Raw genomic sequence first — 115,343 nt, 5'->3', positions numbered from 1 at the left:
CGAAACTGCGAGAAGTTCAAAATTACGATGAATACCGAAGAAAGAAAACGCATTAAAACGATTTAATTACTAACTATCTTGAATAGAGCAACTTACCAGAATGCACCGTGCGCGAACCGTCGGTTTTTGAGGTTAAACCGATCTGGTAAAAGTACATTCCGGGGCTGAGCTCACCGACCGCCGTTTGTCCAGCTTCCCAGCGAATTTCGTTCCACACCGACGAACAGTTCTGACATTCGGTTCGCTGCTGTCCCAACACCCTGCCCCTGGCATCCGAAATGGTCAGGGTCGCCTCCAGCTCCTCCCCCGCCCGATTGTGCCGAATCCAGAAGCGAACCGACTCCCGGAACGGGTTTGGCCCCGCTGTCACCGATTCAATCCGGATACCCGGCCGGTCGGACACTATAAATTTCAACGCGGCCTCAGACTGATTATTGTACGCGTCAAACGCCTTCAATCGAACGGTATACGTCCCGTTTTTCAGATTCTTAAGCGGATAAAGGACGGTTCCTTTCCGATAATTATCGGCATCGGCCTCGTACCACGGGCTAATGTCTACCGCCGGTTCCTCGTTCAGTTGCAGCGAAATGCCGCCTCCGGTTCCGCGCGGAACAAGATTCAGCCCTGACTCGTCGGCGATCCGGGCCAGCAGCTGCACATCCGGTCCGGCTACGGTGCCGCCATCGGCAAAGGTGGTGTCGTTCACAAAAAGCTGCACGACCGGCGGACGGGTATCCGGGACCGGGGCAGCCGTTGTCCCTCCCACCGGCACAGCCTTTAATCCGCCCGAAGCCGTCATCAAACTGTCGCTGCGCACGGCATAGGCGTAAATCCGGCCAAAATCAATCGTCGGCTCCACTCCTTTCGGCATCACAAAGCGGCAGGTAAACCGGCCGTTGCGCACCGACGCCTGTCCGCTGAACAGCAGACTCCGGTAATCCCGGTAAGTCATTTTCGGGCTCTCGGTCCCCGCTCCCAGCGTCGTCACCAGCGACGCCCGGTCGAACAGACGCAGTTGCACCGTTCCGTTGAAAGCCGCCAGCATTTGCCCATTCTGACGCACTTCTCCCTCCAGGGTCACTTCTTCCAGCGCCGATAGTGTGTCGGGTGCCCCGGCATTGCGTCCGTTGATCCGGGTCAGCTGAACGGAAACTTCCGGAAAAGCCAGCCGCATGGACGGGTCGCCGAGGAGCGTGAAGTTGCGGTTGAGGCTTCCGGCAAGGCTGTTGTTTTTTGTTTCCCGGACCAGATCGCCCAGTCGCGGGGCGCCCGCCGCCGACCGGCTAGCCAGAACCGCGTAGAACGCCTGATTGAGAATAAAATTGGTGTTGGAGTAAACCGGACGCGTCGTTGTCAGAAGGGCAATGGCGCCGCCCTGCCGGTTCAGCAGCGCGAGTTCCGCCCCGGAGGTAATGGCGGGGTTGTCGTATCGGCCAAATTCGCACGTGGCGGTCATCATCAGCGGCAGCCGCCGGTTGCGCCAGTTCAGAATTTCCTGCGTCGTCAGAATCTGCTCCTCGGCCCAGCCGCTGTCGCCGCCATGACCGCTGTAGTTGATGACCAGACGCCCTTCGTTGATGGCACTTTGCAGACGTTCGTTGACGCCCGGCGCCCGCTTCCCGAGCGAAGTTGACTGGCGGGGAAAATCATCGACAAACACTTTTTCCGTCCGCAGGGCAGGCTGGAGTTCGCCAATCCGGTCGGCCAGCAGGTTGGCGTCGTTCTGGTGAATGTTGTAATCGCCGTCATCGGCCACAAACGAGATGCGGTTTTGCCAGTCTCCGGCCAGCGTTTTGTCGGTCGCGTACCGAATGAGCTTATCGACCACATCCCGGGCCTCGCTTACCGACCGAACGGGCAGGCGACCGATGCCCACATCCAGCAGGTGGTCGCCGTTAAACGTTTCCGGCCACTCGCCCTCTTCCGGTTTCCAGAAGCCGAAATAATCGTCCGAGGAAAAACTCATGACCGGATGCACGGACTCCCGGCTTTCGTACACGGGGACCGTCGAGGCAAGCTGAGCGGCGTTCAGCACGCTGGTGATGCCTTTATAATCGTAGGTGGCATCGCCGAACAAAAGGAGATAGGCCAGCTTCCCCGGCTTCCGGCCGTTGAAATAACGGGCGGCGTCCCGGATGGCGGTAGGGTCCGGCTGGCCCGACGAAAATTCATTGTAGATTTCCTGCGTAGTTGTCACCAGCACCTCCAGGCCGTCGTGCTGGCGTCGGAATGCCGCCAGTCGTTCCGCCTGCGCCCGCCAGGCCGGAGCAGTTACCACCAGCAGGTCCGGCGTCGGCTGGCCTTTCAGATTCTGATTCGGAACGGCAACGGCGCGGTCGGGCTCGTATGCTTTCTCCTCCGTAAACAGCACAAATTCGCGCAGCTGACCCCCTTCCGCCGTAAACTCGCCGCTGGTTCCGTTTAGCGTGACGGTTCGCTGGACGGGCCGGAGCGGGTTGGTTACGTCCCAGACGCGGAGGCTGCCGGTTGCCTGCCTGACCGCAAAGCGGGAAGCGGGCCGGGTCGCGGACTCCAGCGAACGGATTACCTGCTGCGGGTCGTACAGTCCCAGTTCGCGCTCGACCTGCACGCCAAAGAAATTCAAAAATCCCTGCGCACTGGCTGCTTTGCCCCGGTCGTAGCTGAAGCCCAGCGCAATTGTTTCCCCGGCGGGCGCGTTGAGGCGTATGGTCTGGCGGCTTTCGATGCCTTTCCGTTCATACCGATAGTCGCTGAGTGGGGCAAAAACGTGCGTAGACACCACCAGGCCGCCCCAGCGGACGTGGAAGCGGGTGGTATCGGTTCCCTGGCTCAGCAAGGCCGTTGTGACCAGCGCCGGTCGGCCGGCGACCAGCCCGTTTACATTGAGGCTGAAGGTCTGCTCCGACGACAGGCCAAAAGACTCCCCGTACCATTCCCGGCCGGACTGCGCACGGTTGACCAGCTCTTTTTCGTGAAAAATATAATCGTCGCCGCGGCTGATCAGCGGAGCGTTGGGAGCCGAAAACGGAGAGGTCCGTATCCGGAGGCCCGTCTGCTGGGGCGTGACCGTCAGGTAGTAATAGGTGGTGTCCGAATACGGATTAAGCCGGTGCGTCAGGCGGGGACCGGCCCCATCCTGCGCCGTAGAATCCACATAAATCAGGTGCGGACTCCGGGCGAAGAAGTACACCGCATCGGCGGCGTCGAACCGACCGTCGGCTTCGCCGCTGACCAGAATTGCGTTTTCGGTCAGGTCCAGCGGTCGGGGTCGGGCATTGGCCTGGGGCAGCGGAGCGCCGCCGTTGCCAAAAATCCGGATGTTCTGCGGGTTGAGCCCGTTGGTGGAAAGGCCGATTTTGCGGAGGTAAGCGGCATCCAGTTTATGCACGCCCGTTTTGGTAACAGCGAGCCGGTACCACGTGCCGGTTTTCAGCACGGATTCCCCCGACTGGGCTACCGCATTTCCTGCGGTTCCAATTAGCACGACCAGTAAAACTAGAGCGTTAAAGCTTTTCCACCCAAACATGAGCCCAGATCGACACCCGGCGGCGGGTGCCTGTTTCAGTACAAACGATGCGGGTCCGGCGTTTCATGCCTCGTACGTAGGCTTTTTGCAGAAAACGGAACCCGGCTCCCTCCGGCAGATCGATGAGCAGACACTGGTTTTCCGGCTGCTGGTCCGCCTGCCGAAGGGCATGGGTCAGGGCCGGGTCTGCGCCGGTCGACGCCGCCGGATTACGAAGATACGAAAGTAACGGCGTTAAGATGACATCCGGAAAAACAGATTGATTCAGAACGGGTTGGGCCACCTCCCGGAACGCCTGCTTCCAGGCTTCGCCATGCGGTTCGGGCCTGCGCCGCCGCCCCGACTGTCGCCACTGCTGGTAGACAAGCAGATGGGCCACTTCGTGCAGGTAGGTTATCAGGAAGGCGTACGGATTCAGGTTTTCGTTAACGGTAATGACGCAGGGCAATCCGGGAGCGGCCCGGAAGTCGCCTAACTTGGTCTGCCGCGGACGGGTAACCTTAAAGATGAATTGGTGGGTTGTCCACAGGGCCAGGCAATAATCAGCGGCGGCCGCGGGGACAAGGTCGGGAAAGCGGTGGTTTTGCACAAAAAAAGAAAAAGCCCTATGCAAGATAGGGCTTTTTCGGGAAGTTGACCGGTGCGTACCGATTGATTACTTCGTAGAATCGGCAGCAGCCGTCGTGTCGGCTGAAACAGCGGCGCTGTCAGTCGTCATGGCCGTGCTGTCAGACGTTACCATAGCTGAGCTGTCGGCAGCCGTAGCTGAAGTTTCTTCCGTTTTGGGTTTGCTGTCACAAGCGGCGAAAGCAACCATTGAACCTACGAACAGGATGGCGAATACTTTTTTCATTGTGTTTAAGTGGCATTTAAGGTTTAAGGCGCAAAAATAAGATAATAGCCTAAACCGCAAGAAGTTGTTTATAAAATATGTTTATAAATAAATTTTATCCTAAAATAATAACGTTATAGGTCGTTTTTAAACGCCCCGATTGGCGCGGGCCTTGAATTTGTCGTAAACACCCGTACTTCGGAAGGTCAGCATTTTGTGGCCGAAGTAATTGGCCAGAAAGCTGAATCCCATCCCGACCACGTGCGAGCCGGTTTCCCGGTACAGTTCCTTTACTTCTGGGAAAAGGGGATTGGCAATCCAGAGGAGGGCCGCCTTGGCCACATACACCTGTACAACGAGGGCTACCAGGGCAATAAAGACAAATTTTACGGCCTCCCGATACGTGTTTCCGGTTCCTTTGGCCGAGAAAGCAAACAGTTTGGATGGAATAAAACTGACGATTGTTGCGGTGGTATACCCCAAAAACACGCTGGTATCAAAATCGAAATACTCCCGGTAAAATATCCGGCTCAAAAAATTGACCGTCGCCCCAAGCAGGGCCGTCAGAAAAAACGAAAAGAAACTTTTAGCTTCCTTCTTTACGTTAAGCCGGCTTGTGTTCTCCACGCTAATCAATGCAACACGCGGGTTTCCCCTTTTGATGACATACAAAAATACCAAACCGCCCGCCAACCGAAAGGATTAGCGGGCGTTTATGAGTTAATGGTACAGGTCTTTGTTATATCAATCCCTGCACCAGCCCCGGGGCCAGGCCCAGAACAATCGTCAGAACAGTCGCTACAATCAACACAATGCGGTAAAACGGCGCTACCCGGATTGCCGTAACTTCGCCCGTCCGGAAATACATCGCGATCACTACCCGGAAATAATAGTAGATCCCCACGGCCGACATCAGTACTGCTACTACCAACATCCATACCATTCCTTTCTCCACGGCGGTGGAAAATACCATAAATTTTCCCCAGAACCCGGCCGTCAGCGGAATACCCGCCAGCGACAGCATGGAAACGGCCAGAATAAAGGCCAGCAGCGGATTCTGTTTTGCCAGTCCGTTGAACGCCTCGTAAGTTTCGTCGCGCTGCCCGTCTTTGCCGCGCTGTTTGGCGACCAGCAGCAGAATCCCGAAAGCGGCGATGGTGGCTACCGAATAGGCCAGGGAATAAAACGCCAGCGCGCCGTTGCTCTGCTGCCCGAGGGCGGCCAGCGCGATGAGCAGATAACCGGCATGGGAGATGCTCGAATAGGCCATCATCCGTTTGAAGCTGTTCTGGTAAACGGCCGTCAGATTACCGGCCAGCAGGGTCAGCACGGTAATGCCGGCCACGATCTGCCACCAGCGGTCGTACATGCTCGTCGCCGATACGGCCATCAGCAGCCGCAGCAGGGCGGCAAAGCCCGCCGTTTTCACGACCGTGGACATGAAGGCGGTGAACAGCGTTGGAGCGCCGTCGTACACGTCCGGCGTCCAGAAGTGGAAAGGAGCCGCCGAGACTTTGAAAAGCATGCCGATCAGCACCAGCATCAGGCCCATCAGCAGCAGCAGCGAAATGCCACCCCGCGAGAGGGAAACAAAGGCCGTAATGTCGGTGATGGTAAAGGAGCCAACCGCGCCGTACAGCAGGGCCATGCCAAACAGCATAATCCCCGTGGCAAACGCACCCATCAGAAAATACTTCAGCGCCGCCTCGTTCGAACGGATATTCTTCTTGTCGGAGCCCGTCAGTACGTACATGGATACCGACAGAATTTCCACGCCGACGAACAGCATAATCAGGTTTTCGAAGCCGATCATCATGATGGCCCCCACGATGGAGAAGAGCATGATGGCGTAGTACTCGGCAGGCTGGGCCGCCTCATCCTGCAGGAAATCGCCCGAAAGCGCGATGACCATAAAAGCCGAAAGCATGGTAATGGCCGAGAACAGAATGGTCTGGTTGTTCACCAGCAGCATATCCCGGAAATACAGATACGAATGGCCCCAGTCCAGAAAGCTGGTGCCGAGGGCAACCAGCAGAAACAGCAGCGCAGCAGGCAGCAAAACCGCCCGGGACTTCATAAAGCCCAGAAACAGCATCACAATCCCGAAGACGGATAAAAGAACGATGGGCAGCATATTTCGGTAATATCGTTTAAGGTGTAAGGTTGAAGGTTGAACGTTTGTGAAAAAACCGGGTGGTTGCGCCTTAAACGTTCAACGTTAAACCTTAAAACGGTTATTGGTTAATGATCTGCAACAAACTGGTTACGGCGGGTTCGGTTACCTTCAGGAAGGCATTGGGGACTACGCCGATCCAGAGCACCATGATGCAAAGCGGAATCAGCACCCAGTTTTCGCTGCCGGCCACGTCCGTGAACGTTTCGGTCAGTTCGGTTTTCTTGCCAAACATCGTTTTCTGGAACAGCCGCAGCATGTAAACCGCCCCGAGGATGATGGTGGTACCGGCCACCGCCCCGAGCACCGGGTTGTACTGGAATACGCCCGACAGCAGCAGGAACTCGCCCACAAAACCATTCGTCAGCGGCAGGGCCACGCTGCCCAGCAGGATAATCATGAAATAAACCGTCAGTTTCGGCGTGTGCTGCGTGATGCCGCCCATCTGGTCGATCAGACGGGTTTGCGTGCGCGACATGATGACGTCAGCCACGAAGAACATCCCGACCACGTTGATGCCGTGCGCCAGCATCTGCACCAGGGCACCCTGTACGCCGTTGGTCGTCTGCGAAAAAACACCCGCCGCCATCAGCCCGACGTGGGCAAAGGACGAATAAGCAATCAGGCGCTTGATGTCGCGCTGGCGAATGGCGATGATCGACCCGTAGACGATGCCGATGACCGAGAGCACGATGGCCGTGGAGCCCCAGATGTCCACCCCCGCCGGCGCAATGGGCAGCAGCAGGCGAATAACGCCGTACACGCCCATTTTCAGCATGATTCCGGCCAGCAGCATGGTTGCCTGCGTCGGCGATTCGGTATAGGTGTCCGGCTGCCAGGTATGGAAGGGGAACACCGGCATTTTGATGGCAAAGGCAATAAAGAACGCCCAGAAAATCCAGCCCTGCGCTTCCGGCGTCAGTTTCAGGTTGTACAGATCAACGATGGCGGCGGAGTGGCTGCCGGGCGTCTGGAAATAGAGATACACCAGCGCCACCAGCATGAACAGGCTACCGAAGATGGTGTAGAGGAAGAATTTGAAGGTCACCCGAATCCGGTCTTCGCCGCCCCAGAGAGCCGCCAGGAAGTAGATCGGAATCAGCGCCGCTTCGAAGAACAGATAGAACAGGAAAGCGTCTCGGGCCGTGAAAACACCCATCAGAGCCGCCTGCATGAATAAAATCAGGGCAAAAAAGACGTTCGGCCGGTCGTAGTTCCGCTGGAAAGCCGAAAGTACGATCAGCGGCGTCAGCAGGCCGGTGAGCACCACGAGCAGGATGCTCACGCCGTCGATGCCCGCGCTGAAGCGAATGCCCGCATTGACCAGCCAGGGGTAATCGAACCCAAACTGCGACGACGTATCCGCCCGGAAGTTCAGAAAGGCATAGGCGGCCAGCCCCAGTTCGATCAGGGCCGCCGCAAAGGCCAGTTGTTTCGTTTGTTGGCCCCGGACAGCCAGCACCAGCAGGGCCGCCACCACCGGGAACAGAATCAGCGAAAGAGTTAGCATAAACCGTATAAGGGTTTAAGGTTTAAAGTTAAAGGTTTAAGGTGTTTCGTACTGACCCGCGTTAAACTTCAACTTTAAACTTTAAACGATTTTAGAATCGAACAAAGAACCGTACTCCCAGAATCAGGACAATACCGACGACCATCGCAAAAACGTAGAAGCTGATGGAGCCGCTCTGCAGCCGCCGGGCACCGCCCGCCAGCCCTTTCACGCCCCAGGCCGTACCGCTTACGATGCCGTCGATCAGGAACTCGCCGAAGCTGTACAGCACATCGGACAGGCCGCGCATCGGCTTGATGATGATGGTCTCGTACAATTCGTCGATGTAATATTTGTTGTAAAGCACCTTTTCGGTCACCGGGCGTTCGACCAGGTCCGACTCGGGCAGCACACCCCGCTGAACGTAGACCACGTAGGCCGCAACGGCCATTATGAGAGCCACACCCGTTGAAATACCCATCAGCATGTATTCGTCGCTATGGGTCAGCAGGGTTTCGCCGAAGGCGTTCGGGGCTACCTTGCGCGACAGGTCGAAAATCGGGCTGAGGAACTGAGCCAGACGGGCTTCGCCGCCCAGCACTTCCGGTACGTTCAGGAAACCGCCCAGCACCGACAGCACGGCCAGCACCAGCAGCGGAACGGTCATGGTCGCCGGCGACTCGTGCAGGTGTTCGCGCTGGTGTTCGGTGCCGCGGAAACGGCCGAAGAACGTCAGGAACAGGAGCCGGAACATGTAAAAAGAGGTCATGGCCGAGCCAACCACGCCGAGCGCCCACAGCACTTTGTTGTGCTCGTAGACATGCATCAGGATTTCGTCTTTGGAGAAGAACCCGGCAAACGGCGGAATCCCGGCAATGGCAATCGTCGCGATCAGGAACGTAATGAACGTGATCGGCAGGTACTTGCGCAGGCCGCCCATCCGACGAATGTCCTGCTCGTCGGACATGGCGTGAATGACGCTACCGGCTCCGAGGAAGAGCAGCGCCTTGAAGAATGCGTGCGTCATGACGTGGAACATGCCCGCCGTGTAACCCATCACACTCAGTCCAAGGAACATGTATCCAAGCTGGGATACCGTCGAATAGGCCAGCACTTTCTTGATGTCGTTCTGCACCAGACCAATCGAAGCGGCCAGCAGGGCCGTGGCAATGGCAATACCGCCGATGATTTCCAGCGTCAGCGGAGCCAGCGTGTACAGCACGTTCGAGCGGACGACCATGTAAATCCCGGCCGTCACCATCGTCGCGGCGTGAATCAGGGCCGAAACGGGCGTCGGACCGGCCATCGCGTCGGGCAGCCAGGTGTACAGCGGAATCTGCGCGGACTTACCCATCGCGCCGACAAACAGGAGCAGGGTGATGGCGACCATCGTTCCGTCGCCGATGGCAAACCGGCCGGAACCAGCCTGCTCGAAAATACCCGTGTATTCAACCGTGCCGAAAACGCCCATCAGCATGAAAATACCCAGCAGAAAGCCCAGATCGCCGATGCGGTTCATTACGAAAGCCTTGCGGGCCGCGTTGTTATAGGCCGTATTCTTGTTCCAGAAGCCGATGAGCAGGTACGAGCACAGCCCGACCCCTTCCCAGCCGATGAACATGATGACGTAGTTGGAACCCATCACCAGCAGCAGCATGAAGAAAAGGAACAGGTTCAGGAAAGCCATGAACTTGCCGTAGCCCCCATCGTGGTGCATGTAGCCGATGGAATAAATGTGAATCAGCGAGCCGACGCCCGTCACGATCAGCAGCATCACCAGCGACAACTGGTCGATCTGGAAAGAGAAGGGAATGTTGAAATTGCCCACCGTAATCCAGTCGAAGAGGAGCACTTTCTCGGGCTGCGGACCGGCGAAACCGCTGAAGATCAGCGCCACGCACACAAACGAAGCCAGAGCCGCCGCCGAACTGACGAGGCCCACGAGTCCGTTCGGGACGCGCCGGAAGCCCAGCCCGTTAATCAGAAAGCCAAGAAGAGGAAAAAGGGGTATTAGTTTTACCAGTAAATCCGTCTGCATAACCAATGAATTCTGAATTTTGAATTCTGAATTTTGAATGGGGAGTGTTGAACGGACGGGCCGACAAGGCACCTCATTCAGCATTCAACATTCAACATTCAGCATTTTTGACTTACCACTTGAGTTTATTCAGCAGGCCGACGTCGATAGACCGGACATTGCGGTAGATCATCACGATAATGGCCAGCCCGACGGCAACCTCCGCCGCCGCTACCGCCATGATGAAGAAGACGAACACCTGCCCGGTCGGGTCGGCACGGTACGACGAGAAAGCAATCAGGAGCAGGTTTACAGCGTTGAGCATCAGCTCAATCGACATAAAAATGATGATGGCGTTGCGCCGGGTCAGTACGCCGATGATGCCGATAACAAACAGGGCCGTGGCGATGATGAGGTAATACTTCAGATCTATTAACTGAATAACTTCGGGAATCTGTACGGGTACCTGGGTTGGTTCCATGCCAGTTTAGGTTCTTTAAAACGTTACGGTCTTCATCAGAAGGCTTTTCCGAAAAAGGCACAAAGCCGGAAAAAGACGGGGCAAAGTTAGGTAAAAGAAGTCATTAAATCACCGGTGCGTCAGCATCCGCAATTTGATTTCGGTCAGGCGCCGCTTGCTGTCCAGCGAAAACTCGCTTTTGATAAACCAGTCGTAGAAAGACGGCTCTTTCTGAAGAACATCCGTCACCGGCCGGCCTTTGTGTTTGCCGAAATTAAAGACTTCCAGACCGTCGTTGTTGTACACCATGCGGCCCATCAGATCGACATTGTTGTTGATCATGATTTTATTCAGCGTCTCCACGTCGTTGCTGATGACGATTTCGGTGCCGCGCTCATCCCGAACCGACTCGCCTTCGTAGCGTTTCACCATAGCGTCCAGAATTTCGGCCGTGGCCAGGGTGTCGGCTTCGGCACTGTGGGCGTTTTCGAGGGCTTTTCCGCAGAAAAACTTGTAGGCCGCCGTCAGCGTCCGGGGCTCCATGAGGTGAAAAATGCGCTGAACGTCGATGAGTTTGCGGTTTTTCAGGTCAAAATCGACATTGGCCCGCAGAAACTCCTCGACCATCAGCGGCACGTCGAAGCGGTTGCAGTTGTAGCCGGCCAGATCGCAGCCGTCCAGAAACTGGGCGAGCTGCCGGGCAATGACCCTGAAGGTCGGAGCGTCTTTTATGTCCTCGTCGTAGATACCGTGGATCAGGCTCGTCTCGTAAGGAATGGGGACCGTCGGGTTAACTTTGTGTGTTTTAACGACCACCTCGCCGCCGGGCAGGGCTTTGGCAATGCTGATTTCAACAATGCGGTCTTTCATGACATCGATGCCCGTAGTTTCGAGGTCGAAGAAAGCCAGCGGCTTTTTGAGTTTGAGTTGATGGGTCATTTCCAGCTACACACGTGAAGGTACGGCCGCAAAAATAATAGAACTGTCCGGGAATGCAGTTCGGGGACAGCGGATTTAATTCCGGCTGCCCCGAACCAACCGCTTAGTCTTCCCAGGCAAAGGAGCGTTCAACGGCTTTTTGCCAGCCTTTGTACAGCTTTGTTCGTTTGGCTTCTTCCATCTGCGGCTCAAACGTCCGGTCGACGCCCCAGTTCTGGCGCAGATCGTCCAGATTGCTCCAATAACCCACGGCCAGCCCGGCCGCATACGCCGCGCCGAGCGCCGTCGTTTCAGTGATGGTCGGCCGCACCACGGGAACGCCCAGCATATCCGCCTGAAACTGCATGAGCAGTTCGTTCACCGTCATCCCGCCGTCCACCCGCAGGGATTTCAGCTCGATACCAGCATCTTCGGCCATGGCTTTCACCACGTCGAGCGTCTGATAAGCCGTCGCCTCCAGCACCGCCCGGGCGATGTGGCCTTTGTTCACGTAGCGCGTCAGGCCGGCGATGACACCCCGGGCATCGGCTTTCCAGTACGGAGCGTACAGGCCGGAAAAGGCCGGGACGAAGTAAGCCCCACCGTTGTCCTCCACCGTCCGGGCGAGGGTGTCCACATCCGAACTGGCCTGAATAAGACCCAGATTGTCCCGGAGCCACTGCACCAGCGCCCCGGTGATGGCTACGCTGCCTTCGAGCGCATAATGGGCGGGCTGTCCGGCCGCCTGAAAGGCCACCGTCGTCAGCAGGCCGCAGGTCGAGTGGCGAAGCTCGGTGCCGGTATTCATCAGCAGAAAGCAGCCGGTGCCGTAGGTGTTCTTGGCCATTCCCGGCTCGAAACAGATTTGTCCGAACAGTGCGGCCTGCTGGTCGCCGAGAATCCCCGCGATGGGCACCCCGGGCAGCACTTCCGACGCAATTTTGCCGTATACCTCACTGCTCGGCCGAATCTGCGGCAGCATGGCCCGGGGAATGTTGAAGTCCGCCAGCAGGTCATCGTCCCAGTCGAGCGTTTCCAGGTTCATGAGCTGGGTGCGGCTGGCGTTGGTCACGTCGGTCAGGTGCTGGCCGTTGTAGGTTCCGCCGGTCAGGTGCCAGGTCAGAAACGTGTCCATGTTGCCAAACAAGGCGTAACCCCGCTCGGCATCTTCCCGCACACCGGGCACGTTATCCAGAATCCAGCGGATTTTGAGCCCGCTGAAATACGTCGCCAGCGGCAGGCCGGTTTTGGCACGGAAGCGATCCTGGCCGCCATTTTCGGCAAACTGACTGACCAGCTCGCCCGTCCGGGTATCCTGCCAGACCAGCGCGTTGTAGTAGGGTTTGCCCGTGCGCCGGTTCCAGACGACGGTCGTTTCGCGCTGATTGGTGATGCCGACGGCCGCAATGTCGGAACTGCTCTCGATCCGGGCGTTGATCCGGGCCACGGCGATGACCTCCAGCGTATTTCGCCAGATTTCTTCCGGGTCATGTTCTACCCAGCCGGGTTGCGGATAAATCTGGGTATGTTCTTTCTGTCCGACCGAAACGATGGCTCCCTGCCGGTCGAAAATGATGCAGCGGGTGCTGGTTGTGCCCTGGTCGATGGCGGCGATATAATTGGGCATGGAAATACTGAATGAGTGATTGATGGAATGACTGAATGATTAATGCCGGGCAGGGCCTGCCTGCCGTTTGGCAACTTTATAAAGCGAACAGGCGGATCAGGATACCGCCCAGCGCGCCCCCGACCAGCGGACCGACGACCGGAATCCAGCTGTAGCCCCAGTCGGACGAGCCTTTTCCGGCGACCGGCAGAGCCGCATGCGCCAGCCGGGGTCCCAAATCCCGGACCGGGTTGATGGCGTAGCCGGTCGGGCCGCCCAGCGACAGACCGATGCTCCACACCAGAATGCCGACCAGGTACGGTCCGATGCCGATGGCCAGTTCACCCAGCGATTTGGACGAAATCCCGGCCAGCCCCAGAATCAGCACGATGGTGGCAATCGCTTCACTCAGAAAGTTGGCGCCAAAGCTCCGAATCGCCGGGCCCGTGGCGAAGCAGGCCAGTTTGGCAGCGGGATCGGGCGTGGCCGCCCAGTGGGGACCGTAAAAAATCCAGACCAGCGCGGCGCCGACAAACGCCCCGGCCAGCTGGGCCACGCTGTAGGGAATAATATGGCTGAAATCATTGGTCGCCACGGCAAACGCCACGGTAACCGCCGGATTCAGGTGAGCGTCGAGGCTCCCGAACGCTTTGGCCACAAAAACGCCCATCGTGACGGCGAAAGCCCAGCCGGTGGTGATGACGATCCAGCCTGCATCATGCCCTTTGGTTTGTTTGAGAACGACATTGGCGACAACGCCGTTACCGAGCAGAATAAGGACTAAAGTCCCGACAAATTCGCCGAGAAAAGGGGAAGGTTGCATGGCAAAAGGTTAGTGGGTTGTACAGAAAAGACAGCAGGTTTTGCGTCTCTACCGATTGGCCGCAAGATATTGCGTCTCTGTCAAATTTTTCCTCAAATAGTTCAAGAAAAAATCCTGCTGCTGCGTTTGGCGCCAAATCGTACCTTTGCAGTTTGGTAACAGAACCTATGCAACTTTCCGCGCTTACTGCCATATCTCCCGTCGACGGCCGCTACCGCCGTCAGGTCGAAGCTCTTGCTCCTTATTTCTCCGAATGGGGCCTTATCCGCTACCGGATTCGCATTGAAGTTGAATACTTTATCGAACTCTGCCAGATTCCGCTGCCGCAGCTGTCCGACGTGCAACCGGACGTATTTCCCCGGCTGCGGGCTTTGTACGAAAACTTCACGGAAGCCGACGCGCTGCGCATCAAGGAAATTGAAAGCGTGACGAACCACGACGTGAAAGCCGTCGAGTATTTTATCAAGGAAAAGCTGGCCGACCTGCCCATTGCCGACTCGCTGGAGTTCATCCACTTCGGGCTGACTTCGCAGGACGTCAACAACACGGCCATTCCGCTGTCGCTGAAAGAGGCGCTGGACAACGTCGTCGTGCCGCTTTACCAGCGGGTACTCGCCCGGTTGCAGGAACTGGCGGAGCAGTGGAAAGGCATTCCGATGCTCGCCCGGACGCACGGCCAGCCGGCCTCTCCTACCCGGCTGGGCAAGGAATTTCAGGTGTTTATCGAGCGCATCAGCAAGAAGCTGGGGCAATTGGAAGGCATTCCGGCGGCGGCCAAGTTTGGCGGCGCGACAGGCAACTTCAACGCCCATACCGTAGCTTACCCGGAAATCGACTGGGTAAATTTCGGGAATACGTTTGTCGGTCGGCTGGGACTGAGCCGGAGCCAGTACACCACGCAGATTGAGCATTACGACATGCTGGCGGCGGCGCTCGACACGTTCAAACGGCTCAACAACATCCTCATCGACCTCGACCGCGACGTGTGGACGTACATTTCGATGAATTATTTCAAGCAAAAAATCAAAGCGGGCGAAGTGGGGTCGTCGGCCATGCCGCACAAGGTGAATCCGATTGATTTTGAGAACTCGGAAGGAAACCTCGGCATTGCCAACGCGCTGTTTGAGCATCTTTCGGCCAAGCTGCCCATTTCGCGCCTGCAGCGCGACCTGACCGACTCGACCGTCCTCCGGAATCTGGGCGTCCCGTTTGCCCATTCGGTTATCGCGCTGAACGCCCTGCTGAAAGGCCTGAACAAACTGGAGCTGAACGAAGCCGCTATTCAGGCGGATCTGGAGGAGAACTGGGCGGTCGTCGCCGAAGCCATTCAGACCATTCTGCGCCGCGAAGGCTATCCCAAACCGTACGAAGCCCTGAAAGACCTGACCCGCACGAACGAAAAAATCACCGCCGCGACCATGGCCCGGTTCATCGACGGGCTGAACATCCAGGAAGAAGTGAAAAACCAGCTCAGGGCCATTTCGCCTTACAATTACACGGGAATCTAAAACCAGAAGGCCAGCCGGAAGCTGGCCTTTTTTACTTAAGACAGGCGTTACCTCTGTGGGGTATTATCGTTCTTATAGGCAGTAAAAGGCAATTGCTGTATCTTTATCTAAAACGAGGACTGGCATGCTCATGCAGACGATGCAAAAGATCCAATTGACCGAGGCTCAGGTAACTAAACTCGAAGCGGGCGGAGTGGTAGAAATACCCGCCTCCTGGGACGAGTTTATGGAATTTCTCAGCGAAACCGCCTACCGTACGGAATATCATAACGGACACATCCTTGTCATGGGACTCGCCGCATTTATCCACGAACTTCTGGTTGGAAATCTAATCGCTCTACTGAAAGCAGTCAGTAAAGGCAAAGGCTTTTACGTCGCCGGCAGCAATGTGGGTGTTCTGAAGGCCGACCAGTCAGGCTATTACAACCCCGACGTGACCGTTGTGCAGGGCGCCCCGGCATTTGCCGCCAATTCCAACGCCATTATCACCAACCCGTTTCTGGTGGTTGAAGTATTTTCCGAATCGACGGCGGCGTACGACTACCTGCATAAACTGCCGAAATACGTCCAGATCGACTCCATTCAGGCGGTTGTGTTTGTGGACCGTTTTGACACCTCCGTCATCGTGGCCGAGCGCGGCGACCAACCCAACGTCTGGACACACACCCACTACTTTAAACTGACGGAAGTAGCGAAAGCCGGTATTTTTGAGCTGCCGCTGACGGAAATTTTCGCGGATTTACCGGAAGAAAAATAAAAAGCAGCAAGGGGCGCAGCGGCCGGTCACGTCCGGCCGCTGCGCCCCTTACCCGCCTATCAGCCTTTCGACAGTTCCGTTGCCCGGACCTGCGCGGCTTTGATGCCTTCCACGAGCGTCTGGGCCAGTCCGCCTTCTTCAAAGCGCTTGAGAGCGGCTTCGGTCGTCCCGCCTTTGGAGGCGACGGCCCGGATGAGTTCGTCCAGCGATTTATCGGTGTTCTGAATCAGATTGTAAGCGCCGAGCATCGTCTGCTTGACCAGCAGCGTCGAGACGTTTTCTTCAAAACCAAGCTCTTTGCCCGCCTCCACCATCGCTTTGACGATGTAGTAAAAATACGCCGGACCGCTGCCGCTGACGGCCGTAACGGCGTCGAGCATGGATTCGTTATCCAGATAAATAGACCGTCCGGTAGCGTTAATGAGGTTTTCGACTTTGCGGAGATTGCCGATCTGCACTTCGTCGGCGGCGGCGAATCCCGTAATGCCCAGTCCCAGCATGGCCGGGGTGTTGGGCATGGCCCGGACTACCTGCCGGTGCTGCAACCGTTCCTGAATGAGCGTGATGGGGATACCGGCCATAATCGACAACACGACCTGCTGGGGCTGAATGACCGCCCGGAGATCATCCTGAACGCTGGCAAAATCCTGCGGCTTTACCGAAAGAATAATCAGGTCATACCCGGAAACCCGGGGACCGATGGTATCCACCACCACCCCTGTCCCTTCGTTTTGCAGCGCCTGCGACCGCTCGGCGCTTTTCTCGATCAGCAGTAAATCCTCCTTGCGTACCAGATCATACCGCAGAAACGACTTGGCAAAGGCCATGCCCATGTTCCCGCAGCCAACAATTGCTATTTTCATTCGTTTCTTTTTATAATTCCGCAAAAATCAGCAGAAAATGGCAACAAAAAACCCGAACGGCGAAGTTTCTTCCGCCGTTCGGGTCTGTATGTGCGAGTATCTGCGAGAACAACCCTTACTGCTTTCCACTCAGCACCTCTTCCAATTTCTTTTCGAGTGCTTCGCCGCGAAGGTTTTTGGCAATGATCTTCCCGTCTTTGTCGAGCAGGAAAGTAGCCGGAATGGCATTGACGCCGTACAACTGGGCGGCTTCCGACTGCCAGAACTTCAGATCGGACACGTGGGTCCAGGTCAGGCCGTCCTTTTCGATGGCCGCCAGCCAGTTGGCTTTTTCGCGGTCGAGCGAGACACCGTAGATTTCAAAACCCTTATCCTTGAACTTATTGTACATCCGCACAACGTTGGGATTTTCCATCCGGCAGGGACCGCACCACGAGGCCCAGAAATCAATCAGCACATATTTGCCCTTCAGTGAAGACAGATTCACCGTTTTGCCTTCGGGGTTGTTCAGGGTAATGTCCGGGGCCTGGGAGCCGACCATCACACCGCGGATTCGCTTGATGCGGCCGATAAAGCCCTGGGCTTCCTTGCCGTTGGGATTTTCCTTTTCAAATTTCTGCGCCAGGGCGTCCAGCGTTTCGAAATCATCCTCCGGATTGATGAAATTCGTCGCGAAAAGCGCCGCCATCGAGGTGCCCATTTCCGGCAACATGGTTTTTACCGTGTTGGCAAATTGCTTGCTGGAGGCTTCGTACTCCTGCTCAATCTTCTGCATCCGCTTCTGGTCGCCTTTCTGCTGCGCTTCGCCGTACTGCTTCTGCCAGTCCTGGGATTTAGTGGTCATATCCCGGTACATGCCCATCAGTTTCTGGTAGTACTCCATGTTTTGGGAGCCTTTCACCTCCGGCCGGGCCGTTTTGGGGTCCTGGGCGATGTCGGCGTTCACGGTCAGAGTTTCGCCGCCTTCGACCAACAGGCCGAGCTTCTGCTTGTTGGCCAGATTGAGCTGGTAAAAGCTGCCTCCGGCCGTTTCTTTGCTTTTCAGGGTAAACTGTCCGTTTGCACCAACCTGCGTCGAATCCAGTCGGCGAACAGGCTGGCTGTTCACTTCCAAATAAATCTTCGACCCCGGCTGAGCATTTTTCACGGTTCCTGTCACCGTGAAGTCCTTGGCATCCTGAGCCCGTCCCGGCAACGTCAGCGCCGCGCTCAGCAGGATTCCCGCCAGCAGGCGGCCTCCGGATTGTTGCATGGTTGTCATACTGTACTTTTCGTTCTATAGGTTGGATAGCGTCTCCTGGACCAGCTGGTTGGTTAGTTTGGGGTCGGCGCTGCCTTTCGACTTTTTCATCACTTCGCCCACAAACATCCCCAGAAGTCCTTTTTTCCCTTTCTGGTATTCTTTCACCTTGTCCGGCCAGGCGGCTAACACGTCATTTATTAACGCCTGCAAATCACCGGTATTGCTGTTCTGTACTAAATTCTGTTCGGTAGCAATTTGTTCAGGCGTCTTCTCCGGGGCTTCCATCAGGGCCGGAAGAATTCGCTGGCTGGCGGTGGAAAAGCTCACTTTCCCGGCGTCCACCAGATTGATCAGAGCCGCCAGTCTGGGCGCCGATACCGGAAAAGCTTTGTCCCGGAGGGTTTTTTCGGTCAGCTGGGCCTTCACCGGGCCCATCAGCCAGTTCGAAGCGGCTTTGTAATGGGTCGTAAATTGGCAAATATCTTCGTAGTAATCAACCAGTTCGCGCGCATCCGCAATCAACGCGGCGTCGTACTCGGGCAGACCGTACTGATTTAGGAGTTTTTCGTAACGGACCTTCGGCAGTTCGGGCATCGCCGCCCGAATTTCGGCCAGCCATTCCTCCGAAATCACGAACGGGCTCAAGTCCGGGTCGGGGAAGTACCGGTAGTCGTTCATCGATTCTTTGGTCCGCATGCCGTAGGTCTGCCCGTTACCCGCGTCGAACATGCGGGTTTCCTGAATCAGCGCTCCGCCGCTTTCGAGCACCTCAACCTGCCGCCGAAACTCGGTTTCGATGGCCCGCTGCACGTTGCGGATCGAGTTCATGTTCTTCACCTCCACCTTGGTACCCAGGGTAGTTTCGCCCCGCTTCCGGACCGACAGATTGACGTCGCAGCGCAGCGAGCCTTCTTCCATGTTGCCGTCGCAGATGTCGAGGTAACGCACCAGCCGGCGGACTTCAGTGAGGTAAGCGGCGGCCTCCTCGCCCGAGCGGATGCAGGGGTCCGTCACCATTTCGATCAGCGGCGTCCCGGCGCGATTGTAGTCCAGCAGCGTATCCCACTCGCCCGCTTCGTGAATCGACTTACCGGCGTCTTCCTCCAGGTGGATGTGGTGGAGCTGCACGGCCCCTTCGACCGTCTGGCCGTCTGCCTCTTTGTATCTGACCGGCACCGTACCGCCGACGCAGACCGGTGTTTTGTCCTGCGAAAGCTGGTAGCCCTTCGGCAGGTCCGGGTAGAAATAATTCTTGCGGGCAAACACGTTGTATCGCGTAATTTCTGACCCGCAGGCCAGGCCCATGCGCACGGCGTATTCTACCGCCCGCCGGTTCAGTTTCGGCAGCGTGCCCGGATGCCCGAGCGTGATGACACTGATGTTGGTATTGGGAGTACTGCCGAACTGATTGGAGTCAGCCGCAAAGATTTTTGTATGGGTCAGAAGCTGGCAGTGTACTTCAAGGCCAATAACCATTTCGTAGCGGGCCAGCGCATCAGGCGATACCGTTTTTTGATCAGCTACCATGAGCAGGAACTAAGGTGATTTTCAGCAAAGATAGCGGATTCGGCGGGATTGCCGGTTTCGCGGCTCGTAAACAGCAAAACCCGGTCCGAAGCCAGACTGGGTTTTGCAAACTACTTACAGTAAGTTCGTCAGGCGGTGGCTTTGGGAGTAGTAGCCACCGTCGTAATCTTGTCGAGGATTTCGCCCGTCCGGATGCGCTCGTTGCGGGTCGAGTTCACGGCCGCCCCGTAGACCACCAGGCCAAAGCCGATTTTGTTGACGGCATCGCCGATGTTGTACACCAGATCGAGGTTCCAGCCCAGGCCGGCCAGCAGGTTACCGGGCATCAGCATGTAGCCGATCGGGTAGATGGCCCAGCCTACCAGCACAAAGTTGCGCAGCAGCCGCACGGCATTGACGACCTCCGGGTTGTTGGAGGTATCCGCCACCCGTTTTACGTCTCCAAGGGTCGCTTCGTACACAATGCCGAGGTAGCCGAGCGTCGAGATGACGCCCCAGAGAATGGTGTTGCCCGGGTCGATGGCCTCCCCGATGTAGCCGGTCACGAGCATGAGCACCGAGTAGGCTACCAGCTTCCACATGGTGCTAAGTTTACCGCCGTAGGGCTTGATGAGCAGGTAGAACTCCACGCACATCAGCGGCACGGTCAGCGTCCAGTCGATGTAGCGGAATTCGGTTGGGGACGTTTTGGCCTCCAGCCACACGCCCCGCATGTAGAAGTAGTGGACGGCCGCAATGAACGTAATCAGCCCCGAAATCAGCAGGGAGGTCTTCCATTTGCCATCGACCTGCCCGCGTTCAAAAAAGAAGAAAAGCGAGGCCGCCAGCATAGACATGTAGCCCGTGAAGAAGGTGAAACCGACAACGTCGCCTGCCTGAAGATCGGCCAGCAGCAGCGAGGCAATAATTTGCAATTTTTCCATTTTGGTAAGTTTGTTAAGTTAGGTTAACTGGTTGGAATGGGATGGCGTAGAGCCGTCTAATGAACACCTTGTTATAAAGTTTGTTTAACTTTTATCTATAAATTTTAAACAGATATTTTCACATTCCTCTAATAAATAGCACATTACGTTTATACACGTTTAAATGGGGTATTATATAGCAAATTCATGAATATTTATTAATGAGTCCCTTTTCACCGAAGTCTTCATGTAATTTTTCCAAGTTCAGAAAACAGAAAACAACGGATTCTGTAGCCTTTAAAAAGGCACAAAAAAACGCTCAGCCGGATGGCTAAGCGTTTACCACTTTCAGATTAGTTGGTAAGGAATCAGATCACGTTCAGTCGGTATTTGAGGTACGTCTGGGCCAGCAGCGCAATCTTGGTCCTGTCCGGCACGCGAACCCGCTCGTGCTGAATCCGGGAGGCGGGCACGGCCTTGATCTTGTCAAACAGGGTCCGGTAGTAGGTATAAGCCAGGTGTACCCCCATGCGCGCGCCTTTGGGCAGGTTCATCACGCCAACGTAGGCTTCGTCGAAATCCCGCTGGATGTCCTCTTCAATCAGTTGTTTGGCATTTTTGCTGAAATCGTTGAAATCGACCCCCGGAAAATAAATCCGGCCCCGTTCGAGGTAGTCGCTTTTGAGGTCCCGCAGGAAGTTGACCTTCTGAAATGCCGAACCCAGCTTGCGGGCCGGAGCCAGCAGCCGGTCGTACATCGCCGAGTCGCCTTCGCAGAAAACGCGCAGACACATCAGCCCGACGACCTCCGCCGAGCCGTAGATGTATTCCTGATACCCGTTGTCGTTGTAATCCTGGAAGTACAAATCCATCTCCATACTTTTCAGGAAAGCCTCAATCAGCTCCTGTTCGATCTTGTACTGGTGAACAACCAGCTGAAAGGAGTGCAGAACGGGGTTCAGGCTGATGCCGTTGGCGATGGCTTCGTAAGCATCCGCCTTGAACTTGTCGAGCAGGTATTTCTTGTCGAAGTTGTGAAAGGTATCCACAATTTCGTCGGCGTAGCGGACAAAACCGTAGATGGCATAAATGGGGAAATGAAACCGACGGTCGAGGGTTTTGATGCCGAGGGTGAATGAGGTGCTGTAATGTTCAGTAATCAGCTTACTGCATTCCAGAGTAGTACGGTTAAAAAGCTCCAGCATACGGAAGTTAGGCTTAGGCCGATATGCCACGACAGCACGGCGGACGTTGTTGGTTTCAGGCTTTCACTACGCTTGTCAACGCAAATTCCTTTTCGACCTCTTCCGCTACTACCAATCCCGAAATCAACGAGGGAGGAACTCCGGGTCCGGGGACCGTCAATTGACCCGTATAAAACAGATTGTTTACTTTTTTGTTTTTGAGCGATGGCTTCAGGATAGCCGTCTGTCGCAAAGTGTTGGCCAGCCCGTAAGCGTTGCCCCGAAAAGCGTGATAATCAGACACAAAATCGCGGTGCGCGTAACTTCGCTTGACTATCACATGATTACGGACGTCTTCACCAATATACGTTTCCAGACGGTCCATCACCAGATTGTAATACTTTTCGCGGGTTTCTTCCGGATCGTCCAGGTCCGGAGCGACGGGAATTAGCAGAAAAATATTTTCCATTCCTTCCGGCGCTACGCTCGGATCGGTCTTCGACGGAGCCGAGGCATAGAACAGCGGGCGGGCGGGCCAGCGCGGCGTTTCGTAAATTTCCTGGGCGTGCACCTTGAAATCTTCGTCAAAAAAGAGATTGTGGTGCTGCAATTTGGGAAGACGTTTGTTGACGCCGAGGTAAAACAGCAGCGACGACGGGGCCATGACCCGGCTTTTCCAGTATGCCTCGTCGTAGTTGCGGTGTTCCGGACCCAGCAGTTTGCTGTCGACGTGGTGGTAATCGGCCCCGGCCACGACCACATCCGCCTCGAAAACTCCCTGCGGCGTAACCACGCGGCGGGCGGTACCGTTCACCACCTCAATCCGCTCGACGGGGTGGCCCAGTTTGATGTCCACGCCTTTCTCCTCGGCCAGCGCCACCATCGCCTTCACGATTTCGTGCATGCCGCCCATCGGGTACCAGGTTCCCATCGAAATTTCGGCGTAATTCATCAGGCTGTACATGGCCGGTGTGTTCTCGGGAGTCGCGCCGAGAAACAAAATCGGAAACTCCATGAGCTGCAGCAGGCGCTCGTCGGTGAAGTACTTCCGGATATGACTGGCGAAGGACTGAAACACATCGAGCCGCATCACGTCGGCCAGCAGTTTCAGACTCAGGAACTCGGATACGCGACGGCTGGGTTTCCAGACAAACTGGTTGATGCCGACGTCGTACTTATAAGCCGCCTGCTCCAGAAATTCCATCAGCCGCCGACCGGCGCCGGGCTCCATCTGGTCGAAAAGATTGCGGATATTGTCGGTTCCGGCGGGAAGGTCAACCGCGTCGTCGGGGCCAAACACAACCGTATAGGATGGGTCGAGCCGGACCAGGTTGTAATAGTCAGATGGCTTTTTGCCAAAACGGGCGAAGTAGTTTTCAAAAATATCGGGCATCCAGTACCAGCTCGGCCCCATGTCGAAGGTAAACCCATTGGTCCGGAAGAGGCGCGCGCGCCCCCCGGCCTGGTCGTTTTTCTCAAGAAGGGTAACGTGGTAGCCTTTGTCGGCCAGGCTGGTAGCGGCCGACAGGCCGGCGAATCCGGCTCCGATGACAATAATTCTTTTTCCTGGGTCAGGCATAGACGGTGGTCTTAGACAGAATGCGCCGGGCCGTTCATTGCCCGCACGCTAACGATTTGAACTATATAACAACAAAAAAGTTAGACGGAAACCTCTCGTTTATTCCTAACCAGTTCTTTTACAACCACATAGAATCGCGTAGATTCTACTGTTAGCAGTTCAGGGCGCAGTAACGGCAACAAACGGCCGTTGCGTCCTGGTGGGATAACTGCTAAGATGCTGCTTTCCCAATCCAGCTCTATCAATTATAGACATTAGAAATGTATTCTCTCTGTCTAGTCTTGCATTCTCCTTTTCCAATTGTTCCACATACTTTTTCAAATATTCGGAATCAATACTTACTTGTCGAAACGGATAAGTATTCTTTTCCGATTCTTCTCCCAAAAAATAACTTACAGGAACGTTAAGCACCTTACTAAGATTCATAAGGTGCTTAGTATCAACACTATCCTTTTTATAAAGATAGTAAAGTGTTGATACCGACATTTCGCAAGCGGCAGCTAGTTCATCAGCAGTACCAGTCCACTGATTCTCAACAGCTTCACGGATTCTTTCACCGATTTTCATAAGTACATTTAACAATTTTTGTTTCGATTATTTGGAAACTTGTTTTTGTTTTTTGTAGTATTGCCAAACAGTCACGAACGAATAACGGCAAAAATCTACAAAAAGATGCAAGGTGACACCACAATTACACCTAACGGTACAACCTATGATATAGTAAACAAGGTTGAAGAATTACCGAGAAAGCTCAAAATGAACGTCTTGAACTCATATCTGAGCAATGTTGGATACTCAATTACCACATTGAAGCGCCGGATTCAGGACAAAAAGCTCTCACAAATCGAATTGAAAAAACTTGAAAGCTCTTACATGAGCCTTCAAGATGCAGCTTAGTAAAGCAGAGAAGAGTAATCAAACTGGAATGGTTGCAAAGGCGGTTCGATTCCCCTTCCAGTTTCAACCCTGTAGGATATTCCGTCTTTGGTTTTAGCAGTTCCAAACCGGATAACGTACCAGGGTGCCTATGCAGGAGCAACCGGCCGGACGTAGCAATGACAAGTTTCAAAGCGCAAATAGTCCGGCCGTTTTCCTTGACATTCTCGAATGCAAGTTGCACCTGACAGGCAGACGTAAGTTAAAAACTGCTATCAGGCGCAAGCCTGATAACTAACCCGACAATGGCAGAAGTCGAGCACATATCCGAAATCATTAATTCTGTCCTACCAACTATGCGCATTAAAACCACTTGGAAGCAACAGCGCGAAACACTTACGATGCTGATTAACCATTACACCAAACTGATTGAATCAGCTCGTAACATTCAGGATCGGGATAAGGAACTGAAGCTAATGGCAGTCCAGGCGGTATTAATAGACTCCCTGGCTATGGCTAAGAATCTTCACCAGGTAGGAAGCACCAGCGGACAGATACCGGCGTATCATAACACTCTTTTCCCCGAAGAGTAAGCACACCTTAAACGGCTGGTTTTGCGCCGTTTAGCCCTCCCTCGATAAATATAGAAACAACTGGAATTCCTATCCCTCAAATGACAGACCTTCAAGAAGCCAAAAACCAGTTACGGAAAACCTACAAGTTTGGGTACACTGTCCGTAACAAGTCGCTTCAAAACCGGGAATTGTGCTCACAGATCGAAGATTTTCTTTCCGACTACGATGTACGCTTGCCGAAAACCAAAAAAGACTTTCAGTTAGCCTTTGATCGGGCCGTTCGGAATGGTGAAGAGCATGCGGCGCTCATGGAACGGTTCGAAGATTTAATCCGGATGTATTATTCGATTGCAGAAACGACAGGCTATTACGCTCGTTTCGTGAAAGAAGAATCAGTCCGGTTTGTTCCCCTCGCTTTCAGATATTCCCGGCATCGCTTGTGCCACGTCTGGAACTGGCGTAAGTCTCAGATCATCCGGAATCGCTATTACAACTTTCTCCGGAATGCTATCGACGAGAGCGGCCGTATGCTGCTCAACACCTACCGGCCTATTCACCTGGTCCTGACTGTGCCGCATGAGGGCGGCAAATTTCAGGGACATCGGTTCTACGCTCGACAGATCATTGAACGCTTCAACCTGCTACGTAAATCAGCCGTCTGGAAAAAGTACGTATATGCAGGTGAATACGGACTAGAAGTAAAACGCTCCAAATCTCATGGCCTACATATACACGTACATAGCTTTTTGCTTCAGTATCCTGGTTATGCTGTTACCAGTGCTGCAGCAGCTATTGAAGGAGAATGGCGGAAGTTGGTCGGCAATGAAACGACCTACAGCGGTATTCACTACGAAACCCTGTATACCTGGAAGAAAGACGCGGCCGGAAACCTCGTTCGTGACAAGCGGGGGCAAATGGTTAAGGACTATGTTTCACCTGGTTCGTCGGACATTCAGCATTATCTGTCCGGAATCATGGAATGCATCAAATACCACTTCAAACCGGATGCGATAGAAACAGACGGCGGAAAGTTTGACATTCTGCTGATTGACGAAATCCTGACCAATACCAAAGGACTCCGGATGTACAGCCGGTTCGGAGCCTTCTACAAACAAAGCCTGCTGAACTTCAAGGCGCTTCACAACGAACCAGAGACCGAAACAGAAGAACCGGCCGCGGTAGAAGACTACACCGACACCGACGAAGAACCGGATTTGGAAGAGCTGAATACGGACGTGTCAGGCGTCGAAGAACGGTTGATCAATCCTTTTACGCTTCAGCAGGCAGTCAGATCGGACTACGCTATTACCATCGGGAACCCTACGAACCTGCTTTACTACTCCCGCGAATCAGACATACCCTATGAGCCGTACACCTACACGTTCAACGTGTTCCGCTGGTGTCCGCCGCTATCGCTCAAAGAAGTGATCATGATGGACTGTACAGGCAAGCTGAAGGAAGCGGCTGAAGCTTACGCAATGCGGTAACTTTTTAAACCACCTACATAAATGGACGAATTAAGTTTTGCTACCAATTGGAATCAAAAGCTCGATTGCAATTGCTTCACCACCTTCCGGCTACACAATCCAAAATATCAGCCTGGCAAAGTGTTCTCGATAACCCTGAAGAAGAAGCCCTACAAAAAGGCGCGGGTTCTGGAAAAGAAAACGGTCACACTCGCACAGGTAAATGAATTCATGGCACGAGTGGACACCGGGTATTCGCGGCAAGGTTTCATTGACATTGTACAGAAAATGTACATCACCCAAAACCTGGACTGGAACACTCAGACGTTTGATTTTATCCTGTTGGAAACTGTGAAAGAAGCGGAATCAAATGCAGGAGGAATTTGAACAAATGTACCAGGCGTATGTACAGAGAATCTTAGCCCTGGTACAACAAGCACAAACCAAGTAATTCAATCTTCAATTTATAACCACTATGAACCAACTTACCATCATTGGACACCTGGGAAAAGATGCAGCCGTTAAGCGTGTAAACGACCGGGAATTTATCACCTTCAGCGTTGCCGTTACGGAACGCTACAAAAATCAGCAGGGAGTAGAAGTAGAAAATACAACCTGGTTCGATTGTATCTATTCACCGAAATCGACGGCCGTAGCTCAGTACATGAAGAAAGGCGGTCAGGTGCTCGTGCAAGGGAAGGTTTCTGCTGAAGCGTTCCAGAACAATCAAGGTGCCTGGATGGCCGGTTTGAAGCTTCAGGTTCGCGGCATTCAGCTTTTAGGTTCTGCAAACGGCGGGAACCAGGCTCAGGCAGGGCAACCGGCCACGGCTCCTGTTCAGCAACCCGCTCAGGCGGCACAACCGGCGCAAGCGTTTCAGCCTGCAATGACAGAAGGCAGTGAGGACGACTTGCCGTTCTAAGGTCCGTACAAAGCTCCGTAAATGCCCTGTAAGAAGCCCCGTCTATTAGGCGGGGCTTTTATGTTGTCAACTCCTCTCGTGTCAATGGTGCGCCCAAATAGGCCACTATTCGACGTATCTGGTTCGGCGTAAAAACCTGTTTCCCCTCCTTCCATCCTATCTCATTTTTGATCGGCTCGATTGAAGCAGAGAACGCATTGTAATGCGTACCATAAAGCCGTATCAATTCTGCCTTAGACATGAAGTTTCGAATTTCCATTTGTGAATTAGGATTGATTATTTCTTAAATATAATAAATGTTGGTGATTTACAGAAGTAAACAGCAAAGGCATTCAGGGCATAATGCTATGTTTCTGACCACAATTAACAGGAACGAACATGCCTTTTCTCGGGATTGGGAAGAACAAAAAAAACCGGAAGGTATTTCTGCAAAATGCAAATGCTGTAAAAACGTCTGAGCAAATCAAACTTGCCGAAAGAGAATTTTCGGCAGGCCGGTTTCAGGGAAGCCGGGTTGCATTTATTAATTCCCAACTGACTGAGATTGAGAATTCATTCAGCGACTACTTAGACCTCCTGAAGAATGCTGAAGAATTAAAGTTCGGTGTCTCATTCGGAGAAATACTAACGGGCGTTGGAGCGACAGCAACAGCAGTACCAACAGGGGTAACTCAAATTGCCGGGCCAATTGTCGCAGGTGTTGGTGCTTTGATTACTGTTTTCGGAAATAAAAAGCGTAGTGCAGAAGAACAAAAAATTCAGGAAGCTTTGGTAAGAATTCAGAACGACCTGATTGCACTTCAAAATTTAGGCAAACAGTACGAAGCTGAAAAGAAGACGCTAACAACAGGCAGTGGAGGCACTTCTATTTTAGGAGGGGATGGAACAACAGGACAAAAATCAGGTCAGGCATCACTTCTAGCCATTGCCGCGATTGTAGGAGGTGCAGTAGTGTTAAAGAAAAACCGAAAAGCAGGTAATGGAAACTAAGAATTTGAAATACGGCGCGGTTATCGGCATCCTGCTTTCGTTGGGCTATTGGGTTGTTTCAAGAGTACGGGCGGCAACACGGTTAGATATTTCGATGGGCTTACCGAAAGGGTTTAAAATTTCGGGCGGACAATTGACATTTATACAGCCAATTGTCCTTCTGAACAGAACACAAAGCCCGCTTACAATTACGCTCGTAGACCTGGACTTTAATACTGAATCAGGTTCGCGTTTTGGCCGGGCGTTTTTCCAGGGAGCTGCAAGAGTTCCCCCGTATCAAAATGCAACGGTTGATGTAACAGTAACAGCCAGTTTAGCGGATTTAGCGTTTGCAATTCCTGACCTGATTACGGGAGTCCAGGCGAAACGAATAGGGATTAAATATGCTGGAAGTGTGGGCGCTGAAGGTTTCAGTATTCGTGTAGCAGACAGTTATTTTCTCACAATTCCTAAAATTTTCTAATGGCTGACATTCTTCAAGTTTCACCCAACATTCAAATTCCTCTGTGGCAGAAATATAACATCCCACAGGGAGTAAATCAGGTAGTGGCTGCGGCCAATGGTAACACTGGAATAACCGGAACGGGCGTACCTAAGAGCGGAGGAACAGCGTACCAGTGGGCCGGACTGATCGGCGGGCTTATCACAACCGCTGCGGGTGTGATCGGCGGCGTTAGGGGAGTTCCGCAAACGCAGCAGGCACCGGCTCCTGTGGACACCGGCACAGGCGGAACAGGCGGCAACGGCGGCGGAATGTTCGACAACAACACGCTTTTGCTCATTGGTGCAGGTGTAGCGGCCTACCTCATTTTAAAGTAGTCAAACAGTAAACAACAGTAATTTTTCATTCCAAAAATGGCAAAACGGATTCTGTACAACGTCGGTACAATTACCCTCGGTACAACTCAAAAAAACGTCTTCCTGGGCGACGCAGACGGCCAACAGTTCCTTGCAATGGCTCCTGCTGACGGGAACCTGTTCAAGTTCATTTCCCGCGACTACATCATTTCGATGATCTCGATGGGCCTCGCCGTTCTGGACAGCCGGGTTAACCTGAGCGCCCTGGACAACCGGGCGGCTCCTGAGTATACAGCCACGTCTGAAACCTACCGGACTGTGACTATCGAAAACGCGAACACGACGCTTGCCGAAAACTATTTCGGCGCTCCGTTCTACTCCCTTCGCGGTGATTCGGTAGCAGAGTACACCAACACGGTAACGGTTACCGGCAACAGCGTAGATGTAGCTACGGCCAATTCGTCAAGCTCAAAAAGCCTGACTGATTTCAGCATCAGCGATGTAACGAACTTCATCGAAAGCAACCTCCTGTGGATTGCCATTGGTGCCGGGGTTCTGCTGTATTTTGACCCGTTTGGCTGGTTCGGCAAGAAAAAGAAAAAGAAATAGTCAGTAACCAGGTATAACCAGAAAGGAAGCCCCGGCATTTCGGATTTCTAATCTGAATTGTAAGACCGGGGCAAATACAAATCTTATCTTTTTACCAAAATGGCTAAATACAAGAAATACAAGAAAACGCCCAAAGCTTCAGCCTCAAAACAAACGTGGGATAACTACTACGCAGATTGCCGGGAGGTTGACAAATTCAATGCGCAGCTCGACAAAGACAAAGCGGCAAAAAAGAAAGTCATGGCTGACGTAAAAAAGCTGAAATCGAAACGATAACAAAAGCCCCGGCCGGACAGCACCGGGGCTTTTTTGATACCCGTTAAAATGGAAAAAGCACTCGACTTCTTTGACCTTGAACAAAAGTCATTTTGGAGACTGACCAAGAATAGCAAAAAGGTTTCTGAATACATCGGAAACGATATTGAGGAAAGCCGGGCTTATCTGGAAAAAGTACTTGCTCTATTGGAACCAGGCACATACTCGTTAAGTGTTCGAAAGGGCGAACGGTCAGACGTAGGCGCTGCAGAGAACGAATTTAGAATCAGTAAAGCAAATCAACCGGCAACTCCCAAAATGAACCTTGACGAAGAACGCTCAAAAGCCTACAATGAAGGGTACGAACGGGCAAGATTTGAGTTTGAAATGAGGCAGGAAATAAAGGACATTAATAAGCGCCTGGACACTCTTGCTGAAGCCCTGAAAAAGCTAACGGACGATGATCCGGAAAACGATGAGTCGGCGCTAGAGAAAGTAGAAACCGTATTAATGAAGGCGCCGGGAATGATGAAAGGAGTAAGAGAACTGTTAAACACTGCTAAATAATAAACCATGAAAAAGACCACGAACCGAATGGAAGTTACTGTAATCGAGTCGCCTGAAGTAGTACTCGAAAACGCACTCACCAAATTTGTAATGACTGGAATGCAGGTAGTTGGCGTTGAAGCAACTACGCAACTTGTAAGCCTGCTCACTGGCATAATTCAGGACGAACCGGCATTGGCTCGAAAACTGGCAAACAAATCAGTCCAGGAGGAACTAAAGAAAATGGCCGAAACCATGAAAGGCGGCAAGTTTTCAATGTTCGATTTGCCGGAAATTCTCTCAAAGGTTAAATCAATTCTAAAGTAAAATGTGGAACCTGGTATTATTAGTTCTTGGCTTTTTCCTGAGCAACCGAAAGGAGAAAAAGACCGAATCAGAAACGAGTGAAAGCGGCGGAGTGAACATTAATTTCCCGCTCGTTATCCTCATTATTTCGGGCTATTTCGTGCTGAAAAATGGCCTCAAAAATTACAACGCGGACAACATTCTGAATAATGCCAACAATGATAATTCTACGCAGTTGGCGATTCAGATTTACAACGCGGCTCATACGGGCGTTTTCGGCACTACAGAAGACGAAGAACTGATAATCCAGCTTGGTAGTCAGATCAAGGATTGGCCGAAAGTCCGACAGGCTTACCTGACGCTGTATAAATCCGAACTGTCAACCGACCTCGAAAAATGGCTGAATCCGGAAGAGCTTCAACGCTTCTTTGCGGCCGTTCGGGCGGCATCCGGAAGTAGCTCAGGCGGGACCAGTGGCGGCACCACCACGGGCGGCAGTACTGGAACAACACCGACTCGTGACCCGAACTATCCGGACCTTCCTTACATCGTTGGCCGTATACTGCTGGTGAATCCGAACCGGACAGTAACCGTGAAAGACACGGCCGGAAAATCGCACACGTATGCAGCAAATGAGGAGTTGGGAACGGCTACGGGTTGGCTGAAGAGAGACGGTAAGGTATACATTTATTTCCGGCCTCGTGTACCCTGGTATAATCCGACCTGGACAGCAACAACCCAACTCGTAGATGCAAACTTTGTCCGCTTCAAATGAAGAAAGAAATCTTAATCGGCGGGGCGTCTCTTTTGGCGTTGGTACTGGCAAGCAAAGCAAAAGCCGCTCCGTCCGAATCCAACAACAATTACTCACTTCCTGGACTGCCTGACATTTCCGGAAAGTGGGTAATCGTAAACCGCCTGCCTGCAGATCGGCCGCAACTACTGATTTACAACAACGCAAATCTTCAGGTCGAATACCTCGCAAAACCGGCCACCGTACTTGGGCTTGCAGTCGGTTGGCGCAAGATTGCCGGAACCGTTTACGTAGTCTTAGACGAACTGACAGTACGGCCGGATGGCTCACAAAACAAACCCGTTCGGCTCATTGCTGAAGCAAACTTTGTACGCACAGAATGAAGAAACAAATATCACTTCTTGCGGCCGGTATTGGCGGTTTTCTGCTGTATCAAAAGCAGAAGAAAAAGAAAATGGCTGCAGCTCAGCAGACCTTTATTCAGACTGCTCAGCAGGTAGTTCAGCAGGGGAATCAGACAGGCAGCTATAATTATCCCTGGCTAAACCTGACAACCGTAAAACCTGACTGGCTGAAACGGGTTGGTCTGACCTTCACCCGCAGCTCGAAAGAGGCGTTCATTTTGCTGTATTCCAATGTGCCGGTTATGGTATACATGGTTGCTCTGGTGCCGGAAGGCGACGAACGGCGAAACGGCCTACCGTTGGCGGTTTGGGTTAATGCCTCAAACGCTTATTTCGACTTGTACAACTACTCTGTTTTCTTCCGTCGCTCTGAACTGAACGGCGGCGGCATTTATCCGGACACCGAATATGAGCTACACATTCAGCAGGCCGGACAAAGCACCGATAATGCTTTCAAAATGACTTGCCGCACTCCTTCCGAATCAGTAAACCAACAACAAATACTTTGAAAATGAAAGCCTTAAAACTTAACAGCAGAACGCTGATTATCGCTGTAATAGCGTTTATCCTGCTGTACATCTACACCCGCAAAAAGCCGATTACTCCAACGACCGGCCGGACTTCCACAGGTACAACCGGCAACAGTTCCGGAACGGGTTCAACTGGCACGAGTACGGGCGTTTTTGTCTCGACCAATAAGCCCTCGTATCTGTCAGATGTAGCGTTTAGCTATCTCGACAGCACCAATGAGGCAAGCATCTGGTTCAACACGACGGCCGACGATTTGGAGTTCCGGTTGATTCTCGACGGCGCTTCAGCTCAACCGACAGTAAGCGGCTACACGTTTGGCACTTGGACAGGTACGCAAAACGAATACCCGATTGGCATTTGGAACCGTTACGCTCGCCTGAATCCGGCAACGCCTGGTGTTGGCGGTATTCCGGTTGGGGCAACGCTTGTGCTCGAAACGCGGCGGGCATCGGCTAAGAACAACGTTTTCCGTACCAATGTACTTACACCTTCAGGTGATACTAACGGGCCGAAACCGGCAACGCTAACGACTCCTTCCGGCAGTACTGGAACGGATTCTACACCGAACCCGGAAGGCGGCTCTGATTCTTCGCTTGCTGGTGAGGATTATCGGGGCGTACAATTTACAATTACAACGGCTCCGAACCTTCCGGCCGCACCGCTCCGGATGTATCCGAACCAGGCAGACAACGAATACACCTACCAACTTCAGGCAGCAACGGCCGCGGCTCTGATCAAGCGGATACCGGCGTTCAATTTGGGAGGTCGCAAGCTGTTAATGACAAACCCGATTTACACTAATCCGGGTTGGGATGTTACAGCATCCCGTTCTATTATCTCACGGGCGCAAAATAACTATGATCGTCTGACGCCTGACAGAAAGCATTTTTTTGCTGATACTCAGGTATACGAACACGCGGCGGCGGTTGCAATGAATACCGGCCTTCCGATTGAACTACGAGCTGATGCGGCGCGGTTTGCCGGTACTAACGGCTTTGCCGGCCGGCCGATTCCGGTAGAAGTTGTTGCTGCAGTTGGGGCCGGTTGGGGTCCGTTGCCTGCAAGCATCGAAACCGCAAAAGAAATTGGCCGTAGTCTGTTCGGGCAATGGCTGACAGATCCGTACATCGGTCAGGCCAAATACTTCATCATTAACGTGGAGCAGTCCGGTCCTTCACCTGGTACCAGCGGTAATTACTTTATCGAAAACCTGAAGATGTTTGCAGGTGTTCAGGCCGGAATGCTGGAACGGGTAAACTCACATTTTGGAGCGGAAGCGGCCGGAAAGATTGTGTTTGTTCCCTACGGGGTTGCAACCTTCCAGTCTGGATTTTCGGCAAACTCCGCTCCGGATGGAGAGGGCAAACCGGCATTTTACGCACGTCCTGGAGCATACGACAATTCCGTTTTCATGGATACCCTGAAAGCATGTGAAGGCGGTATGGCCGTTGACTCGTACATCAAGGGGATTTGGGAACGGGATTTCTTTCAGCTCGACGCACAGGGACGGGTGCAAACGGAGGGTGGACAGCCGAAATGGAATGAGGTTGCCCACAACTTTACTGCAGGAGGCCGGACGTACAACATTGAGGCTCTGGAATGTCAGCATGCAGCACATGAATACTACGGACATTTCGGTAAGCTGTTCGGCGTTCTGTGGAATCTAAACGGCGGGGCGTATCCGGTAAGCACTACTAGCCGGGCGGCTGATTCGGTAGGTATTCAGGCCGCGGCCTATACTCGACATACGGCGGAAAGCATGGCTTACATTGCCAACATTCCGCATCCGCTCATGAACCAGAATAACCGGCCGCTTCCGGAATGGCTGGTGGACTTTCATGCAGTCGGCTCCATGTTCCTGGCAAAATACTATGTGCATTGGGCGCCACCGGCCGCACGTCGAACGGCACCAGGCGTGAAGTACCAGGAGCCTGATGAAGACATGCCTGCAGATGCGGTATTCGAATACATCACAAAGGCAGCTCACCGGGTATCACTGGTGAAAGACGCGGTTGATGCAGATGGAAAGTGGGTGTTCTTCAAGCATCCGTACATCTCGCAGAACAAGGTAGACGGCGAACATTTCCATCAAAAGCCGCTGGTATTCGGGAAGCTGTACACCGCGGCCAACGGTAAAAAGTGCCTGGCAGTTTACGCGGCGTTCCCGGTTCAGGGTATGAACCAGACAACGAAAGTGCGTCTGTTCGCTAATACCGGCGTGGCCAACAGTTCCGCTTACGTGATCGATGTGAAGGGCCGTCGCGCTTCGCTTGTTCGCTTCCAGCTTCCGGACAACATGCAGAACGTGGAGCCGAAAGACATCTATTGTGCCTTTACGGATTTGGCCGGAACCGCTCGGATTTGGCGCGGCGACCTTCGGGAGAATGTACCGGGCGGAATGGCAGTACCAGCAGACTATCAGGCATAAACTATGAACGCAGCACAATTCACTGAAATCTATGGTGCAATGGCTGTAAAGTCAGGACAACGGTACGGGATTAATCCGGCCGTTATCCTGGCAATTGCCAGCATTGAAACCAATTGGGCAACTTCTTTTAGCTCAAGAAATGACCGGAATTTTTTCGGCATTAAAGTAAGTGTCAATCCGGCCAACTTCGGGCGGCATTGGGACGGCAAAAGCAAAAGACAGGTTGGCAGTACGTATCCTGGTGATACCGGATTCTATCGTGTGTACCAGACCGTAGAAAAAAGCTTCCTGGACTTTGGTTGGTTCATCACCAATGTACAGCCGTACAAGCGTCTTGGGTTGGCAAGCCAAAGCAACAACTTTGCTCAATTTGCAAAAGCCTTTACCACCTCTGGGTACATGCAGGCTACTTACGAAAAAGCTTTGTTGAGTCGTTCAAATGCCTTTGATACTGAGTTAAAAAAAAAGGCTACACGAACTCAATAATTAGCGGGGCTTCATTGCTGATTTTAGCTTATTTCTTTTGGAGGTGGAACCGTTAATCAACCGCTCATATGTTTAAAGATATCATAATTCTAATCGGAGTATTGATAGTGGTGTATCTGCTATTCTTCCGAAAAAATAACAGCGGCGATTTGACGGGAGTAATCGCCGGAAAATTGTCAAGCCTAGAATCAAGATTTGTAGATGCTAACAAAGCAATTCAAGCTCTATTGAATCAGCCGCAACAAGGAAGTATACTTGGACGGCAGATTCAAGCAACGTTTACTACTCCTTCAGGAGAAACAATGTCAGGAACAATAACCTTAACAACATTCTAATGAAACGCTTTTTATTTCTGCTTTTTGCCCTGGTATACCAATTTAGTTTTGCACAGATTGAATTTTCACCGGATACAAACACACGTCCCAAAACTTGGAACAGGATTGCTGTTCGAGAAGGACGTTTACATATTGTTCCCGTTACAGGGCCAACAATTAAGGTTCCGACAATTCAAGAGGTAAATCAGCGTGTATTGCAAGTTGCCTCAATTGCCTCCCTCACGGCCATTTCCGGTTCAGCCGCAAGTTCGGTTATTGTTCGGGATGTGAACCGGGGCGGAACTTTCAGTTATGCCGCTTCGGGTTATACGGCTGATAACGCCACGGTCTATCCTGCCAGCGGCGGCGGCTTCTGGGTGCGATTCATCCCGGATGGATGGGTGCAGGCCGACTGGTTTGACCGGGGGCTAGGGGACGCGGATATACTTAGCCGGGCGTTTGTGTCCGGCCTGGGGAAAATCAGGCTTTCCAGGGGCCGGACCTATACACTTGCCTCTAAGCAGGATTATGCCGGGGCGGGGAAAGACCTAACTATTGACCTGAACGGGGCCTCCATTGTCGCCTCAAACAGCTATACGGACGGCGGCGGCTACGACGGTATGCTGCACTTCGACGGATTTGGAACCATTCAGATTATTGGGGATGGGCTATTGGATGGAAGGCGGCAATTGAAAGGTGAACGGCAGGCATATGCCACGCACGAACTAATTACGATCAGTAACTGCGCCGCGGCCTACATTCAAGGCACCATGCAGCTTAATAATGCGCGGGCGAATGCCTTATCGGTTTCCAGCACCCCGTTTGTGGATATACAGGATATCCGCTCATCGAAGCCCTACTGGAGTAACATATTCGTGCAGAACAGCAGTCAGGTATACATCAATAATACGTATTCCTATGGGTCCGGCGACTACGAAGGAAGCCTTGATTCTGCCGGCTTCATCAACTCTCCCAGGGGCGGCATTGGTATTCTGGTTCAGACCAGCACCAGTGCAATCATCACCAACAACACAATTCTGTGGACGACCGACACCGGCACGAAAACGGAAGGATGCAGCTCAGTGGTGTATGCCTTCAACCGGGTCAAGGATTTCGGCAAGGACGGCATCAAGGTTATGTCCTATCCGGGTTATCCGACCGTAACCAGTGCCACGATTGCTAATAACATCGTGGAAAACTTTCGCTCGTGGCGACCCGACGGGTCATTGTACATTTCACTTCAGGATGTGCTGAACGGGTCCGTGACGGGCAATACCGCCCGATTTGATGGCAGTTATACCCTTAGTAACCGGACCTACAACCAATACGGGACGGGGGTGGCCTATAACGTGATTAACAATACTGCATGGGCATCTACCCGAAGTAATGTAACATTCACGGGCAATACCATTACCAACACCAGCAATGCCATTAGCATTATTAAGTTGACGGGCGGGGCGGTTGGACAGACCAATTTCACATCTGATTATGCTTTCAACGACGCTTCCATTCAGATAACCGACAGCCGGGATATTTCCCTGTTGGGGGTTACGTGCATCAACGGCAATGCGGGCAATACAGGGTCGGGTATTGCTATGATCGGATGCTCGAACATATCCGTATCGGGTTTCAGCCGGTTTGTGAGCTATCAGGACGGAGTATACACGACCGGGTGTTCCAATATTGCTGTGGAGCAGAACACGTTCGAGGGAATTACCCGGTATTTCTGTAGCTACAACGAGGCAGGCGCGGGCTTTCATAAGTTCAACAACAACTCCCTCACCCATACCAACGCGGCATGGACGGGGAATCTGCTGTACCTGGGAAACCTCAATGCACTTTCTCGGCTGGAGACTCAGAACAACGCAGTAACCCTGCCAGCCTCACCACAAACCCCCGGATTCCTGGCAATTGCCGGGAACTACAGCAGTAACCTGGATTGGTATCTGGGCGGCAATGTATTTAACGTTTCTATCACCCTTATTCAGATTCGCTTCTCCCTAGGCACTGTTCGGTACATCGGCATGAGCTTCTACCAGTCGCCCGACACGCCCGGCTCTACGTTCGGGCGGTGGGTACGGGGCGATATTGTTACCCACTCCTTTCCGGGGCATGGCCGTCCTGCCTACTGGCAATGCACGGCCAGCGGAAATAACGGGGCGACGTGGCGGGCTATTTCCGGCAATGCCTTCCCCCGTTCGAGTTCTGTTTCAGCCAACTACACCCTTTCGGTGGACGATGAAGTGATCTATGCTTCCGGCGCAATTACCATTACCCTGCCAGCGGGGTCGGGCATGGCGGGCTACCGGGACAAGCAGTACCGGATCAAGAACACCGGCACGGGAACTGTTACGGTATCCGGCACAATCGACGGGCAGGCAACCACTGCGCTAACTCAGAACCAGACCCTTGTTTTTGCTTACGACGGTAGCGCGTGGCGGCGGCTTAATTAACGATGCCAACGGGGCGGCTTACCCCACTCAGTAGCAACCAAAACTCTCTAACATGGAATCCCTATTCACCAAAATCATAGATCAAGCGCCTTACGTTGCGGTCATGGCTTACTACCTGAAGCTATACCGTGAAGATCAAAAGGCTGCTCTGACTACCCTGATGGAAATGCAGGAGCGTTCCATTCAGGCAATGGAAAGTCTCAAAACCGCAATCGATAAAGTACTGAACTGATGGAGTCGATAACAGCACAATACATAGGAACCGAAAAGCGGCCGTACCTCTGGCAGATCAAGGAGCCGGTAACGGTCGAACTTCCTGCAGGCGAAACGATAACCATTCCGGCCGGATACACAACCAACTTTGCCAGTATCCCGAAAGCACTCCATTCCCTGTTTTCGGTGATGGGTCCAGGACTGAGCATTGCCGCCCTGGTACATGACTACATGTATGATAAGCGGATGTACGAAAAGGAACTTGGGGAAGAGTTGGCCAGGCAAAGAGCAGACGCGGCCTTTCTGTTCCTGATGAACAAATACAGTCCTGGTACCAAAGGCCGGAACAAACTGTTTTACCGGGCCGTCCGGATTTTCGGGCGGGGAATGTGGCGAAAAAATGAGTAGTTAAAAGTTAGGTAAGTGGTTTATTCTAAACAGCAAAAGCCCCGGCATATTGACCGGGGCTTTTTTATTGGTGCAAAATTAAATTCGGAAAGACCAGGTGATATCAACCTGGGAGACTGCTCGCTGAACTGTGTCAGGCCACAGGGTGAATAGAAGGAAAGAAAAGCCTACATTCACAACTATGACCGACCAATTCGATTTTGAGGCCTTCAAACAGGCCGCCATCAAGGGCCTTTACGAAGGTAAACCCCTGACGGGAGAGAACGGTTTGTTTGCGCCTCTGCTGAAGCACTTTTTAGAGTCCGCTTTGGAAGGGGAAATGGATAGTCACCTCGCCCAGACTCGGCAGGTAGAACAGAACCGACGTAACGGCAAGACAACCAAGCGCGTCAAAAGCAGTGCCGGTTTGCTAGACTTACAGACGCCCCGCGACCGTACGGGTAGCTACCAGCCTCAGCTTGTGCCCAAGCGCCAGGTAGTACTCACACCCCAACTTGAGCAGAAGGTATTATCACTCTACAGCGTGGGTAACAGCTATGCCGACATCAGCCAGCACTTGCAGGAGATGTATGGCTACGCACTCTCCGACAGCGAGTTAACGGCCATTACTGACAAAGTCATTCCTGCTATGCGGGAGTGGCAGAACCGGCCTTTGGAGAGCCTATATACCCTGGTCTGGCTCGATGGTATTTATTACAAAGTGCGCCACGAGGGGCGTGTGGTAAGTCGGGTGCTCTACAGCGTGATCGGCCTGAATCTGTCAGGCAAAAAGCAGGTGTTGGGCATTTATACAGCAGAAACCGAGTCAGCCAAGTTCTGGCTTTCGGTGCTCACCGACCTCAAACAGCGGGGTGTAGAGGACCTGTTGATCACATGTGTGGACGGCCTAAAGGGCTTCGATGTGGCCATCAACAACGTTTACCCAGCCGCCACCGTCCAGCTTTGTATTGTCCATCAGCTACGCAATTCTTTCCGCTTCGTACCCGATAAGTTGCTCAAAGACTTCGCTAAAGATCTTAAGACGGTCTATCAGGCTCCAGACCGGGAGCAGGCCATGGAAAACTTACTACTGGTACAGGAGCGATGGGGCGGTATGTACCCCAAAGCCGTTCAACCGTGGCTCGACAAATGGGAATTACTCTCGCCCTTTTTCGACTATCCGCCTGCTATTCGCAAGGTAATGTATACGACCAATACGGTAGAGGGCTACCATCGTCAGTTACGCAAGGTTACCAAAACAAAAGGAGCTTTCAGCTCGGATGTTGCCCTGCAAAAATTAGTCTATTTGACGGTTCAAAACCTGCAAATCAAATGGGAAACGACCACCTACAACTGGAAGGAAGTCGTCAACCAGTTTAGTATTATCTTTGAAGAACGCATTAAACAACATCGCTTCGACTAGAACCCTAGGCTGACACAGTTCAGCAAGCACTCCCCAACCATGGTAACAGAATTATGTATTGTCAAAACTCCGGACTGTCTAAGTTTTCCAAAGCAACGGATACTCTAATGCCCCTATCTGAATCCGGCGCAATCTGAGTATCCTGAGAGTACGGTTTAAGATTGTAAAAGTAAACATACTCCGTTTTGTATAGTCCGCCGTTTGCTTTCAGGTACATAACGGCCGCTTTGACATACTTCAACTTTACTGGTGTTGGGTTGTTCACTGTTACAACCACGTTTGAAATACCGCCCAATTCAATGTAATTGTAATGAGCGTTCAATTTTACATCTTGCCAAATATCAGCCGCATTGTAACGCTTTCGGCGGGGACTCTCGTGCTCTGGTTCTGCAACCGCAACGCTATCAACTGCATAACTCACTATGGGCTCTGGCCGCGATTTCGGTTTGTTAGCTTCCCTTAGTTCGCGGTTTTCGGCTTCCAGCTTTTCAAGCCTTTGTTCTAATAAGTCCGCTTTGTTGTTTCGCTCAGAATCACATCCGGCAGATAACAAGGCAATCAGGGCAAAAAAATAGGTACGGTTCATAAGGAGTTAAATTATCCACCAATTATACAGATGTTAATTCATTTGTGGATAGTTCATTTATTAATCGTTCCTCTCTTAGCCTGGCATACTTCTTTACATAGTCTGTATTCTCGTGGCCTAGCATGAGGGCGACAGCTTCCAGTGATCGACAGGCGACGTTGAGCTGAAAGTCTGCAAACGTATCTCGTGCCTGGCTGCAGCAGATCGGCGGGAGGTCCACTTGCCGGGCGGCTGCTTTTAGGTGTCGGTCATAGTGTAAGCTTCCCTGAAATTAGGACAGTGTAGGATTAGACTCATAAAGGGCTAATTTTAACTGTCACATGAAAAAGAAGACTTTCACCGAACCTCAGATCGTTGCCATCCTCAAACAGTACGAAGGGGGACGCGAAGCAATGGATGTTTGCCGCGAATACGGCATTTCTAAAGCCACTCTGTTCAATTGGCGCAGGAAATATAGCGGCATGGAATCGACTCATCTTAAGGAGCTTAAAGCCCTACAAGATGAGAATCGGCGTCTTAAACAGATGTATGCTGAACTGAGTCTGGACTACAAATTGGCGAAGGAGATCATCGAAAAAAAGCTTTAGGGCCTTGTCAGCAGAAAGCGTTGGTTGAGTGGGCAGTGGAAAAAAAGGTGTCTGTAGGCAGGGCCTGCCGTGTTGTAGGCATGCATCGTTCCCGCTGGTACTATCAGAACCGGAAAAATGACCAACCGGTGATTGATAAGTTGCAGGCTTATGCTGAAGCGTACCCCACTCGTGGCTTTGATGACTATTATGGCAAAATCCGGAATGAAGGTCTGGTGTGGAATCGTAAGCGGGTATTACGAGTGTACCGGCTACTGAAACTCAAGCACCGAAGACGACATAAGCGACGACTACCTGCACGGGTTAAGAAGCCATTACAGGTACCTCAAGCAGCTAACCACTGCTGGAGCATGGACTTTGTAGCGGATGCTTTAGTTAGTAAGCGAAAGATCAGAGTGCTAACGATCATGGATGATTACAGCCGGGAGGTTCTGGCAGCTCATGCGGATTTTTCGTTGCCAGCCCAGAAAGTAGTTGATGTACTCAAAGACATTGCGTTACAACGGCCCCTTCCTAAACGAATACGCGTCGATAATGGCGCAGAGTTTATCGCTGATAAATTCACCAAGTGGTGTACTGATAATAATATCGAAATTCTATACATCCAACCCGGAAAGCCTATGCAGAACGGTTATATTGAACGGCTAAACCGTACCTTTCGGGAAGATGTGCTAGACGCTTATTTGTTCGAGTCACTCGAAGAGGTAAGGATACTATCGGACGAATGGATGGACCGGTATAACCGTTTACATCCGCACCAGTCGTTGGGTGGCTTGGCTCCAGCAACATATGCCAGGCAAACACAAACCAAAGTCTAAAGGCTTACTGTCCGATTTCGGGGAAGGCTACAATAGTCGGAAGCTTTCGGAAATGGTATTGGCCAATGAAGTTCAGCGGCCAACTGCAGAGCACTTTCGGTTAGCCTGGCAACGGCTAACGTTCCGGTTTTTTGTCGATGAATCCGGAAGTAAGTTTTACCGTCTTTCCCTTCAAAAAGGTTCTCTTCTCTGAGGTTTACAGCATCGATGTAATGCAATCCGGTTTCTACCTGAAACAGAAAAAGCTTAATGGCTAAGGTTAATTTTTCTGATTTGAAATCGGTAGAACGAAGGGTATCTAACTGACTTACAGATAATGGCTTTGGCGGAGTTTCCTGATCATCGGGTACGGTATAATGGAGCATAGGACTACCAATCAGGATACCGCTAACAATGCCATATTTCAGTACCATGCGGAAATTAGAGAAAGTGACTTTAATAGTTGTGTCGTCGAAACCTTCCTGTTTCATCCAAACATAGAGGCTATTCATGAACGATGCTTTGAAGGTTGCGGCCGGTTGTTTGTCCTGCTTTTTCTTCACCAGGTACTTTACAACATTCTGAAGCTTAACAGCATAACCGTTGACGGTTGTTTCTTTTCTTCCGATTGCTCTACGTTGCTGAAGGAATGATTCAATCAATGCTGGAATTGTACTGACATTCTTTCCCCGAAACTCAGCAATCAATTCAGCAGGTGTAGGAGGTTCGTTTGTGAGGGCTTCCAATCGATGCTTTGCCGACATAAGCCGGGCTTTGATGCTCTCTAGCTCAGCATTCATCCAATCATACGGACGTTTGGCGCGTTGGGTTCTGCTGTTCCAGTACTCGGCCGGGAGCCTTAGGCCAGTGCTGAATTTTCCTGAGCGTTGATTGTTGTAGTGAAATTGGCCGTAGAGATAAACTACATTTTCGGCGGCCTGGTCATAGCGAGGCCAAAACTTGACTCTCAATTCAAGATACGTTAAGTACATAAGACGCTACAGTTAAGTGCGCCTATGCTGGTGGGAAAAGGATGCTAGATAGGGTGCAATCAGTACCGGCCTCAAATACAAGGCGTAAGGGCAAGGAATAATGAACGGTAGATAGATAGTGGTATTCTATACACTGATTCTGTATGGGTTATAAAAGCAAAAAAGTTAGACGGAAACCATCTAACTTTTCAGAACCTTCCTCTTTTTTAACCAAAAACTACTCAATCAAGGTTTTTAAGGCTGTCGGCCGGATAGACCAGCCGGCAACCGGCAGTTTATTTATGCCTGATAAGCATACACTTTCAGCTTATCTTTAAGTTCCTTGCGGGCGATGTGAATCCGGTTTTTCACCGTACCGATGGGGATGTCCAGCCGGGCGGCTATTTCGTGGTATTTGAAACCGCGGAAGTGCATCATAAACGGCGTGCGGTAGGTTTCGTCCAGGCCCGTCACGGCGCGCTGGATGTCTTCCTGAGCAAACGTCGAGTAAGCGGTATTATCCGTGCTGCTGTCCATCGAGTTGATGTAATGCAGGTTATCGGTTGTATCAATGAAGGTGTTCTTCCGAACCATACGCTGGTAGTTCGTGATGAACGTGTTTTTCATAATGGTATACAACCAGGCTTTCAGGTTAGTGCCGTCGGTGTATTTATCGCGATTGGTAAAAGCCTTCAACAGCGTGTCTTGCAACAGGTCGTTTGCGTCCTCTACATCCTTCGTCAATCGCAGCGCAAACGGCTTTAACGACTTCGATACCTTTCCGATGTGGTATGTGAATTCAAGTGCTGTCATGGTTGTGAACCGTTTTTGTTGAACCAAATCTACATATCGATTAAACAAAAACGCAACCACTTAGGCCAAAATATTTTTTCCATCTTCGGAAAAGCCTCCATCTTCCTGATAAATAGACGTTTACAAACATTCCAACTGAGGCAACGGGACAGTCCAAAGCTGGTTCATACATCCTAAAGTGTGGAATTTTTCCCACAAAGTGGGGAAGCGATTAAATCCATATTGTTTAAGAGTTACCCTACTTCCTTAAACAAGGAGTATTTATACTTAACGGACAATACTTATCTTTTTCCATTTTGTAAACCTTTTCCACACCTGAGGCGTTACTTCATTTGTTGCAACTCAGTTGCAAAAACCTTAACTTTACGTAGCATATACCCCTTAAACACCTGTTTGTGAGTCTTTTCCGGCAATTTTTCATTTTTACATGTACGGTTTTGCTGGTAGAAGTGTGGACCGCGTTCCCCGCCGAAGCCCAGCCGGAATGCCATTGTTTTGTTAAGGGCCAAGTATTTGATAACGAGTCGCACCAACCTGTTCCGGGCGCTACTATTTATATAAAAGAGCTGCAAAAAGGCGTTCTGACGGACCAGACGGGCACCTATCGGCTGGAAAACCTCTGTCAGGGCACGTACACCCTCCTTTGCCGCATTGTGGGGTACCGGGAGGTTTCCCAGCAGTTTACCCTCGAACACACCTCCGAACAGGATATTTATCTTTCCGAAGAATCCATCCACCTGCGCGACGTGAACGTTACGGCCCAGCGGGCGGAAGTCCTCAACAGCCAGAACGTCGCCCGACTCGACGGCCGGGCCCTCGAACAGACGCGGGGCCAGTCGCTGGGCGAGGCGTTGCGGGCGTTGCCGGGCGTCACGGTCCTGCAAACCGGCGCCTCGATTGCTAAACCGGTCATCCACGGCATGCACAGCAACCGGATTCTGATTCTGAACAACGGCGTCCGGCAGGAAGGCCAGCAGTGGGGTTCCGAACATGCCCCCGAAATCGACCCGTTTGTGGCCCGGCAGCTTACCGTCGTGCGCGGGGCGGCGGGCGTACGGTACGGTTCGGATGCCCTCGGCGGCGTCATTCTGGTCGAACCGGCCGCCCTGCCTACCCAGCCGGGTCTGGAGGGCAGTCTTACCCTGGCCGGTTTCAGCAACGGGCAGCAGGGAGCAGCTTCCGGACAACTCGCCGGTGCCTTTGGCCCCGAAAGCCGCTTTGGCTGGCGGATGCAGGGAACGCTGAAGCGTGGCGGCAACCTGCGCGCACCCAATTATTTTCTGGACAATACCGGCTCGTCGGAGCAGAACTTCTCGGGCACCTTCGCCTACCGGACGGCCCGTTTTCGCTCCGAGCTTTTTTACAGCCGGTTTGCCACCCGGCTTGGCATTTTTTCCGGTGCCCATATCGGCAGCCTTTCCGACCTGAAAGCCATTTTTGAAAACGGCCAGCCCTTTGTGCAGTCGGGCTTTAGTTACGCCATCGGTCGGCCGTATCAGGATGTACAGCACGATTTGCTGAAAGTAAAAACCGTCTGGAAGCCCCGGGCGGGCGGGGAATGGCAGCTGGTGGCCGCCCGCCAGACCGACGACCGCTCCGAATACGACCTGCACGGCCCCCGAAACGACAGCCTCCGCGCCCTGAACCGACCGGAACTGCGGTTTCAGTTAACCACCTATACCGCCGATCTGGTCTACGAACACAAGCCGGTAGACGGCAGGCTCAGCGGCAGCCTTGGCCTCAGCGGCCTGTATCAGTTCAACATCATGAGCGGCCGCCCGCTGATTCCGAACTTCCGGACTTTTACCGGCGGCCTTTTCTGGATCGAAAAATACCGGCGGGAAAACTGGGAAGTAGAAGCCGGCCTCCGGTACGACTGGCGGCATATGCAGGTTTTTCGCTACGAAAACCGGGTGCTGACCCGTCCGACGTATGTTTTCTCACGGGTGTCGGGCACGCTGGGCTTCACCCGTTACCTGTCCGACCGCTGGACCAGCCGGGTCAACCTCGGCACGGCCTGGCGCGCGCCGAACGTGAGCGAGCTGTTCAGCGACGGTGTCCACCATGGCGCCGCTTCCTATGAGGTGGGCAACCAGACTCTGCTTCCCGAAGTAGCCTATAACCTCACGCTCGGCAGCGAGTACAGCGGCAAGCGGGTGAAAGCCGAACTCGGCATTTTTGTTAACACCATCCGCAACTACATCTATCTCAAGCCGCAGGCCGAGCCTGTCCTGACCATTCGTGGGGCATTTCCGGCATTTCAGTATACCCAGACCGACGCGCTATATGCCGGCCTCGACGCCGACGCGACTATTACAATTTGGCCAAAGCTGGACCTGACCACCAGGCTTTCCTATTTATATGTGCAGGATTTACGGCAACAGCAGCCGCTGGTTATGATTCCGCCCAATCGGTGGGACAACGGTCTGCAGTATGATTTCGGCAAAGTCGGGCGGCTGCGGAATGTCTTTGTGGGCATCGGCCACCTGTGGGTCGCGCGGCAGAATCGCGTTCCGGCCAACAGTGATTTTGTAGTTCCTCCCCCCGCCTACCAGCTCTGGAGTGCCAAAGCGGGCGCGACGATTCCGATCAGCCAGCGGCAGCAGCTGGAAGCCAGCCTGACGGTAAGCAACCTCTTCAACACCGTTTACCGCGACTACCTGAACCGGTTCCGGTACTTTTCCGATGAGATTGGCCGGAACGTGGCTCTGCGGGTAAAGTATTCTTTTTAAACAACATATCCCATATCTGCGAAATATGGGATATGTTGTTTAAAAAGAATAAAGAAAGTGGAGTGGATTGGGATAGATATAGGTATAGCCCAACGCCCTCACCGCCTTTTCGCCATTAACAACCTTAAACGGCACGGGCTCCGGCGGTTCGGCAAACGTCGGCAGGGCGAACCCAAAATCCGCGCAGCTTTTTCGGTACACGGCCTCCCGGGTGGGGTGCTCCGGTGCAACGGCGTTAAACGTTTCGCCCGGGCGCGGCGATTCGAGCAGGGCCAGCAGCAGGCCCGCGGCATCGTCGCGGTGAATGTAGTTGACCGGCACGCCCGCCGTCGTGATGTTTTGTTTCCCCGCCACGTATTTACCCGGAATCCGGTCATACCCCATCAGCCCACCGCAGCGGACAACACTGGCGTTGCCCAAAGCCAGCACCCGCCGCTCCGCTTCCACCAGGGCCGGGGCCGCCGACTCTTCCGAGCCGACCACCTCCTCTTCGAACGCGGTCTGGTTCTTTTCGGGATAAACCGAAGTTGAACTTACATAAATCACGTAAGGCGAACGGCCCGTTTGCCGGATGGCTTCCGTCAGCAACTCGATTTGCCGGGGATGAAACGCATCGCCCTGAGCCCCCGCCCGCGGCGGAACGCTGATGACGAGCGCATCGGTATCCAGCAATGCGGCCAGATCGCCTTCCGGCTCGGGCGTTAATGTCAGCACAACCGCGTCGAGCCCGGCATTTTGCAGCCGAGTCGCTTTTTCTGCGGAGGTAACGCTGCCTTTGACCAGGTACCCTTTTTCCTTCAGTCTTAATGCCAGCGGAAAGCCAAGCCAGCCGCAACCAATGATGGATATTGTTTTCATAATTTTTTGACGGACCTCCGCCGCCTATTCAATGTCTTTGTCAGGGCGTCTCCAGCGCCGACAGGAGCGACAGACTCAGCGGATCGCTTTGGATTTGCGAGTTGGTCAGCACGACAAGGGCGGTTTTGCGGCGCAGGTTGAAAGCTGCAAAGGTCGAGAAGCCGCCCGTTCCGCCGTTGTGCCAGTACCAGGGCTGGGGATTTTTAACGTTCCAGAACCAGCCGAGGCCAATAGCCCGGTCGCCCTGCGTGGCCGTTTTCTCCTGCGTCAACTGCATCGCCCGGACCAGCGTTCGGGGGCCGTCGCCCAGTTCGGCGCGCAGGTATTGCAGCATATCTTCCGTCGTCGAGCGAATCCCGCCGGCTCCGGCAAGGGCCAGAAACTCCCAGGAAGATGCGGCTTTGCCCCCACCGTCGTGGCCCTGCGCAAACCGGCGTTTCTGCTCGTCGTTCAGCGTCAGCGCCGTGCTTTTCATCCCCAGCGGGCCGGCAATCCGTTTTTGGAGCAGTTCTTCGTAATCGCTGTTCAGGCCGTTTTCGAGCAAGGTTCCCAGCAGGCCCGCGCCGAGGTTGGAGTATTCGACTTCCTTCCCCGGCTCCCGCGCCAGTTCGGCTTTCATCAGGTAGGCAAACAGCTTCCTGCGGTCGTACTCCCTGTACGGATTGACCAGCGCCGCGGTAGACGTGAACAGGTTCGTCGGCAGGCGCGGCAGCCCGGAGGTATGGTTGGCCAGCATAGTCAGCGTAACCCGTTTACCGTTTTTCTGCAAAATCGGCAGAGAGTCCGGCAGGAAATTGTTGACCGGCGCATTCATATCAATCCGGCCACGGCGGGCGGCGTCGGCCAGCAGGGTTGCCGTAAACGTTTTGCTGATGGAGCCGATTTCGTACAGCGTACTCCGGGCCGGAAGCTGCCCGTTGCCTTTTGCCGTTTCGCCGTAATTGAAATAAAAGGTGCTGTCGCCGCGCAGAATGCCAATGCTGAGTCCGACGGTTTTATGCTTTCTTAAAAAATCCGTAACGAGGCTGTCGATCTGCCGGTCGAGCGGAGTCCGGCGCGGGTTGTCAGTAGAAACGGGGGTTTGCTCCGTTGACTGCGCGGCCGAACCGGCTCCAGCCAGCAGCAAACCCGCAAAAAGCAGAAATTTCATAAGCGGCGTTCGTGAAACCGCAAGGTAAGGAGTCTTCCCGGAATTCAGGCAAACGGACTCCGAATCACCAGCCGCCCGTCGATCACCTGCCCGTTCTGCAGGTCTTCGAAACAGAGGGTGGGACAGTCCGCCGTCAACGCCGCTTTCTCAAGCAGCGTTCGAGCCTCTTTCTGAACGTTTCCGGGAAAGGCTTTGTAAATTTCCAGAACTGCTTCTGCCGTCCTCATATCTGGTCACTTTTAATTACGTCAGAACAGCAAAACAGGTCGGCGTTTGTGCCGACCTGTAACGCGGAGTGATACTCCGCTTATTTATTGAAAGCGAGCGGAGTATCACTCCGCGTTACTTTTTCTCTTCGAATCCCTGTTCTTCCATCCATTCCTCCCATTCGTCGGGCGAAGCACCGGGTTTGGGCAGGCTGGTCACGCCCCATTTCTTTCGTTCCGGCGCTTTCAGTTCCCACGATTTTTTCTCGCTGGCCCCACCGGCGGTTTCGAACACGAAGGTGTACTTGCCGGGACGCAGGTAGATTTTGCCGTCGTCGGCGGGCTTCAGATTGATTTCGCGGCCTTCCGTGCGGTGGTCGTTCAGCCAGCCCTGGTAGGCTCCGCGGGCAGTGCTGTCGATGGCGTAATCGAACGAGAGGTAGTTCAGGCCCGCTTCGCTGGTGTCGGTCAGGGTGCGCAGGGTCAGGCTGTCGGCCATCAGGCGAACCGTGGTGCGACCGGCCGTTCTGGCATAAAACGGCATCGTAAACTGGTATTCCGGTTTTTCGCTGTATTTGTTGTACATCCGGCCGCGGCTGGCCCGGTAGGTTTCGTTCTTCAGTTTGTAGACGTACAGGTCTTTCGCCCGTACCGAGTCCGTCAGGCTCTGCAGATAGGACACGTCGCCGACGTACAGCGACCGCCCGTGCGTTCCGACGATGAGTTCGTTTTCGCGGGGATGCACCACCAGGTCATGCACGGCCACGGCGGGCAGTCCTTCGCCCAGAATCATGAACGACCGGCCCCGGTCCAGCGACGCATACAGCCCGTGGTCGGTGCCGACGTACAGCACATCCGGATTTTTCGGGTCTTCTTTCAGCACGTTGACCGGCTCGGCGGGGAGGTCCGTTCCGATGGGCTGCCAGGTTTTGCCGTAGTCCGTTGACCGGAAAACGTACGCCCGGAAATGATCGTTGCGGTAGCCGTTCAGGGTGGCGTAAACCGTGCCTTCGTCGTGGGCCGAAGCCGTGACGCGGCTCACCCAGAGCGGTTGCACCGCCGCCGGAAGGCCGTCCGAAATGCGCGTCCAGGTGTAGCCGCCGTCGCGCGAGACGTGAATCAGGCCGTCGTCGCTGCCCGTGTAGATAAGGCCGAAGCGCAGGGGCGACTCGTCGATGGTCGTCAGGGTGCCGAAAGAAACATCGCCTTCTTTGCGGCCGCGCGTCAGGTCGCCGGAAAGCACCTTGAACTCATCGCCCCGGTCCAGACTGCGGTGGAAACGATTCGAGCCGAAATACACCACGTCCTGGTTGTGCCGCGACACCAGAATCGGCGACTGCCAGTTGAAGCGCAGCTTGGGCTGACCGACCTCCTCGGGGAATTCCAGTTTCTTCCGTTCGCCCGTTTCCCGGTTTATCCGGAAATAATTGCCAAACTGGAAGCCGGTGTACACCGTTTTGTTATCCCGCCAATCGACCTGCACCTGCATCCCGTCGCCGCCGAGCAGGCTTTTGTACGGGTAATCGCCGTTGTCGTACCATTCGGGAGAGGCTTTGTAGGTGCTCGGGCCCATCCAGACGCCGTTGTCCTGAAGGCCGCCGTAGACATTGTACGGCTTGGCCATATCGACGGTGATGGCGTAGAACTGCCCCACGGCGGGCGTATTGGCCTTGAACCAGGTTTTGCCGCCGTCGTAACTGATGTTGATGCCGCCGTCGTTGCCCAGAATCAGGTGTTTGTTGTTCTTCGGGTTGATCCAGAGCGCGTGGTGATCGGCGTGAACGTTGGCCGCATCGAGGCCTTTCCAGGTTTTGCCGCCATCTTCCGAACCAATGACGGGGACGCCCGCCGTGTAAATCTTATCCGCATTGTCGGGCGCAATCCAGACGTTGCCGAAATAATAGCCGTAGGTGTTGTACACCCCGTCGAGGTAATCCTCGTTCACCTTGCGCCACGACTGCCCGCCGTTGTCCGAACGGTAGATTTCGGCGCCCACGACTTCGGCGTTGATGAGTTTGGAGTTGGCATCGTCGGTGTATTCCAGAACGGCCAGCGGGGCCAGTTTGCCGTTGCGGACCAGTTCTTTCAGGGATTTGGCCGTGTATTTTTCCGGGAAGTTCTGCTCATCAAGGTATTCGGTCAGCAGGCTGTCGGGCACATCCAGAAATTTCTCCTTGGTCATGCCTTTGAATTCCTCTTTGGTCAGTTTGCCCGGCTCTTCGTCGTCTTTTTTGGGCCGGATGGCCTGGTTGTCGAGAATGGCGTACAGAATCTGCGGGTTCTGCGGGAAGATGCTCAGACCAATGCGGCCCGTATTTTCATCCTGCGGGAAACCGGAACGGCCGCCCGAGATCAGCTTCCAGGTTTCGCCGCCGTCGGTACTTTTATAAATGCCGGAGGTTTTGCCTCCTTCCACAAAATTCCAGGCCTTGCGCTCCTTATGCCACATCGAAGCGTACAGAACCTGCGGATTGGCCGGGTCGAGGTCAACGTCGATGGCCCCGGTTTTGTCGTCGATGTAGAGCGTCTGTTTCCAGGTTTTGCCGCCATCGGTCGTTTTGTAAAGGCCGCGTTCTTTATTGGCGGTGAATAAATGTCCCGTAGCGGCAACCCAGGCCACGTTTGGAGTCGTCGGATGCAGCACAATGCGCCCGATATGGTGCGTCTCCTCCAGACCCGGCAGGTGCTGCCAGGTTTTGCCCCCGTCGGTCGATTTGTAGACGCCCACGCCCGAGTACGACGAGCGGCTGGCGTTGGCCTCGCCGGTGCCGACCCAGAGGGTTCCGGTTTTCCAGTCTACCGCCACGGCTCCGAGGGTCATTACGGCTTCCCTGTCAAACAAAGGCTCAAACGACAGTCCGTTGTTGTCGGTGCGCCACAGACCGCCGCTGGCGTAGGCGACGTAAAACTGGTTCGGATTGTCGGGGTTAACGGCCATGTCCACCACGCGTCCGCTCATGACCGTGGGGCCGATGTTGCGAAAGGGCACGTTACGCAGCAGCGAGGCGGTGGTCAGTTTACGCCGCTGCCCGAAGGCCGACAACCGTTCGGTGGCGGCGGTCATCTGGGCGGTTTGGGTCGCGGCCGTTTTTTTACGATTCTTCTGCTGCCCCATCGCCCCGGTGGCCAGGGTAAGGAAGGTTAGGGGTAGAAGTATTTTGTTCATAAAACAGGATGAAGTAACTGGAGGAATTTAAGTCTGCAAGATAATGCATCCCCGCCAAACTGCCAGAACAGAATCTTCTTTGGCAAATTAAACCTCTGACCGCTGCTTTTGTCCATAGTCCAGTTAGTTCACAGAATAGAACAATTAAAATATAATTAATTGACAGTGAGGACGTGAACTTGTATTTACCTGAATTGTATTTTTACATCGACACCAACCAGTAACCGCTTAGCAATCCTATGACACAAGCAACTGAACTGATTCCGGGCATTTACAATTATTGCGATTCGTGGTGCGAGCGTTGTCCTTTCACCAAGCGGTGTCAGAGTTTCAAGCTGCAGTATCCGGAAGGGATTCCGCAGGAAGACATGGACGCTGAAACGCTGGTCAAGCGGCTTATGGAAGCGCTCCAGATGACCAAAGCGTACATTGCCAAACATCAGAAAAAAGAATTACCCGAACATATGCAAACTGCCCTGGAGGCAAAAGCAGCCGGCGTACACGAAACCGATACGCTCGAACGCCCATCCGTAGCGGCCCTCTGTGACCAGTATCTGAACACGACAGCGAGCTGGCTCAAGGCAGAAATGAATCTGCTGGAGCAGGCCGGTCACCAGCAGGCATTTGAAGTGAACATCGGCGTCCGGACGGAAGCCGAAGCCATGACGATGCTCAACGGGCTGAAAGACGCCTGGGAAGTCATCAAATGGTACCGCACGCTGATTCCGGTGAAGGTAATGTCGGCCCTGCAACTGAGACGCGCCCCGACAAACGACCCGCAGCTGTCCGCCTATTTCAACGGCAAGGCCAAGCTCGTGCTGGTGAGCGTCGATAAGTCGCTGGCCGCCTGGCATACGCTGCTGGAGCATTACCCGGAAAAGATGGACGAAGTGCTCGACATGCTCGTACTGCTCGACCGCATCCGCCGCCAGATGACCGAGCAGTTCCCCCAAGCCCGCGAATTCCGGCGGCCAGGGCTGGATTAAAGGCGTTTAAAGTTAAAAGATTTCAGGTTTAACGTGGTCCGCCGCAGCGGTAGCTCTGCCTCAATTGAGTGCGGAGCCATTGCTGCGGCGGATTGCGTTGAACCTTAAACCTTTAACTTTAAACGACTATTTTTTAGTAATCGTAAACTCCACCCGCCGGTTTGTCTGCCGGCCTTCTTCGGATTCGTTGGGGGCTACGGGGCGGGATTCGCCGTAGCCTTTGCTGGCGATGCGGTCAGGTTCGATGCCTTTGCCGATGAAATACTCCCGCACGGCGTCGGCGCGGTCCTGGGAGAGCCGGGCGTTGAGGTCGCGGGAGCCCGTGTTGTCGGTATGTCCGCCGACTTCGATGGTCATTTGGGCGTTCTCATTCAGCGTCGTCACCACCCGGTCGAGTTCGGGGAAAGACTCCTCGCGCAGCGTCGCTTTGCCGAGGTCGAAGAAAATGTTGTTCAGGCGTACGGCCCGGCCCACCTCAATCGGCACCAGTTTCAGCTCTTTTCCGGTAATTTCCTGATACCCTTTCGCCTGGGTCAGGTCGATGTTGTCGCCCTCCGCGATAAAATCCGGGGCAATCGCCCGCATGCTGTATTTTTTGCCATAGGGCAGCACGATGGTGTATTCGCCCGTCAGCGGGTTGGACGTGGCCGTTCCGGCTTCGGCGCCATCAGGCAGGGTTTCGTAGACAATGCGGGCTTCGACCGGGCGGCCAGTCTTCTGGTCGATGACTTTTCCTTTGACCAGAACCACCGGGTCGGGAGCGCCTTCTTTGGGAGTATCCTGCTGGGCGTCGCGCAGGCGGATCTGCACGATGTCTCCTTTGCCAAGCGTATTTTTGAAGGTCGTCAGATACGCAAATTCACCCGAAGCCGACAACGTATAGTAAGCATCGTACCCGTCCGTGTTGATCGCCGGACCGAGGTTTACGGGTTTGCTCCAGTGCTTCCAGGTGTTGTCTACCCGTTTGCACACGTAAATGTCGTTGCTGCCCGAGCCGCCCGGACGATCGCTGGAGAAATAAAGCGTGGCTCCGTCGGCGGCCAGAAAGGGCGTGGTTTCCGTAAAATCGTCGGTGTTGACTTCGGCGCCGAGGCTGATGGGCTTGGTCCAGGTGCCGTTTTTCTGCTTGAGGCTGATGTACAGGTCGTCTTTCTGGCTGTTCTTTTTCTCGCTGAAAGCCATCACGAGCACTTTGCCGTCGGCCGACAGGTAGCCGCAGTCAAATTGGCCTTTGCTGATCTTCTCATAATTGGGGACGGCCAGTTTCTGGGGCGGCGACCAGCCGTTGGCGGTCCGTTTGCTGACCGAAAAGCCGCGGGTTTCGTAGTTCCCGTTGCCGTAGGCACCCTTGATAAGCATGGTGTTGCCGTCCGGCGAGATGCTGTAGGCGCAGTTGTATTCGTCCTTGTTCAGCGGAAAGGTCATGCGGCGGGCGGCGCCCCATTTGTTATCGGCGCTCATTTCCGTAAACCAGATATCCTGACTGCCTTTGGCGCCGTGTGTATTCTGCGGGTGGCTGATGCGGGCAAAATACAGGGTCCGCCCGTCCGGCGCGATCACCGGATTGATTTCATTGTATTCCGAATTGACCAGATTGCCCAGGTTTTCGGCCTTCGACTGGGCGTTTGCGGTCACGCTTATAGCGGCGAAAAGTCCGGCGAAGATGGCTCTTTTGCCTTTCATGGAGTACTTGTTACTGATTCGTTATGGAATAAAACGCTGGGGCAAGCTAAATTATTTCTCCTTAAAATTCGGTTAAACCACACGATTCCAGCCTCCTTATTCGCTATATTTACAGATACGCAGTTTGTCTGTAACAGTACTTAACTCAATGGAAAACCTGAATAAGCCCCGCAAATCAAAAGATGCGGCACGGACGGCTGCCCGTCGTGAAGACATTCGTACTCTCCTCAACATTATTTTCTGCGTCGTGGGTCTGGTTATCAGCTTCCTGTACCTGGCCCGCGAACAGTCCATCGGCTGGGCGTTCCTCGGCGGCTTCACCTTTCTGCTGATGACGCAGTTGCAGGGCGAAGAAGATTTTTATGATTTTTAAGGTTAGTCCGGGCCGCGGATGAGCCCCGGCGGCCCAGCCCAACGCCTTTACACTTCTTCCCAGAATTTTTCAAACGCTTCCAGCACCTCATCGACCGATTCGGCCACGATGAGCAGGTCCCGGTTTTCGGCGCGCAGGAAGCCGTCGGCTACCATCCGGTCGAGCTGCTGAAGCATCAGGTCATAGAACCCGCTGATGTTCAGGATGGCAATCGGGCCGTGGTACAGTTTCAGCTGCCGCCACGCCAGAATTTCGAAAAGCTCGTCCAGCGTACCGTATCCGCCGGGCAGGGCCACGACGCCTTTGGCAAACTGCACCATTTTGAACTTCCGCTCGTGCATCGTTTCGACGAAGTGCAGTTCGGTCAGGGTCTGGTGCGCGACTTCCAGTTGGGCCAGAAAGTTGGGAATAACGCCCGTCACTTCGCCGCCGTTGGTCAGGACCTCATCGGCCACCGTACCCATCAGCCCCAGGTTTCCGCCGCCGTAAATCAGCCGGATCTGGCGGCGGGCCATTTTTGAGCCTAGTTCGCGGGCTATTTCTTTGTATAAAGGATTTGTTCCGGGATTGGAACCGCAGTACACCACAATGCTTTTCATGGTGCAAAGGTAACCCGGAATGCCATTCCGGGAAACGTCCATCCAGAAGTTGACTCTTGTGGGCCATTTGGTGATTTTGTCCTGAATCGCATTCTGGATTGCTTTTGCCCGGAATATCATTCCGGGTTACCGGATCAGCGTCTGGCTCAGGGCCTGCCAGTCCGTTTTCCGGATGATTTCCTGCGCCACGTCCAGCGGGCCTTTGATGGTCACCACCAGGTTCTCGACCAGATTACCACCTTTGGCAAATGAATAATGGTAGACCATGTTTCCTTTGCTGTCCTTCTTCAGGTTGTTTTTCCAGTTTCCCAGAAACACGACGGTCTCCGGCCGGGGTTGCAGGCCGCCGCTGTCACCGACCGATTTCAGGCTGACCTGCAGCGCCATCGGGGCGTTTTTCACCTGAACGGCTTTGTAATTGTCCACAAACCGGTTGCTTTCCGGCTCCTGCAGCCGGTAATTGGCCACGTTCATTTCCACATTGATGTCGACGGTATTCTGTCCGAGTTCGCGGGCGCGGGCGGGTTCGGCCTGTTTGTAAACCGAATCCGTACTCAGCACGAGGGACGTTTCCTGCCGGGTGGGGTCGGCCTGGGCCACGGCGGAATCGATCCGGGCGCGGCGTTCGCGGGCGGCGGCTCCCCGCTCGAGGGTCAGGTCGTAGCGATCGCCGCAGGGCCGGAACATTTTGCCATATTCGTCGCTCACTTCCAGCTTACCCAGCGAATGCCGTTCGTCGAAGATCCGCCAGTTACCAGCAGGCGGATTTTCCTTAAACTGCGACTGTAACGCCTTGACCACCCGCTCGTAGGAGGCGGTCTGGGCGTCGGTAGCGGGCTGGCACTGCGCCCGGGCCACGCTGGTGAAGAGAACGGCGGCAAAAGCCATCAGCCAAAAATATTTTTTCATCGGGATTATGCTTTTGGGGTCTGAATTGAATCATACAGAAAACCCGGCAGGTAGTTCAGGGTTTAAAGTTTCGGGTTTAAAGTTAGCGGCAGCCCAAAAAAATAGCTTGAGGTCAGGTCGTTAGTCCATCAAATGTTGAGCCCGAAAACACAAACCGCCAGCCTGTTTTTACCCGGTTTTATTTTCTAAAACGGCCTTATTATCGTATATTAATGAAACACTTCCGCGTCTTCTACCTCCTCTTGCTTTATATGGCTGTTACTTTGCCTGGCCGGGCGCAGTCTGCCGCCTATACCCGTGACTGGAAACGCGCCGATTCGCTGGCGGCGGGCGGGCAGCCCAAATCGGCCCTGGACATTGTAGGCCGGATTTACGCCGACGCCCGAAAAGCCCGGAACTACCCGCAGGTGGTCAAGGCCGCGATGCACCGGCTCATCTATCGTTCGTACCTGGACGAAAGCGACTATACCGACCTGCTGCAATCGCTGGCGACCGACATCCGCGAGACGCCCGCCCCGGCCCGCTCGGTGCTGCAATCGGTACAGGCCGAAATTTACTGGCGGTATTACCAGCAGAACCGGTACAAATTTTTGAACCGCAGCCAGGAAGAGCCCGCTCCGCAAACCGCCAAAATTGATACCACGGTCGACCCGCGCACCTGGGACGCCCGTCGGCTGCTTTCGACCGTCACGCGGCTGTACGAAGCTTCGTTAAGCGAAAAAAAACTGTTGCAGGAAACGCCCGTGGCGGCCTTTGAGGTGTTGCTCGAAAAAGGCGACCCCGACAGCCGCCAGCGCCGCCCGACGCTCTACGACCTGCTGGCTCACCGGGCGCTTTCGTTCTATCAGGATACGGAAATCGACCTGACCCGCCCCGTTTTCAAATTTAGCCTCGACCAGCCCGCTTACCTGAGCGAGGCCGCGGCGTTTGCCCAGACGCCGTTGCAGACGCGGGACGCCGAATCGCTGCGGTTTCAGGCGCTGAAGTTGTTTCAGGAACTCATTCGCTTTCATCTGGCCGGAAAAAATACGGCGGCTCTCGCCGACGTGGACAACCTTCGGCTTCAGTTCGTCCATCGGTACAGCATTGTGCCCGGTAAAGACGCCCTGTACCAGCAAGCGCTGGAACGGGGTGTTGCCCGTTACGCCGGTCAGCCCGCCGAAGCCGAATACCTGTATTCGCTCGCCAAACTGCTGGCCGGAAACGAGCCGCCCCGCTTCCGTCCGCTGATTCCCGGCGAAACAACCCCGCCGCAGCCCGCCGACGACCGGGACCGCTGGAACCGCAAAAAGGCCGCCGACCTCTGCCGGGACCTCGTTCAACGGTATCCGCAAGCCCTGCCGGGCCGCAACGCCGCCGCACTTCTGGAAAACCTTACCGCCCCCGGCCTGAACGTTCAGGTCGAGCGGGTGAACCAGCCGGGTAAGCCGTTCCGGGCCGAAGTTGTTTTTCGGAATGTGCCCAGACTTTATTTCCGGACGGTAAACGTGTCGGTAGCCGAAAGCCGCGGGTTGCTGAATGAGTATGACGAGAACGTACGCCGCCCGAAAATTGCGAATCTTCTGAAAAGAAAAGCCGTGACGTTTGGCACCGTGACGCTGCCCGAAGACGGCGATTTGCACCAGCACCGGACCGAAATGCCGCTGGGTGGCGTTCCGGCGGGGCATTACGTGCTGCTGATTTCCACGGACGAGGCGTTTTCGGTCACTTCACCCCTGACCAGCTACACCCCGTTTACCGCCTCAAATCTGGCCGACCTGCGCCGGGACGCTGTTGCTCCGGAAGAAAACGGGCTTTATGTCGTCAACCGCACCAGCGGGCAACCGATTGCCGGGGCCAGCGTGACCCTCTTTACCGCCACCGACCGCAGCGTCCGCCCGGCCGGGACGGTCAAAACCACCGAGGCGGGTCTGGCCCGGCTGTCAGAAAACCCCGTTCCCGAAAATACCTCGTACTTCTACCGGATCAGTTTTAAAGGCGATACGATTGACACCGACCTGAATTACCACTACCGGTTCCCGAGGGAGCAGGAAGAGCCGGAACAACGTCGGGTCCTGTTGTTCACCGACCGCGCTATTTACCGCCCCGGCCAGCCCATTTATTTCAAAGGCGTGCTGTATTCCGGAAAGAACAACCAGTTTGAAGTTGTTTCCGGCGATGAAATGGTGGTCGGTCTGACGGACGCAAACGGCGAATCGGTAACGACCCAAACCCTTAAAACCAACGAATTTGGCACCTTTGAAGGCTCATTCACGGCCCCGGTGGGTCGTGTAACGGGCCAGATGACACTGCAAACGTCGGTAGGTTCGACAACCTTCCGGGTCGAAGAATACAAACGACCGACGTTCGAAGTAAAGATCGATTCCATCCGGCAGGCCTATAAACTGGAACAGACGATTGCCGTGCGCGGTCTGGCCAGAACCTTCTCCGGCGCGGTGGTCGACGGAGCGCAGGTGCGTTACCGCATCACCCGGCAGCGGCACCAGTTCTGGCCGTGGTGGGAAGGCGGTCCGTCTGCCCGGTTCTCGCGCGTGATGCCGCCCCGGTCGGGTACGCAGACCGAAATTGCCAGCGGAACGCTCACGACCGACGCGACCGGGGCCGTCAGCCTGACCTTTGTGGCCGAACCCGACCGCGCGGCGGCCCGTTCCGAAAACCCGGTTTTTGACTTTGAAATTACGCTCGATGTGACCGACCGGGCGGGCGAAACGCGCTCGGCTACCCAGACGCTGCGCCTCGGCTACACGGCCCTGACGGCCAGCCTCACCCTGCCCGAACGGCTGGAAACGACGAAAGATGTGAGCGCCCCGCTCCGCGTGACCAACGCCGCCGGGAAGCCGGTCTCCGTCCGGGCTAATGTGACGGTCTACCGCCTGAAAACGCCCGAACGGCTGCTGCGCGGGCGGTACTGGGAGGCTCCCGACCGCTACATCCTGAGCCGGACCGAGTACGAAAAACTGTTTCCCAACGACCTGTACGCCAATGAAGACCAGCCCGTAGCCTGGCCCAAAGCCCAAGCCGTGCAGGAGGCGGCGCTTTCCGGCCGGGAACCGACGCTGACACTGAACACCAGCCGCTTTGAGCCGGGCGAATATGTGGCCCGCATTTCAGCTACCGACTCGACCCGCGAAACGGCCACGCAGGACGTTTACTTTTCGGTCGTGAATCCGCAGAAGCCCGCCGCTTCTCCCCTGCCCGACCACTGGCTGACGGTGGAAAAAGAGACCGTGGAGGTGGGCAGCGAAGCCGTTTTCTTCGTCGGCACGGCCCAGCCCGGCTGGGTGCTGTGGAGCGTGGCGGAAAAAGGCAGGGTGGTGCGGCAGGAATGGCTGCCGACCGACGGAACGCTCCGCCGCATTGCCGTTCCGGTGCTGGAAAGCCACCGCGGCGGCTTCGTCGTGCAGTTTGCGATGGTGCAGAACGGGCGGCTCCTGACCGAAAACAAGACCATCAACGTGCCGTTCACCAACAAACGCCTGACCATTACGACGGAGGTGTTTCGGGATAAACTGAAGCCGGGGCAGCCGGAAGAATGGACGCTCCGCATCGACGGCCCCGACAAGGATAAGGTGCTGGCCGAAATGGCCGCGACGCTTTACGATGCTTCGCTGGATGCATTTGCAGAACACAGCTGGGCCCAGTCGATTTACAACTCCTCGGTTGGCTACTGGCGCAGCTGGGCATCCGGGGCGTTTGGGCTGAACGGGGCGATTGCCCTTACTCCGAGAGACCCGCAGCCCGTTGGCGAACAAAGCCGCGTGTATGACTATCTGATGCTCGACGAGTTTCTCAGCACCGGAGAAGCCAGCCTGATGCGGGGCGCTGTCTGGGTCAGTCTGAATCGTAATGGCGCGGAAATCTCGGGAAAGGTCACCGAACGAGGCACCGGATTGCCCGGTCTGGTTGTGTCTGTCAAAAACTCCCTGCGCAAGGCGACCACGGACCGAAAAGGCCAGTTTTCGCTCTCGCTTACCGCGACGGAGGCCAGATTGAGCGCAACGGTGGTTCTTTCGCTGCATGGCTTTCGCACGCAGGAGATCACCCTCGGTACCCGGAAAAGCCTGACGGTCCGGATGAAGCCCGACCCTGCTATCCTTGGCCGGGCAAGCGTGAGGTCCGTCCGCATGATGAAAGGAGCCGTTGCCCGGATGGAAGCCCCGGCGGCTATGGCGGCCGATGCATCTGCCAGCGAAGCCGCTCAAAAACTGGAAGGTCAGGTGGCCGGGGTTCAGGTTGACCGAGCGAATCCGGGTTCGCCAGCGATTGCCCCGACGCCCCAGCCCCGCCGCAACTTCTCTGAAACGGCCTTTTTCTTCCCGAGCCTGAAAACCGATGCGCAGGGCCGCGTGGTGCTGAAATTCACCATGCCCGATGCGCTCACGCGCTGGAAACTGCTGGCCTTCGCCCATACCAAAGACCTGAAGACCGGCCTGCTGGAAAAGGAAATCATCACGCAGAAAGAGCTGATGATAACGGCCAACGTTCCGCGTTTTTTCCGGGAAGGCGACACCATCCGACTGACCGCCCGCATCAACAATCTGACGGACAAAGCCCTCACCGGCACCGCCCGTCTCGACCTGACCAACGCCCAGACCGGCGAGCCGCTTCAGGGCGTTTTCTTCAATCCTTCAATCCTTCAATCATTCAAAATTGATTCCCGGAAAAGCACCGCTCCGGCCTGGACGCTCGTCATCCCGGCCGGTCTGCCGCCGGTTACGGTGCGGGTAACGGCCACGGCAGGGGCCTTCTCGGATGCCGAGGAACAGACCGTGCCGGTGCTGCCTAACCGGATGCTGGTGACCGAGACGCTGCCGTTCTGGGTCAACGGCAGCGAGACCAAAACCTTCCGGCTCGACGCGCTGGCGAAGCTGAACCCCGAGCTACCCGTGCAGCACGAACGCCTGACGGTGGAGGTGACCTCCAACCCCGCCTGGTACGCGCTGCAAAGTCTGCCGTATCTCATGGAATACCCGTACGAGTGCGCCGAGCAGCTGTTCGGCCGGGTGTATGCCAATTCGCTGGCGGCGCACATCCTCGGTTCGCGGCCGGAGTTTCAAAAGCAGATTGCGGAATGGAAGAAAACCCCGCCCCGGAATCCGCTGGAAGCCAATGCCGAACTGAAAGCCGTGACGCTCGAAAATACGCCCTGGCTCCGCGACGCCCGTTCGCAGACCGAGCAACAGGCCAAACTGGCGAACCTGCTCGACACCGACAGGCTGGCCTCGGAACAACAACGGGCGGTGGATAAACTGAAAGCATTACAGAGCGACAACGGCGGTTTCCGCTGGTTCGGCGGCATGCAGCCGGACCTGACCATGACGCTGCACATTCTGGCTTCGTACGGGCACCTGCAAAAGCTGGGGGTGAAGCTCCCGGCCGCGGTGCAGCGGGATTTAGCCGACATGCTGCCCAAAGCCGTGCGGTTTGTGGATGCGGAAATGAAGCAGTGGCAGGACGGCCAGAAGAAAAGCAAGGCGGCGTGGTACGGTTACCTGCCCGCCCAGTTCCTCTACGCCCGTAGTTTCTACACCGCCCAGCCGCTCGACAAAGCTCTGCTGGCGGACCTCCAGACCCGACTGGCCGCCGAATGGCTCAGTCAGCCGCTGCAAACGCAGGTGCTGGCGGCGCTGGCGCTCCATCGGTTCGGCACGGCCAAAACGCCGGGGGCGATCCTGACCTCCCTGCGCGAACGGGCAAAAGTTTCGGACGAACTGGGAATGTACTGGCCCGAAAACGAAGCCGGGACCAACTGGCACCAGGCTCCGGTCGAAACGCAGGCGTACGCCATTGAAGCGTTCAGCGAGATTGCGGCCGACGGCAAAACGGGCGATCGGTTGAAACAATGGCTTCTCCGGCAGAAGCAGACGCAGGCCTGGCCTTCTACCAAAGCCACCACGGAGGCCGTTTACGCCCTTCTGCTCCGGGGAAGCGACTGGCTGGACACAAAGCCCAATACGGACGTTAAGGTGGGCGGCATCGCCCTCGCCTCCCGTACCGACAAGGCCGAAGTTCTCGCCAGTCGGGCTACGCCGGGTTATCAGAAAGCAACGTTTGCTCCGGCAGAAATCAAACCGGACATGGGTCGTATCGAAATCAGCCGAAAGGGCGCTGGACCGGCCTGGGGGGCGCTGTACTGGCAGCATTTCGAACCGATGGACAAGGTGGTGTCGGGCTCAACGGGCCTGACGGTGGAGAAAACGCTGGCCCTGCAAAAAGACTCGCCAAACGGGCCGGTCGTGACGGCCCTTTCGCCGCAGACGAAACTGAAACCCGGCGATCTGGTCAAAGTGCGCGTGGTGGTCCGGACCGACCGGGCGCTGGCGTACGTCCATCTGAAAGACGGCCGGGCCTCGGGCTTCGAGCCGGTAGCGGCGCTGTCGGGCTACAAATACCAGAACGGCCTCAGCTACTACGAAGCGCCCCGCGACGCCTCGATGGACTTTTTTCTGAGCTACCTGCCCACGGGAACCCACGTCTTCGAATACGACCTCCGCGTCGTCCACGCCGGCGACTTCACGAGCGGCGTAGCCACGATTCAATGCTTCTACGCCCCGGAATTTGCGGCGCATTCGAACGGAGGACGGGTGGTGGTTGCTAATGAAAAATGAAGAATGAATTTTGGCGATGACGTCTTTGGGCTTGACGTCATCGCCAATCGGGCGACTGACCTTTGCAGCTACGTTTTTTCGGTTGTTTCTTCCGAAGGCGGGATGTGTTGGTTTGGGCAGCCTGCCCGACTACTTTTGATTACTGTTCAATGGCCATTGTTCTCACCTTTCCATTGTCAAAGGTGTATACATGGTTTACGTGCCCGTCGCTCACTATCTGACCGTCTAAAGACCGGATAAGCTGGTGGACGCCAACGGCAATACGGCCATCGGGTCTTTCCTCAAAAGAAACGGGCTCGACTACCGGATCGATCTGCTGCCATTGACGCAGCCAGTAGGCCCGTACTTCGTCATGGCCCGATACATACCCACCTTCCCATCCGTTGGGCCAGTCGACATCCGCGTGCATGAAAGCCAGAACAGCGTCGATGTTCCGGGCATTGAAATCCCGGTAAAGCTGTTTAAGAATTGGTTGATCGTTCATCTCGATTAAAGGGTTTTAGTCCATCCTTGTAAGCGTCAAAACTAAGTCAGGACCGGGGCGGCTGCACGTCGGCGAGGATTGATATTTTATAGGACAGGCTTGAGAAAACGACGATTTCAAGTTCAGCGACATAAAAAAGCCCGGCGTGGAGGACGCCGGGCTTTTGCGGTTTTATCGGAAATGACCTTCTTACCGCTTCGCTGACGCTTTGGGGCTTGCGGCGTTATAGGCAATCCGGTAGACCGTTCCGTTCAGGTCGTCGGTCACGTACAGCGAACCATCGGGACCCATCGCCAGTCCGCAGGGGCGGTGCTGTACGGGGCCGGTCGGCTTGGCCAGATCGGTTCCGGCGAAATTGTCCGCGAAAATCTCCCACGGACCGGACGGTTTGCCATTTTTAAACGGCACAAAGGCCACCATGTAGCCCTTTTTCAGCGCCTGGTTCTGGCCGTGGAAGGCAATGAACGCCCCGTTTTTGTAGCGGGCCGGAAACATAGTGCCCGTATAAAACAACAAACCATTGGGGCCGAGGTGAGCCGGGAAAGCCGCTACAGGGTCAATGGTTTTCTCACCGGCGGTCTTTTTGCCGTCGCCGCCGTACTCGGGCGCCAGAATTTTCTTTTTCTGAATGTGGTCGTAGTAAACGTACGGCCAGCCCGCATCGTCGCCTTTGTGCAGTTCGTACATGGTTTCGGCGGGCAGTTCGGTGCTTTGCTGCGGGGTGTAATACTGCGAATAGAAATCATGGAACTGTCCCCGGCCGTGCTGGAGCACAAAAAGCGAGTTGGAGACGGGGTTCCAGTCGAGGCCGACGACATTTTTCAAACCCGTGGCAAACCGGACGCCCGTCGCGTAGGTCTGGTCGAGTTTGCTGGCCTTGAACTGCCAGATTCCGGCCGCCGAATCCAGCAGCGGGCAGGGCATCATTCCTTTTCCGGTGCCCGGCTCGCGGCAGGCGTCGTTCCAGGAAGCAATGTTGACGTACAGATTGTCCTTGTCGTCGATCTCGATGGACTTGGATTCGTCGCGGGCTTTGCTCAGCAGACCGGACACCAGCCGCTCGGGCTGTTCGGGGTTCATCACCTCTTCCTTTTCGTTCAGTTTATACCGGAAGACGGCGGTGTTGGACGAGGTGTAGAGGTAGCCGTTTTTGATCAGAATACCCGTGCCGGGATAATCACCGAAGCTCATCTGCTCGTCGGCAACCCCGTCTTTGTTCGTATCCCGCAGGCGGACGATGCCTTTCCCGTCTTTCAGTTTGCCGAGTTTTACGTACACGTCGCCGGTTTTGCTGACGGTGATGTGCCGCGCCGGACCGATGTTTTCGGCCAGCACGGTGGCCGTAAAGCCGGAAGGCATTTTCAGATCGGCAGCGGCCGTTTGTTTTCTGGGATTGGCGGGAGTCGGCTTTTTACCGTGATCCGCCCGCGAAGGCGTTTGCCCCGCCAGCGTGCTCAGCAGCAGTGTGGTGAGTAAAAGAGAGGATTTCATTCGTTTCCGGATAAGCGTAAAAACTTTGCGTATGGAGGCTTTCTACAGGCAAGAAGAAAAAGAGGCGGCAAAATTACTGATGCTAAAAAGAGACGGCTTGTAATAAACGTTGGCGCTCGTTTTGTGTCTGATGGTAGACTTATTTTTCGCGAAACCCATGAGACACCTTTTTCTCCTATTCGCACTGCTCAGCACCGGCTCCCTTCAGGCGCAGCAGGGCCAGTTACTGCAGAAGTACGTGATCCGCCAATTCGAAAAAGAATCGGCCCCCAACACGGGTCCGGCTCCCGACTACCGCGACCTCCGGTTCTGGGCCGCCTCGCCCCACAAAACGGATCCCAGCGACAGCGTCCCGGCTTTTCTGAAGAAGGAAACCCCAAACCTCCGGGCCGACGTGTTTTTCATTCACCCCACCTCCTACCTCGGCGATGCCAGCGAAATGGACCTCCTGAACGGCGGTAACCGCCGCGAAGCGTTCGAAGCTCTCAAAACCGAGCCCTGGAATGCCGACCTGACCGACACGGCCGTCAACAACCGGACCGATGCGCGGGCCATTCGGTACCAGGCGAGCGTTTTCAACGGCAGTTGCCGGGTGTTTGCGCCGCGCTACCGGCAGGCCAACCTCAAAGCGTTCTTCATCCGCGACTCGCCCGCCTCCCAACGGGCGTTCGACCTTGCCTATGCCGACATCAAAGCCGCTTTCGAGCATTACCTGAAAAACGAAAACCAGGGCCGCCCGATCCTGATTGCCTCCCACAGTCAGGGAACGCTGCACGCGATTCGGCTTTTGCAGGAGTTCTTTGACGATAAGCCGTTGCAGAATCAGTTGGTGTGCGCGTATCTCATCGGGTATCAGCTTCCCAAAAACACCTTCAAACGCCTTCCCGTTGGCACCTCCCCGACCATGACGGGCTGCTTTGTGGGCTGGCGAACCTACCAGAAAGACGTCATGCCTCCGGCCGTGGCGCGGGAAGAAGGGAATTCCGTCTGCGTCAATCCCCTCACCTGGACCACTGACACAAAGTGGGCTGACAAGTCGCAGAACCGGGGCTCACTGATTGGCTTCAACACCCTTATTCCCCAGGCCATCGGCGCGGGCATCGAACCTGCCTCGCGCATTCTGTGGGTTACCTTACCGGAGAAGGCCGGAGCGCGGCTGCAAAATCTAAAAAACCTGCACACGTTCGATTACAACCTGTTTTGGATGAACATTCGCGAGAATGTGCGGGCGCGGGTAGAGGCGTTTGGTGCGGCAGAAAGGAAGTAGGGATATGAATGTTTACGGTCAACGTTCGGGTAAGGCCCTCAGGCAGAAAATTGCCTTTCCAAAGTTGCATTAAGATGTACCGTTTGCAAGAGTAGTATAGCCTTGCTTGCGTCAAATTCCCTGCTAAGCGCTTCCTCAGTCGGAAAGCTTACGCATAGTCCAGCCGCCAAAAGGCTTCACGGTGGCAAAAACAGGTTTTCCATCCACCGTTCTGCCAGAAACTGTGCAGGACCAGCCGTACGCACCACCCTCTGACAGCGCGTTTTGGAAGTCGGCTTCGGCAAGGGGAACCTTCATGCGGCCACTCCAGGGCGCTCCAGGCTGTCCGGCGTAGCTGCCAAGGTTGATGTAAACGAAGCGGTTTCCGGGAGTGCCCTGAACGAACGGGCCCGTAAGCGAGAAGGCAGACCCGTTGGTCTGCTTTGCGTGAACAACAAAGTCAAAGGTTATATCCTGGCCATTTCCGAGCTGCGGCTGCACAGTCTCATAATTAGGGCTCTTCCCTTTCTGTAATCCATACATCGTCCCATCGGCCGGGTTTTGTAGCATTATTCTCAGACTGATTTTTTTGGACATGGATCGAAGGCGTAACGTTAGACGAATACTGCTTCAGGTTCAGGTGCGGCATGAGCCGCGCCGAACGGCGATAATTTACACTTTATTTTTCAGCTTTATCGAGGCGTTCGGCTGCTTTTGGCGTTGTGCGGGTCAGGCCGGGGAAAACTACTAAAAAGATGACTACGCACCAGAGGACTAGCTCGAAAATGGCTCAAAACCTAAATCCGCTTATCTATCCACTACAAAAGCAGACGCAGTGGTAAGAGTGCCAAAGCCAACAGACTCCAACCTGCTACGTACGTGATTTGCCGATGCCTGATACGTTGGAATAGTTTTTTAAGGCATAGCGCAGTAGCTGCAAGTATTCCACGGAATATGCGCAGAACTACTATTCCCGGAGAGGTATTTAATGGTCTACAACGCTGCGGTGCCTGCATTCGGGCGGGAAGCCGAAGCATAAACGTAGTATGGTTACCAGGGCTTAAAAGGGTTTTGCCACGATGTTCGGGGTGGCACAGCTCCGAGCCGTACCACCAGCAGACGGGATTAAATCGGCCAACGAATTGAACTATTTCGTAACTTGGAGCCTTTTCCCATAGGCCAGAGAGCATGGAAACGGGCAACCGGAACGCTTGACTATAAACGTTTTGAACACCCCTCCTACCTCTTTCGCCGCTAACATCACTGCTCTTACTCATGATTGAAAGACCCATTACAGACTGGTTGCCGCTGACGAAGCAGGAAGTGGAGAAACGCGGCTGGGATGAAGTGGACATTGTACTGGTTTCCGGGGATGCCTACGTGGATCACCCGGCCTTCGGCACCGCTGTGATTGGCCGTATCATGGAAAGCGAGGGCTTCCGCGTGGCCGTTATCGCACAGCCCAACTGGAAGGACGACCTGCGGGATTTCCGGAAATTTGGTCGGCCCAAATACTTCTTCGGCGTCACGGCCGGTTGCATGGACTCCATGGTCAACCACTACACGGCCAACAAACGCCTGCGCTCGAACGACTCCTACACGCCCGGCGGCGAAGCGGGTTTCCGGCCCGATTACGCCACGATCGTGTATTCCAATATTCTTAAAAAGCTGTACCCCGACGTGCCGGTGCTGCTCGGCGGTATCGAAGCCTCGCTCCGCCGCGTGACGCATTACGACTACTGGAAGGACGCGCTGATGCCGTCGATTCTGGTGGATTCGAAGGCGGATATGCTGGTCTACGGCATGGGCGAACAGCCGCTGCGCGAAATTCTGCGGCTGGTGAAGAAAGACGTGCCGTTCTCGTCCATGCGCAACATCAACCAGGTGGCGTTTCTGCACGACACCCAGACGGGCGACCTGCGCGAGTACAACGACTGGAGCACGGTCGAACTGGCGAGCCACGAGACCTGTCTGGAGGATAAAATCAAATACGCGGCCAACTTCAAGATTGTCGAAGTAGAGTCGAATAAGTGGCAGGCCAACCGCATTACGCAGAACGTGGGCGATCAGGTGCTGGTGATCAATCCGCCGTTCAAGACCATGACGGAGGATGAAATCGACAAGTCGTTCGACCTGCCGTACACGCGCCTGCCGCACCCAAAATACAAGAAGCGCGGCCCGATTCCGGCCTACGAAATGATCAAGTTCTCGGTCAACATGCACCGGGGCTGTTTCGGTGGCTGTAGCTTCTGCACCATTTCGGCCCACCAGGGCAAGTTCATCGCCTCCCGAAGCGAAAAGTCGATTCTGAAGGAAGTGGATGAACTGACAAAGCATCCGGAGTTCAAGGGTTACCTGTCGGACCTCGGCGGACCGTCGGCCAATATGTACAAGATGAAGGGCAAGGACGAAAGCATCTGCGCCCGCTGCCAGAGCCCGAGCTGCATTCACCCGGTGATCTGCTCGAACCTCGACACCTCGCACAAGCCGCTGACGGAACTGTACCGCAAGGTGGACGCCAACCCGGCCATCAAAAAAGCCTTTGTCGGCTCGGGTGTCCGGTACGACCTGCTGGTGGACGATTTCAACAAGAACAACGAGGACGGCAACCACGACGAGTACATGGAGCAACTGGTGACGCGCCACGTATCGGGCCGGTTGAAAGTGGCTCCCGAACATACCGCTGACGATACCCTGCGGGTGATGCGCAAGCCGTCGTTCAAGTACTTCAAGCTGTTCAAGAAAAAATACGACAAGATTCAGGAGAAACACGGTCTGAGCCAGCCCTTGATTCCGTACTTCATTTCGTCGCACCCCGGCTGCGAGGAAGCCGACATGGCGAATCTGGCCGCCGAGACGAAGGACATGGGCTTCCAGCTCGAACAGGTGCAGGATTTTACGCCCACACCGATGACGGTGGCTGAAGTGATCTATTACACCGGGGTTCACCCGTACACGCTGAAGCCGGTCAAGACGGCCAAGACGCGGGACGAGAAACTGGCGCAGAACCGCTATTTCTTCTGGTATAAACCCGAATACCGCGACTGGATCCGCAATCGCCTGAACAAACTCAAGCGCCCGGACCTGGCCGACAAGTTGCTGGGCAGTCCGAAGAAGGACAAGCCGGGCGGCGGAGGCGGCGGGAAGCCGTTTAAAAAGAAGTGGTATTAACGAAAAGGCGGGTCGAGGTGACCCGCCTTTTGCTTTTAGATCAGCACCTCCCGCGCTACCCGTTCGCCCGACCGGATGGCTCCCTCGATATAGCCGTTCCAGACGTCCGATGTTTCGGTGCCCGCCCAGTGAATCCGGCCGACGGGTTGTCGCAGGGCGTCGCCGTACTGCGTCCAGATGCCGGGCTGAAAAACGCCCGCGTAGCACCCGCCCGACCATTCTTCGTTCAGAAAACTATGGTCCAGATAACGCACCGGCTTCGCCGCTTCAGGGCCGAAAAAGGTGGCAAACGAGTTCAGGGCCGATTCGCGCCGCTGGACGTCCGGCAACGCCCCAAACTCACGGGCCTGCCTGCCCAGGACAAACCCCATCAGGATGCCCTTGTTGCCGTCTTTGGGCGAATTGTCGAAGGTGACGGTCACAGGGCCGTCGGGCGTGGCGGCGAGTCCGTTAAGGCCCTGCGAACGCCAGAACGGCTTTTCGTAGATGCCGTAACATTTCCAGACCGCACCCATTGGCATTCCGCCGGCCAGCTGCAGGCGGCTTTGGGGCAAACCGGGCCGAAAGTCGATTTTCGTCAGCAGGGCGGGCGGCACCGTGATGATGACCCGGCCTGCCGTGTATGTTTCTTTACCCGTCACCACGTTCACCGTTTCGCCTTCCTGCCAAACGGCTTTCACAGGAGAATCGAAAACGATTCTACCACTCAGCGTTTCGGCCATCCGGTCGGCCACGGTTTGCATCCCGCCGACCATACGGCTTTCCTGCGCCCCGTTGCGGATGTTCATTAAAGTATCGAGATCCCGGCCGGAGCGGGCGTAAAACAGTGCGTGAAGCAGGGAAATTTCGGACGGGTCGGCGGCCCAGATGGCTTCGGCGGCAATTTTGAAAAACTGCCGGGCGGTCTGAAAGCGCATCTGGCTGTTCATCCAGTCGGCCAGCGTCCGGGCGTCCAGGTGAGCGGCGTCCGGAGAAAGCCAGGGTGCTTCCAGATTGATCGTTCGGGAGAGCTTGTTCATCCGCTTGATGGCCCGGTCGAGGCTGATCAGGGGCAGGACGGGCAGCGGGGGAATCAGGCCCCGGTAGCGTTTGACCTTTCCCCGAAAATACTGGGTGCTTTTGCCTTCGTCGTAGGTCCGGAACGTTTCGATCCCATATTCGTCGGCCAGCGCGAACAGCCGGTCCTGCGTGGGTCCGACCCAGGCCCCGCCCCAATCGACGTCCGAGCCGTCGTCGAAGCGTTCGGTCCAGACCCGTCCGCCGACGCGGTTGCGGGCTTCGAGGACCAGCACATTCTTCCCCGCCCTGGTCAGTTCGCGGGCGGCGGTGAGTCCGGCATAACCGGCCCCGATGATGAGGACGTCGTAGGGCATGAACGGCGTGGGTTAAAAGACTCTATCTACAAAAGATACCGCTTTCTGATCGAAAAAAACGAATGCCATATCTCGGAGATATGGCATTCGTTTTTTTCGATTGAGAGAGACCCTGGTCTAGGTAATCGCGTCGATGATCCAGGTGACCACCGTGACGACGATACTGAACAGAATCGCCGCGATGACGCCGGTGACGTCGAAGCCGTCGACCAGATACGCCGCCAGGTATACCATGAGGATGTTGATGACGAAATAGAACAACCCCAGGGTCATAATGGTAATGGGAATGGTCAAAAAGACCAGAATCGGCTTCAGGAATGCGTTCAGCAGCCCGAGAACAATGGCTACGATAATGGCCGTCCCGAAATTATTGACGATGATGCCCGGAATCAGGCGGCTGGCGACGAACACAGCGACCGCACTGATCAGAATTCGTATGAGTAAGCCCATGCTTTGTGTAAAGTTTGTGGTAGAACGATTGGCGTTAAGTACGCGCCAATAAATGAAAACCTCGTCAAACTTCAAACTCAAAGCGGCTAATACTGTTCAGAACCGCTATTTTGCGTGCCGTTTCTGGAGGACAGCGATGATGTCGTCCAGGTCGAACCCTTTTTGCTCCAGCAGCACCAGATAGTGGAACAGCAGGTCGGCGGCCTCGCCTTTGAACAGGTCGGCATTATCGTCCTTCGCCTCAATGACCAGTTCCACAGCCTCTTCGCCTACTTTCTGGGCAATCTTGTTGACGCCTTTGGCAAACAGGCTGGCTGTGTAGGACTTGTCGGACGGGTTGGCCTTCCGGTCACGGATAATGTGCTGCAGGTAATTCAGGAACTGGCCTTTTCCGGTGTTCACTTCTTCGAAACACGTATCAGCGCCCGTATGGCAGGTCGGACCGTCGGGGCGGGCTTTGATCAGCAGCGTATCGCCGTCGCAATCCACCAGCATCTGTTCGACGCGGAGGAAATTGCTGGACGTTTCGCCTTTGGTCCAGAGCCGCTGTTTGCTCCGGCTGAAAAACGTCACGACACCTTCGGCGGCCGTTTTGTCGTACGCTTCCCGGTTCATGTATCCCAGCATCAGCACCTTGCCGGTCTGCGCGTCCTGAATCACGGCGGGAAGGAGGCCGTCGGGGGATTTATCGAAGTTTAGTTCTTTGGACATAAGAGGTTAGACAAGGGACAAAAGACCGATACGGCTCCGTAACCCGTCCCTGCGTTTAGTCATTCTTGATTAAATTCATGATGAGTTGAATCATCAGCTCCTTACTGGCCGGGTCGCTTTGCGCCACCAGCAACGCCAGCGCCACCAGCGCGTTTTCGTTTATTTTCAGAACGCCGTTTTTCTTCAGCCGGTGCCGGTTCTTTTCCAGAAACCAGACAAACAGAAAGGCCCCAATCCGCTTGTTGCCATCGCTGAACGGGTGGTTTTTGATGACAAAATAAAGCAAATGCGCCGCCTGTTCTTCGATCGTTGGATAGAGGTACTGCCCGCCGAACGTCTGGGCTACGCTGCCGAGAATTCCCCGGAAGCCGTCGTCGCGGATGCGGCCAAACAGATCGGAAGCTTCTTTTTGCTCCATGAGTCGCTGCTTTAACTCCGCAATTGCCGCCAGCGATTCGTCATAATCCAGTTCGTAGACGACATCTTCCCCAAGGCCAATCGTGTCGACTTCATTGGTATCGAACTGATTTAACAGCGTAAACGATTTGGCGTATTCAGTAATCAGCGACAGCATCCCTTTTGCTTCCTGTAAGGTCAGGCTCTCCTGTTCCACCGACTGCTGAAACTGAAGGAGTGTCTGCTGAATTTCCCGTAAACTTTCCCGTTGCTGCTGCAGCCGTTTTTCGTTCAGGGTATAGCCTTTCAGCAAGTGGTCTTTCAGTACCTTATTAGCCCAGATGCGGAATTGCGTGCCTTGCTGCGATTTCACACGGTAGCCAATCGAGATAATAACATCCAGACTGTAGAACGATACCGGTTTGTCGGAATTTGCAATATGCATTTTTTGCATATTGCTTTTTCTGTCCAGTTCACCCTCCGCAAAAACGCTGTTTATGTGTCGGCTGATTACGGATTGATCCCGTTGAAAAAGATCAATCATCTGGGCTTGTGAAAGCCAGACGGTCTCGTCTGTTAATCTGACTTCAAGATTTGCAGCGCCGTCCTGAGTCTGAAAAATAACGATCTGATTTTCCATAGTTTGAGAACTGTTACGGGAGGCAGGCGAAGATAACCAATTCCTCAATCCGTCATCCGCATTTCAATTCCTTTCAGATTGAGGTACTTCTTCAGCGCCGGAATTTCGATTTCCTTGAAGTGGAAGATGCTCGCCGCCAGTCCGGCATCGGCTTTCCCGGCCGTGAATACGTCCACAAAATGCTCCATTGAGCCCGCACCCCCGGAAGCGATAACGGGGATGTTGGCAGCACCGGAAATCTGGGCCGTCAGTTCCAGCGCAAACCCGGCTTTGGTGCCGTCGGTGTCCATGGAGGTCAGCAGGATTTCGCCCGCGCCCCGGTCCTCCACTTCCTTCGCCCAAAGAATCGTCCGGAGTTCGGTCGGCTTGCGGCCACCGTGCGTGTGGACGATGTGCTCGCCGTCCACGTACCGCGTGTCAATGGCGACAACAATGCACTGGCTACCAAATTCCTGCGCCAGTTCGTCGATCAGGCCCGGATTCCGCACCGCCGACGAGTTGATGGAAACCTTATCGGCCCCGGCATTGAGCAGGGCCGACACGTCGGCCTTGGACGAAATGCCGCCCCCCACCGTAAAGGGAATGTTGACGACATGCGCCACGCGTTTAACCAGTTCGATCAGCGTCTTGCGCTCATCGACGGTAGCCGTAATGTCCAGAAAAACGAGCTCGTCGGCGCCCTGTTCCGCGTAAATACGGCCCAGTTCGACCGGATCGCCGGCGTCGCGGAGGTTAACGAAATTGGTGCCTTTGACCGTGCGCCCGTCTTTGATGTCGAGGCAGGGAATGATGCGTTTGGTTAACATTTTGTGGTTAATGAAGAATGAACTTCGTGGTCAATGAATAATGAAGAATGAACAATGAACCGCCGCGGGCCGCAATGAACCGCAGTAGTTCATTATTTATTGTTCATTGCGGCCCGCCGCCGCGGTTCATTTTTTCTAACTCCTTCAGCGTAACCCTTCCTTCGTAAATCGCCTTGCCGACGATGACGCCGAAGAGGTTCATTTCGGCCAGCTGCTCGATATCGGCCAGGTTGCTCACGCCGCCGCTGGCGATGATGTGCAGGTCGGCAGAGCGTTCCTGGAGGTTTTTGTAGAGGTCGAACGAAGGGCCCTGCAGTAGACCGTCTTTCGCGACGTCGGTGCTGATGGTGTACCTGATGCCTTTTTCAAGCCATTTCTCCACGAAGTCATACACCCACACGTCCGTTCCTTCTTCCCAGCCGCTGACCGCAATTTTTTCGTTTTTGGCGTCGGCCCCAAGAATGATGGCTTCGGGTCCGTAGGTTTTCAGCCAGTGTTCGAACAGGTCCGGGTTCTTGACGGCGATGCTGCCGCCCGTTACCTGTCTGGCACCGGATTCGAACACAACCTTCAGATCCTCCTCAGACTGCACGCCGCCGCCGAAGTCGATGTGCAGCTTTGTTTTGGTGGCAATCAGTTCGAGCACTTTCCAGTTAATGACGCGCTTGGCCTTCGCCCCGTCGAGGTCGACGAGGTGCAGGCGGGTCAGGCCGGCGTCTTCAAACTGCTGGGCCACTTCGAGCGGACGGGCGTTGTATTCTTTTTTCTGGCTGTAGTCGCCCTGGGTCAGGCGGACGGCCTTGCCGTCGATGAGGTCGATTGCGGGGATGATGTACATAGTATGAAAGAAAAAAGAGAAGAGAGAAAGGAAAAAAGACAGCAGGTCGAAGCAGGAGTCTTTTCTGTTTTCTCTAACCTCTTTTATCTCTATTTACAGTTTCAAAAAATTCTCCAGAATCCGCTGCCCGACGTTGCCGCTGATTTCGGCGTGGAACTGGGCGGCGTAAAAATTATCTTTATGCAGCATCGCGCTAAACGGCTGAACGTAGCTACACGAGGCGATGGTCTGGTCGCAGATGCCGGCGCAGTAGCTGTGCACGAAATAGACGTACGAGTTTTCCTCTACGCCCGTCAGCAGGGGGCTGCGCAGGTCGCGGAGGTTGTTCCAGCCCATGTGCGGCACTTTAAAGCCGAGCTTCGCCGGAAAGCGCTTCACGTCTACGTCGAACACGCCCATGCAGGTCGTGTCGCCCTCTTCCGAGTACCGGCAGAGCAGCTGCATGCCGACGCAGGTGCCCAGCACCGGCTGCTTCAAGGACGGAATCACCCGGTCGAGGCCTTTTTCGCGCAGGTAAGCCATCGCGGTGCTCGCCTCCCCGACGCCGGGGAAAATAACCTTGTCGGCCGAGCGGATTTCGGCTTCGTCGTCCGTAAGCAGGTAGCTGGCCCCGATGCGATCAAGCGCGTACATGACCGACTGTACGTTGCCGGCGTTGTATTTGATGATGACGGTTTTCATAATTCTGTAGACAGGCGACAATAGACATGAGACAAAGAGAAAGCCGTCTGCCCCCGCCTTGTCTCTGGTCTTTTGTCGCTCGTCTTTTCTCTTTTGTCTAAAAATCAAAAGCCCGGCTCCTTGGCAGAACCGGGCTTTGGTTATCGGGTATTTCGTTGTGTCACTGTTTATCCCAAAAACGCATCCGTCCTGCCTGATTACGAGACAGAATGATGAGGATGGATGGCGTTTGCGGTTTTCATGGAGCAAAGGTAGCTTTATTAGACAAGAGAGAAAAGAGAAAAGACGAGAGAGAAAAGAGAAAAAGAGAGGTTAGACAAAAGACGAGAGACAAAAGACGAAGGACAGAAGACTGCCCGTTCGTTAACATCTATCTCCTCATCTCTCTTTTCTCCTGTCTCTTTTCTCTCATCTCTCCTCTCTTGTCTAAACTAAATCAAAACAAACTCCCCTGCACCACTTCCGGCCGGAGGGCGGGCTCGCGCAGGTTCAGGCCGCAGACCGCGTTGAGCTGGCGAATCCAGTAGCGGATCAGTTCGGGGGTCGTATCGTTTTCGGCCCCGCCGTGGATGAACAGGTAAGCCGTTTGCAGGCCCTTGTCGAACCAGGTTTTCAGGCGCTGCACCCAGGCGTCGGCGCGCTGGTAATCCGTCGGGTGGCCGTCATTGGCAATAAACCGTAACACCAGCTTCGGACTCGACAGGCTCATGTGCAGCACGTCGCGCCGACCGGCCACATCTGTAATCACCAGGTCGCGGCGCAGAGCAAAGAGCCTGTCCAGCGTTTTCTGCCAGATTTCCGGTTTGCGGAACCAGTTTTCGTGCCGGAATTCGACGGCCACTTCCAGGTCGTCGGGCAGGTTTTTCAGGTAATTTTCCAGAATCGGCAGCCGGTCGGGGCCGAAGGTCGGGGGCAGTTGCAGAAAAGACGTGCCCAGAAACTCTTCCAGACCGAGCACGGCGTTGATGAACTCCTCCGTCAGCGATTCGGTCGCCACCAGCGCCCGGTCGTGGCTGATCGCCTGCGGAAATTTCGGGCAGTACACAAAGCCGTCGGCCGCCTCGGTTTTCCACCGCCGGATCATGTTTTCGGTCGGAATCTGGTAGTGCGTCAGGTTCAGCTCAATGGTGTTGAACTGCCGGGTGTAGTGGTGCAGAAAATCCTTGTCCTTTGCGTTGGTCGGATAAATTTTTCCGACATACGATTTATTGGCCCAGATCGGCCCGCCGATCAGAACTTCCGGATGGGCCGCCGGCTCGACCATGTCCCAGATGCGCTGGTTGAACGGGTGGTCGGGCGGCAGGGTGAAATCCACCGCGTCGAGGTTCGCTACTTTACCGAATTCCATGGGGTGCAGGAGTAGAAGTGTACCGTTAAAACTGTCAAAGACCGCCTTTCGTTTTCGCGCCCGTTCTGAATTGACTAATTTTGTCGTGCAAGAGAAAAGAGAATAGACAAAAGAGAAAAGAATTTAGCCTAGAACTATTTCTGTTCTGACTACTAACAGGCTTTCCTCTGTCTTTTTTCTTTTATCTATTCTCTTTCATCTAATTGACTATGATCTCAAAGACCTATAATCCCAAAGACATTGAGGAAAAGTGGTACCAGTACTGGCTGGACAACCGCTTTTTTCATTCCGAGCCGGACGACCGCGAGCCGTACACCATCGTCATCCCGCCGCCGAACGTGACGGGCGTGCTGCACATGGGCCACATGCTGAACAACACCATTCAGGACGTGCTCGTGCGCAAGGCCCGCATGGAAGGCAAAAACGCCTGCTGGGTGCCGGGCACCGACCACGCCTCCATCGCGACGGAAGCCAAGGTCGTCAGCATGCTGAAAGAGCAGGGTATCGACAAAAAGGAAATCGGCCGGGAGAAATTTCTGGAACACGCCTGGGAATGGACCCACAAATACGGCGGCATCATCCTCCAGCAGCTCCGCAAGCTGGGCGCTTCCTGCGACTGGGACCGGACCCGCTTCACGATGGAACCGGCCCTGTACGACGCCGTCATTGATACCTTCGTGGACCTCTATAACAAAGGCCAGATCTACCGGGGCGTCCGGATGGTGAACTGGGACCCGCAGGGCATGACAGCCGTCTCGGACGAGGAAGTGCTCATGAAGGAAGTCCAGCAGAAGCTGGTTTACATCAAATACGCCATTCAGGGTTCGGCGGGTGATTTCATCACGATTGCTACCGTCCGGCCGGAAACCATCATGGCGGACTCGGCGATCTGCGTCAACCCGAACGACGAGCGGTACAAACACCTCCACGGCAAAAAAGCGCTCATTCCGCTCATCAACCGCGAAATTCCCATCATCACCGACGAATACGTGACGATGGATTTCGGGACGGGCTGCCTGAAAGTAACACCGGCCCACGACCCGAACGACTACGAACTCGGCATCAAGCACAAACTGCCGGTCATCGACATTCTGGCCGATAACGGCACGCTGAACGAAAAAGCCCAGATTCTGGTCGGTATGGACCGTTTTGCGGCGCGGAAGGCCATCGTCAAGATGCTGGAAGAGGCCGGGAACCTCGAAAAAACGGAAGAATACAAGTCCAACGTCGGATACTCGGAGCGGACCAACGCCGTCATCGAGCCGAAACTGTCGTTGCAGTGGTTCCTGAAAATGAAGGAGCTTTCGCAGCCCGCCCTCGAAAACGTCATGAACGACACGGTGCAACTGGTGCCGCCCAAGTTCAAGAACATGTACCGTTCGTGGATGGAGAACGTTCATGACTGGTGCATCAGCCGCCAGCTCTGGTGGGGCCACCGCATCCCGGCGTTTTACATGAAGGACGGCACGGTCATCGTGGCCAAAAACAAGCGCGAAGCGCTCCGGAAAGCCCAGCGCGAACACCTGCTGTTTGCCCTCACGGAAGCCGACCTGACGCAGGATGAAGACGTCCTCGACACCTGGTTCTCGTCCTGGTTGTGGCCCATGTCGGTTTTCATCCCGGAAAGTCAACCGGAAAACTCCGCCCGCCCGAAAGCCAAACAAGGCGATGTCGATTACTATTACCCGACCAACGACCTCGTGACGGCTCCTGAAATCCTGTTCTTCTGGGTTGCCCGGATGATCATTGCCGGATACGAATACAAAGGCCGCGAGCCGTTCCAAAACGTGTACCTGACGGGGATTGTCCGCGACAAACTGGGCCGGAAAATGTCCAAATCGCTCGGCAACTCGCCCGACCCGCTGGACCTCATCGAACAGTTCGGGGCCGACGGTGTGCGGACGGGCATGCTCTTCAGTTCGCCGGCCGGGAACGACCTGCCTTACGACGACAAACTGGTGGAACAGGGCCGGAATTTCTGCAACAAAATCTGGAACGCGTTCCGGCTGGTCAAAGGCTGGACGGTTGTAGAGACCACAGAGAACGGACAAGAGACAAAAGACAGCAATGCACTCGCTGTTGAGTGGTTCAGCGCGAAGCTGAATCAGGCCATTACCGAACTGCAGGATCATTTCGGCAAATTCCGGATGTCGGATGCCCTGCAAACGGTCTACAAGCTGATTTGGGACGATTTCTGTTCGCAGTATCTGGAAATGATCAAACCGGGCTTCGAACTGCCCATCGACCGGGCCACCTACGACGCCACCATCAATTTCTTCGAACAACTGATGGCCCTGACGCACCCGTTCATGCCGTTCATTACCGAAGAAATCTGGCAGGACATCCGCGAGCGGAAAGCGGGCGACAGCGTTTGTGTGGCTCCCTACCCGACCGGCGGACCCGTCAACGAGGCCCTGCTGGCCGATTTCGACCTGCTTTTTGACGTCGTGACGACGATCCGGAACCTGCGGAACGCGAAGCAGATCTCTCCAAAAACCGAACTGCCGCTCGCCATCCGGACCGAAACGCCCGACCGCTTCAACCCGCTGGAAGGCCTGATCCGGAAAATGGCGAACGTGTCGGACATCAGCTACGTCAGCGAAAAAGCGGAAGGTTCTTCGTTCGTCATCAAAGGCGACGAGTTCTTTGTGAACATCGCCGGCGAAATCGACGTGGAACAGGAAATCGCCGCTTTGACGAAGGAGTTGGAGTATACCAAAGGCTTTTACGAAGCAACGGCCAAAAAGCTTTCGAATGAACGGTTCGTGGCGAACGCCAAGCCGGAAGTCGTGGAGCGCGAGCGGCAGAAACTGGCCGATGCCGAAGCAAAAATGAAGGCGCTGCAGGCCAGTCTGGCGGCGTTGCTGCAGGCTTAAAGTAGGTTAACCACAGAGGGCGCAGAGGTTAGCACAGAGAACACAGAGTAATGACTCCGTGAAACTCTGTGCTAATCTCTGCGCCCTCTGTGGTTAACAGTTAGTTCTTCTTAGTACCCGTCGTTCTGCGCGCCGGCGATGCTGGGATTCGCCAGGATTTCGCCCTGCGGGATCGGCCATGCCCATTTGGGGCTGTTGGCAGCGAGCGTACACACCGAGCCCGGACGGCAGTCGGCCCGGTTCACCACGCGCGTCGTGCGCTTGAGGTCGAACCAGCGGTGACCTTCCATCCAAAGTTCCTTGCGGCGCTCCAGCGCAATCGCGTCGATCAGCGCCTGGCCCGTTTCGGTACCCGGCGCGAAGTTGGCAATCCGGGCGGCCCGCAGCGTATTCAGATCGGCCAGCGCCTCGGCGGCGCGGTTGGTCAGCGCGCGGGCTTCGGCGCGGATCAGGTACATTTCCCCCGTCCGGAACGCCTTGAAGTTGGCGGCTCCGTCGCGGGCCGTGCCTTTCCCCTGGTATTTCGTTACCACAAAGCGACCGGCCCGGTTCACCGAACCCGTGATGCTTTCGCCCGCGGTGAAATACGAAGCAAACCGCACGTCGTTCGTCCGGTCGAAGGTGCTCAGCAGCGTCGCCGCCGGTTCCCACTGCGAACGGTTCGTGGCCGGAGACCATACGTCCAGGGCCGGACCGCCTTCACCGGGGTTGAACTGAATGGCAAACAGCACTTCATCGGCGTTGGCGTCGGACCAGATGCCGGGGAAGTTGGCACGGGTAGCCAGCGGACGCGCACTGATGGCCGCCGTGGCGTACGTGATAGCCCGGTCGTACTCTTTCGCATAGAGCGATACCCGGGCCAGGATGGCGTTGACCGTAGCGGCATCGATCCGGCTGCGCTTCGTGGCCGTGTTGATGGCGGCATCCACGTCGTTCAGCAACGGCAGGGCAGCCTCCAGGTCCTTGATGATCTGGTCGTAAACCTGCTTGACGGTTGCGCGGGCCGGCGTCTCAATTTTTGACGTCGTTTTTACCGGAACACCCGGCGAAGTCGAATTTCGGTCGAAGTTAGGGGCATAGTACTGCAACAGGTTAAAGTGCAGCAGTCCGCGGATCGCCAGCGCCTGTCCTTTGATCCGGTTTGCCTTCTTCGGAGCCGAAGCTTCGTAAGGAGCGATATTCTCCAGAATCAGGTTGACGTCATTAATCATCAGGTAATTAAAGCGCCACACTTCTCCGATCCGGAGTTGGTCGGCCGCGTACGTCCAGTCGGTCACGGCCTTGTAGTTGACCAGCGATTCGTTGGTTTCGATCAGGTTGTCCGACATCATATCGGCCGCTACGGAGGAGAACAGGCCGTAGGCGTACATATCCCGCATGGACGCGTACGTTCCGTTCAGCACCGGCTCAAAGTCGTCCAGTTTCCCGAACACGTTCGCACTGCTGAGGGAGTGGGTGGGTGTCAGGTCAATCATATCGTTGCACGAGGTGGCTGTCAGAAGGCTGCCGCACAACAGAAGGGCATATAGTTTTTTCATCTATCGTTTAGTGTTTGAGGGAAGGTTTACCGGCTGACCGCCTGCCGATGTTCCGGACCCGGCGCTTCACCCGGTAAACCTTCGTTGAATTTAGAACCCGATACCCAAACCAGCCGTGAACGTACGCAATGCCGGGTACTGAGCGCCCGTCAGCTGGCCGCCCGTGATTTCAGGGTCAAAGCCCTGGAATTTGGTAAAGGTCAGCATGTTCTGCCCCTGTACAAAGATGCGGGCCGACGACATTTTGGCCTTGCGCATCAGCGTGCCAGGCAGGTTGTACGATACCGTCAGGTTCCGCAGACGCAGGAAGTCGCCTTTTTCGAGGAAATGCGTGACCGCCGTCTGGTAAGGCAGGTTCGGGTTCGGAATGTCCGTAATGTCACCCGCTTTCTGCCATTCGCGCAGCAGCGCCCGCGACACGTTGTCGGCGTAGTAGTTGGGGTTTTCTACGTTCGTCCGGTCGTTGTTGAAGATGTAGTTGCCAAATGCGTAGGTAAACAGGGCCGACACTTCAATGCCTTTGAAACGCAGCGTATTCGTAACACCGCCGAAATACGGAGCCTCGCGGGGTCCGAAAATCTGGGCGTCGTTGGGACTGTAGGTTTCGGTGATCTCGCCTTTCAGGTTACGGAACTGCTGGGCACCCGTCTGCGGATTCACCCCGGCGTACTCCACCAGCCAGTTGCTGTTGATGGGCTGGCCGACGCGGTTGATGGTGTTGCCCGAGATGATCCCGCGCTCCGGCGTGGTCGGCGTCAGCTTCAGGATTTTGTTCCGGTTCAGCGTAAAGTTGATGTTGGTTTCCCAGCTGAAGTCACCGGCATCGACGTTCACCGTATTCAGACCGATTTCAATACCGCGGTTCTGCAACTCACCGATGTTCCGGTTGATCGAGTTGAAGCCCGTGGTGCGGGAAAGCTGGTCGTTCAGGAAGAGGTTTTTCGTCACCGAGTTATACACTTCCACGCCGCCGGAAATCCGCTTGCTCAGCAGTGAGAATTCCACCCCGGCATTAAACGTATTCTTTTGTTCCCAACGCAGCTCGGGGTTTTCCAATTGCGTCAGAATTACCGTTGAGCTACCGTCGTAGGACGAAATCGTCTGGCTGGTCCGTCCGCCGCGCGCCTGGTAAATGGCGAGGGAGGCAAAGCTGCCGATTCCTTCCTGGTTACCCACCGAACCGTAGCTGGCTTTCAGACGCAGGTTGTTCAGGACGCCGCTCGTGATGCCCTGCATGAAAGGCTCGTCACTGATGACCCAGCTTGCCCCCACTGAACCGAAGTCCGCGAAGCGGTAGCTTTTCCCGAAGCGGGATGAGCCGTCACGACGCAGGTTCACGTTCAGGTAGTAGCGGTTTTTGAAGCCGTAGCCGAGCGTTGTGAAGTACGACACGAGGGCGTTCTGGATGCCGTCGCCCCGGGTGTCCGGAATCATGTTGGCGTTGTTCTGGGTAATGCCCGCTTCGTTTTGCAGGATACCGCCCAGGCCGTAACCCGTGTACCCGAAGGAGCCCAGTTTCAGACGCACCATCTCGGTATAAAGACCCACGCGGACCGAGTGGTCGCCGAAGGTATTGTTGTAGTTCAGTGAGGTAGTGCCGGTGAATCGCGTGTTTTTGTAGAAATCGCGGCTCAGGCGACCCTGACGGCCTTTTACGGCCGAGCCCGTTCCCACCTGGCCGAACCGGCTGTTGTACACCGTCTGCTCCTGGTTGGAGAAGTCAACGCCCCAGTTGGTCCGGACCGACAGGCCTTTCAGGAACGGGAAATCGTACTCCAGAAAGCCGGCCGCTACCGTTTTCAGTTCGTTGAACTGGCGGCTCGTCTCGTTCAGCTCCCGGACCGGGTTCGGCTGGCCGGAACGGAAGGCCGTATAGGTTCCGTCGGCATTGTACGGCGTTTCGTACGGGTTGGCCCAGCGGATGGCGTTCAGCGGCGAGGTGATGGTGGTGTTGCCTTCCGTCTGGAAGTTCTGGATCGAATAGCCAACCGTGGCGTTCAGGCCGAAACGCAGAGGTCCGGAATTGGCCTCCAGGTTCATGCGGCCCGTATAGCGGTTCAGGTCGGTTCCTTTTACGGTACCGGTCTGCGAAAACATGTTTCCGGATACATAGAACAGCACACTTTCGTTACCGCCCGAAGCGCTCAGCTGGTGCTGCTGCGTCTGGCCGATCTGGAAAATCTCCTTCTGCCAGTCGGTATTGACCTTGCGGAGGTCGGCGATCTGAGCGGCCGTGTATTTGGCCAGATCCGTACCGCCCCGGCGCAGTTCGTAATCGATTTTTTCATTGGTGTTCATCAGTTCCAGACGGTTCTGGGGGAAGTACGACTGACCGTACTGGCCGTCGTAGCTGATGCGTGTCTTACCGGCTTTGCCCTGACGGGTTTTGATGACGATAACCCCGTTGGCGCCGCGTGAGCCGTAAATGGCCGTTGCGTCCGCATCTTTCAGGACCGAAATGGTTTCGATATCCTGCGGGTTGATGGTCTGGAAAGCCGCCGCGTCGATCTGGATGCCATCGACGATGTAAAGCGGCGTGTTGCTGCCGTTGACCGAACCGGAGCCGCGCACGCGAACCGAAGCCGCCGCTCCCGGCTGACCGCTGTTGGCGATTACCAGAACGCCCGGAGCCTGCCCCTGCAGAAGCTGGTCAAACGAAGCAACCGGCTGGTTCTTGATCTGGGCGGGCGAAATGCTGGCGACCGAGCCGGCAAACTCCCGGCGATTGCCCTGGCCGTAGCCGGTCACCACTACTTCGTTCAGTTGAGAAGCATCGGACTTCAGATCGACGTTGATAACGCTCTGGTTGCCGACGGTGATTTCCTGCTTGACCATCCCGACAAAACTGAAAACCAGAACGGCCTTCGAATCCGGCACAGACAATGAGTAATTTCCCTGAGCATCAGACTGGGCTCCGCGGGTGCCTCCCTGGATGGCAATGGAGACGCCGGGCAAGGGTGCTCCGTCATCGGCGGAGGTGACTCGCCCGCTTACTTTTCGCTCCTGCGCGTAGCCGGTGGTAATCGCCACAAGTGTCAGCAGGAAAAACAAAAAACGTAGTGGTTGCTTCATAGGTTTTTAGTTTGACGCAAAAAAACTGCTACAAAAAAAAACCATATGTCTAAGTAAAACAACTTAGTATATACGCTTTGGGAAGTTTAGTAACCTCTTTGTAACCGCAAAAGGTCGAAAATTTGGCTCTTTTGGGGCTTTTTTGTGCCTAAAAAATATTTTTAGGTTTGTTTTTCGGCCTGAATTACAAAAAAAGCATCCCAAACCACCGGGATGCCTTCAAAAAAGTACTGATTTTAGAAAAAATAGGTTTTACTCAACTTTCACCTCGACCCGGCGGTTCAGCCGACGCGTTTCTTCCCGGGTATTGTCGGCAACCGGCCGACTGCCGCCGTACGCCACCGTCCGAATCCGCTCCCGGTCGATGCCTTTGCTGACGAGGTAGCTCTTCACCGCCTCCACGCGCTTTCTCGACAATTCAACGTTCAGTTTCGGGTCGCCCACGTTGTCGGTATGCCCCGCCAGTTCGATCCTGATTTCGGGATTCTGCCGCATGACCTCCGCGAGTTTGTTCAGTTCCGGATACGAACCCGCCTGAATCCGGTAATCCGACTGCGGAAACAGCAGGTTGGAAAGGCGGTAGGTTTTGCCCGTCTCGACGCGGTTGTCGAAGTTTTCCACCCTGGGGGCGGGCGTTTTCACCGGCGGCGTCCGGGCCACGACCGAGTCCGGGCGGGCCGGTCGGGGTTTGGCAGGCGCAGCGGGAGCCGGTTTTCGGGCAGGGGCGGCCGGTTTGGTCGCCGGAGCGGACTTCGGAGCGGCCACGGGCGGACGGTTGTTGCGCATGACCGTGGCCGGTTCCTCCTTGTCGTCATAAGGCAGCACCCGCACGTTGTACACGTTGTAGGGCCACTGCGAACTGAGCCCGCCGCTGAGCGGGTCCTGCCGCCCTTCAAACTGCTCTACGTCCTCTTCGATCATGTCGACCCGGGTCACGCCTTTTCCCGGCCGTTCAAAATGGGCTTCGCATTTCAGGGAATGGACATTGTAGAACTGGGCATTCCGGGGTTCGTCCAGATAATCCACCTTGGTTTCGCCGTCAACCCGGATATTTTTGACGTAAATCAGGTTGTACTGCTTCCGCGACTGGGCGTCGTAAAGCCGCCAGGCGTTGCGGTGGCCGGGGCCGGAAACCGTCGCCCGTTCGTTGTTTTCCGTCTCAAAATGAACGATCATTTTATGACGGGTGTAATCAATTCGGGTAATCCGTCCGCCGCCCGGCACGTTTTTCTGCGGCGGATTGATATCTTTCTGTTCTATCTTCTGAGCCCCGGCGGTCTGCGCCAGAAATATGAAAAAACACAATAATCCCGGTATCCAGCGTTTCATAATCGTCCCTTCTAGCGTCTGTATGAGTAACGAATTTACGACCATCAACGCTTAGTAGAGAAAGACGATGGGCGTTAAAATTTGTTAAAGGGAAAACAAAATCCGCCTATGGACAGACAAGCCATTAGATATTTTTTACAAAAAATGGTATTTTACCCCAAACAGAAACCACACCAGCCGTTTTAACCAACAGACTACCAATTTTGCCTACATGAATAAGTGCGTATTTCTGGACCGCGACGGGGTTCTGAACGAAGACCGGATTGACTACGTCTACCGGGTAGAGGATTTTAACATTTTGCCGGGCGTGCCTGAGGGGCTGAAAAAGCTGAAAGAGGCCGGGTATCTGCTGATCGTGGTGACCAACCAGGCGGGCATTGCCAAGGGTTTGTATACCCGGGAAGACGTGGCCAAATGCCATACGTACCTGCAGGAAGCCTGTGGAAACGTCATCGACGCCTTCTACTACTGTCCGCACCACCCGGATTATACGTCGCGGTCGCTGCGGCGCAAACCGGACTCGCTGATGCTGGAAAAGGCGATTGCCCGGTACAACATCGACGTGTCGCAGTCGTGGATGTTCGGGGATGCTCCGCGGGATATGCACGCGGGAAAACGGGTCGGCGTCCGGACGGTGCACATCACGCACCACCGACCGGAAATGCCCGTCGGCGACCAGCAGGCCGGTGACCTGCTGGAAGCGACGCGGTATGTACTCGAAGCCGCTTAAACCGTGCGGGTCTGCGGAGCCGGGCTTTTCTTTACGTTGTAGCTGTCGTAGGCCGGGCACCCTTTTCGGGCGCAGGAACCCAAAGACGCAACGGTCAGAACTCCCAGGAGGAAAACGATCTTTTTCATAGTCTTTTGCTATAGTTTACAGGCCGTTACGGCTTGTCGGCTTGCCGAACGAAAATACAAAAATTAATTTATAAAGTCAGCCGGCGAAGTTCTCCGTCGGCTGACTTTTCAATTTTATACCAATTCTTCGACCGGCTGCTGCTCCTGTCCGTCCTGACCGGCTTCGTGGGCGGCCTGCTTCTCGGTTTTCAGGTCGGCGTCTACCGGCTTCTGGTAGCCCAGAATGGTCAGCATCGTTTCGCTTTCCTGTTCCGGCGCAAACAGGCGCGTGGTGATGTTGCCGTCCGAGTCCCGGTCCACGATGACGTGCTGCGGTGCCGGGATGAGGCAGTGCTGGATGCCGCCGTAGCCGCCCAGCGACTCCTGATAGGCACCCGTATGGAAAAACCCGATGTACTGGTCCTCGCTGTCCTGGTCGTAGATCGGCAGGTACAGGTCGGCGCTGTGGGCTTCCGTGTTGTAGAAGTCGTGCGAGTCGCAGGTCAGGCCGCCAAGGTTCACTTTCTGGTACGGATTATCCCAGTTGTTGATCGCCAGCATGATGTATTTCTGACCGAGGCCCCACGAATCAGGCAGATGCGTAATGAACGAGCCGTCGATCATGTACCAGAGTTCCTTGTCGTTCTGCAGCTTCTGGTCGATGATCTTGTAGATCACCGCGCCGCTCTCGCCCACCGTGTACGAACCGAACTCCGTGAAGATGTGCGGCACGAGCACGTTGTTCTTGTTGCAGATCCACTGAATGCTTTCCACAATCTGGTCGACCATCGCCTGGTAATCGTACGTAAACTGGAACGAGGTTTGGATCGGCATGCCTCCCCCGATGTCGATGGAGTCGAGGTCCGGGCAGATTTTCCGCAGTTCGCAGTATTTGTACATAAACCGGCTCAGTTCGCTCCAGTAATACGCGCTGTCTTTGATGCCCGTATTGATGAAGAAGTGCAGCATTTTCAGCTTGAACTTCGGGTTGTTCTGGATTTTGGACCGGTACAGTTCGTTCACGTCACTGTAGCGAATACCCAGCCGCGAGGTGTAGAACGCAAAGTTGGGTTCTTCGTCCGTGGCGATCCGGATGCCAAAGTTCACCGTGTCGGCCGTTACGGCGTTCTCGTAGGCTTCGATTTCCTTCAGGTTATCCAGAACGGGCACGACGTTGAAGCCGTCGTTGATCAGTTCCGAAATGTATTGCGTGTACAGCGGCCGTTTGTAGCCGTTGCAGATGAGGTACGTACTCTTGCTCACCTTGCCGTCTTCGTAGAGCGACCGGATGATGGGAATATCGTAGGCCGACGACGTTTCGAGGTGAATGTTATTCTTTAATGCTTCTTCCAGCACAAACCGGAAATGCGACGATTTGGTACAGTACGCGTACGTGTACGAGCCCTTGTAATTATAGCGTTTGATCGCATTCTTGAACAGCAGCTTGGCATGCTCGATGTGTTCGCTGATTTTCGGCAGGTACGTCAGTTTCAGCGGCGTACCGTACTGCTTGATAATGTCCATCAGCGGGACGTTGTTGAACAACAGCGAATTGTTCTCCACTTTGAATTCGAGCGTCGGAAACTCGAAGGTCTGTTCAATCAGGTCGTTGTAGCTTTTCATCCTTTCGGCAGAAGCATAAAAGCGATTTATTGGTTATAAAAAAAGTGTGCGAAATTGACATAAAAAGAGCGACTTTCCAACAGTCTGGTAAATCCCTTCACGAAACCATAATCTCCACATCCGGGACGCCTGATTGTCAAGTCGCTGACGATAGTTCTTTCGCACTTAGGGAAACGAAATTTCCGGGGTTTTTGATTCGGTCCGGCCCGTTTTTTTTAAATGCTTTTCCCCCAGACCTCTGAACGGGGCGCGTTTAAAAAACTTCTATTTTAGCACGACAAAAAATTTTACATGCAGCCCAAGTCCATTCACTTCATATCCATCGGCGGCAGCGCCATGCACAACCTTGCCCTCGCACTGCAACAGCAGGGCCATTCCATCACCGGTTCCGACGACGAAATCTATGAGCCCTCCCGCTCGCGCCTCGAACGCGCCGGACTCCTGCCGGCGCAGATGGGCTGGAACCCCGACCACATCCACGCGGGCCTCGACGCCGTCATCCTGGGCATGCATGCCCGCAAGGACAATGCCGAACTGCTGCGCGCGCAGGAACTGGGCCTGCCGATTTATTCCTATCCCGAATTCATCTACGAACAAAGCCGCCATAAACAGCGCGTCGTCATCGCCGGAAGCCACGGCAAAACGACCATTACGGGCATGATTCTGCACGTGCTCCGGCACCACCGGCGTTCGTTCGATTACCTCGTCGGGGCGCAGCTGGACGGCTTCGACACCATGGTTCAGCTGACAGGAGAAGCTCCCGTGCTGGTGGTGGAAGGCGATGAATACGGAGCCTCGCCCCTCGACCCGCGCCCGAAGTTCCTGTTTTTCCAGCCGCATATCGTGCTCATCAGCGGCATCGCCTGGGACCACGTCAACATCTACCCGACCTACGAACAGTACGTCCACCAGTTCGAGTTGCTGGCCGATTCGCTGCCCAAAGCCGGTACTATCATCTTCGACGATACGGACGATATGCTCGACGTCATCGCGCTGAAGGAACGCGAAGGCGTGACCCGCCAGCCCTACGACGTTCACCCGTACCGCATCGAAAATGGAAAGACTTTCCTCAAAACGAAATTGCTCGGCGACGTGCCCGTGCTGGTTTTCGGCGAGCACAACATGAAGAATATCGCCGGTGCCCTGGCCGTCTGCGAGCGGCTTGGCATCACGGAGGAGCAGTTTTACGAAGCCATTCAATCGTTCAAAGGCGCGGCCCGAAGGCTGGAACTGGTGTCGCAGAACGAACAGACAACCGTGTTCCGCGATTTTGCCCACGCGCCGTCCAAAGTAGAGGCCACCACGGCTGCCGTCCGCCAGCAGTTTCCGCGGCACAAGCTGGTGGCCTGCGTCGAGCTGCACACCTTCAGCAGCCTCAACAAGGCGTTTCTGAGTCAGTACCGCGACAAACTCGACAAAGCCGACGCGGCGGCGGTCTTCTACAGTCCGCACACGCTCGAAATGAAACGGATGGAGCCGATCTCGGCCGACGAAATCGTGTCTGCCTTCGACCGCCCGGACCTGCAGGTCTTCACCGATCCGACCCAGTTAAAAGCGTTTATCGATGCCCAGCAGAACGGCCTGCCGACGGTGGTGCTGATGATGAGCTCGGGGACGTTCGGAGGAATTGTCTGAACCGCGCGGCGGACCGTCGGGATTGACGCTGATTTTAATGATTGACATGATTTTTATGGAGGCGAAGCTCTTCAAGATAAATCGCTAAAATCAGCGTCAATCCCGACGGTCCGCCGCGCGGTTCAGGACGGGTTCATCAGAAACGCCAGCAGATCGGCCAGCTGCTGCTCGCTCAGGCCCATGGCCGTCGGGTCGGGCATGAGGCTGGTGGTGTACTGTTTGCGGGAGGCAATTTTTGAGGTCGGGATGGTCTGTTTCTGTCCGGCGGCATCCTTAATGACCAACGCCTGTTTGTTGTCGCTGATCAGAAAACCGTAGTGCGTATCGCCGGACTGGGTCGTAATCAGCCAGGGCTCGTAACCGAAAGCCAGACTCGCGCTCGGATTCAGAATGGCATCCAGCAGGCCGTTTCTGTCGAATTTCGTGTGAATCCGGGTTAGCTGCGGACCGATGTTATTCCCCTGCTCCCCGTGCCGGTGGCAAGTGGCGCAGTGGGTTTTGAAGACGGTCAGCCCGGCCGTTTTGCTGCCGTTAAGGGCATTAATTTTTTGCGGCGAAAGACTGGCTGAAGCCCCGGGTTTGGTAAAATAATCCGCGGCCATAATGCGCACGTTCAGGTCCGGGTTGGAGAAGATCACTTCGCCGACCAGGGCCGTCAGGTCGGACGGCAGTTTTTTATCCGCCGCCAGTCCGACGAGCAGTTTACCGCCTTCCGGCGTGGCCGCCATTTCCCGGGCCAGTTTCTGCTTTTCTTCCGCTTTCGTGTATTCATCCAGCAGTTTCTGGCGCAGGGCCAGCATTCGCTGTTCGCTTTCGGACCGTTTGGGCGGCACTACTTCGTCCCAGTTCAACAGATTGGCCCAGTCGTTGCCGCGCCGGAAAGAAACCCAATAGTCAGCCTGGCGAGCCAAGGTCGTATCCGCCGATTTGGTCAGGTCGGCCATGAACCGGGCGGCTTTTTCGTCGTTCATAAAACCCAGCGCCACAAGCGCCTGTCGCCGGGCCTCCGCCGAAAGCGCGGGGGCCGCGGCCCGCTGTTTCATGGCTTCGGCCGCGGCGGCGGGGTGCAGTTCCCAGACGAGGTCCGCCTGCGGCTGGCTCCACTGCGTCGGGTCGGCCGGAAGTCCGGTCCGCAGCATGTCGTAGATGGCGTCCGTTTTGCGCCAGGAAGCAATGCCGAGCGCGGTCAGGTAATAGCGGTCACGACCGTCGTACTGGCTGAACAGCTTGGCGAGCATCACCCGGCAGTCGTCGAAAGGAACGTCCCGCAGCACGATTGCCACCTCCCGCCGGACCGCCGCCGACGGGTCCTCGGCCAGCATACTGACCAGATTACGGTACTGCGGAAACTGATACTGGTTTCGGTCGGTAAACAGCGGTTTCAGGGCCCGGAACGCCACCAGCCGCGTGTTTTCGTCGGGATGCACCGTCAGCTTTTCCACCTCCGCCACGCCCTTCGGACCCAGCTGCGCCAGCAGCCAGATGGCCCGCGCCCGGTGAAACGGATTCGCGGCCGTCAGCAGTTTTTTGACGGGCTTGATGGCCTTCTCCCCTTTTGCCCGCAGCGCCGCAAAGCCCAGCGCCCGCACGTTCACGGCGGGATTTTGCAAAGCAAGGATTTGCCCCTTCGTGGTTTTTACGTCGATGCGGGGCGTGGTCAGTTTCCGGTTTTTGGGCGTGATGCGGTAAATGCGGCCGTAGCCTTTTTTGTCGTGCATGGCGTGGCCGCCCACGATGGGGTCATACCAGTCGGCAACGTACAGCGCCCCGTCGGTTCCTACCGCCACGTCGCTCGGCCGAAACCATTTGCGGGTGTCGTTGGCGACGTCATTCCATTTATAAGTCTCATCGACCTGCGGAAACGTGCTGATAAAATCGCGGCGGGGAAGCCGGAAGCCCGCGCCCTCGGGTTCGGGTTTGTAGCTGAAAATCACGTTGCGGCCAGCCTCGGCGCTCAGGAGCATGCCCCGGTATTGCGGACCTAGTTCGTCGCCTTCGTAGACGACCACCCCCGTCGGCGAACCCGCGCCCGTCAGGTCGCCGAGCGGCACCACGCCGGGGTCTTCCTGATGCCAGTGCGCCGCAGCGATCGACTGACCCGGCCGCTGGTCGCCCTGCCAGTAACGGGTCCCGTCGGCGCTGAAGTAGCCCATGCTGCCGCCTTCCAGAACGAAACTCGTGCGGCAGGCCACCACCTGGTCGTCGTTATCGTTCTGCCACAGATTGCCGTACGAGTCCAGCGCCGTTTCGTAGTTGTTCCGGAAATTGTGCGCCAGCACTTTCAGTCCCGTCCCGTCCGGCCGAACGCGGAGGGCCAGACCGCCGACCCAGACCTGCCCGTCATCGCTGGTCTGTGCGCCTTCGTTTTTGAGGTTGTACGGCGTCCCGCCAGTGTAGAGGCTACCCGAGCGGAGTGTCCAGCCCGCTTTGTCGGTCACCAGGTGAGGCCCGGCATTGCCGGTGTTGAAGTACCAGTTGCCGTCCGGCCCAGTTACCAGCGCGTGCAGCGAATGGTCATGGTCGAGGCCGCCGAAGCCGGTCAGCAGGATTTCTTTTTTGTCCGGTTTGTCGTCGCCGTTTTGGTCGGTGTACACGACCAGATGCGGCGCGGCCGAGACGATGACTTTATTGCCAATAACAGCAATACCCAGCGGCGATTTCAGGTCTTTATCCTGCACGAACACTTTGCTGTGGTCGGCGCGCCCGTCTCCGTTGGTGTCTTCCAGAATGACCACCCGCTCGCCTTCGGCGTGGTTGAGGCGGGCGTCGGGCTTGTTGTTGAAGTCGCGGTAGTTGACGGCTTCGGTCACCCAGACTCGGCCCCGGGCGTCGATGTCGAGGTTCGTCGGATTGAAAAACTGCGGCGACTCGGCCCAGAGCGTTGCCTCCAGATCGTCTGGTAAATAGAGTCGGGCGGAGTCGCTGCCCAGTGGCGCGGACTGGCGGACGCGGCTTTCCGGCTCAGCGGGCAGGGCGGCTGGCGTTGCCGGTCTTTCGTTCAGTTCGGCCCACCAGAAGAGGCTGGCAACGAAGCCCGAAAGCATCAGAAACGGCGCTTTCGGCATGGCTATTCCGGTTGAAAATCTCATCTGGCTGGCTCGTTAAGGCGTTCATAACCAAAGGAAATATGAAATCTCAGGATATGCAACTTATTATTATAAGTTCTACTAAAAATATCGTGGAACGATGTTGCTTCCATCATAGGACCTGATCAGGCAAGCTGCTAGGCCAGCAGTTTCCGCGTAAATTCGTTGTTCTGAATATAGCTTTCCAGCATCGGTTTTTTGTCCGGAATAGCACCCTCGATATGAATCCATCCGCTGTAGCCGATCTCGTCCAGCACTCGCCGCACTTCCGGATAATTCACTTTGCCCTGGCCTAGCAGGAAGCCGTTTTCCTTGAAGTGCAGTTCGCAGATCAGGTTCTGTTTCCCAAGCCAGCGCATCTCCTGTAGAATGTCGTAGCCCATGACGGTTGAATTGCAGACGTCGTAATAGACCTTCAGCGCCGGGGAGCCGACCGCCTCAATGATTCGCAGGTGATCTTCGGCGCTCAGCCAGGATTCAATGGCAAGCGTCACGCCGGCTTTTTCGGCTTTGGGCGCTACGGCTTTCAGGCGTTCAATCACCACTTTCTGCCCGGCCGGGTCGTTGCGCAGATCGCCTTTGCTGAAAAAAGCCAGCAGAACATTCCGGACGCCTAAAGCGCGGGCTACGCCGATGCTGTCCTGAACCCATTCTTCGGCGCGCGGGTCGGACTTGTAGGGAACCGAATTGAGTTCACCCAGGGCCAGGCCGCCGATTTTGACACCCGTTCGTCGGGCGGCATCGAGGTACGCTTTTTGCACCTCCTTCTGCCGCAGATGCATGTTATTGTCCGCTGAACCCATATTAACCTGCAGTCCATCCAGACCAATTTGCCTGGCCACCTCGAAGGCGGCAATTTTGCTGGATTGACCGATAGACCAGTCGCAGGCCCCGATCTGGAAGCGCGGGGGTTTCCGGGCGAGAACGGGTGTGACGAAAGGCAGCGCGGCCAGGGTGGTGAGGACGGTTCGGCGGTTCATATAGCGTTTTTTTCTCGCAGATTAACGATTCGCCGCAGCGACACAGATTTGAAACGCAGATTCTGCCGATTTCTCTGCGAACATCTGCGTTTCAAATCTGTGTCGCCGCGGCGAACCGCTAATCTGCGGGAAACCTGTTGATTGTTAAAAGTATTTTTTCAAAAAATTTTCACTCACTTCCAACCCTTTTCTCCCAAACCGGGTCTGGAAGTTGAACGGTATGCTGGATGAACGAGCACTAGTTGACGGGTGTCGAAGAAAAGACCGAACGGCGCAGCGAAAACTCTATGAGTTGTTCGCCGGGAAGCTATTTGTCGTTGCCCAGCGCTACACCAAAGACCGCGATGATGCCGAAGATGTGCTCCAGGACTCTTTCGTGAAGGCATTCAATCACCTCGACAGTTTCCGGTTTGAGTGCCCGCTCGAAGCGTGGCTCAAACGAATTGTTATCAATACGGCCCTCAAACACATCCGCAAACAAAAGCCCTGGCAAAACCAGACCGACGTGGAAGAAGTGGCCTACGCCCTGCCCCAGGCGGAAGACAGCCTCGCGGGCCTGCACTACCAGCAACTGCTGAGACTGGTACAGGAACTCCCGACCGGCTGCCAGACCGTATTCAATCTGTACGCGATCGAAGGGTACACTCACCCCGAAATTGCTAATATGCTCGAAATTTCAGAAGGCACGTCCAAGTCCCAGTATTCGCGGGCCCGGATGCTGCTGCAACAAAAAATTCAGAACGAACTCCGGATAAGAAATGAGTCAGTCTGAAGAAAATATGTTCGAAAAACAATGGCGCAACGCCTTCAATGAGGCAACCGACACTCCGCCCATGCGGGTTTGGGATGCCATTGAACGCCAGCTCAACGAAGAGGAGCACGGGGCGGTGGTTATTCCGTTCTGGACACGGTTGCGGCCGTTTGCCTACGGAGCCGCAGCGGCCGTAGCCCTCATTCTGCTGGGCTGGTGGGCCTTTTACGAGGCCGACCGGGCCGGCGCAGACTCGCCGGGCTTGGCCCGTCAGGAAAGCATACCGGCGCCCTCGGGTCCGGCGTCATCCGAACAGGTGGCGGCGGCAGAGCAAACGGCGGCTGACGCGGCCGGACGGAATCCGAATTCCCTTTCCCCGGAACAACCCGAGGCCTCCGCCACGCCCCCCGCGGTGCGGTACGATGAAGCCGTTGCCGGACGGCTCCGCACGAACTGGAAAACGCCCGGTACTTCGTCGGCGCTGCAAACGCCCCCCCGATCGGAGTCCTTTGCGGACCTGCCCAGTACGATGTCGGCCGTTTCGCCCCGGAGCCGGACAGATTTCCGGTCGGGCGAAAGCGCAGACCATCAACCAGCAATTGCCGCAAAGACATCAGAGACGGTACAGGAGCGTTTCAGCCGTTCGGATGCCGCTATGGCAACCGGAGCCCTCGAACGCCGGGAGGCTTCCTATGCCCTGCTGGCGGGCAAACCGTTCTCGCTCCGTTCCCGCCAGGGCATCAGCCGGGTGGTCTGGTTCCGGATGCCCGATGACTTGGCCGCTCCCCAGATCGACCGGAAGAGCCGCAGCAAGGAATACTGGACCGCCGTAACGGTAATGCCTATGTCGTTCAACCCCGCGGCTTCCGTCCGGGTTACGGGCCTGACGCCGGTCTACGCAACGGCCAGCCCCTCGATGCTGTCGAACCAGGGCGTATCGACCCAGCCGGAGATTCAGAACCGCGCCCGGATGTCGCTGTCGATGCAGTGGAATACTGGGATGAAAGTTTCGGAACACTGGTCGGTCGAAACCGGCGTCATGTATTTGCAGGGTAACGCGACCGCCCAGAGCAACGCCGTGGTCATGACCGCCATGAGCAGTTCGGCCGACAACCTGCTGGAAACGGCGCTCAAAAACAGCGCGCTGGGACAGGACAAGCAGGCAAACTTTGACCCCAGTCGCAGCAATTCGCTCTATGCCGCGGCGACCAACAGCACGACGGTTGCCAACGAATTCCGGTTTGTGCAGATTCCGGTTCAGGCGGGCTACCACATTCGCCCGGCGGGCAAGGTGAGCTATGCCCTGCTGGGTGGAATTCTGGCCAATGTCTTCCTTCAGAATACCGTCGGAACGGTGGAAGTAACGCCGGACGACGCCGTTTACCGCCCCGTTACGCTTTCAGGAACGGGAGGCGTGCGCATCAACTACCGCCCCACCCGCCGCTGGTCAGGTTCAGTGACCGGCTCTTATCAGTACGCGCTCCAGACGGGTACGCGTCCGGAGGCCCAGGTGCAGACCCGCCCGCAGGCTATGGGTATCGGGGTCGGTATGAACTACCACTTTTGATTGAAGCGCAGACGGCTTCTTTGCGCTTCAATCAAAAATTTTCTCTTCTCTTCCAACCCCTCCCTGCTGTGCCGGGTCTTTTGGGCACAGTAAACAAATAAATTGCATTACCACCCATGAAAAAGATCTCATTTTTTGCCAGAACCCTCGCCATTCCGACTCTGGCTCTGGTGATGATAACCAATAGCTGCCAGCGGGACAACACACCTGCGCCCGCTGGAGGAACGTTTACGCCCTCGGCCGGAGCGCGGCAATTCGCCGTTAAGACCAACGACTTTTCCTTTGATTTTCTGAAAAACGTCAATCAGCTGGAAAAGAAGGATAAGAATATCTTCATCTCGCCGCTGAGCCTGCACATGGCGCTCGGCATGCTGCTGAACGGAGCCAACGGCAAAACCGCCGAGGAAATGCGGAAAACGCTGAAACTCGACGAGGTGTCGGCCCAGGATGCCAACGAAGTGTACAAACAGCTGCTGGAAGGTCTGCCCAAAGCCGACCCCAAGGTGACGACCAAGCTTGCCAACGCCATTTTCTACCGGAACGACTTTTCGGTGGAGCCGGACTTCCTGAACCTGAGCCGCAATTACTTCTCGGCGCAGGTAGCGGCGGAAGACTTCTCGAATCAGGCCGCCGCACTCGCCAAAATCAACCGGTGGGCCAGCGACAATACCAACGGCAAGATTCCCACAGTGCTGACCGAAATCACGCGTGATCAGGTAATGTTCCTGCTGAACGCCCTGTATTTCAAAGGCGACTGGAAAATCCCGTTCGACCCGAAAGCGACCTACGACGCTCCGTTCCAGATCACCGGTGACCAGCAGAAGACGGTGAAGATGATGAATCTGAACACCAACCTGCGCCGCGCTTACCGCCAGAATTATTCGGCCGTTGAACTGCCCTACGGAGACGGCACGTACCGCATGACGGTTCTGCTGCCCGCTACCAATTCGTCGGCCGATGCCCTCGTTCAATCGCTGAACGCCACCGAATGGGCGCAGCTGCAGCAGAGCATGACCGAAGGCAAGACGATGGTCGGCCTGCCGAAGTTTACGCTGGAATACGAGAAGAATCTGAACGACGAACTAAAGGCAATGGGCATGCCTACGGCGTTCAGCCAGTTTGCGGACTTTTCAAAAATCAGCAAAAGCAACGGCCTGGCGGTCAGCTTCGTAAAGCAGAATACGTTTGTCGCCGTGGATGAAAAAGGTACGGAAGCGGCGGCCGTTACAACAATCGGCGTCGAACTGACGTCCGTCGGCCCGGCTCCGATCATCTGCGACCGGCCGTTTGTGGTGCTGATTACGGAACAGCAGACGGGTGCGGTCCTGTTTATGGGTAAAATCGTTAATCCGGAATCAAAATGATACGTGCATTTCTGATGACGCTGGTTGCTGCGGTCCTGATGTCGCTCTCGAACTGCGAACGAAACGAGGAAAGCGTGGTTCCGGCCGACCCGACCAAACTAAGCGGCGAGTGGAAACTGGTGGAGCCGGCCTCGGCGTATGAGGTGACGCTCAAACTGGAAGTAGACCCGGCGGCGCAGACTATCGCTGGCGTTACGCCCTTCAAAGTGTCCGGACGGTCATCGGTCAACCAGTACTTTGCGCTGGCTTCTTTCGGGTCATCCGCCCAGGAAGGAACCAACCCGGGCAACGGCGTCAGCGTTGGGGTCATCGGTGCCACCAAAATGGCCGGTCCGCCCGAAGCCATGCAGTTTGAGACGGAGTACTTCAACAACCTGAAGGCCGTCAGCCGGTACGAGCTGACCTCCCGAAACCGTCTGCGGCTGTTGTACAACGGCAGCAAGTCCGGCGTACTGATTTACGAGAAAACAAAGTAGCGACAACCTGAATACACCATTGGCCGGGCTGTCCACACCCAGTCCGGTCAGCAAAAACTTACCGTTCATTACCTCTGATTCATTGTGCAAAAACGCGAAAACCCGGCGGCTCCTGCTGCCGGGTTTTTTATTAATAAGTTATCGTATTTTAATCCGGCCATTCCAACCTTCCTTTCTTAACCGGGGTCATAACCGCGTCACTAAACCAGGCTGTTATGAAATCCAACCTTTTACTCCTCTTTGTTGCAGCCCTGCTGGCCTCCTGGGGCTGCACGGATAAATGCCGCGAAACGCGCGTGTTCCGGCAGTTTACGCCGCAAACCTTTACCGCCGCGCAGCTTCGGCAAAGCATCGCTCAGGAAGAAGCCCGCACGCTGGTCAACCCCGGCAAGATCTATTACAAAGACGGCTATCTGTTCATCAACGAGGTGAAGGAAGGCATCCACGTCATCGACAACCGCAATCCGGAAAACCCGAAAATGGTGACTTTCCTGCGGATTCCGGGCAACGGCGACATGGCGGTCCGCAACAACATTCTGTACGCCGACAGCTACATGGATCTGGTGGCGCTGGACATCAGCAATCCGGCCAGCATCAAACCCGCCGGACGGGCCGAGAACGTCTTCCGCAACGGGACATTCGACGGGGCCTGGTGGTCGTTCGACTCGACCCGGAACCTTGTCAGCGACCAGCGTGTGGACTACGTGACCCAGACCGTCAACACGAACTGCGACAACAGCCAGCCGTCGGGCAACTGGTGGTGGGGCGGCGTGGCCTTCTTTGCCGACACGCGCGGCCTATCGAACATGAGCAGCGCCGCTCCTTCGCAGAACTCCAACGGCACCGGCGGTTCGATGGCCCGCTTCACGCTTTACAACAATTACCTGTATACCGTGGGGCAGAACGAACTGGTTCTGTTCGACATTCAGAATCCGACCAGTCCGCGCAAAGGCAGCCGGGTTAATCTGGGCTGGGGCATCGAAACCATCTTTCCGTATAAAGACAAACTGTTTATCGGCTCCACGACGGGAATGCACATCTACGACGCCAGCAACCCGGCCAAACCAACGCACCTGAGCACGTTCCAGCACGCGATGGCCTGCGACCCGGTGGTGGTCGAAAACGACATTGCGTATGTGACGCTGCGATCGGGCAATTTCTGTACCCGGGCCAGCAACCAGCTGGATGTGGTGGACGTGAGCAATGCCGCCGCGCCGCGCCTGATCAAAACCTATCCGATGCAGAATCCGCACGGGCTGGGCATCGACGCCAAAACGCTGTTTGTCTGCGAAGGCCGCCACGGGCTGAAATCACTGGACGCCAACAGCATCCTGAACATCACGGAGCTTCAGCGGCTGACGGGTATGGACGCCTACGACGTGATTCCGCTCGGCAACTACGACCGCGGCCGCCTCCTGCTGATGATCGGCAAAGACGGGCTTTATCAGTTTGACTACAGCAACCCGCGAAGCCTGCGGCAACTGAGCAAAATTCCGGTCGATCGTCCCTGGTAAACCCGTAACAACATGAAAACGACGAATTCTTTTCTGCGGCTCCTGCTGCGTCATAAGCACCTTTCCGTTCCGTTCACGCTGCTTGCCTGGCTCCTGCTGCTTACCTCGGCGTTTGGGCAGCAGACGCCGTTCCGGCCGCATTTCACAAATATGACCGAACTGGGTGTGCTGTTCGGTCAGGTGCGCTACGGCGTAACATTCGTAAGCGGCGTTAATGAAGGTGTTCAGAAGCGGCAAAATATTACCGGGCAGACGTTCAACGGCGTGCAGCTGCGCCCCAGACTGGCCGTGGGTGGCGTGGTTGGAGTGGACTGGTATAATTCGGCTCTGCTGATGCCCATTGGGGCGGGGGTCCGCTACGACCTGGGCAAGCCAAGCCGGAACTTACGGATCTTCTCCAGTCTGGACACGGGTTACGGCTTTACCTGGTTCAACGAAGACCCGACGGGCTACAAAACGAAGGGAGGCTGGATGATTTCGCCGGGTGTGGGCTTCCGCATCGGCAAGCCGCAGAGCACAAACTTTATCTTATCGCTGAGCTACAAACGGCAGGAAGCCGAAGCCGAAAAGCCCCTCGGCGGGAACGAACTCTACAAGTACGAAACCCGGGTGTACAACCGCGTAGCACTGCGGGCGGGAATTAGTTTTTGAGATAGACAAGAGAGAAAAGACAAAAGAGAAAAGAGACAAAGGACTTAAGTCGGGAAGAAGCTTCACACGACCAAAAGTCTTTTGTCTCTTTTCTCTTTTGTCTATTCCTGCTTACGCCATCGCCAGCTTGTTCTCGTTCCGCTTGCGCTCGTTTTCGTCGAGGAAAATCTTACGCATCCGGATCGACTTCGGCGTTACTTCCAGGTATTCGTCTTTCTGGATGTATTCCATGGCTTCTTCCAGCGAGAACGTCACTTTCGGCGCAATCCGGACGTTATCATCCGAGCCGGAAGCCCGCATGTTGGTCAGTTTTTTGGCCGTCATGGCGTTGACCACGATGTCGTTCTGGCGGTTGTGCTCACCGATTACCTGACCCATGTACACCTCTTCGCCCGGCTCTACAAAGAAGACGCCGCGGTCCTGAAGCTTATCAATCGAGTAGGCCGTGGTGGGACCCGTGTTCATCGAAATCAGCGAACCGTTGATCCGCTCGGCGATGGGGCCTTTGTATGCCTGGTAATCCTTGAAACGGTGACTCATTACGGCTTCCCCGAAGGTAGCGGTCAGTACGTTCGAGCGCAGACCGATCAGGCCGCGTGACGGAATCTCGAACTCCAGGTGCTGAAGATCGCCTTTCGGTTCCATGATCAGCAGTTCGCCTTTGCGCTGCGTAGCCAGTTCGATAACCTTACCGGCGGTTTCTTCCGGAACGTCAACGACCAGCGTTTCGATCGGCTCCATGCGGTTGCCGTTCTCGTCCTGCTTGTACAGCACCTGCGGCTGGCCTACCTGCAATTCGTAGCCTTCGCGACGCATCGTTTCGATCAGGACAGACAGGTGAAGAATACCCCGGCCATACACCAGGAAGCGGTCTTCGCTGTCAGTCGTTTCTACGCGCAGTGCCAGGTTCTTTTCGGTTTCCTTGAACAGACGGTCGCGCAGGTGGCGGGACGTCACAAACTTTCCTTCCTTTCCGAAGAAAGGCGAGTTGTTGATCGTGAACAGCATGTTCATCGTCGGCTCGTCTACCGAAATACGCGGCAGGGCTTCCGGATTCTCCACGTCGGCGATGGTATCCCCGATTTCGAAGTCTTCCAGACCGGTCACGGCGCAGATCTCACCGGAGCTCACCTCCGATACTTTCTGCTTGCCCAGACCTTCAAACACGTGCAGTTCTTTGATGCGCGACTTCTTGATGGAGCCGTCCGCTTTGATGAGGGCTACGTTCGAGCCTTCGCGCAGCGTTCCCCGGTGTACGCGTCCGATGGCGATCCGGCCCACGAAAGCGGAGTAGTCGAGGGAGGTAATCTGCATCTGCGGCGTTCCTTCGTTGCTCGGTGCCGGCGGAATAACTTCCACGATCGTATCCAGCAGGAAGGTGATGTTGTCGGTCGGGGTTTTCCAGTCCGGGCCCATCCAGCCCTGCTTCGACGAACCGTAAACGGTCACGAAATCAAGCTGGTCTTCGGTAGCCCCGAGGTTGAACATCAGGTCGAATACCTGCTCCTGAACTTCTTCCGGGCGGCAGTTTTCCTTATCGACTTTGTTGACGATCACGACCGGCTTCAGGCCCAGTTGCAGGGCTTTGCTCAGAACGAAGCGCGTCTGGGGCATCGGACCTTCGAAGGCATCGACGAGCAGGCAAACGCCATCGGCCATCTTCAGGACGCGCTCTACCTCACCTCCGAAATCGGAGTGACCCGGGGTGTCGATGATGTTGATTTTCACGTCTTTGTAACGGACGGAAACGTTCTTGGAGACAATCGTAATGCCCCGCTCCCGCTCCAGGTCGTTGTTGTCGAGGATCAAATCCCCAAATTCCTGGTTTTCCCGAAAGATCTTCGAGGCGTGGATAATCTTGTCAACCAGCGTCGTTTTACCGTGGTCAACGTGGGCGATAATTGCGATATTGCGAATAGATTGCATACAGATTCAGAACTCTGATTCACTTGATTTGATCGATTCTGCTGATTAAAGTGTCCAAGCTTGTAAGCTCTTTGTCAAATCTTTAATCTTCGAAGAATCCGGGTAATCATAAAATCACCGTAAATCCCAGTTCAAGACATTAATTGGCCCGCAAAATTACGAAATTTTGGCCTGAATAACAGAAATTTACAATTTATTAACCCACATTTAACGCAAAAGCCGGTCTGAACCGGCTTGTCAGTCAGGAGGTTGGTGTTCAATGCTTCGGACAGCCGCAGTCGTTTTTGCGAAACAGGCCCCACATAAATCCTTTTTTCTTCCGGTAGCCGCGGGCTTTACGTTTGCGCTTTACGATTTTAGCCTCTTTTACTTCGGAGGGGGCCGCAGATGAGGTGAGTGCCTCTGCCGACGACTCAACCGGCAGCAGCATCCCAAAGGTCATGCTCAGAATCAGTAGCTTCTTCATGGTTGTCAGACTTATCCGTGTAACGTAAAGAAGGCGCTGTTCGTCACACCGGATAAAAAGTTTTTATCACCTGACCTTCCGACAGGGCTTTTTTCCGGCCGGACATATAAAAACCGGCTTTCGAAATAAGCCGGTTTTTATATGGACTCCTTACCGTCTGCGGTAGCCCCGATACGGCGTCCGGTACCCCCGGTTTCCGTAATAACGCGGACTGGGTTTATAATACCGATACGCGCGAGGAGCGTAATAACGCGGCGGAGGCGTCACGATCACCGGCGGACGGTAGGCGTACGGCCGGGCTCCGTAATACCGATATCCGGGGCCGTAATCGGGCCGGACACCTACGTAGGTCGGACCACAGCTTGCCAGCGAAAGCGCCAGCAGCACACCGGTCACGATAGAAAGCAATTTTCCCGTTTTCATAGCATTTTGCGCCAAAGGGTTGACTGTGTTCTCCTTAGACAACAAAAATTTACGAAGGTTTATTCGGTTTGCCGCTGCGTGATGTATCCACGGGCTTTAGCCCGTGACGAGATCGACTTGAAACCAAGCGTACAATCACGGACTAAAGTCGTGGGTACATGATCACGGGCTAAAGCCCGTGAATACATCAGGCTTTCAATCGGTCCTTCAGGTACGTTAACGAACGCTGGTAGGCGTCCGCGGTGGCCTGCTTGTCGAAAATGGGATTGCTCGGATTGGCAAAACCGTGGTCGGCCTCGTACATTTTCACTTCTACTTTTTTCCCGGCCTTGTCCATGTTGTCCTGAAACTGTTTGACGACCTGCGGATTGATAAAGCCGTCTTTGGAAGCAAACAGGCCCAGCACATCGGTTTTCAGCGTTTTCAGTTTGTTGACGTCCTGCTCCGGGGAGCCATAATACATCACGCAGCCCACGGCCCGGTCGCCTTCCAGCAGCGCCGACTGCAAAGACATGGCCCCCCCGAAACACCAGCCCACACTGGCGATCTTTGCCTTGTTGCCCGCGTAGTTAATGGCACCCTGCATGATGGACCCCAGACGATCCCGGCTTACGCCCTGCATGAGTTTGGCGGCCTCCTGGCGGTCGGCGGTTACTTTTCCGTCGTACATGTCCACGGCCAGCACGTTCACATTTGTCAGGTCATTGTAGTACTTCTCGGCCTGCTGCTTGATGTTGTCGTTCAGGCCCCACCATTCCTGGTACACAAACAGCCACTTGTCGGAGGGCTGCTTTGCTTTCAGGAAAAAGCCGTTGGCTTCTTTTCCGTCCGGCGTTTTGAATTTGATCATCTCACCGGCGGCGCTGACGTACCGGAAAGAGGCCGGATTGGCATGAGCCGCCATAAACGCCGGGTTCGAGGCAAAACGAGCCATGTCATTGGGAACACTATGGCAAAGCGGTACGCCGTCCGGAGTGTTGGAAGCAGCCGTTTCGTCCGCCTTTCGGGTCCCGAATACCGAAAAAAACAGGGCGGCAAACGAGAGAAAAATGGTTTTCATAGGATTAGAGAAGGGGTTGAAGTTTCATCAGGCTTTTACAAGTTCAATAATCGTAATTTCCGGTAAAATTCCCACACGGCCGGGATAGCCCAGATACCCGTACCCTCTATTTACGTACAGATGCTGATCGCCTTCGGTGTACAGTCCCGCCCACTGTTTGTAGACGTACTTGGACGGACTCCATTTGAAATCACCGATTTCCACGCCGAACTGCATGCCGTGGGTGTGGCCCGCCAGCATCAGGTCGATATCCGGAAACTGTCTGCGGACCTGCCCGTCCCAGTGGCTGGGGTCGTGGGAAAGCAGCAGTTTGACGGGGTAGTCTTCCGTTCCGGCATAGGCTTTGGCCAGATTGCCGTACTTCGGCCAGCGTTCGCCCGCGCCCCAGTTCTGAATGCCGATCAGGGCCAGTTTGTCGCCTCCTTCGGTCAGGATGCGGTTTTCGTCCATCATCAGGTTCCAGCCCATGTGGCGGTGGGCGTCCATCAGTTTCTGGAGGTTGGCCCGCTTGGCATCCAGGCTTTGCCAGGCCACGTAATCGCCGTAGTCGTGGTTGCCGAGCGTCGAGAAAACGCCCATCGGGGCTTTCACTTTGCCGAAAATGTCGATGTAGTCCTTTACCTCATCGGCCGTATTGTTGACCAGATCGCCCGTAAAAAAGACCATGTCGGGCTTTTCGCGCAGCAGCATTTCCACCCCTCCTTTTACGGCTGTTTTGTTGAAGAAGCTGCCCGAATGAATGTCCGATAGCTGGGCAAACCGGAATCCGTGGAAACCCGACGGCAGGTTTTTCAGCGGCAGCCGGACGCGCCGGACGCGGTAGTCGTGCGCGCCGGACACGATGCCCCAGGTAAAGCCCGCCAGCGGAACGGCCCCGGCTACGAGGGCGGCTTTCGACAGGAATTCGGAGCGCGAAATAACGTCCGTCTGCGGAATGGTCGCCTGCCGGGTATCGTCTACGGCCGAACGGATATCGGGCCGGTTGACCAGCGAAACAAGCCAGCGGCCCAGGCGGCCGATGTCGTCAATCAGCAGGAAAATTACCGGCAGAATCTTGCACAGGTACGGAATGGCGATGAGGCTGTAAAGAAAATTGCGGGTGACGCGCCCGAACGCATCGGGCGGACTAAACTGCACCACCCAGTAGACCAGCAGCAAAAATGCCGTAAAGCCCCAGTAAACCAGCGTGGCCGTGCGGCGGGTTGTGAGCGCAGAATCGTCCGTTACATTTTTGACGGCCTGAAAGACGTACCAGTCGATCAGAAGCATCACGGCGGATACAAAGACAATGACAATCAGTCGGTTCATAGTAATAAACTTGTGAAGATTTAACGAAGCCGGGTGTAGATAGGTTATACCGCCCGTCATTAATTCACGTCGTTAAAAACAAATGCCATATCCGTTAGATATGGCATTTGTTTTTAACGACGCGGCGGTTATTCGTTGATAAACTCCGGCTCCGGCTGGGCTTTCGGCTCCAGCGCCGGGTCTTTTTTGCCGAAGAATTTCATCCGGATACGCTCGTTGACCCAGTACATACAGGGCACGATGACCAGCGTCAGCACGGTCGAGAAGGTCAGACCGAAGATGATCGTCCAGGCCAGGATGTTCCAGAATACGGCACTATCCCCGCCGATGACGACGTGCGGATCGAAATCGCGGAACAAGCCTACGAAGTCGATGGTCAGACCGGTCGCCAGCGGCACCAGGCCCAGCACGGCGGCCGAGGCCGTCAGCAATACGGGCGTCAGACGAATGGCACCGCCTTCAATGATGGCTTCCCGCAGCGGCATGCCCCGCCCGCGCAGCTCGTCGATGAACTCGATGAGCAGAATCCCGTTTTTCACCACAATCCCCGCCAGGGCGATGATCCCGACGCCGGACATAATGACCGAGAAGGCTTTTCCGAAGGCCATGAAGCCCAACAGTACGCCTACGAGGGACAGAATGATGGTCACGAAGATGATGATCGGCTTCACGACCGAGTTGAACTGCGTGGCCAGAATGAGGTAGATCAGCAGCAGCGCCATCCCAAAGGCACCACCCAGGAAGCTCATGGATTCCTGCTGGTCTTCCTGCTCACCACCCATTTTCACGCTGTAGCCGTTCGGAACTTCCATCTGGTTCACTTCCTGCTGAATCTGCGCGACGATCTGGTTGGCGTTGAAACCCGGCACAATATCCGAGCTCAGGGTAATCAGCCGCTCCTGGTTTTTCCGGTTGATCTGGCTGAAGGTCGTCGAGTAGTTCACATCGGCTACCGCCGTCAGCGGAACCTGACGGAGTACGCCTCCGAGGTTCATATCCCGGTAAACAATGTTCATGCTCAGCAGCCGCTCAATCTGATTCCGGTCGTCTTTTTTCAGACGCACCATGATCGGGTATTCGTCCTTGGCGTCGCGGAAGCGCGAAATCTCCAGACCAAAGAGGGCGGTCCGGACGGATTGCGCCACCTGCCCGGACGAAATGCCTTCGCGCTGGGCTTTGTCCCGGTTTACGTTGACGATGATCTCCGGTTTATTGGTGACCAGATCCGATTTCAGCTGGTCGATTCCTTCGATGCCTGCCGCCGAAATCCGGGCCCGCAGGCTTTTTTCCAGATTCATCAGCGTATTGAAATCGTCGCCGGCAATTTCGATGGTAATCGGCTTACCCGTCGGCGGCCCGTTGCGTTCGCGTTCTACGGAAATTTCGGTGCCCGGAATGCCCGTCAGCGACGCCCGTACCTTATTGAGCAGTTCCTCCGTTGAGCGACCTCCGCGTTCTTCATTTTTCACAAAGGCCACCGTCACTTTGGACTTATGCGGCGTAGCCGAACGGTCGGGGTTGAACGGGTCACCGGCATTCTTCCCGACGTTCGAGATAACCGAGTTGACCATGTCCATCGCCTTGTTCTGTTCCAGGACGGCGAACACCCGCTTTTCGATTACCTTGGTGATCGAGTCCGTCACGTTGGCGTCCGTTCCGACGGGCATCACATTATACACGTAGACGTAGTCCGGCTCGCCACTCGGGAAGAAGATCACTTTCGGCTGTACGATACCCATCAGCACAAACGTCACGATCAGCAGTCCGAACATGGACACAATCGCCCCTACCGGCCGCCAGCCGTGCAGAATCCACGAAATCAGCTTCCGGTACCCGTCTTTCAGCTTCGGCAGCAACCTTTCCTGGAAAGGAATAATCAGCCGCGGCGTCAGTACGTAGTGGTTGAAGGTGTACAGGAAGATGAAAAACACGAACAGGTTGCCAATGCCCCGGTCGATGATATAGCCTACCCCCGCCAGCGCCGCCATGATGATGATCGGCCGCTGGATGGCTCTGAAGCTGGTATCCGCAGCCTCGTTGTGCTCCTCGTCGTGCCGTTTCATGAAGGTTACGGCAAAAACCGGGTTCATCACGTAGGCGACAAACAGCGAGGCAAACAGGGTCAGAATCAGCGTCAGCGGCAGGAATTTCATAAACTCCCCGACGATACCCGGCCAGAACAGCAGCGGAAAGAATGGTGCAATGGTTGTCAGCGTCCCCGACAGTACCGGGATGAACACCTCTCCGGCAGCAGCCTTCACCGACTTCTTGATGTCCCAGTCTTTATGCTGGTTGAAGAGTCGGTGCGTATTTTCGATAACCACAATCGCGTCGTCCACCACAATACCCAGACCGAGCAGGAAGGCAAACAGCACGATGGTGTTCAGCGTGAAGTTGGTACCAACCACCGGACCGACAATCGGCATACAAACGAAGGCCACCAGCGCCGACAGCGGCACCGACAGACCCACGAAGATGGCGTCGCGCACGCCCATGAAGAACATCAGAATCAGTACGACGAAGATAAAGCCCAGTACCACGGTGTTGAGCAGGTCATGCAGCTCGGCGCGGGTCCGCTCCGACTGGTCGGCCGTGACTTTCACTTCCAGACCCTGCGGAAAACGGTCCAGTTTGTATTCTTCAATCGTCTTTTCGATGTTATCCGAAGCCGAAATCAGGTTGGCGCCGGCCCGTTTGATGACGTTCAGCGTAACGACCGATTTGTTGTTCAGACGGGCAAAATCCTGCTGTTCCTCGAAGCTGTCCACCACTTCCGCCACGTCGCCGAGCCGGACAGTGGCCCCGGTTGCGGTGCGAATCATCAGGTTTTGCATCTGCGAAACATCCGTGAATTCGCCTTTCACGCGCAGCGTCCGCCGGACACCGTCCACCGGAAGTTCGCCGCCCGAGGCGTTGACGTTTTCGCCCTGAACGGCCATCATGATGTCGCTGAAGGTCAGGCCGGCCGACTGCATGCGGGGCAGGTCCACGTTGATCTGGATTTCCCGGGTCAGCGCGCCGACGATGTCCACGCGGCTGATTTCCGGCATGGCCTCGATGGCATCCTGCAGGTCCTCCGCGTATTCCTTGAGCTGCTTCAGGGAGAAGTTGCCGGCCATGTTGACGTTCATGATCGGAAACTCCGAGAACTCGACGCTCTGGGCCGTCGGACCCGAAGTCAGGTCGCTTTCCTTCGGCAGGTCCTGTTTGGCCTTATCGACGGCATCGCGCACTTTCTGCAGGGCGTCCTCCGATTTTACATCCGGGTTGAACTCGATCAGAATAACCGACACGTCCTGCAGGGCATTCGACTTGATCCGCTTAACCCCCGAAATCGACTTCAGCTGTTTCTCAATCGGTTTGTTAATGGTGTTTTCAATATCCGCGGGGGCGGTACCGGCGTAGATGGTCTGCACATACACCTGCGGCACCTTGATGTCCGGGAATTGCTCCTTCGGCAGGTTGTTATACACCACCAGCCCAAACATCGTAATGATAAAGGTGAAGATGTAGATGGCCGTCCGGTTCTCTACGCACCAGTTTGTAAAACCGAGGGTTTTATATTGTTCGAATTTCATGAATTACCAGTTTATGGTTTAGGGTTCAGCGTTTATGGTTCTGGAGTTCCAACGATAATCCATAAACTATAAACCCTAAACTGGTTAGAAATTAATCGGTTGTCCGTCCACCAGTTCCTGATAGCCTTTGGTGACCAGCTGGTCGCCGGCTTTCAGGCCCTCTATAACTTCGATCTGACCGCCGTAGCTCAGGCCAGTCTCCACCGTGCGGGCTTTCGCCACTTTCTTGCCGCCTTCATTAACGGCGACGTAAACGATTTTTCCGGTTTCCGTATTCTGAATCAGGTTCTGGTTGATGACCACCGCGTTCGGCTTCGATACGTCGTTGATTTTGACCTGAGCCAGCATGTTCGGCTTCAGATCGTTGCTCGACGGCAGCGGCGCTTCGATGGTAAAGGTCCGACTGGCCGGGTCAACGGTGGTCGACACAAAATTGATCGTCGTTTTGAGCTCCTTGTTAATGTCGGGAAACACCACCATGATCGGGTCGCCTCTCCGGACGCTGCCGGCGTAGGTATCGGCCACTTTGGCCACCACTTTCAGCGAAGACAGGTTCACGACCCGAACCATTCCCATGCCGGGCATGGCCACATCCCCGATTTTGACGTTCACCTTATCCACCACCCCGCCGATGGGCGACGTAACGGTAAACTGTGAACGCTGCGTGTTCAGCGTTGCCAGCTGCCGTTCGATGGCCTCTTTGTTCGTTTTGGCCTGCAGGTACTGAATTTCGGTGCCGATCTGTTGTTTCCAGAGGTTCGCCTGTTTTTCGTAAACCGTCGTAGCGAGTGCCAGCTGGGTTTTGAGCTGTTCGGTATTGTCGCGCAGAACGGCATCGTCCAGACGGGCCACCACCGAACCGGGCCTGACGGCGTCGCCTTCCTTCACGTACAGGGCGGTGATCGCCCCGCCGGATTTTGGCGTTACCTGGATGTTGTTCTTGGCATCAATGGTCCCCTGAAGTTCCACAAAATGCCGGAAGGTGGTAGCGGCCACGGGCGCAACGGCTACGTCTTTGATGCGTACCTGTTCGACTTTTTTCGGGTCCAGTTTCGTCACTTCGCTTTCCAGCTGGCGGATTTGAGTGGCCAGTTCGGCCTGCTGGCTTTTGAGTTCAGCCAGTTCCGCTTTTTTGGTTTCAAGGTCTGATTTCTTTTCCTGTGAGCAAGCGACAAGCAGGCTTGCGGTAAGTCCGAGGGCGTAATATGCTTTCATGGTAAGTAGGTCTGAAAAATTCAGGTGTAATCCGTACGGTTAGTTGCCGGCGAACAGTTTGCCGGTAGCCTTATCCAAATCAACTTTTGCCAGCATGAAATCAAGCAGGGCGGCGTAATAATTCGTCTGGGCTTCCCGCGATGAAGTTTCGGCGTTCAGCACTTCGATGTTGGAACCAACCCCTTCTTTGTATTTAATCCGCGTTACCCGCAGAATCTCGTTGGCCAAATCCAGGTTCCGCTGCTGGGTCCGCAGGGTCTGCAGGTTGTTCTGGAGCGTAATCTGGGACTGCCGGATCTGCAGATCAATCGAGTTTTTCAACAGGTCGCCGCTGTTCTGGGCTTTCTGCAACGTGATGCGCTGCTGTTGTCCGCGGTACTTCCGGGCAAACCCGTCGAAAACCGGAACGGACAGATTCAGCCCGACCGACGAGAGCGCAAACCATTTTGTGGTAAACATCTCGCTCAGCTTGTTCCGGCCGTTGTTATAACCGTAGTTAAAGAATGCCGACAAGCGCGGGAAATACGATTTCTGGGTATTCTGAATGTCCAGCTCAGCCAGTTTCAACTGCGACTGCAACTGGTCGAACTCGATCCGGTTGGCATAATCGAAGCCCGTGGCTGAATTGTTGATCTCCCGTTCCATTTCCTCGACGTTGATCTGGGCGATGCGGTCCGTCAGCAAGATGGGGTCGTTCACATTCAGGCCCATCTGAAACTTCAGCAGGTAGTAGCTCAGGCCGACCAGATTCTGCACTTTCTGTTTTTCGGTCTGCAGGTTGTTCAGCTGTACTTCCAGCCGGTCGATGTCGATCTTTTCCACAAAACCCTGCTGGTTCAGCGCCCGGGTTTCGCGAAGCAGCGTGTCGAGCCGGCCGATGTTGTAGTCCAGCAGTTTCATCCGTTCCTGGCTCACCAGAACGCCGTAGTACGCTTTGGCCACCTGCTCGGCCACGGAGATTTTGGAGGCCGTAATGTTTTTCTGGGCCAGTTCACGATACACGTCCGCCGCCTTCAACCCGATCCGGTAGGAGGCATCAAAAAGCAGCTGGTTGACGGCACCCTGCAGGCTTCCGGCGTAGGTTACCCCAAAACGGACCGGAATCGGCGGCGCGTCGTCCGGCGCGTTGGGATCGAAGAACTTGCCCGGTAGAAAGGCCGTCTGAATCGCCAGGTTATCCAGCAGACTCCCGGATACGCTAACCTGCGGCAGCGACACCGACTTTACCTCCTTGATACGGGCTTCGGCACTGACCGCATCCAGTTGCGAATTTTTGACGTTAATATTCTGCTGCGTTGCAAATTGTATTGCTTCGGTAAGGCTAAACTCCCGGGGCGTCTGTGCCATCGCCAACGAAGTTATCCCAACAGACAACGCCACCACTCCCAGCAGTTTACCCGGTGATAGAAGCTTGTTCATTACGATATTCGGTTAAGTATTGATTGTAAATTGAAATGCCTTTTTCGGTAAGAATTCCTCTGATGAAGTGATGCAGTAACTGAATCTGGACATCTGCCAGCGTACGCGACCGGCTGACCGGAAAAATGAGTTCGTTAAACCCCAGTTGCACCAGTTCGATGCGCAGTCGGCTCATAATTTCGATATCAACACTGGCCAGATACAGGCCTTGTGCCACGCCGCGCCGCAGATTCTCCCTAATCTGTTCCAGCACAAATTTCTCTTTAAAATCCGTGAAGACCTGCCAGGCACGGGGGTAATGACGCTGGACATCAATGATGAGGGAAGGATTCATGGTAGCCAGTTGCGTCCGCATCATCTCGGAAACCATGAGCATCTCCTCTATCGGATTTTCAATTTCCGCCATCTGGCAGTCGGCGTTTTTCCGGTCAAGCTCCATTCGGTAGTGCATGACTTGAAAAACAATGTCGTCCTTATCCGTAAAATGCTGATATATAGTCTTTTTCGAAATTCCAATCTGGCGGGCAATATCATCCATCGTGATGCTCCGGACACCATATTTCCAGAACAACGCTTCAGTTTCTTTGATTATCCGTTCCTTAACTTCCACTTTATTGCATTTTTCCTAAGCGGTGAACTGAGGAAACTTTTGGAAAGTTCTTAGTTTCCAAAAAATAATTTACTGCGGATGAACTTAGCGGGTGTTCAAAGTTGCGGCTACGGTCTTAACTCTGCAAAAAATAAAGGATGAAGCTACTGATTTAAGGGATGAACCGACTTATTTGCGGACTAGTACCCCTATTTGATTCTGGCTGGAACAGCAGGGATTCTCGAAGCATATATAAATATTCTAATATAAAATAATACCGTCCGGACTTCCCGAATGGTGTTTGAGTACCTGAAGAGCTTTTAATTTACCTGTAAGCTGCTCTGCGGAATGACTTTTTTAACGAGCTGGTGATAGATTCTTTCTACTTTTTCGGCCATCACCACCGCGTTGTAGCTTGTAAGGACACTGTCCCGGGCGTTGAGCTGAAGCTGGTGTCGAAGTTCGTTATCTTCCAGAAGTCTGCAAATCGCGGCGGACAGCCGCTCCGGCTCCTGCGGGTTCACGGTCAGTCCATTAAAGGCATTCCGGATTAATTCCCGGGTGCCATCTACCGCCGACGCAACAATGGCTTTTTCCATAGCCAGCGCTTCAATCAGGCCGATAGGCATGCCTTCCCAAAGCGAGGGCAGACAAAAAATATCGATCGCATTCAGCAATTCGGGAACATCCTGTCGAAACGCATCCAGAATGACCCGGTTATGAAGTTTGAGTTCCTTGATTCTGCTTTTCACCTCGTCGAGCAGTTCTCCGGACCCAATCATCAGCAGCATCGCGCGTGGATGCCTGGCGGCGACCTGGGCGAATGCCTCAACCATGCTGACAGGATCTTTCTGAACCGTCATCCTGGCTATAAATCCAATGACGGGCTGGTCGGAAGCAATGCCGTATTCCTTCCGGATATCAGTCAACGCCCTCTTGGGGTTGAACCGATTGAGGTCGATGCCATTGTAAATGACTTCGGCCTCAAATCCAGCAATGTGTTCTTTGCCAAACTGCAGGTTTGCTTCCGAGACACATATATTTTTCTGGGTTTTGGCTGCCAGCCAGCCTTCGGCAATCATCCGGGCGTAATAAACCGGAGCCGACAGGCTATCGTGAAACGACCAGCCGTGTACCGTATAAACCAGGGGAACATTCTCTTTGCGGCAAGCATAGCACACATTTGTCAAAGCCCGGGTGCCATGCGCATGGACCAGGTCGATCTGCTCGTCTCTGATAAGCTTCCTGACTTTTGTCCAGGTTGTAAGATCAAACCCGTGGCTGGAAGGAATCACGTGTACCCGAATGCCCATGTCCGTTAGCTGCTCCACCATGGGGCCGTCGGTAAACGAAAGGACGACAGGTTCAAACCGACGCTTATCCAGATTGCTGACCAGCGTTAATACGTGGCTTTCGCCACCACCTATTTTTCCCTGGCGTATTGTTTCCAGAACTTTTATTTTCTTCTGCATTCCGATTCGAACGATGACATGGGTCTTCTGTCATAAATCAAAAAGCATGCAAGTATTTATCAATCAGGAAGAATATTGTGGTTTTCCGGACAATAAAATCACCAGCTGAAAGGGCGTAAAACAAAAAAGGCCACAGACACTGTCTGTGGCCCCTGATTCAGCGGTGGCGGCTACCTACTCTCCCGGATGCGACTCCAGTACCATCGGCGTGGCGGGGCTTAACGGCTCTGTTCGGAATGGAAAGAGGTGGACCCCCGCACCATGGCCACCATCCCTGCTCTTCCCCCACACTTACCCGGCACTCGCGTCCCGACGGTGGGTTAAGGGAATGGCTCCCCTGATGTCTCTGGCGTTTCCTGCCGCACTGGAAACTACAACCGCTACCTTGTGAGTCTGTCGACTGCACTTCTTGGCCTGTAAAGGAATGGAGCCACGCGTTCGGGCCATTAGTACGACTCGGCTCTAGCGCTCTCACGCCCTGCACCTGTCGCCTATCCACGTCCTGGTCTCGGACGACCCTTCATGGAAGTCTCATCTTCGGGCCTGCTTCGCACTTAGATGCTTTCAGCGCTTATCAGTTCCCCACGTAGCTACCCGGCCGTGCCGCGGGCACGACAACCGGTCCACCAGCGGTGGGTCCATCCCGGTCCTCTCGTACTAAGGACAGCCCCCGTCAGACTTCCCACGCCCACCACAGATAGGGACCGAACTGTCTCACGACGTTCTGAACCCAGCTCGCGTGCCACTTTAATCGGCGAACAGCCGAACCCTTGGGACCTTCTCCAGCCCCAGGATGTGACGAGCCGACATCGAGGTGCCAAACCTCCCCGTCGATGTGAGCTCTTGGGGGAGATCAGCCTGTTATCCCCGGCGTACCTTTTATCCTTTGAGCGATAGCCCACCCATGCGGAACTACCGGATCACTATACCCTGCTTTCGCACCTGATCGGCCTGTTCGCCTCACAGTCAAGCCCGCTTCTGCTATTGCACTCCCCAGCTGGTTACCAACCAGCCTGAGCGGACCTTTGGAAGCCTCCGTTACCTTTTCGGAGGCGACCACCCCAGTCAAACTACCCACCAACCACTGTCCCCTTAACCTAAGGGTTAGACTCCAGCACAGACAAGGGTGGTATTTCAACGTTGGCTCCACGATGCCTGGCGACACCGCTTCACTGCCTCCCACCTATCCTACACATCCCTGCCCCGAAGTCCATGATAAGCTATAGTAAAGGTGCACGGGGTCTTTCCGTCCCGTGGCGGGTAAGCGGCATCTTCACCGCTACTACAATTTCACCGAGCTCATGGTTGAGACAGTGCCCAGATCGTTACACCATTCGTGCAGGTCGGAACTTACCCGACAAGGAATTTCGCTACCTTAGGACCGTTATAGTTACGGCCGCCGTTTACTGGGGCTTCAGTTCAATGCTTCCCTTGCGGTAACATCCCCCCTTAACCTTCCAGCACCGGGCAGGTGTCAGACCTTATACCGAATCTCTCGATTTCGCAAAGTCCTGTGTTTTTGGTAAACAGTCGCCTGGGCCTCTTCTCTGCAACCTCCCATCACTGGGTAGGCCCCCCTTCTCCCGAAGTTACAGGGTCATCTTGCCGAGTTCCTTAACCATGACTCACTCGTGCACCTGAGGCTCTTCGCCTCGACTACCTGTGTCGGTTTGCGGTACGGTTACCGGAAAGATTAACGATAGCGGCTTTTCTTGGAAGCCCATCCCCGGCGCTATCCCGCAGCCCCGAAGGGCCCTGGGTACTTTCAACTTCCACCTGACTCTACGTACTTCACTATAGAACC

96 protein-coding genes and 2 rRNA genes (1 of these 98 cut by a window edge) are annotated in these 115,343 nt (G+C 55.0%); 40 read left to right on the top strand and 58 right to left on the bottom strand.

Annotated features, from left to right (window positions below):
• Window positions 1-73: 73 nt before the first annotated feature.
• From porU to ORG26_RS12205, 11 genes are all read right to left on the bottom strand, one after another.
• A complete protein-coding gene (gene porU, locus ORG26_RS12255; protein ID WP_266362122.1) occupies window positions 74-3,466 on the bottom strand; it encodes a type IX secretion system sortase PorU in 3,393 nt (1,130 codons plus the stop codon).
• 19 nt (window positions 3,467-3,485) lie between these two features.
• Complete coding sequence (locus tag ORG26_RS12250; RefSeq protein WP_266362120.1) at window positions 3,486-4,097, bottom strand: sprT domain-containing protein; 612 nt, start codon at window positions 4,095-4,097, stop codon at window positions 3,486-3,488.
• Window positions 4,098-4,163: 66 nt separating this feature from the next.
• The gene (locus ORG26_RS12245; RefSeq protein WP_266362118.1) at window positions 4,164-4,361 is read right to left on the bottom strand and encodes a hypothetical protein; all 198 of its coding nucleotides are present in this window, start codon (window positions 4,359-4,361) and stop codon (window positions 4,164-4,166) included.
• 126 nt (window positions 4,362-4,487) lie between these two features.
• On the bottom strand, window positions 4,488-4,976 hold the full coding sequence (locus ORG26_RS12240; RefSeq protein ID WP_407704799.1) for a GtrA family protein: 489 nt from the start codon (window positions 4,974-4,976) through the stop codon (window positions 4,488-4,490).
• Between the two features lie 103 nt (window positions 4,977-5,079).
• Window positions 5,080-6,474 carry an NADH-quinone oxidoreductase subunit N gene (locus ORG26_RS12235; protein ID WP_266362114.1) on the bottom strand — a complete coding sequence of 465 codons (1,395 nt, stop codon included), beginning with the start codon at window positions 6,472-6,474 and terminating at the stop codon, window positions 5,080-5,082.
• A gap of 100 nt (window positions 6,475-6,574) precedes the next feature.
• On the bottom strand, window positions 6,575-8,023 hold the full coding sequence (locus ORG26_RS12230) for a complex I subunit 4 family protein (RefSeq protein ID WP_266362112.1): 1,449 nt from the start codon (window positions 8,021-8,023) through the stop codon (window positions 6,575-6,577).
• A 91-nt stretch (window positions 8,024-8,114) separates the two neighbouring features.
• Window positions 8,115-10,040: an NADH-quinone oxidoreductase subunit L gene (gene nuoL, locus ORG26_RS12225; protein WP_266362110.1), complete on the bottom strand. Its 1,926-nt coding sequence runs from the start codon at window positions 10,038-10,040 to the stop codon at window positions 8,115-8,117.
• A 112-nt stretch (window positions 10,041-10,152) separates the two neighbouring features.
• Window positions 10,153-10,500 (bottom strand): NADH-quinone oxidoreductase subunit NuoK, encoded by a 348-nt coding sequence (nuoK, locus tag ORG26_RS12220; RefSeq protein ID WP_266362108.1) that lies wholly within the window; start codon window positions 10,498-10,500, stop codon window positions 10,153-10,155.
• A gap of 108 nt (window positions 10,501-10,608) precedes the next feature.
• Window positions 10,609-11,418, bottom strand: a complete 810-nt coding sequence (locus tag ORG26_RS12215) for an exonuclease domain-containing protein (RefSeq protein WP_266362106.1) — start codon at window positions 11,416-11,418, stop codon at window positions 10,609-10,611.
• Window positions 11,419-11,521: 103 nt separating this feature from the next.
• The gene (glpK, locus tag ORG26_RS12210) at window positions 11,522-13,024 is read right to left on the bottom strand and encodes a glycerol kinase GlpK (protein ID WP_266362104.1); all 1,503 of its coding nucleotides are present in this window, start codon (window positions 13,022-13,024) and stop codon (window positions 11,522-11,524) included.
• A 76-nt stretch (window positions 13,025-13,100) separates the two neighbouring features.
• Window positions 13,101-13,826, bottom strand: a complete 726-nt coding sequence (locus tag ORG26_RS12205; RefSeq protein ID WP_266362102.1) for an MIP/aquaporin family protein — start codon at window positions 13,824-13,826, stop codon at window positions 13,101-13,103.
• A gap of 167 nt (window positions 13,827-13,993) precedes the next feature.
• Here ORG26_RS12205 and purB point away from each other — a divergent pair, with 167 nt between their 5' ends.
• Both purB and ORG26_RS12195 read left to right on the top strand, forming a co-directional pair.
• Window positions 13,994-15,334: an adenylosuccinate lyase gene (gene purB / locus ORG26_RS12200; RefSeq protein WP_266362100.1), complete on the top strand. Its 1,341-nt coding sequence runs from the start codon at window positions 13,994-13,996 to the stop codon at window positions 15,332-15,334.
• 130 nt (window positions 15,335-15,464) lie between these two features.
• The gene (locus ORG26_RS12195; protein WP_266362098.1) at window positions 15,465-16,091 is read left to right on the top strand and encodes a Uma2 family endonuclease; all 627 of its coding nucleotides are present in this window, start codon (window positions 15,465-15,467) and stop codon (window positions 16,089-16,091) included.
• Between the two features lie 59 nt (window positions 16,092-16,150).
• Here the strand turns inward: ORG26_RS12195 and proC are convergent, their stop codons facing one another.
• The 7 genes from proC to ORG26_RS12160 form a co-directional block, all read right to left on the bottom strand.
• On the bottom strand, window positions 16,151-16,954 hold the full coding sequence (gene proC, locus ORG26_RS12190) for a pyrroline-5-carboxylate reductase (RefSeq protein ID WP_266362097.1): 804 nt from the start codon (window positions 16,952-16,954) through the stop codon (window positions 16,151-16,153).
• A gap of 115 nt (window positions 16,955-17,069) precedes the next feature.
• A complete protein-coding gene (locus ORG26_RS12185) occupies window positions 17,070-18,206 on the bottom strand; it encodes a redoxin domain-containing protein (protein ID WP_266362095.1) in 1,137 nt (378 codons plus the stop codon).
• 24 nt (window positions 18,207-18,230) lie between these two features.
• On the bottom strand, window positions 18,231-19,724 hold the full coding sequence (gene gatB / locus ORG26_RS12180; RefSeq protein ID WP_266362093.1) for an Asp-tRNA(Asn)/Glu-tRNA(Gln) amidotransferase subunit GatB: 1,494 nt from the start codon (window positions 19,722-19,724) through the stop codon (window positions 18,231-18,233).
• Window positions 19,725-19,852: 128 nt separating this feature from the next.
• Window positions 19,853-20,647, bottom strand: coding sequence for a bacteriorhodopsin-like (locus tag ORG26_RS12175; protein WP_266362091.1), 795 nt, complete (start codon window positions 20,645-20,647; stop codon window positions 19,853-19,855).
• Between the two features lie 347 nt (window positions 20,648-20,994).
• Window positions 20,995-21,831 (bottom strand): phytoene/squalene synthase family protein, encoded by an 837-nt coding sequence (locus tag ORG26_RS12170; RefSeq protein WP_266362089.1) that lies wholly within the window; start codon window positions 21,829-21,831, stop codon window positions 20,995-20,997.
• A gap of 55 nt (window positions 21,832-21,886) precedes the next feature.
• Window positions 21,887-23,389 (bottom strand): phytoene desaturase family protein, encoded by a 1,503-nt coding sequence (locus ORG26_RS12165; RefSeq protein ID WP_266362087.1) that lies wholly within the window; start codon window positions 23,387-23,389, stop codon window positions 21,887-21,889.
• Between the two features lie 159 nt (window positions 23,390-23,548).
• Window positions 23,549-23,956 carry a helix-turn-helix domain-containing protein gene (locus tag ORG26_RS12160; protein WP_266362085.1) on the bottom strand — a complete coding sequence of 136 codons (408 nt, stop codon included), beginning with the start codon at window positions 23,954-23,956 and terminating at the stop codon, window positions 23,549-23,551.
• A 614-nt stretch (window positions 23,957-24,570) separates the two neighbouring features.
• Here ORG26_RS12160 and ORG26_RS12155 point away from each other — a divergent pair.
• From ORG26_RS12155 to ORG26_RS12055, 21 genes are all read left to right on the top strand, one after another.
• Window positions 24,571-24,858 carry a hypothetical protein gene (locus ORG26_RS12155; protein ID WP_266362084.1) on the top strand — a complete coding sequence of 96 codons (288 nt, stop codon included), beginning with the start codon at window positions 24,571-24,573 and terminating at the stop codon, window positions 24,856-24,858.
• Window positions 24,859-24,938: 80 nt separating this feature from the next.
• Complete coding sequence (locus ORG26_RS12150) at window positions 24,939-26,327, top strand: protein rep (protein WP_266362082.1); 1,389 nt, start codon at window positions 24,939-24,941, stop codon at window positions 26,325-26,327.
• Between the two features lie 21 nt (window positions 26,328-26,348).
• Entirely contained in the window at window positions 26,349-26,693 is a 345-nt protein-coding gene (locus ORG26_RS12145; protein ID WP_266362080.1) for an ASCH domain-containing protein, read from the top strand.
• A gap of 88 nt (window positions 26,694-26,781) precedes the next feature.
• Window positions 26,782-27,228 carry a single-stranded DNA-binding protein gene (locus tag ORG26_RS12140; protein ID WP_266362078.1) on the top strand — a complete coding sequence of 149 codons (447 nt, stop codon included), beginning with the start codon at window positions 26,782-26,784 and terminating at the stop codon, window positions 27,226-27,228.
• A gap of 378 nt (window positions 27,229-27,606) precedes the next feature.
• Window positions 27,607-28,218 carry a hypothetical protein gene (locus ORG26_RS12135; protein WP_266362076.1) on the top strand — a complete coding sequence of 204 codons (612 nt, stop codon included), beginning with the start codon at window positions 27,607-27,609 and terminating at the stop codon, window positions 28,216-28,218.
• Window positions 28,208-28,681: a hypothetical protein gene (locus tag ORG26_RS12130; protein WP_266362074.1), complete on the top strand. Its 474-nt coding sequence runs from the start codon at window positions 28,208-28,210 to the stop codon at window positions 28,679-28,681. The genes ORG26_RS12135 and ORG26_RS12130 overlap by 11 nt, the downstream gene beginning before the upstream one ends.
• Complete coding sequence (locus ORG26_RS12125; RefSeq protein WP_266362073.1) at window positions 28,681-29,037, top strand: hypothetical protein; 357 nt, start codon at window positions 28,681-28,683, stop codon at window positions 29,035-29,037. Before ORG26_RS12130 ends, ORG26_RS12125 begins: the two co-directional genes overlap by 1 nt.
• 135 nt (window positions 29,038-29,172) lie before the next feature.
• Complete coding sequence (locus ORG26_RS12120; protein ID WP_266362071.1) at window positions 29,173-29,625, top strand: hypothetical protein; 453 nt, start codon at window positions 29,173-29,175, stop codon at window positions 29,623-29,625.
• A 99-nt stretch (window positions 29,626-29,724) separates the two neighbouring features.
• Window positions 29,725-29,901, top strand: a complete 177-nt coding sequence (locus ORG26_RS12115; RefSeq protein ID WP_266362069.1) for a hypothetical protein — start codon at window positions 29,725-29,727, stop codon at window positions 29,899-29,901.
• A 48-nt stretch (window positions 29,902-29,949) separates the two neighbouring features.
• Entirely contained in the window at window positions 29,950-30,447 is a 498-nt protein-coding gene (locus ORG26_RS12110) for a hypothetical protein (protein ID WP_266362067.1), read from the top strand.
• Window positions 30,448-30,453: 6 nt separating this feature from the next.
• Window positions 30,454-30,753 carry a hypothetical protein gene (locus tag ORG26_RS12105; RefSeq protein ID WP_266362065.1) on the top strand — a complete coding sequence of 100 codons (300 nt, stop codon included), beginning with the start codon at window positions 30,454-30,456 and terminating at the stop codon, window positions 30,751-30,753.
• A gap of 91 nt (window positions 30,754-30,844) precedes the next feature.
• Window positions 30,845-31,507 (top strand): hypothetical protein, encoded by a 663-nt coding sequence (locus ORG26_RS12100; protein WP_266362063.1) that lies wholly within the window; start codon window positions 30,845-30,847, stop codon window positions 31,505-31,507.
• Window positions 31,504-31,869, top strand: a complete 366-nt coding sequence (locus tag ORG26_RS12095; protein WP_266362061.1) for a hypothetical protein — start codon at window positions 31,504-31,506, stop codon at window positions 31,867-31,869. Before ORG26_RS12100 ends, ORG26_RS12095 begins: the two co-directional genes overlap by 4 nt.
• Window positions 31,866-32,399 carry a hypothetical protein gene (locus ORG26_RS12090; protein ID WP_266362059.1) on the top strand — a complete coding sequence of 178 codons (534 nt, stop codon included), beginning with the start codon at window positions 31,866-31,868 and terminating at the stop codon, window positions 32,397-32,399. Before ORG26_RS12095 ends, ORG26_RS12090 begins: the two co-directional genes overlap by 4 nt.
• Window positions 32,400-32,401: 2 nt before the next feature.
• Entirely contained in the window at window positions 32,402-34,849 is a 2,448-nt protein-coding gene (locus ORG26_RS12085) for a hypothetical protein (protein ID WP_266362057.1), read from the top strand.
• A 3-nt stretch (window positions 34,850-34,852) separates the two neighbouring features.
• A complete protein-coding gene (locus ORG26_RS12080) occupies window positions 34,853-35,335 on the top strand; it encodes a glucosaminidase domain-containing protein (protein WP_266362055.1) in 483 nt (160 codons plus the stop codon).
• Between the two features lie 68 nt (window positions 35,336-35,403).
• Entirely contained in the window at window positions 35,404-35,670 is a 267-nt protein-coding gene (locus ORG26_RS12075; protein ID WP_266362053.1) for a hypothetical protein, read from the top strand.
• Complete coding sequence (locus ORG26_RS12070; protein ID WP_266362051.1) at window positions 35,670-38,102, top strand: right-handed parallel beta-helix repeat-containing protein; 2,433 nt, start codon at window positions 35,670-35,672, stop codon at window positions 38,100-38,102. Before ORG26_RS12075 ends, ORG26_RS12070 begins: the two co-directional genes overlap by 1 nt.
• Before the next feature lie 52 nt (window positions 38,103-38,154).
• Entirely contained in the window at window positions 38,155-38,334 is a 180-nt protein-coding gene (locus ORG26_RS12065; protein WP_266362049.1) for a hypothetical protein, read from the top strand.
• Window positions 38,334-38,723, top strand: coding sequence for a DUF1353 domain-containing protein (locus ORG26_RS12060; RefSeq protein ID WP_266362047.1), 390 nt, complete (start codon window positions 38,334-38,336; stop codon window positions 38,721-38,723). Before ORG26_RS12065 ends, ORG26_RS12060 begins: the two co-directional genes overlap by 1 nt.
• Before the next feature lie 181 nt (window positions 38,724-38,904).
• Window positions 38,905-40,125, top strand: coding sequence for an IS256 family transposase (locus ORG26_RS12055; RefSeq protein ID WP_266362045.1), 1,221 nt, complete (start codon window positions 38,905-38,907; stop codon window positions 40,123-40,125).
• A 61-nt stretch (window positions 40,126-40,186) separates the two neighbouring features.
• Here the strand turns inward: ORG26_RS12055 and ORG26_RS12050 are convergent, their stop codons facing one another.
• Window positions 40,187-40,711 (bottom strand): hypothetical protein, encoded by a 525-nt coding sequence (locus ORG26_RS12050; RefSeq protein WP_266362043.1) that lies wholly within the window; start codon window positions 40,709-40,711, stop codon window positions 40,187-40,189.
• Between the two features lie 320 nt (window positions 40,712-41,031).
• On the opposite strand from ORG26_RS12050, the gene ORG26_RS12045 reads away from it, so the two are divergent.
• Both ORG26_RS12045 and ORG26_RS12040 read left to right on the top strand, forming a co-directional pair.
• A complete protein-coding gene (locus ORG26_RS12045) occupies window positions 41,032-41,298 on the top strand; it encodes a transposase (RefSeq protein WP_266362041.1) in 267 nt (88 codons plus the stop codon).
• Window positions 41,299-41,333: 35 nt separating this feature from the next.
• Window positions 41,334-42,116 (top strand): IS3 family transposase, encoded by a 783-nt coding sequence (locus tag ORG26_RS12040; protein WP_323134432.1) that lies wholly within the window; start codon window positions 41,334-41,336, stop codon window positions 42,114-42,116.
• On the opposite strand, the gene ORG26_RS12035 is transcribed toward ORG26_RS12040, so the two are convergent.
• Both ORG26_RS12035 and ORG26_RS12030 read right to left on the bottom strand, forming a co-directional pair.
• Window positions 42,113-43,087: a phage integrase SAM-like domain-containing protein gene (locus ORG26_RS12035; RefSeq protein WP_266362039.1), complete on the bottom strand. Its 975-nt coding sequence runs from the start codon at window positions 43,085-43,087 to the stop codon at window positions 42,113-42,115. The genes ORG26_RS12040 and ORG26_RS12035 overlap by 4 nt on opposite strands.
• A gap of 279 nt (window positions 43,088-43,366) precedes the next feature.
• Complete coding sequence (locus ORG26_RS12030; RefSeq protein ID WP_266362037.1) at window positions 43,367-43,879, bottom strand: RNA polymerase sigma factor; 513 nt, start codon at window positions 43,877-43,879, stop codon at window positions 43,367-43,369.
• Window positions 43,880-44,316: 437 nt separating this feature from the next.
• Between ORG26_RS12030 and ORG26_RS12025 the strand changes: the two genes are divergently transcribed.
• Complete coding sequence (locus ORG26_RS12025; RefSeq protein ID WP_266362035.1) at window positions 44,317-46,611, top strand: TonB-dependent receptor; 2,295 nt, start codon at window positions 44,317-44,319, stop codon at window positions 46,609-46,611.
• A 39-nt stretch (window positions 46,612-46,650) separates the two neighbouring features.
• Here the strand turns inward: ORG26_RS12025 and ORG26_RS12020 are convergent, their stop codons facing one another.
• From ORG26_RS12020 to ORG26_RS12005, 4 genes are all read right to left on the bottom strand, one after another.
• The gene (locus tag ORG26_RS12020; RefSeq protein ID WP_266362034.1) at window positions 46,651-47,469 is read right to left on the bottom strand and encodes a Rossmann-fold NAD(P)-binding domain-containing protein; all 819 of its coding nucleotides are present in this window, start codon (window positions 47,467-47,469) and stop codon (window positions 46,651-46,653) included.
• Window positions 47,470-47,509: 40 nt separating this feature from the next.
• Entirely contained in the window at window positions 47,510-48,619 is a 1,110-nt protein-coding gene (locus ORG26_RS12015) for a serine hydrolase domain-containing protein (RefSeq protein ID WP_266362032.1), read from the bottom strand.
• Window positions 48,620-48,663: 44 nt separating this feature from the next.
• Window positions 48,664-48,846, bottom strand: a complete 183-nt coding sequence (locus ORG26_RS12010) for a hypothetical protein (RefSeq protein WP_266362030.1) — start codon at window positions 48,844-48,846, stop codon at window positions 48,664-48,666.
• A 115-nt stretch (window positions 48,847-48,961) separates the two neighbouring features.
• Window positions 48,962-51,991, bottom strand: a complete 3,030-nt coding sequence (locus tag ORG26_RS12005; RefSeq protein ID WP_266362028.1) for a WD40/YVTN/BNR-like repeat-containing protein — start codon at window positions 51,989-51,991, stop codon at window positions 48,962-48,964.
• A 239-nt stretch (window positions 51,992-52,230) separates the two neighbouring features.
• Between ORG26_RS12005 and ORG26_RS12000 the strand changes: the two genes are divergently transcribed.
• Window positions 52,231-52,977: a hypothetical protein gene (locus ORG26_RS12000; RefSeq protein ID WP_266362026.1), complete on the top strand. Its 747-nt coding sequence runs from the start codon at window positions 52,231-52,233 to the stop codon at window positions 52,975-52,977.
• A gap of 126 nt (window positions 52,978-53,103) precedes the next feature.
• Here the strand turns inward: ORG26_RS12000 and ORG26_RS11995 are convergent, their stop codons facing one another.
• On the bottom strand, window positions 53,104-54,660 hold the full coding sequence (locus tag ORG26_RS11995; RefSeq protein WP_266362024.1) for an OmpA family protein: 1,557 nt from the start codon (window positions 54,658-54,660) through the stop codon (window positions 53,104-53,106).
• Between the two features lie 148 nt (window positions 54,661-54,808).
• Between ORG26_RS11995 and ORG26_RS11990 the strand changes: the two genes are divergently transcribed.
• A complete protein-coding gene (locus tag ORG26_RS11990; RefSeq protein ID WP_266362022.1) occupies window positions 54,809-55,033 on the top strand; it encodes a hypothetical protein in 225 nt (74 codons plus the stop codon).
• A 47-nt stretch (window positions 55,034-55,080) separates the two neighbouring features.
• Here ORG26_RS11990 and ORG26_RS11985 read toward each other — a convergent pair whose 3' ends face one another.
• Both ORG26_RS11985 and ORG26_RS11980 read right to left on the bottom strand, forming a co-directional pair.
• Window positions 55,081-55,632, bottom strand: coding sequence for an LOG family protein (locus ORG26_RS11985; RefSeq protein WP_266369396.1), 552 nt, complete (start codon window positions 55,630-55,632; stop codon window positions 55,081-55,083).
• Window positions 55,633-55,758: 126 nt separating this feature from the next.
• The gene (locus ORG26_RS11980) at window positions 55,759-56,541 is read right to left on the bottom strand and encodes a hypothetical protein (RefSeq protein WP_266362020.1); all 783 of its coding nucleotides are present in this window, start codon (window positions 56,539-56,541) and stop codon (window positions 55,759-55,761) included.
• Between the two features lie 251 nt (window positions 56,542-56,792).
• Here ORG26_RS11980 and ORG26_RS11975 point away from each other — a divergent pair, with 251 nt between their 5' ends.
• On the top strand, window positions 56,793-63,149 hold the full coding sequence (locus ORG26_RS11975) for an alpha-2-macroglobulin family protein (RefSeq protein ID WP_266362019.1): 6,357 nt from the start codon (window positions 56,793-56,795) through the stop codon (window positions 63,147-63,149).
• 139 nt (window positions 63,150-63,288) lie between these two features.
• Here the strand turns inward: ORG26_RS11975 and ORG26_RS11970 are convergent, their stop codons facing one another.
• Window positions 63,289-63,633: a nuclear transport factor 2 family protein gene (locus ORG26_RS11970; RefSeq protein WP_266362017.1), complete on the bottom strand. Its 345-nt coding sequence runs from the start codon at window positions 63,631-63,633 to the stop codon at window positions 63,289-63,291.
• Window positions 63,634-63,822: 189 nt separating this feature from the next.
• Complete coding sequence (locus ORG26_RS11965) at window positions 63,823-65,124, bottom strand: PQQ-dependent sugar dehydrogenase (protein ID WP_266362015.1); 1,302 nt, start codon at window positions 65,122-65,124, stop codon at window positions 63,823-63,825.
• Window positions 65,125-65,281: 157 nt separating this feature from the next.
• Between ORG26_RS11965 and ORG26_RS11960 the strand changes: the two genes are divergently transcribed.
• Window positions 65,282-66,391: a DUF3089 domain-containing protein gene (locus tag ORG26_RS11960; protein WP_266362013.1), complete on the top strand. Its 1,110-nt coding sequence runs from the start codon at window positions 65,282-65,284 to the stop codon at window positions 66,389-66,391.
• A 135-nt stretch (window positions 66,392-66,526) separates the two neighbouring features.
• Here ORG26_RS11960 and ORG26_RS11955 read toward each other — a convergent pair whose 3' ends face one another.
• A complete protein-coding gene (locus tag ORG26_RS11955; protein ID WP_266362011.1) occupies window positions 66,527-66,967 on the bottom strand; it encodes a DUF5990 family protein in 441 nt (146 codons plus the stop codon).
• A 678-nt stretch (window positions 66,968-67,645) separates the two neighbouring features.
• On the opposite strand from ORG26_RS11955, the gene ORG26_RS11950 reads away from it, so the two are divergent.
• Entirely contained in the window at window positions 67,646-69,541 is a 1,896-nt protein-coding gene (locus ORG26_RS11950) for a YgiQ family radical SAM protein (RefSeq protein WP_266362009.1), read from the top strand.
• A 35-nt stretch (window positions 69,542-69,576) separates the two neighbouring features.
• Here the strand turns inward: ORG26_RS11950 and ORG26_RS11945 are convergent, their stop codons facing one another.
• The 8 genes from ORG26_RS11945 to ORG26_RS11910 all read right to left on the bottom strand — a co-directional run bounded on the left by ORG26_RS11945 (window position 69,577) and on the right by ORG26_RS11910 (window position 76,784).
• Window positions 69,577-70,914, bottom strand: coding sequence for a flavin monoamine oxidase family protein (locus ORG26_RS11945; protein ID WP_266362007.1), 1,338 nt, complete (start codon window positions 70,912-70,914; stop codon window positions 69,577-69,579).
• Window positions 70,915-71,031: 117 nt separating this feature from the next.
• Entirely contained in the window at window positions 71,032-71,364 is a 333-nt protein-coding gene (locus tag ORG26_RS11940; protein WP_266362005.1) for a phage holin family protein, read from the bottom strand.
• Window positions 71,365-71,469: 105 nt separating this feature from the next.
• On the bottom strand, window positions 71,470-72,075 hold the full coding sequence (gene hisIE, locus ORG26_RS11935; RefSeq protein WP_266362004.1) for a bifunctional phosphoribosyl-AMP cyclohydrolase/phosphoribosyl-ATP diphosphatase HisIE: 606 nt from the start codon (window positions 72,073-72,075) through the stop codon (window positions 71,470-71,472).
• Between the two features lie 55 nt (window positions 72,076-72,130).
• Complete coding sequence (locus ORG26_RS11930) at window positions 72,131-72,916, bottom strand: virulence protein RhuM/Fic/DOC family protein (protein WP_266362002.1); 786 nt, start codon at window positions 72,914-72,916, stop codon at window positions 72,131-72,133.
• Window positions 72,917-73,155: 239 nt separating this feature from the next.
• A complete protein-coding gene (gene hisF / locus ORG26_RS11925) occupies window positions 73,156-73,917 on the bottom strand; it encodes an imidazole glycerol phosphate synthase subunit HisF (RefSeq protein WP_266362000.1) in 762 nt (253 codons plus the stop codon).
• 103 nt (window positions 73,918-74,020) lie between these two features.
• A complete protein-coding gene (gene hisA / locus ORG26_RS11920) occupies window positions 74,021-74,755 on the bottom strand; it encodes a 1-(5-phosphoribosyl)-5-[(5-phosphoribosylamino)methylideneamino]imidazole-4-carboxamide isomerase (protein ID WP_266361998.1) in 735 nt (244 codons plus the stop codon).
• A gap of 93 nt (window positions 74,756-74,848) precedes the next feature.
• Window positions 74,849-75,436: an imidazole glycerol phosphate synthase subunit HisH gene (gene hisH, locus ORG26_RS11915; RefSeq protein WP_266361996.1), complete on the bottom strand. Its 588-nt coding sequence runs from the start codon at window positions 75,434-75,436 to the stop codon at window positions 74,849-74,851.
• A 436-nt stretch (window positions 75,437-75,872) separates the two neighbouring features.
• A complete protein-coding gene (locus ORG26_RS11910; RefSeq protein WP_266361995.1) occupies window positions 75,873-76,784 on the bottom strand; it encodes a DUF72 domain-containing protein in 912 nt (303 codons plus the stop codon).
• Window positions 76,785-76,993: 209 nt separating this feature from the next.
• On the opposite strand from ORG26_RS11910, the gene ORG26_RS11905 reads away from it, so the two are divergent.
• Window positions 76,994-79,660, top strand: coding sequence for a valine--tRNA ligase (locus ORG26_RS11905; protein WP_266361993.1), 2,667 nt, complete (start codon window positions 76,994-76,996; stop codon window positions 79,658-79,660).
• Between the two features lie 110 nt (window positions 79,661-79,770).
• Here the strand turns inward: ORG26_RS11905 and ORG26_RS11900 are convergent, their stop codons facing one another.
• From ORG26_RS11900 to ORG26_RS11890, 3 genes are all read right to left on the bottom strand, one after another.
• Window positions 79,771-81,198, bottom strand: a complete 1,428-nt coding sequence (locus tag ORG26_RS11900; RefSeq protein WP_266361991.1) for a RagB/SusD family nutrient uptake outer membrane protein — start codon at window positions 81,196-81,198, stop codon at window positions 79,771-79,773.
• Between the two features lie 90 nt (window positions 81,199-81,288).
• Window positions 81,289-84,270 (bottom strand): SusC/RagA family TonB-linked outer membrane protein, encoded by a 2,982-nt coding sequence (locus ORG26_RS11895; RefSeq protein WP_266361989.1) that lies wholly within the window; start codon window positions 84,268-84,270, stop codon window positions 81,289-81,291.
• Window positions 84,271-84,522: 252 nt separating this feature from the next.
• The gene (locus tag ORG26_RS11890) at window positions 84,523-85,599 is read right to left on the bottom strand and encodes an OmpA family protein (protein ID WP_266361987.1); all 1,077 of its coding nucleotides are present in this window, start codon (window positions 85,597-85,599) and stop codon (window positions 84,523-84,525) included.
• 211 nt (window positions 85,600-85,810) lie between these two features.
• Between ORG26_RS11890 and ORG26_RS11885 the strand changes: the two genes are divergently transcribed.
• Window positions 85,811-86,329 (top strand): D-glycero-alpha-D-manno-heptose-1,7-bisphosphate 7-phosphatase, encoded by a 519-nt coding sequence (locus tag ORG26_RS11885; protein ID WP_266361985.1) that lies wholly within the window; start codon window positions 85,811-85,813, stop codon window positions 86,327-86,329.
• Here ORG26_RS11885 and ORG26_RS11880 read toward each other — a convergent pair.
• Window positions 86,326-86,457 (bottom strand): hypothetical protein, encoded by a 132-nt coding sequence (locus tag ORG26_RS11880; RefSeq protein WP_266361983.1) that lies wholly within the window; start codon window positions 86,455-86,457, stop codon window positions 86,326-86,328. The two genes, ORG26_RS11885 and ORG26_RS11880, sit on opposite strands and share 4 nt — an antisense overlap.
• Window positions 86,458-86,571: 114 nt before the next feature.
• Window positions 86,572-88,059 (bottom strand): type III PLP-dependent enzyme domain-containing protein, encoded by a 1,488-nt coding sequence (locus ORG26_RS11875; protein WP_266361981.1) that lies wholly within the window; start codon window positions 88,057-88,059, stop codon window positions 86,572-86,574.
• A 291-nt stretch (window positions 88,060-88,350) separates the two neighbouring features.
• Between ORG26_RS11875 and ORG26_RS11870 the strand changes: the two genes are divergently transcribed.
• Window positions 88,351-89,694: a UDP-N-acetylmuramate--L-alanine ligase gene (locus ORG26_RS11870; RefSeq protein ID WP_266361979.1), complete on the top strand. Its 1,344-nt coding sequence runs from the start codon at window positions 88,351-88,353 to the stop codon at window positions 89,692-89,694.
• Between the two features lie 122 nt (window positions 89,695-89,816).
• On the opposite strand, the gene ORG26_RS11865 is transcribed toward ORG26_RS11870, so the two are convergent.
• Window positions 89,817-92,783, bottom strand: coding sequence for a PVC-type heme-binding CxxCH protein (locus ORG26_RS11865; RefSeq protein ID WP_266361977.1), 2,967 nt, complete (start codon window positions 92,781-92,783; stop codon window positions 89,817-89,819).
• Window positions 92,784-92,917: 134 nt separating this feature from the next.
• Complete coding sequence (locus tag ORG26_RS11860) at window positions 92,918-93,760, bottom strand: sugar phosphate isomerase/epimerase family protein (RefSeq protein ID WP_266361975.1); 843 nt, start codon at window positions 93,758-93,760, stop codon at window positions 92,918-92,920.
• Window positions 93,761-93,980: 220 nt separating this feature from the next.
• Here ORG26_RS11860 and ORG26_RS11855 point away from each other — a divergent pair, with 220 nt between their 5' ends.
• The 6 genes from ORG26_RS11855 (at window position 93,981) to ORG26_RS11830 (ending at window position 100,083) form a co-directional block, all read left to right on the top strand.
• On the top strand, window positions 93,981-94,532 hold the full coding sequence (locus ORG26_RS11855; protein ID WP_266361973.1) for an RNA polymerase sigma factor: 552 nt from the start codon (window positions 93,981-93,983) through the stop codon (window positions 94,530-94,532).
• Window positions 94,519-96,078 (top strand): outer membrane beta-barrel protein, encoded by a 1,560-nt coding sequence (locus ORG26_RS11850; RefSeq protein ID WP_266361971.1) that lies wholly within the window; start codon window positions 94,519-94,521, stop codon window positions 96,076-96,078. The genes ORG26_RS11855 and ORG26_RS11850 overlap by 14 nt, the downstream gene beginning before the upstream one ends.
• A gap of 116 nt (window positions 96,079-96,194) precedes the next feature.
• Entirely contained in the window at window positions 96,195-97,442 is a 1,248-nt protein-coding gene (locus tag ORG26_RS11845; RefSeq protein ID WP_266361969.1) for a serpin family protein, read from the top strand.
• Window positions 97,439-97,918, top strand: coding sequence for an META domain-containing protein (locus ORG26_RS11840; protein ID WP_266361967.1), 480 nt, complete (start codon window positions 97,439-97,441; stop codon window positions 97,916-97,918). The genes ORG26_RS11845 and ORG26_RS11840 overlap by 4 nt, the downstream gene beginning before the upstream one ends.
• Before the next feature lie 215 nt (window positions 97,919-98,133).
• Window positions 98,134-99,432, top strand: coding sequence for an LVIVD repeat-containing protein (locus ORG26_RS11835; RefSeq protein ID WP_266361965.1), 1,299 nt, complete (start codon window positions 98,134-98,136; stop codon window positions 99,430-99,432).
• A gap of 12 nt (window positions 99,433-99,444) precedes the next feature.
• On the top strand, window positions 99,445-100,083 hold the full coding sequence (locus ORG26_RS11830) for a hypothetical protein (protein WP_266361963.1): 639 nt from the start codon (window positions 99,445-99,447) through the stop codon (window positions 100,081-100,083).
• A gap of 111 nt (window positions 100,084-100,194) precedes the next feature.
• Here ORG26_RS11830 and typA read toward each other — a convergent pair whose 3' ends face one another.
• From typA to ORG26_RS11770, 12 genes are all read right to left on the bottom strand, one after another.
• Window positions 100,195-102,009 (bottom strand): translational GTPase TypA, encoded by a 1,815-nt coding sequence (gene typA / locus ORG26_RS11825; RefSeq protein ID WP_266361961.1) that lies wholly within the window; start codon window positions 102,007-102,009, stop codon window positions 100,195-100,197.
• A 256-nt stretch (window positions 102,010-102,265) separates the two neighbouring features.
• Entirely contained in the window at window positions 102,266-102,475 is a 210-nt protein-coding gene (locus ORG26_RS11820; RefSeq protein WP_266361959.1) for a hypothetical protein, read from the bottom strand.
• Between the two features lie 150 nt (window positions 102,476-102,625).
• A complete protein-coding gene (locus ORG26_RS11815; protein ID WP_266361957.1) occupies window positions 102,626-102,898 on the bottom strand; it encodes a hypothetical protein in 273 nt (90 codons plus the stop codon).
• A gap of 187 nt (window positions 102,899-103,085) precedes the next feature.
• Window positions 103,086-103,958 (bottom strand): dienelactone hydrolase family protein, encoded by an 873-nt coding sequence (locus ORG26_RS11810; protein WP_266361955.1) that lies wholly within the window; start codon window positions 103,956-103,958, stop codon window positions 103,086-103,088.
• 27 nt (window positions 103,959-103,985) lie between these two features.
• Entirely contained in the window at window positions 103,986-105,266 is a 1,281-nt protein-coding gene (locus ORG26_RS11805; protein WP_266361953.1) for a metallophosphoesterase, read from the bottom strand.
• Window positions 105,267-105,394: 128 nt separating this feature from the next.
• Entirely contained in the window at window positions 105,395-108,844 is a 3,450-nt protein-coding gene (locus tag ORG26_RS11800) for an efflux RND transporter permease subunit (RefSeq protein ID WP_266361951.1), read from the bottom strand.
• Between the two features lie 84 nt (window positions 108,845-108,928).
• Window positions 108,929-110,059 carry an efflux RND transporter periplasmic adaptor subunit gene (locus ORG26_RS11795; protein ID WP_266361949.1) on the bottom strand — a complete coding sequence of 377 codons (1,131 nt, stop codon included), beginning with the start codon at window positions 110,057-110,059 and terminating at the stop codon, window positions 108,929-108,931.
• A 39-nt stretch (window positions 110,060-110,098) separates the two neighbouring features.
• Window positions 110,099-111,478: a TolC family protein gene (locus ORG26_RS11790; RefSeq protein WP_266361947.1), complete on the bottom strand. Its 1,380-nt coding sequence runs from the start codon at window positions 111,476-111,478 to the stop codon at window positions 110,099-110,101.
• Window positions 111,453-112,088, bottom strand: coding sequence for a TetR/AcrR family transcriptional regulator (locus ORG26_RS11785; protein WP_266361945.1), 636 nt, complete (start codon window positions 112,086-112,088; stop codon window positions 111,453-111,455). Before ORG26_RS11785 ends, ORG26_RS11790 begins: the two co-directional genes overlap by 26 nt.
• 299 nt (window positions 112,089-112,387) lie before the next feature.
• Window positions 112,388-113,539: a glycosyltransferase family 4 protein gene (locus ORG26_RS11780; protein ID WP_266361944.1), complete on the bottom strand. Its 1,152-nt coding sequence runs from the start codon at window positions 113,537-113,539 to the stop codon at window positions 112,388-112,390.
• Between the two features lie 161 nt (window positions 113,540-113,700).
• Window positions 113,701-113,812: ribosomal RNA gene (gene rrf / locus ORG26_RS11775) — 5S ribosomal RNA — on the bottom strand.
• Between the two features lie 153 nt (window positions 113,813-113,965).
• Window positions 113,966-115,343 (bottom strand): 23S ribosomal RNA (locus ORG26_RS11770); it runs 1,518 nt beyond the window's last position.

It is taken from the genome of Tellurirhabdus rosea (genome assembly GCF_026278345.1).
Lineage (GTDB): Bacteria > Bacteroidota > Bacteroidia > Cytophagales > Spirosomataceae > Tellurirhabdus > Tellurirhabdus rosea.
This window is presented reverse-complemented; position numbering and strand designations above follow the sequence as displayed.

Excerpts from the sequence above, each read along its gene's own strand:
- ORG26_RS12245 (WP_266362118.1), bottom strand. The coding sequence starts at position 4,361 with ATGAAAAAAGTATTCGCCATCCTGTTCGTAGGTTCAATGGTTGCTTTC.
- ORG26_RS12235 (WP_266362114.1), bottom strand. The coding sequence starts at position 6,474 with ATGCTGCCCATCGTTCTTTTATCCGTCTTCGGGATTGTGATGCTGTTT.
- ORG26_RS12230 (WP_266362112.1), bottom strand. The coding sequence starts at position 8,023 with ATGCTAACTCTTTCGCTGATTCTGTTCCCGGTGGTGGCGGCCCTGCTG.
- nuoL (WP_266362110.1), bottom strand. The coding sequence starts at position 10,040 with ATGCAGACGGATTTACTGGTAAAACTAATACCCCTTTTTCCTCTTCTT.
- nuoK (WP_266362108.1), bottom strand. The coding sequence starts at position 10,500 with ATGGAACCAACCCAGGTACCCGTACAGATTCCCGAAGTTATTCAGTTA.
- ORG26_RS12215 (WP_266362106.1), bottom strand. The coding sequence starts at position 11,418 with ATGACCCATCAACTCAAACTCAAAAAGCCGCTGGCTTTCTTCGACCTC.
- glpK (WP_266362104.1), bottom strand. The coding sequence starts at position 13,024 with ATGCCCAATTATATCGCCGCCATCGACCAGGGCACAACCAGCACCCGC.
- ORG26_RS12205 (WP_266362102.1), bottom strand. The coding sequence starts at position 13,826 with ATGCAACCTTCCCCTTTTCTCGGCGAATTTGTCGGGACTTTAGTCCTT.
- purB (WP_266362100.1), top strand. The coding sequence starts at position 13,994 with ATGCAACTTTCCGCGCTTACTGCCATATCTCCCGTCGACGGCCGCTAC.
- ORG26_RS12195 (WP_266362098.1), top strand. The coding sequence starts at position 15,465 with ATGCAGACGATGCAAAAGATCCAATTGACCGAGGCTCAGGTAACTAAA.
- proC (WP_266362097.1), bottom strand. The coding sequence starts at position 16,954 with ATGAAAATAGCAATTGTTGGCTGCGGGAACATGGGCATGGCCTTTGCC.
- ORG26_RS12185 (WP_266362095.1), bottom strand. The coding sequence starts at position 18,206 with ATGCAACAATCCGGAGGCCGCCTGCTGGCGGGAATCCTGCTGAGCGCG.
- gatB (WP_266362093.1), bottom strand. The coding sequence starts at position 19,724 with ATGGTAGCTGATCAAAAAACGGTATCGCCTGATGCGCTGGCCCGCTAC.
- ORG26_RS12175 (WP_266362091.1), bottom strand. The coding sequence starts at position 20,647 with ATGGAAAAATTGCAAATTATTGCCTCGCTGCTGCTGGCCGATCTTCAG.
- ORG26_RS12170 (WP_266362089.1), bottom strand. The coding sequence starts at position 21,831 with ATGCTGGAGCTTTTTAACCGTACTACTCTGGAATGCAGTAAGCTGATT.
- ORG26_RS12165 (WP_266362087.1), bottom strand. The coding sequence starts at position 23,389 with ATGCCTGACCCAGGAAAAAGAATTATTGTCATCGGAGCCGGATTCGCC.
- ORG26_RS12160 (WP_266362085.1), bottom strand. The coding sequence starts at position 23,956 with ATGAAAATCGGTGAAAGAATCCGTGAAGCTGTTGAGAATCAGTGGACT.
- ORG26_RS12155 (WP_266362084.1), top strand. The coding sequence starts at position 24,571 with ATGGCAGAAGTCGAGCACATATCCGAAATCATTAATTCTGTCCTACCA.
- ORG26_RS12150 (WP_266362082.1), top strand. The coding sequence starts at position 24,939 with ATGACAGACCTTCAAGAAGCCAAAAACCAGTTACGGAAAACCTACAAG.
- ORG26_RS12145 (WP_266362080.1), top strand. The coding sequence starts at position 26,349 with ATGGACGAATTAAGTTTTGCTACCAATTGGAATCAAAAGCTCGATTGC.
- ORG26_RS12140 (WP_266362078.1), top strand. The coding sequence starts at position 26,782 with ATGAACCAACTTACCATCATTGGACACCTGGGAAAAGATGCAGCCGTT.
- ORG26_RS12135 (WP_266362076.1), top strand. The coding sequence starts at position 27,607 with ATGCCTTTTCTCGGGATTGGGAAGAACAAAAAAAACCGGAAGGTATTT.
- ORG26_RS12130 (WP_266362074.1), top strand. The coding sequence starts at position 28,208 with ATGGAAACTAAGAATTTGAAATACGGCGCGGTTATCGGCATCCTGCTT.
- ORG26_RS12125 (WP_266362073.1), top strand. The coding sequence starts at position 28,681 with ATGGCTGACATTCTTCAAGTTTCACCCAACATTCAAATTCCTCTGTGG.
- ORG26_RS12120 (WP_266362071.1), top strand. The coding sequence starts at position 29,173 with ATGGCTCCTGCTGACGGGAACCTGTTCAAGTTCATTTCCCGCGACTAC.
- ORG26_RS12115 (WP_266362069.1), top strand. The coding sequence starts at position 29,725 with ATGGCTAAATACAAGAAATACAAGAAAACGCCCAAAGCTTCAGCCTCA.
- ORG26_RS12110 (WP_266362067.1), top strand. The coding sequence starts at position 29,950 with ATGGAAAAAGCACTCGACTTCTTTGACCTTGAACAAAAGTCATTTTGG.
- ORG26_RS12105 (WP_266362065.1), top strand. The coding sequence starts at position 30,454 with ATGAAAAAGACCACGAACCGAATGGAAGTTACTGTAATCGAGTCGCCT.
- ORG26_RS12095 (WP_266362061.1), top strand. The coding sequence starts at position 31,504 with ATGAAGAAAGAAATCTTAATCGGCGGGGCGTCTCTTTTGGCGTTGGTA.
- ORG26_RS12090 (WP_266362059.1), top strand. The coding sequence starts at position 31,866 with ATGAAGAAACAAATATCACTTCTTGCGGCCGGTATTGGCGGTTTTCTG.
- ORG26_RS12085 (WP_266362057.1), top strand. The coding sequence starts at position 32,402 with ATGAAAGCCTTAAAACTTAACAGCAGAACGCTGATTATCGCTGTAATA.
- ORG26_RS12080 (WP_266362055.1), top strand. The coding sequence starts at position 34,853 with ATGAACGCAGCACAATTCACTGAAATCTATGGTGCAATGGCTGTAAAG.
- ORG26_RS12075 (WP_266362053.1), top strand. The coding sequence starts at position 35,404 with ATGTTTAAAGATATCATAATTCTAATCGGAGTATTGATAGTGGTGTAT.
- ORG26_RS12070 (WP_266362051.1), top strand. The coding sequence starts at position 35,670 with ATGAAACGCTTTTTATTTCTGCTTTTTGCCCTGGTATACCAATTTAGT.
- ORG26_RS12065 (WP_266362049.1), top strand. The coding sequence starts at position 38,155 with ATGGAATCCCTATTCACCAAAATCATAGATCAAGCGCCTTACGTTGCG.
- ORG26_RS12060 (WP_266362047.1), top strand. The coding sequence starts at position 38,334 with ATGGAGTCGATAACAGCACAATACATAGGAACCGAAAAGCGGCCGTAC.
- ORG26_RS12055 (WP_266362045.1), top strand. The coding sequence starts at position 38,905 with ATGACCGACCAATTCGATTTTGAGGCCTTCAAACAGGCCGCCATCAAG.
- ORG26_RS12050 (WP_266362043.1), bottom strand. The coding sequence starts at position 40,711 with ATGAACCGTACCTATTTTTTTGCCCTGATTGCCTTGTTATCTGCCGGA.
- ORG26_RS12045 (WP_266362041.1), top strand. The coding sequence starts at position 41,032 with ATGAAAAAGAAGACTTTCACCGAACCTCAGATCGTTGCCATCCTCAAA.
- ORG26_RS12035 (WP_266362039.1), bottom strand. The coding sequence starts at position 43,087 with ATGTACTTAACGTATCTTGAATTGAGAGTCAAGTTTTGGCCTCGCTAT.
- ORG26_RS12030 (WP_266362037.1), bottom strand. The coding sequence starts at position 43,879 with ATGACAGCACTTGAATTCACATACCACATCGGAAAGGTATCGAAGTCG.
- ORG26_RS12020 (WP_266362034.1), bottom strand. The coding sequence starts at position 47,469 with ATGAAAACAATATCCATCATTGGTTGCGGCTGGCTTGGCTTTCCGCTG.
- ORG26_RS12015 (WP_266362032.1), bottom strand. The coding sequence starts at position 48,619 with ATGAAATTTCTGCTTTTTGCGGGTTTGCTGCTGGCTGGAGCCGGTTCG.
- ORG26_RS12010 (WP_266362030.1), bottom strand. The coding sequence starts at position 48,846 with ATGAGGACGGCAGAAGCAGTTCTGGAAATTTACAAAGCCTTTCCCGGA.
- ORG26_RS12005 (WP_266362028.1), bottom strand. The coding sequence starts at position 51,991 with ATGAACAAAATACTTCTACCCCTAACCTTCCTTACCCTGGCCACCGGG.
- ORG26_RS12000 (WP_266362026.1), top strand. The coding sequence starts at position 52,231 with ATGACACAAGCAACTGAACTGATTCCGGGCATTTACAATTATTGCGAT.
- ORG26_RS11995 (WP_266362024.1), bottom strand. The coding sequence starts at position 54,660 with ATGAAAGGCAAAAGAGCCATCTTCGCCGGACTTTTCGCCGCTATAAGC.
- ORG26_RS11990 (WP_266362022.1), top strand. The coding sequence starts at position 54,809 with ATGGAAAACCTGAATAAGCCCCGCAAATCAAAAGATGCGGCACGGACG.
- ORG26_RS11985 (WP_266369396.1), bottom strand. The coding sequence starts at position 55,632 with ATGAAAAGCATTGTGGTGTACTGCGGTTCCAATCCCGGAACAAATCCT.
- ORG26_RS11980 (WP_266362020.1), bottom strand. The coding sequence starts at position 56,541 with ATGAAAAAATATTTTTGGCTGATGGCTTTTGCCGCCGTTCTCTTCACC.
- ORG26_RS11975 (WP_266362019.1), top strand. The coding sequence starts at position 56,793 with ATGGCTGTTACTTTGCCTGGCCGGGCGCAGTCTGCCGCCTATACCCGT.
- ORG26_RS11970 (WP_266362017.1), bottom strand. The coding sequence starts at position 63,633 with ATGAACGATCAACCAATTCTTAAACAGCTTTACCGGGATTTCAATGCC.
- ORG26_RS11965 (WP_266362015.1), bottom strand. The coding sequence starts at position 65,124 with ATGAAATCCTCTCTTTTACTCACCACACTGCTGCTGAGCACGCTGGCG.
- ORG26_RS11960 (WP_266362013.1), top strand. The coding sequence starts at position 65,282 with ATGAGACACCTTTTTCTCCTATTCGCACTGCTCAGCACCGGCTCCCTT.
- ORG26_RS11955 (WP_266362011.1), bottom strand. The coding sequence starts at position 66,967 with ATGTCCAAAAAAATCAGTCTGAGAATAATGCTACAAAACCCGGCCGAT.
- ORG26_RS11950 (WP_266362009.1), top strand. The coding sequence starts at position 67,646 with ATGATTGAAAGACCCATTACAGACTGGTTGCCGCTGACGAAGCAGGAA.
- ORG26_RS11945 (WP_266362007.1), bottom strand. The coding sequence starts at position 70,914 with ATGCCCTACGACGTCCTCATCATCGGGGCCGGTTATGCCGGACTCACC.
- ORG26_RS11940 (WP_266362005.1), bottom strand. The coding sequence starts at position 71,364 with ATGGGCTTACTCATACGAATTCTGATCAGTGCGGTCGCTGTGTTCGTC.
- hisIE (WP_266362004.1), bottom strand. The coding sequence starts at position 72,075 with ATGTCCAAAGAACTAAACTTCGATAAATCCCCCGACGGCCTCCTTCCC.
- ORG26_RS11930 (WP_266362002.1), bottom strand. The coding sequence starts at position 72,916 with ATGCATATTGCAAATTCCGACAAACCGGTATCGTTCTACAGTCTGGAT.
- hisF (WP_266362000.1), bottom strand. The coding sequence starts at position 73,917 with ATGTTAACCAAACGCATCATTCCCTGCCTCGACATCAAAGACGGGCGC.
- hisA (WP_266361998.1), bottom strand. The coding sequence starts at position 74,755 with ATGTACATCATCCCCGCAATCGACCTCATCGACGGCAAGGCCGTCCGC.
- hisH (WP_266361996.1), bottom strand. The coding sequence starts at position 75,436 with ATGAAAACCGTCATCATCAAATACAACGCCGGCAACGTACAGTCGGTC.
- ORG26_RS11910 (WP_266361995.1), bottom strand. The coding sequence starts at position 76,784 with ATGGAATTCGGTAAAGTAGCGAACCTCGACGCGGTGGATTTCACCCTG.
- ORG26_RS11905 (WP_266361993.1), top strand. The coding sequence starts at position 76,994 with ATGATCTCAAAGACCTATAATCCCAAAGACATTGAGGAAAAGTGGTAC.
- ORG26_RS11900 (WP_266361991.1), bottom strand. The coding sequence starts at position 81,198 with ATGAAAAAACTATATGCCCTTCTGTTGTGCGGCAGCCTTCTGACAGCC.
- ORG26_RS11895 (WP_266361989.1), bottom strand. The coding sequence starts at position 84,270 with ATGAAGCAACCACTACGTTTTTTGTTTTTCCTGCTGACACTTGTGGCG.
- ORG26_RS11890 (WP_266361987.1), bottom strand. The coding sequence starts at position 85,599 with ATGAAACGCTGGATACCGGGATTATTGTGTTTTTTCATATTTCTGGCG.
- ORG26_RS11885 (WP_266361985.1), top strand. The coding sequence starts at position 85,811 with ATGAATAAGTGCGTATTTCTGGACCGCGACGGGGTTCTGAACGAAGAC.
- ORG26_RS11880 (WP_266361983.1), bottom strand. The coding sequence starts at position 86,457 with ATGAAAAAGATCGTTTTCCTCCTGGGAGTTCTGACCGTTGCGTCTTTG.
- ORG26_RS11875 (WP_266361981.1), bottom strand. The coding sequence starts at position 88,059 with ATGAAAAGCTACAACGACCTGATTGAACAGACCTTCGAGTTTCCGACG.
- ORG26_RS11870 (WP_266361979.1), top strand. The coding sequence starts at position 88,351 with ATGCAGCCCAAGTCCATTCACTTCATATCCATCGGCGGCAGCGCCATG.
- ORG26_RS11865 (WP_266361977.1), bottom strand. The coding sequence starts at position 92,783 with ATGAGATTTTCAACCGGAATAGCCATGCCGAAAGCGCCGTTTCTGATG.
- ORG26_RS11860 (WP_266361975.1), bottom strand. The coding sequence starts at position 93,760 with ATGAACCGCCGAACCGTCCTCACCACCCTGGCCGCGCTGCCTTTCGTC.
- ORG26_RS11855 (WP_266361973.1), top strand. The coding sequence starts at position 93,981 with ATGCTGGATGAACGAGCACTAGTTGACGGGTGTCGAAGAAAAGACCGA.
- ORG26_RS11850 (WP_266361971.1), top strand. The coding sequence starts at position 94,519 with ATGAGTCAGTCTGAAGAAAATATGTTCGAAAAACAATGGCGCAACGCC.
- ORG26_RS11845 (WP_266361969.1), top strand. The coding sequence starts at position 96,195 with ATGAAAAAGATCTCATTTTTTGCCAGAACCCTCGCCATTCCGACTCTG.
- ORG26_RS11840 (WP_266361967.1), top strand. The coding sequence starts at position 97,439 with ATGATACGTGCATTTCTGATGACGCTGGTTGCTGCGGTCCTGATGTCG.
- ORG26_RS11835 (WP_266361965.1), top strand. The coding sequence starts at position 98,134 with ATGAAATCCAACCTTTTACTCCTCTTTGTTGCAGCCCTGCTGGCCTCC.
- ORG26_RS11830 (WP_266361963.1), top strand. The coding sequence starts at position 99,445 with ATGAAAACGACGAATTCTTTTCTGCGGCTCCTGCTGCGTCATAAGCAC.
- typA (WP_266361961.1), bottom strand. The coding sequence starts at position 102,009 with ATGCAATCTATTCGCAATATCGCAATTATCGCCCACGTTGACCACGGT.
- ORG26_RS11820 (WP_266361959.1), bottom strand. The coding sequence starts at position 102,475 with ATGAAGAAGCTACTGATTCTGAGCATGACCTTTGGGATGCTGCTGCCG.
- ORG26_RS11815 (WP_266361957.1), bottom strand. The coding sequence starts at position 102,898 with ATGAAAACGGGAAAATTGCTTTCTATCGTGACCGGTGTGCTGCTGGCG.
- ORG26_RS11810 (WP_266361955.1), bottom strand. The coding sequence starts at position 103,958 with ATGAAAACCATTTTTCTCTCGTTTGCCGCCCTGTTTTTTTCGGTATTC.
- ORG26_RS11805 (WP_266361953.1), bottom strand. The coding sequence starts at position 105,266 with ATGAACCGACTGATTGTCATTGTCTTTGTATCCGCCGTGATGCTTCTG.
- ORG26_RS11800 (WP_266361951.1), bottom strand. The coding sequence starts at position 108,844 with ATGAAATTCGAACAATATAAAACCCTCGGTTTTACAAACTGGTGCGTA.
- ORG26_RS11795 (WP_266361949.1), bottom strand. The coding sequence starts at position 110,059 with ATGAAAGCATATTACGCCCTCGGACTTACCGCAAGCCTGCTTGTCGCT.
- ORG26_RS11790 (WP_266361947.1), bottom strand. The coding sequence starts at position 111,478 with ATGAACAAGCTTCTATCACCGGGTAAACTGCTGGGAGTGGTGGCGTTG.
- ORG26_RS11780 (WP_266361944.1), bottom strand. The coding sequence starts at position 113,539 with ATGCAGAAGAAAATAAAAGTTCTGGAAACAATACGCCAGGGAAAAATA.